Raw genomic sequence first — 115,343 nt, forward strand, 5'->3', positions numbered from 1 at the left:
AATCCTGTTTTCTTTTAACATATGAGCGAGATTAAACCAGTAGTGACCCGTTGGCTCCATGCCAACCATAACTTTTTCCATTCGCTGTTCTTTTTTGATTTCCATAAACCATTTTAGAAAATACTCAAAACCTTCTTTTGTATTTTCAAATTGACAAGGAGATCCAAACTCTATTCCCCTGAAGTCCTGGGCACGTGCTACGTGCTTGAACTTCGCAATATCGACTCCTATAATAAGAGTTTGAGAAGTGATTTGAGCAATCTTCTTATTCTGGTTATAATTCATCTTAAAGCCTCCTGGTGTTTGAAAAATTGTCCTTTTTGCTTGCCGGCGTCAGGACTCTCTCATTCTACCAAGAGGTTATTTTTTTGTTCAAACTCCATTTTCCTTCATTACAGGAATGCTGCCCCGTTAATTTAAGTGCATTTCTTGACAATATCTATAATTAATAACACATTCTTCTTCGTTTTATATAATGTACTGAAAGGTTATATTCTTCCTCAACTGCCCCGTTCGTGACATATTGCAAAATCATTTTAAACACATACGTTAGAGTAAGAAATTTTCCATCTCTTTTTTTAATCCTTTTTGTAAAAATACCAACCAAGCCAAGCCCACAATTAATCCAAGTAAGTATATTAATGGTATGCAAAGTTTCTATCTTCGAACAAGCCAGTATGAATGATACTACGTCTTAATTAAGCTCCTTCCCCTATAGCATCACCACTACTATAGTTTCACATTGTTTCCAACTATTAATAGTAACATAAGAAAAAATTACCAAAAAACTCAAAATTAAGTTTTTTCTTCATTCTTGAATGGTATAAATATATATTGGTAGAAAAACAAAGGGAGAGATTATGTTGAATAGAAACATCCAAAAACCGCTCATTTTTATTGTCCTTTTGCTCTTCTGGTTAACAACTAGCCAAACGCAAGCAGCAGCCAAAACGTCCAACCCATTAAATGTTCCGATCCTCAACCAATTAGCAGCTCCAAGGTTATATAACGGTTGTGAGATTACAAGTTTAACAATGATGATGAATTACAACAGTGTGAATGTTAACAAACTTCAGTTGGCAAACCAAGTTTCTTATGTACCGTTTCGGTATAACAATGGCTTAAGAGGTAACCCAAATGTAGGTTTCGTAGGAGATATGGTACACGGACCTGGTTTAGCAGTTTATCATCAACCAATTTATAACTTGACGAAACGGTACGTAGGGCGTCGCGCCCAAGATTTAACTGGTCGCTCAATAACGGACATCTACAAGAAGATAGATGAAGGTTCCCCTGTCTGGGTCATTACCACAACTAGCTTTGCACCTGTATATAATTTTCAATATTGGTATACGCCACAAGGGACCATTCGCGTCACGTTCAGCGAACACAGTGTTTTGTTAACGGGTTATAGCAAGTATTATGTATATGTAAATGATCCATATGGTTATAAAAACCGTCGATTGAATCGCACTTCTTTTGAAGCTGCTTGGGTACAAATGGGGAGACAAGCAGTAGTTATCAACTAAAGTGAGTAAGCCTACAATGTGGTGTTAAACCATTGTGGACAGAAAGGAGCGTTAACTAATGTTCAGAGAGCAATGTAACTTCCTTTTTTGATAATATGTATCTCATCTCATACAAAGCCTCTTTCATTTGTTTTTACTTTTTACATTAACTCCATAATCTCTTAATAAAATCATGTGATAATAAAGTCCTATCAACATCTTAGGAGCACATTCAATGACAATATTAAGAGAAACAGTCAAATTTAAAAATCAAATTTTCGACTTAAAACAAAAACTAATATATTCTGAAAAAGAGACTGGGTACACTCACCCAAAAACGATTAAATATAGTAATAAATTAGACAAGCTAATTCATAGATTTCAATCCCTAACCAAAAATAAATTTGAAGCGTCCTAAGACGCTTCTTTTTTTTCTTAATCTTTTTCAAGTTCATCTAAATTGCAAAAATGTTAGCACGAGAGCCCCCTACAAGAATATAAAAAAAGCTACCCCAAACCATAAGGATAGCTTCGGTAAAACTGATTGATGAGGATTCAAATTACTCTATTTAATTCATTATTCGAAGGTTTTTTCAATTTGGTCGCCATCCTCACCCGAATTTTCAGCTCTACCATCTCCACCTACTGCATGTTGCTGTTTAGTATTAGAACTTTCAATAGCGGCGTTCGTTCCTGCTGCACTGTCGTTTCCACCGCCACTTGCCACCTGAGTAGCACTAGCTTGTTCTGTGGGTGTTGTATTAATTTGATTACTTATGACAATGACCATTTCTTCGTCATGTTCAGAATGCTCTTTTTCCGTTTTATGACGTTCAACCTGGTCTCCACTCATGCCTGTATTGCTTGCTTTCCCATTAGCGCCTACACCTTGTTGCTGCTCTGTATTCGAGGAATCAATTGCTGCATTGTTCCCAGCTGCACTGTTTCGCCCGGCTCCACTGGCTATTTGTGTCGTGTTAGGTGCACTAGTAAATTGGTTATTAATAACAATCACAATTTTCGGTTTGTCAGCAAGATTCCCAACAGTAACTTCTCTCCCATCTTCTTTAACGATGCGAAGCGTTATTGTCTGATCAAGATTTTTGTCATCAATGCTCATATTTTCATCACCTTTTCCACTAGTAACTAATGGTATTAAATGTTGAAATATTAATATTGGTTTGTACAAAAGTATACTTCATAAAAATGTGTGTAATACCATTTATTGCGAAAACTTATTTGATAGCATGGTGGTTGAGGTGCCTAGTTTTTAGTATTCATAATCCCCTTTCAGTTCCCTGTACTTCCAAAGGACCAGATGCGAAAACGCACATACATTCTTATCCCGTTAAATAGCGGTTTTATTGAATTCAAACTCTCTTCGACAGTATATTTGTAATCAAAGCTACCCCTGTGAATAAGAGAAAAAGACAGACCAAAATTTTGCTTTTTGATCTGTCTTTTACTATGTATCTCTCCAAAAAAGAACTTATTCAAACTACAAACGAACCGAATTGCCGACTTTTTGCTGCCTGTTTTTAAAACCAAAAAAACTAATGGAAATGACGAATAAGAAGACAATCCCTGCAATAAGGGAGACACGTGTGTCCTTATTAAACCACATACCAATCAATACCATCACTAAAAAAGCAATGGTGATGTAGTTTGATAAAGGCGCAAAAGGCATTTTAAAAGGATGTGTGATCCCTTTCGCATCATTCATTTTTCGAAATTGTATTTGGCTTATCAAAATCACAAACCAAGGAATCATTCCAGGAAGTACACTTGCACTGTATACATAGACAAATAAATTTTTGGGTGCAATATAGCTTAAAACAACGCCTACTGCAAGACCAACAAGGACACCAATCGTACCTAATAATGGAACGCCATTTTTAGAAAGCTTGGTAAAGACAGTTGGTGCTTGTCCATTTACTCCTAATGTATAAAGCATGCGGCCTGCGCTGTAAATACCACTGTTACAGCCTGACATGGCTGACGTAATGACCACAAAGTTTATTATGCCAGCCGCTACGGTAATCCCTACCTTTGCAAAAGTGGCAACAAACGGACTGCCCAAGGAATGAAGCTGATTCCATGGATAGACTGTCACAATGACAAAAATCGAACCAATATAAAAGATTAAAATACGCCAGATAATACTTTGAGTGGCTTTTGTCAATGTTTTTTGCGGTTCTTTCGCCTCTCCCGCTGTAATTCCAATTAATTCAACCCCTTGATAGGCTGCAATGACAAGGGATAAAGCGAAAAAGAATCCTGACCAGCCGCCTGTAAAAAACCCACCATGTTTCCAAAGATTTGATAATCCGATGGCCGTTCCGCCATTCCCAAACCCAAAAAAGATAATTCCCAATCCTGCTAGAATCATTAATACAATGGTGATGACTTTGACTAACGAAAACCAGAATTCAAATTCGCCAAATGATTTCACAGAAACTAAGTTGGCTGCTCCAAGTATGACAAAGGCAATTAATCCTGGAATCCAGGCCGGCAAATTCGGGAACCAATACTGCATATAGGTCCCAACTGCAATGATTTCCGACATCCCCACAACCACCCATTGAAACCAGTTGCTCCATGCAGCCAGATATCCTGCCATTGGATGAATATACTTGTACCCAAATGTAGCAAATGAACCTGTGCTTGGTTCAAGATATAGCATTTCTCCCATTGCACGCATAATAAAAAAGATAAAAACTCCGGCTATCATATACGCTAAAAGGACAGACGGACCTGTCCACTGAATCGCACTGGCAGAGCCCATAAATAACCCAACCCCAATGGTCCCTCCCAAGGCAATCATTTGTATGTGCCGTGACTGCAAGCCTCTATTCAATTCTTTTTTCCCCATGATGCTTCCCCTTTTCCGTGAATTGCTGCAACAATTGATATGATAAAAAAAGTGGATAAAATGCAGATTTCCCATTCTTTTCAATACAAGAAAAAATCACCCCTTGTAAGAATTAACCGAAAAATTTGATTTACTCCACTTCTCATATTATTCAAGTATAGCATAAATAAAAAATCTGTAACGACATCATAAGACCCATATCCACTCTTTTAGTCTATCAACCTAATCTCTTTCCAGTAAAACGGCTCCAGCAATGCCAGGATGCGTCATTTCATAAGGATCTAAAATCAGATTCAGTTCCTCTTCTGAAAGCACATCATATTTTAAACAAAGCTCCCGGACTGGTGCACCACTGATAATCGCTTCTCTTGCAATTCGGGCTGCTACTTCATAACCGATATGGGGATTGACTGCTGTAATAACCCCTGCACTTTTTTCTACATATTCTTTTAATCTTTCCTCATTGGCTTTTATTCCTTTTAAACAACGATCCGTAAACACCCTAAAGGCATTATTCATAATGCTGATGGATTGCAGCAAGTTAAACACTAATACAGGCTCCATTACATTTAGTTCCAGCTGGCCCGCTTCAGAGGCAAGGCAAATCGTATGGTCATTTCCGATGACCTGGAAGGCCACCTGATTAATTACCTCAGGTAAAACAGGATTGACTTTCCCAGGCATAATCGAAGAACCGGGCTGCTGGGCAGGCAATGTAATTTCACCTAAACCTGCTCTTGGACCTGATGCCATTAACCGTAAGTCATTCGCAATTTTAGACATATTCATCATACACACTTTTAATGAGGCAGATACTTCTGTGTAAGCATCTGTGTTTTGGGTAGCATCGACAAGATGTTCAGCACCCTTTAAAGGAAGACTGGTAATGTCAGCTAGGTATTGAATGACTAGCTCAATATACCGTGGATCAGCATTTAATCCCGTTCCAACAGCGGTGGCTCCCATATTTAATTCATATAAGTGCTGTCTTGATTGTTTAATCCGCTTAATGTCACGGGCAATCGCACGGCTATACGCTTCAAATTCCTGTCCAAGCCGAATTGGAACTGCATCCTGCAGGTGAGTACGCCCCATTTTAATGACATGATTGAATTCTTGAGCCTTTTGCAGAAAAACGGTATGCATATCTTCCATTGTAAGCAATAACTTTTCTAAAAGTGTTAGCACTGCCAGATGAATGGCAGTGGGAAATGCGTCATTGGTGGATTGGGACATATTGACATGGGTATTGGGACTGCAATGAAAGTAGTTCCCTTTTTCTTTTCCCAATATTTCAATCGCACGGTTTGCCAGCACCTCATTCACATTCATGTTGATGGATGTACCGGCACCTCCCTGAATGGGATCGACAATAATTTGATCATGCCATTGTCCTTGGATCATTTCATCTGCAGCCTGTACAATCGCCTCACCAATACCGGAGTAAAGGCGCTTTACGTCCATATTTGCTAGAGCAGCTGCTTTTTTTACAACCGCCATGGCTGTAATTAATTCCTCATGAATCCGATAGCCCGTGATAGGAAAATTTTCTACCGCACGAAGGGTTTGGATTCCATAATAGGCTTCTGCCGGAACTTCCTTTGATCCTAAAAAATCCTTTTCTGTTCGCATAAGACTGTTGCTGACTGACATCATTTCTGCTCTCCTCTATTTAAGCAATATTTTAAACTCAAGGTTAATCCACTTTATCTGAGGGTATGGTTAAATCTCCTGATATCGGAGTTTCAAAAATTTCCTTTACCTGCTCTAATGAATCTGTCTGTCCGAGCACCCACATTAATTTGGTCACAATTGCTTCTGTATTCATATCCCCTGACAGAATGACTTGCTGTTCTGCTACCTTGCGTCCAACCTCATATAAAAGCAGGTCTTCTCCTTCTTCCAGACATTGAGTTGTAATGACGACGGCAATCCCCGCTTTCGTCATCTCTTGAAGCTTGGCAAGCAAATTCCTCCCTTCAAATGGGAGACCGCCGTTTCCAAAGCTTTCAATAATAATCCCTTTATACAACTCTTTCAAGCAATCAAATATTTCCGGTTTAGTCCCGGGATATAATTTCATTAAAAAGACATCGGTACACAGATTTGTGTTAATAGAGAGTGTCTGTTGATCAGATATAGGCTTCCAATGATACTTGACCTCTTTATTATGTATCGAAGCCACATATGGATGGTTGATACTCTCAAATGCATCATAGCTTTTTGTCCTCATTTTCACGGCCCTTGTGCCGAGAATCACCCGGCCATCAAAAACGATGTAGACCCCGCCAATATTTTCACAGGAAAAACGGAGGGCATCTTCAACATTTTTCTTTGCATCCGTTTTTTTAAAGCTAATCGGAACCTGTGAACCTGTCAAAACAACCGGCTTGTCCAGACCTTGAAGCATATAAGAAAGTGCGGAGGATGTATAAGCTAGTGTATCTGTTCCGTGGGTGATCACAAATCCATCGTACTTATCATAATGCTTGTAAACAGCATCCGCAATGGTCACCCAATGCTCAGGCTGCAAATTCGTACTATCAATATTCATTAAAATTTTTCCGTCAATCTTCACACCAACGGTTGAATCTGGTAAAAATTGAAGCAGCTCCTCAGCAGATAACCCAGGAACAAGCCCCTCGTTTCCTTCTACAGATGCAATGGTTCCACCTGTAGCTAATAATAGAATTTTTTTCATAGCAACATCTCCATAGTGAGAATAATCGACATACGCGTAATGCGTATTTATACTTGCTATTATAGAACTTTATTAAAAAAAATCAATGACATTGTATTCGTTTCGCGTACTTTTTTCTAGTCTTGCCTATTTTACTATGATATAATGAGTCCACTATTCTGAAAATGGAGTTTGAGAGCATGCTAGAACGTTTATCCGAATTAAGAAAGAATCGAAAATGGTCCTTACAAGAAACGGCTGATCAGCTTGGGATAGCGAAAAGTACATATGCGGGTTACGAATCCGGCTACCGGGAACCCTCGCTCCAAGCATTGTCCCAAATGGCAGATTTATTTCAAACAACGGTTGATTTTATCCTGGATAAAACAAGCGACAGCCAAAAGTCGCTGGAGGTTACGGAAATGCTAGATAGGCATTATAATAACCTCTTGGTAGACGGTGAACCCCTGACCCCTGAAGAAATAATCGATTTCGTCGCCTTTGTAAGAATGAAAAGAAAAATGAAAACAGAGAAAGCAGCAGAATAATTCTTTATATCTTATTGCTTATTTGCCAGGGAGAACAGATATAAGCTGGTATCTTATACGTTCTCTTTGGTTCTATTTTTTCTCCATGAGAATCTTTATGTTACACCAGGTTTGCACACTAATAAAAAAATGAAAACAGAAATCATTTTTGAATTGATTTTTGCAAAATGGCGTTATATGATTAAAAACGTTGTTGTTTCAAAAATGTACTATCATTTAAATTTTCTAATTTTTTAAATTAATTTATCGTATGGTATGAGGAGTATTAAAAATGGATTTATTTAGAAAGAAAATGATTGAAGATTTAATCAGGGAAACAGGACAAAAGGACGTTAAGCTGAAAAAGGAATTAGGGGCCTTTGATTTATCCATGCTGGGGATTGGCGCAATCATAGGGACCGGTATTTTTGTACTCACTGGTGTCGCAGCTGCAGAGCATGCGGGACCTGCCCTCATCATCTCCTTTGTTATTTCCGGGCTGGTGTGTGTATTTGCGGCCCTTTGCTATGCAGAATTTGCATCAACGGTCCCTGTATCCGGAAGTGCCTACACATACAGCTATGCTACATTTGGGGAATTTATCGCTTGGATTCTCGGATGGGATTTAATTCTGGAATATGGGTTTGCCTGCGCCTCGGTAGCCAGTGGCTGGTCGGGATATTTCCAAGGATTACTGGCTGGATTTGGAATTCATTTTCCAAAAATATTTTCAAGCGCCTTTAATCCGGCAAATGGCACTCTTGTTGATGTGCCTGCTATTGGCATTACATTATTGGTCACTTTCTTATTAACACAAGGAGTAAAACAATCAGCACGCTTTAATGCCACCATGGTAATGATTAAAATAGCAGTGGTTCTTTTATTTCTTTCTGTGGGAGTGTGGTATGTTAAGCCTGCAAACTGGCATCCGTTTATGCCATTTGGCATTACCGGCATAACCTCTGGCGCTGCCACTGCATTTTATGCTTATATTGGGTTCGATGCGGTCTCGACTGCAGCAGAGGAAGTCAAAAATCCGCAGCGGAATATGCCTATTGGAATCATTGTTTCTCTCGTTGTTTGTACCCTTTTATATGTAGCCGTCTCAGCTGTACTGACTGGTATTGTTCCCTTTCACATGCTGGATGTGAAGAATCCTGTTGCTTTTGCCCTGAACTATGTTCATCTAAACTGGGCGGCCGGTTTTATTTCATTAGGTGCCATTGCAGGTATTACGACTGTATTAACGGTTATGATTTATGGACAAACCCGTCTGTTTTACGCCATCAGCCGTGATGGTTTACTTCCAAAGATGTTCTCAAAAGTAGATAAGAAAAAACAAACGCCAGTCCTTAATTCATGGATTACTTGCGTTTTGGTTTCCATTTTCTCAGGGCTGATTCCCCTTGGAAAACTTGCAGAGCTAACCAATATAGGCACCCTTTTCGCTTTCATGTCAGTGTCAATCGGAATCTTGTATTTACGTAAAACACAAGGAAAACCAAAAAGCGGCTTTCGGGTCCCTCTTGTACCCTGGATTCCTTTGCTAGCTTTCGTTTCATGTGGGTATTTAATTCTTCAGCTGCCTTCTATCACATGGATCAGTTTCCTTGTTTGGCTTGTCATTGGTTTGGTCATTTACTTTAGTTATGGAAGAAAGCACTCCGTTTTAAATAAGGATTAAACAGGTTTCAAGTCTTTTGAAGCAATAGAAGGAATAAGAAAAGTAAATGTGTAGTTTGAGGTTTTCCTTTCTTAGGACCTTGTAATCTGCAAGATTCTAAAAGGAAGACCTCTTTTTTAAGTTAATCATGCTTCCTTTTTCCTTTCTATATAACACTTTCACTCCTTGCAGGACTCATAACTTAAAGGATATCCTGTCACCATTCATTGCCTGGAGAGATTGATAACTCTTTGTTGCTTAGAAAGATACTTAGAAATAGATAACAAAAACTGTGTTGATTATCTTTAAAGGATGATTTCTAACAAAAAAAGCACCCATTTGGGTAACGGGTTCTGTTTTGAAGAACAAAACTTGAAAAAGCAAGCTAAACAGCATTCCACATAACATTAAAAAAGCATCGCGGTGTTTGTTTGTGATCTAATAAAGTTTGTGAAGAACTGTACTTAAACTATAGGGAGCTTTAGTTGAAGACGGATGTTCTATACTGCCCGTCACACAAAAAACTGCCAAAAAGGCAGTCAATAATTTTTATTTGTAATATCTAGACCGATTTTTTCCTTTTCCAAATCAGCAAGTGTCAAAAAAAAGCAAATTCTCCGAACAAATTACCTAGAGATTTGAAGTAACGATGAATAAATGAACGCATTAATACCACCAACCTTATTTAAGGTTATTTTATCCCTAAACTCATTGTATTAACTAATTCACTGCCTTTAAATTGTTTTTTCTTCATTCAGGCTAATCCTTAATTTAAGGCTCTTGGAGTTCCTCTTTATGTGGTTCAAGCCCTGATGAATCAATGACCCGAAATGCATTGTTTTCGATTCTCATTCGTATCGCCAGTGATTTTAGTGTAGCTTTTTTGCAATATGCGATAATCGAACGAATAGAATGATGTCTCATCATTAGACCACCCCCTATACAGCATCAATTATTTAGTTTTATTATACCCCTTAATTCATTGTATTGACATTGTGTTTTCCTTAAATTGTTATTTTTCTTCACACCTGGTTCTTTATAGATATTTGTTGAACTAACCCACCTCTTTAGCACACAAAAAAAGGCTACCTGAAATGACAGACAGATATCCTAAGTTCTTGCTCCTATTCGTCTAAAGCACATTCTCGACAAACATCCTGTTAATAAGGGTACTAACCCTTACACTTTGAACCCCATTACCATCCACTCGCCTACCTCTTGAAATCCAATCTTTTTATAAATTGAACCCGCGGTAGGATTATTATAAAATAGATAAATTACTTTCCCATCGTTAATTACGTCGTTACACAATTTTGCAACTACTCTTGTAGCAAAACCTTTACCCCGATATTGAGGGGGAGTGGCAACACCTACTAAAATGGCAATATTATTTTTTTCTGCCTGAGTTGAAGCAGTTGATACCATCTCTCCATCGATTTCGGCAAAATACGTTCTATTGTGTACGTTATTATTATGTTCACTTGATTTATGACGAATTTCTCCTTATCAGAAACCATAAAAGAATACTCATTAACCTGGCTATATAAATTATAGAGTCGATAACAGTCATCAAGGGTTTGTATTTCTTTAATGTCTATATCATTTTTCCTAATTTCAGTTTCAATGGCAGACATTTGTGAAATGTAAGAAATACTCTCAAACTCAATATCCAAGAAAGGCTTAAAATTTTCAATTAGGTCTTTCTTGCCGTTCATTCTATTTATATTTGTTTTCTTTATAATTTCTATAAAGATTTGAACCTCTCTATGTTCATTGGAATAATACACAATTTTATCTTTAAAGCATAATAGGATTGCCTTTAATTCAACCTGTTCAAACTCCCCATATACACTAACGAAACTTGGGTTAATGCCTTCAGCCTCTAAATCGCTAATTATTAATCCATTAAACTTACAATCCTTCTTAAGAAAATTTAAAATCAAATCAATATCTTTATTAAAAAGTTCTTTAATAATTCTTTCCACTTTAAATACCTCCTATCATATTGTCCTTCTTTCACTAAACCGCCCCGTTAGTGTAGCAACAATGACTGTTATATCAATAGCTCTATCATTCCATAGTCCAGTGAGAATTTGCACATTCTAGAACAAGGTTCCCCCAAGTTTTAATATCTCTAAGATAATCATACTTAGTTCCTTTTTGGTTATACATACGTACAGCAACAACATTTTGTTGAGGAATGCCCAAACATATACAACCAGTAATCCCTAAAATTTGAAACGTTCCTGTCGGCAATAATTCCCCGATTTCAGTATTTGAATTTGGCTGGTCCTGTACAAACCACAAAAAACCATTTCTAGGTTGCGCTATTGATAAATTTGCAGGAGATTGTAAATTTATGGCCTGTTTAAATATATTCGGATTAATAATTTGATTTCCCTGGATCTTACCCTTAACTAAATGTAAATATCCCCAATACGCGAGTTCCCTTGCACTTACAAATAAATTAGCTTCCGTACCTGTTGTACTAAAGTATGATTCATCTTGCCATACGAGATTATCATTTCTATTTTTTCTCCATCCCGTTTCTTTTAAGCCTAGGGGCCGAAATACTATTTCTTCCAAGAGTTGTGCTAAAGAACAATCGTATAATTTCATAATTAGTAGAATCAATAAATCTACTCCACAATTATTGTAAGCCCAATCTGTCCCTACGGTAAAAAGACGTTCAGTGTATCTTACTCCATCAGTATGTGTGAGCAGATGTCGAATAGTAGTTCCTCTAAATAAATCTTTATCCAATTCAGGTAAATAATAAGTTATTGGTTCATCGATGTTATTAATTCTACCTTCTTGGACAGCCACCGAAATAGCAAAGCCCAGATACGATTTGCGAACTGAAGCTACATTAAACTGTGAGTTAGGTGTAATTGGGCACTTTAGGCCATCGACCTCATAGGATCCACGATACCATTCATTTACAATACAGTCATTCTGAATGATTAAAGAGGCCGCTCCGCTCGTTTTAGTCATATCCTGTATAGAAGCTACATAATTGTTTAGCTTTTCATATTTGTTATTGATCCTAACTGGTAGTTTCATAATTTCCCCGTCTCCCTAAAACTAAGAATGAATCGTATATATGACACATTCTATTTTCCGAACTACTATACCTTCTTTCACTCCCTGCCCCTTTACCTAAATAAAAAAAGAGCATCCCTTATTAAAGGAATACCCCCGTTTGTTGAATAACCGAATACCGCAATCGTCGTTGAATTCCAAGTAAGGCTGATACATATACCGAATTCAATAGGCGTTTTATTCTCCTATGATTGTAAATTCGCTTAATGTGCGGATAAAATTGTAGCTTAGATTGGATAAGATTACAGTAACTAAGGCCCTCACAGAGACCTCCTGTCCTTTCTAATATACCAACGATCAAGATAACTTGAGTTCACTCATTGACAGTTCCCACAACCGCGTTGCTGCAACTGGATCTAACGCGTAGGATGCGATGCCACTCATAATACCAGGAATAGCTGGGCCCGCCTCGTTACAATCCTCGAAATAACGCCCGCTTATGCCGTTAAGCAAGGGATGTGTGGCGACCAAAACTGAGGTCGCTGCTCCCTGTTGGGGAGATTTCCAAACGATCTCGTTTCCTGAAGTCCTTGAAGATTCGAGCTTTGCAATCCGTTCAGCACTCAGTGCCAAATTTTCGACGCCAGTAGTCCTAATAGCCCCTGGCATTACAGCATTAGCAGAGATTCCGTCCTCTGCCCAGCGCTTTGCGGCTTCAACAGCAAACAGAATGGTGGCCGTCTTGGACTGGCCGTATGCAAGAAGTGCATCGTAGGGGCGATGGAGAAAGTGGATGTCATCAAATACAATTGGTGATCGGAGGTGACCTGCCGAACTCACCGATACGATGCTGGCCCCATCAGCAGATGCGAGCGCACCATGGAGTCCGTACGCCAAAGCAAAGTGTCCGAAATGGTTGGTCGCGAACTGTAACTCCCACCCCTCCGGCGTTCGGGATTCTGGTGTTGCCATTACGCCTGCGTTGTTGACGAGAATGTGTAACGGGCCCGTCCAAGAAAAAACGAAGGACTTTATCGATGATTGGTCAACCAAATCTAATTTTTCCAAATGCACATTTCGATTCCCGGTCGTCTCAATGATGTCTTTCGCGACCCGCCGACCCGCCTCGACATTACGTACCGTAATCGTTAGGTTCGCGCCAGCATGTGCCAGGGCGCGCGCCGTCTCAATACCAATGCCGGAGGATGCGCCAGTCACAAGAGCAGTTTGACCTTGAAGATCAATTCCAGAAATGACTTCCATGGCGGTTGACGTCGCGCCAAACGGTGTTTTAATCAATTCATGATTGGGCATGAAAATCCCCTCCCAACTATCTCATTCCGCTTAATAACTCTGCCTACCGCTTCTTCATTTAGATAAGAGGCAGCGTTATCAATTAGACGATAACCTGCCATAATAGCGTCATAAACAGCTTGTATACATTCTTTTTCATCTTGTATTTGAAAAACACCAAAACTGAGTATAGGCATTTCAATATAATCGAAATTCAAACAAAATAGTTTTTTTTCGTTTTAAAAAAGGCTAGCCCCCCTCTTTTTAAAATGTAATACGTCATGATTCTTCAAATCAGAAAAGTACAGACTTTAGTTTCAAGTGTTGTTTGTTATGTTCTATTTAATTATGCAACAATTGAAAAAGGAACTGATATCCCATTTGTCTCAAATGATTGCCTAATAATCTCACAAACCTATTCAACAGACCAAATGTATTATAATGGAACTATCAAGGATGAAAACAAGGAGAATCTTATGTCTGATCGAATATACCAACTGAAGGACGACCTTGCCAAACTGATAGAGCGTTATTCAAAACAGGATGGTGTTCACTCGACAGCTATTCCACCTTTATATTTTATTCGCCGCTCAAATGTTACCGATCTAAGACACGTTTTTTACAATCCTTCCTTATGCATTATTGTTCAAGGAGCAAAGGAGGTATTGCTTGCACAGGAGCGCTTTAAATGTGGTCCTACCAATTATCTAGTTTCATCCGTTGACCTGCCGGTGAAATCGCAGGTTACGACAGCCTCTTTTGACGAACCGTATTTGGCTCTAGCTCTTCAGATTTCACCAATTCAGATCTTAGAGGTATTAAGTGATTCAGTAATTCCAGCGGGAAGGCAAGAAAACTCTAAGCGAGCCATGTATGTCAGTCCGATAGAGCTATCTCTGTTGGATGCGGTATTAAGATTAGCTAATTTGTTAGATAATCCAAAAGATATTCCAGTACTTGCCCCCTTATTTACGAAGGAAATTCTATATAGGGTTCTTCAAGGACAGCATGCGACTATGCTAGAACAAATTGCTATAGAAGGAAGCTCTACAAATCGAATCAGAGACGTGATAGAACATATCAAGGTTAACTATGACAAATCTTTAAAGATTGAGGAACTTGCGGAAATAGCGACTATGAGTATTGCTTCGATTCATAGGCACTTTAAAGAGGTAACCTCTATGAGCCCTATTCAGTTCCAAAAACAAATGAGACTGCAGAAAGCACGCCATTTGTTATTCTTTGAGTCAACAGATGCTGCTGACGTTGCCTTCAAGGTTGGTTATGAAAGTCCTTCTCAATTCAGCAGGGAATATTCTCGAATGTTTGGTTATCCCCCTATAGAGGATATTAAGCGATTGAGAGCGAAGCATGACCATAGAAAAAACCCATGACCCTGAAGAAGGGAAAGCTTTATATTAAAATTGAAAGAGGATCAGTAAATATACTGCATCCTCTACCTATTCGTTGGTTACTTAGAAAGCCTCTTTTTACACAACATTTAGGCATTTTGTAGGACTTTACTTGTCTAAAAATTTCTCTTTCTTAAATGAAAAGGGACGTCTCCTTATTAAAGAAACGCCCCCGTTTGTAGTATAAGGTTATCCAGATTTTAAAATGTACCCTGTTAAAGGACATTTTAAAAAGGTTAGGCCGCTCAAAGATGATGATTTTTATATTCTAAAGGGGTCATCTTATTCATTCCCCCCCTTTTTTTCCTAACGTCTATTTTTCATAAACAATGTTTGTCCTGTTTTTATACACTTTATCAAAATGTAGAAATTCAACTTAATCTATCATATAATCAAATACATTCATATAAATCTGAAAAATAAAAAAAGGAATGATTAAGCTTCCTCTATGCTTCCACATTCTTCTTCTGCTAAAAAAAATAACAACAACTTTAGTAATTCAATAAAGAGACTTTCATTAATTGAAGCTTAAACAACATCAGCAAAAATTGATACAAAAAGAAAAGAAGGGAGTCATAAAAATGGTTTTGAAGTTAGAACATGTTTCTATAAAGCGTAATGGAACTTCGATTCTGCAGGACATTAACTGGCAGATTGAAAAAGGCGAGCACTGGGTCCTATTTGGACTCAATGGAGCTGGAAAATCAGTCCTTTTAAATCTGCTCAATGCTTATTATCATCCAACAAAAGGAAAAATAAGCGTTTTGGGGCTGGAATTTGGAAAGACGTATCTTGCAGAACGGCTTCGTAAACAGATTGGATTTGTTTCTTCATCGCTGCAGCAGAAATTTTACCAAAATGATAATGCATTTGAAGTGACGCTAAGCGGAGCATTTGCTTCCATTGGCCTGTATGAATCACCGACAGATGAAATGAGAAAAAAGGCAGTGGACCTCCTCAGGGATTTTGGGTGCATAGACTATGCCAATCGAGAATACGAAACATTGTCCCAAGGAGAAAAACAACGGGTTCTAATTGCACGTGCTTTAATGGCAGATCCCTCATTGTTAATACTTGACGAGCCCACAAATGGCTTGGATTTTATTGCTCGGGAACAATTGTTGGAATCCATTGGAGAGCTTGCAAAGAAATCCAATGCGCCTACCATCATCTATGTCACTCACCATGTAGAAGAAATTTTGCCAATTTTCAATAAAACATTGCTATTAAAAAAAGGACAGGTCTTTGCTTCCGGAGAGACCGGTGAGATGATTTCAGCTGACCTGCTTTCGGAGTTTTTTGAGCTTCCCGTGAGCGTAATATGGCATAACGGCCGGCCGCTTCTCTCAAGAACCTCCATGGAAATACACTCTTAAAAAGATTCATTTCTACATAACGATTAACCAAGAGAACATGATATTTTGGCAAAACTTAACCCCCAGTGATTATTCGTCAGCTGGGGGTATTTGTATGAAATGACTTCTACTTTAAAAACTCAGCAATTTTATCGCTAAACAAATGATGATCCAGTATGCCGCCCATATGCCCTTTTAAACTTTCAAACTCATATAGTTCTGCTTGTTTTCCTTGTTTCTTCATAATATCAACCATGTGCCGGTTATAAACTGTAGGCTGCAATAAGTCACGTGTACATGAAATCATCAACACTTTTGCATTCATCTTATTTAATGCGGCTTCCAAAGAGTCATAGCCATAAGCCAAATCATGTATCATCGTTGCCCTGCATGTATAGTACCAGTGACTGGCGTCTAGGAATGACGATCCTAACGAAATGTCCTTCGCCAGCTGTTGTTCAAAGGAAGTCTGCACGGTTATATCCTGATAGGCTTCATGCTCGTTATGATTTCGCTTATATGCCTGTTCATAGAATTCCGGGGTAAAAGCCCCTGCATTCATCATTTGCACAGCGAGGTGAAGGCCTTCTATAGGTCCTTTTCCCTCTTCATAGCTACCATTCTCCCAATTCGGATCTAAAGCAATTGCACGCATGGCATGTTGAATGACACTAAATGACGTAATGATGGGGTTTTGGGGATTGGTGATGACTCCTATCATCCGTTCTACCATTTCTGGGTAATTTACCGCCCACTCGAGGGATATAAACCCACCTGCAGATGCTCCCATGACTGCATATAAGGTATGGATTCCGAGCTGCTTCGTTAAGAATTCATATTGAATCCCCGCCATATCACGGTAAGTAAAGGGTGGGAAGTCGAGTCCCCATCTCTTTCCTGTTTCAGGATTGATCGATCTTGGTCCAGTGGTAATGACTTTGGGATTTTTGACTTGAACATTTGCTAGGTTATCCGTACTAATAACGAAGAATTTACGTGTGTCCACAGCTTTTCCAGGACCGATCAGGCCGTCCCAGTACCCAGGAACCGAATCCTCCGGAGAGTATTTTCCCGCCGCATGGCTAGAGGCACTAAAATAATGCGCGACTAAAATCACATTGGATTTATCCTCGTTTAATTCCCCATAGGTTTCGTAACCTAAGGTTACAGGGATGCTTTTTCCATTTTCCAGCGTATAGTTCTCAATTGTAAATTGTTTTTTCTCTACATGAAGCATATCCATGTTAGTTCGCCTCTTTTCTTAAGTTTTTCATCCCCCCCGCTTTCTTCTTCCCTGTTTCCGGTAATAAGAAAGATCCTATAAAGAAGGTTAAACTTAAAGCACTTGCTACATATAATGCCGCTTTAAAACCTGAAGCATCAATAATTAACCCAATGATATAATAGGTGATGGATTCAAACAAATAAGCACACGACCAAAAGAACCCCATGATGACAGTTAATTTTGCCGGAGTCATATGGGGTAATTCCTGTGGAATGGTGACAAGAGCCGTCATCGGCAAAAACATAAGAAATCCTAAGAATGCAGCCATTACTAAGGCAACAGCGCCAGAACTCGTCATTACCATGACAAGCGCAGAAACACTCATTAATAATCCCGACCAGCGAAGCACCGGTAATCGTCTATCCACTTTTCTTACCACCCCTATTCCAACTGCTGATCCAAGAACCCCGGTCAGTGCCACAACGGTACTTAGTGTTTTAGGGTTGACGGCAGCACTATTGGAAATGGGAAAAATCGTTAAAATGACGATATAAAGTAAAAGCAACCCGCAATACGTAAAGGGAAGGATATAGTTAAATGACTCTTTCATTCCATCCTTGAATGTATAACGATGTTCATTTTCGATTGGTTTAGCAGATATAGAAGAATTCACTTCAAAATCCTCTCCAAATAGCAACCAAAGGATGAATAAGACCAGACTGCAGCCTGCAAAAAATAGGAGGCTGTTCTGCCAAGTAACAACAAGGCTAACGACCGGAGCAACAATCAACATAGCAATGATACTTCCAATATTGTAGGCAGCAGCATTGATTCCATTTATGGCAGCTCGGCGTTTCGCATCAAAATACCGTATGACCATCGGGCTAAAGTACACTACAAACAAGGCTCCTCCGAATCCCATTACAAAACGGGCAGCCACAAACATCCAAAACTCACTAACAAATGCTCCAATCCCTGTTCCGATTACAATTAAAGCGGAAGCAAGGGCAATGGCTTTTTTCGGCTGCAGTTTCACTAAAAACCATGCAGCCAATAAGTTTCCTATGATTTTCGCCACTGTAATGGCATTTGATATAAATGTAGCGGAAGCAAAGCTTTTTAAATGAAAATAAGCCATGATTTGAGGAGTTAAAGAAGTTCCCGCAATCCAGCTAACAGCAAAGAAGGCATAGGTAAAAAACATAACGGTTTCAATAAGATAAACCTTTACCCCTGATGTTTGCATCCTTTCGCTCATACTATTTGGCTCCCATCTAGTTTAATATTTTTGTATAAGGCCTGACTAAATGATTCTTTTAATAAAAGTTTTTTTACTGAATTAAACATTATTTTGTATTGAACACCCTTTTTCGAAAGCGTTATCATTTTAATCGTTTGTTCTCTTACCCTCCCTTCATGAGAAGACCTCTTACCCTCTTTCTTTTAATATGCATAATTCATGCCAAACATAAGTTTTTAAAACATTAATTTTTCACGTAACAAAATCTCTTTACCATGCTCAATGTCATACGTAAATAAAGAGACTTATTATACTGATTCTAATCAAAATAGTCTTAAAAATAAGTGGTAGACATGCAAAAGTTACCCTTCCGAATAAATGGAATTTTCCGTTTAATCGGAAGGGTAACATAAAAAATTCCAAAAAACGGAATGACCTAATTTATATAAAAGAAGCGAAGGACGTTGGCATACCAACGCCCTTCACGATTGCCCGTCGCACAAAAAGCCGCTTATAGCGGCTGTAATTTATCTTAATTCCCTAAGATACGTTTGCTATAGGCACGCATGGAAAGGAGATATGCAACAATAGTAATTCCCAAACACCATGCGAGGGCAATCCAGATATTGCTTCCGACCGATTGATTATTGAGTAGGGCACGGATCGTGTTGACAATCGCTGTCACGGGTTGATTTTCAGCAAAAATACGTACGGGTGTAGGCATAGAGGCAGTTGGGACAAAAGCAGAACTGACAAAGGGCAAGAAAATTAGAGGATAAGAGAAGGCTGACGCGCCGTCCACCGTCTTTGCAGAAAGTCCCGCAAGGACAGCCAACCAAGTCAATGCAAGAACAACGAATAAGAGAATTCCAACAACTGCTAGCCAATTAAGAATACCAGCAGATGAACGAAAGCCCATTACCAAAGCAACCAGCACAATCACCACACTTGAGATCGCATTAGAGACTAGCGAAGTCAAAATATGCCCCCAGAGTACAGCACTTTGTGAAATTGGCATAGAATGGAAGCGTTCAAAAATTCCTTTGGACACATCAATGAAAAGACGGTATGCGGTGTAGGCCACCCCGCTCGCAATCGACTGGAGCAAAATTCCTGGTAGCAGGTATTTTACGTAGGAAGCACTTGTTCCGGCATGGATAGCCCCACCAAACACATAGACAAACATAAGCATAAAGGCAATTGGCATCACAGTCACCGTGATAATCGTATCTACACTACGAAAAATATGCTTCATCGAGCGACTCGCCATGGTGGCAATATCTTGAAATACGTAATTAGTCATTATTTGTTTCCCCTTTCTCACCAGTCAAGTGCAAGTAGATTTCTTCGAGGGTTGGTTCTTTTTTAACGTATTCGACTTCTGCCTCAGGCAGCATTGCTTTCAGCTCAGCAAGAGGCGCATTAGCGATGAGATTCCCTTTGTGTAGCATTGCGATACGATCAGCCAGTGCTTCTGCTTCTTCTAAATATTGTGTTGTCAGGAAAATAGTCGCACCATTTTTATTAAGATCACGCACCAATTCCCAAACTTCAAGGCGGACTTTTGGGTCAAGCCCTGTGCTTGGTTCGTCAAGGAAAATCACAGCAGGCTCCCCGATAAAGCTCATGGCCAAATCCAAGCGACGCTTCATCCCGCCAGAATAAGTGGAAGCCTTACGGTCTGCTGCTTCTGTCAAGTCAAATTTCTCTAGCATTTCTTGAGCAATCCCTTTAGGCTGCGGAAGATGACGAAGCTTTGCCATCATGATGAGATTTTCACGGCCGGTCAGTATTTCATCAATAGCCGTAAATTGACCTGTGAGCGAGATTGATTTTCTCACATCATTCGGATTTTTTATCACATCAAAGCCATTGACAATCGCTGTCCCTGCAGTCATTTTTGATAAAGTGGCAAGTATTTTGATCGTGGTTGTTTTTCCTGCACCGTTTTCACCGAGGAGGGCGAAGATTTCACTTTGTTTTATTTCAAAGTCCACACCTTTCAGGACTTCCTTATCCTTGAAAGATTTGACAAGACCTTTGATTTCAATCATATTTTCAGTCATTTATCATACTCCTTTCTATCCTTTGAGACGTAGCATACTCGAACGATATTTTTGGGATTGAGTCTTAAAGCTCGGTGCTAAGAGAAAATTCACTAGGGTTTCCCCGTTAGCCGCGATCAATCGTATCATTTAACTTCGTGCGATATTTGTCCCTCCAAGTTATCGCATCCTCTACTAGATTGTCGCAAAATGTGGCCACGTCCACGCCCGTGAGGTCAGTGACTTTCTTACCTTCCGCTGCACCTTCCTCAAAGAGGTCGAGAATTCCGCCAAAGATACGGCTCATGTCCTTCCATTCGGTGATACCACCAGAGGTCCACATATATTTTTTGATAGCGTTGTAAGCGTTACTATACTCACTTGGGAGTGCCTTCGCACGCGCCTCCATTGCTTTCCATTCCCGCTTGTCATCCAGACTTTCGATAATTTTTTTAAAAATACTCATTTTCATTCTCCTTTTGATTTTATTTTGTTTTGAGTTCGTTAATTTTACTTGAGATGAAATTCCATTTTTTCCAAAAAACTTCAAGCTGTTCTTGACCTGCATCGTTGAGAGTGTAAAATTTTCTTGGCGGTCCCTTAGTGGATGGCTTTTTCTCGATGTCCACCAGATTATTTTTCTCAAGACGCATGGTAATCGTATAAACGGTGCCTTCAACTACATCAGTGAAGCCAAGTTCTCGCAGTTGTTGCGTGATTTCATAACCGTACGTTTCGCCACGGCTGATGATCTCAAGCACACAACCCTCAAGCACCCCTTTCAGCATTTCTGTAATATTTTCCAACTTTTTACCTCCATCTGTATTTCACTTATATTTTTTTTAGTACTCTGTAACACAGGTATTATGTGTGACAGATATTCAGTATTACTTACTACAAGTATATAGTAATACAGAATAGTACCACCTGTCAAGAATATAAATTCTCATCAAAAAAGCCCGTCATTACGGGCTTCATCCGGTGTTTTTATCAAATTTGACAGCTCACTTTAGTATGATTTTACAAAAAATGGGCTACAGGGCTCATTTTTGATTGGAATTTACTAAAAGTTGATCACTTTACCTGCGTCTTTAAAGTTTTCGTATAGAACAGGCTGAGTGGTCAACTTGATCATTGCCATATTCACTGCATTTTCGGGTAATATCAAGGATATTTGGCTCTTGATCAACTAGTGCTTGATTACGTGTGTCCATAAAAACTTCTGCTGTAGCCTTATTTGACGATAGATGTTCACCTTCCAGGCCACCAAACTAACTAGGAGTTTTGGGTGTTTTTCTTTTTTAAATAATCTCTACTTTATCATTTTCATTATTAAGGTGAACATCCATTCACAGTCCAAACTCCGGCTAAAATCTCCCCCAGCTAAAGGAGTATTTTTAACTATTCAAATGAAGCTCTACTGATAAAAGTTTCTCTTTAGCCATTTTTGATTCAATCCTTAGCCTGCAAAGGTTTGGTAAATGAGAACGATATTTAACATAAGAATGATACAAGCACACATGATGGATAAAACCGTTGTGCTCGTTTTATTGGTTAATACGCCCATAAGATCCTTTCGTCTTGTAAAGTAGATTAAGGCGATAATGGGCAGAGGAAGAACAATACTAAGGACAACTTGACTAATCACCAAAGTCTGGGTAGGATCTACTCCCAGCAGTACGATGATAAAAGTAGGCAGCATGGTAATGACTCTTCGAAGCCAAAGAGGGATGGTGAATCCTACAAACCCCTGCATGATAACCTGACCAGCCATGGTTCCCACAACAGAACTGGAAATTCCGGAAGCAAGCAGCGATATGAGAAATACACTTGCAGCAGCAGCTCCTAATAAAGGTGTTAATGTTTTATAAGCACTTGTAATATCGGCAATTTGAGTATGACCTGTAGTATTGAATACGGAAGCAGCCATATACATCATGGCAAGATTTATGAAACCTGCAAAAGACATGGCAATAATGATTTCCTTGGTGCTGAATTTATTAATTTTAACCGCTTCTATATTATTTCGTGGTACGACTCTATTTTGTGTAAGGCTGGAATGAAGATAAATGGCATGCGGCATGACCGTCGCTCCAATAACGCCTACGGCTAATAAGATACTGTCTTTATTTCCTATCCAAGGCACAATACTATGGTAAGCAATTTGTGAGATACTGGGTTTGGAAAGAAATGTCTCCACGATATAGCAGAGCCCAATCAGCAAGGCAAATGCAGCAATGAACTTCTCTAACGGTCTAAACCCCAGTTTATCAAGAGATAAAATCAAGTACGTTGCAATCCCTGTCAGGACCGTTGCATAAATCATTGGAATCCCAAATAATAAATGCAATCCGAGAGTGGCTCCTAAAAATTCAGCAATATCCGTTGCCATAGCGGCTACCTCAGAAAATATCCACATGACATATGTTAACCATTTTGGAAGATGATCCCGGCATAACTCGGGCAGGTTTTTCCCAGTAGCAATCCCCAGTTTAGCTGACATGTTTTGAAGCAGAAGTGCCATTAAATTAGCCAATACAACCACCCACAACATCTTATAACCGAATTGAGAACCACTCTGAATATTCGTTGCGAAATTGCCTGGATCGATATACGCAATAGAGGCAATAAATGCAGGCCCCAAAAATGGCAAAATGGCCTTAATTCCTTTCCTTTCCCCTAAAATGGCTTCCCTGGCAGCTGTAACCGTTTTGCTTTCGCCTTCCAAGGACGGGGATTCCCTCCTTATTTCTCCTAAATCTAACCCGCTCATTGTGATTCCTCCCCCTTTTAGATACCAACAAATTTGTTTCCTTAAACCAAAAAAATAGGTAAACAAAACCTACGGAATTTTTATTTTCAGAAAAAACAGCATTAATATTATTATCATTTTACCTTACGCAACTTTTTAAGTCCAGTGTAAAAAAATAAGGACGGACAAAAATTTATAGTCCAATGAAATTAACGAAGAGGATTTAATGCTGACTTTTAATCAAAAAATACTGTATCAAGCCTATCTATTTGGCAGTGAATGACACAAATTAAGTACTCTCATTGTAACTGCCCATTTCCTGAGTAAATTCTTATTTCTGTGATTAACATTGTATGAACATGATCCTCTTATGGATACATCACACATTTTGGAAATGCTCTATGTATAACAGTATTTTGCAAAAGAAAAAGACCACAAACAATTTCGTGGTCTTGAACAAAAAATATCCTTTTAAAACTGAACACTCCTTATTTATGGATCCGAACCGTTACGTTCATACCAGGTGCCAGCCCTCCTGGAATATTATTCAATTCAATAATAACAGGGATCACTTGAGTCACCTTTGTAAAGTTGGCATTTGTACTGGATGATGGCAGTAAAGAGAACGTTGAAGCTGTCGCAAGCCCAATGGATTCAACTTTACCTGAGACTGTCGTACCTGGGAATGCATCGACATAAACGTCTACAGTATTTCCCACTTTGACATCCTGAATATCCGTTTCATCTATGTTCGCCGTCACGTTTAGTTTGCTCATGTCATAGGCATAAGCAAGTGGTGAACCCGGTGCAACATACTCATTTGCGGTCGCATCATTTTGTACAATGGTTCCATCTTGTGGTATAGAGATTGGAACATTTACTGTTTTATTTCCATTCGTTTCTTGGACTTGCCCTACTTCATCTCCAGTTTTAAAATTGGAACCGGCTGTTCCATTCCATGAAACGACCTTACCTGCTGCTGGAGCTGCAATGGTGATTTCCTGTCCAGTGACTTGAGCATCATCTGTCTTTAAATAGGTCGAGGATTGATTATAAAAATAATAAATAGCAAATCCCAAAATCACCACAATCAAGACCACTACAACATTAAAAAGGATAAATCGTTTAGAATTTTCCATAGGATGTACCCCTCCTTTTAGTTTTAATGGAGTGCAAACTCATTGCTGCATTAGAATGGACGGCTACGCATTACTATTGAGCTTACTTGATTCTTGGCTGCGATTTTTCCGATAAAAGAAAACCAAAATGATTCCACACACCGTTAAAATCGCTGCAACCATGAAAGAATCATTCATCCCCTTTACAATGGACCTCTGCTGAATCAATCCATTCATCAAGGATAATGCAGTCAATTTTGCTTGCGAAAGCGACATACCATGAGCCTGCATGATTTGTTGTAGATTCATTAAGAAATGACCGGACTGTGAGGTCGGCGTTACCTGCCAGGATAAGTGAGCAGCCTCGATTTTTGACTGAGTGGTCATATTAGTCGTAAGAAGGGCAGTTCCGAGCGAAGCCGCAACCTGCCGAATGGTATTATTCATAGCGGTGGCCTGGCTGGTCAATTCAAAGGGAATCGAATTCATACCTGCTGTCATAAGAGGCATCATAGCCATCGAAATCCCTGCATTACGAAGAATATAAAGCCATTGGATGGAAGCAGAGCTTGTATTCATCCCCAGATTTGTAAATCCCAAAGTAGCGATTGTCACAATAATCAATCCGGTGACACCTAAAGGCTTTGGTCCAATACGATCAAATAGCCGGCCGCTGATTGGCATAATAACGGCTGAGGCCAATGCAGCAGGTGTCATAAAAAGGCCCGTACGCACAGCGCTAAAACCTCGGATGTTTTGAAGATACAATGGTAGGAAAAAAATGCCCACAAACATTGACACACTAACGATTGAAATCAGGATAAGACTAATGTTAAACTGATAGTTTTTAAAAACCTTCAATTGAATCATTGGATGCTTCACTTTCAGCTCGACAATGACCAGAATGATTAAACTTAGTACGCCGACTAAAAGAAAAGATTCCACTCTTGTTGAACCCCATCCATTGGTAGACACTTCGTTAAACCCATATAATAAACTCCCAAATCCTATGACCGAAAAGAAAAAGCCCAGGATGTCAAACTTTCCTTTCACTTTATGGGGAAACTCATGCATCATCAGCACACCGAGTATCACTGCAACTATCCCAATGGGTACATTTAGATAGAAAATGTAACGCCATGACCAATACTCCACCAAATAGCCGCTTAGTGCCGGTCCAAACGCCGGCGCCGCCATCATCGCGATCCCAAAAATCCCCATGACCGTGCCCCGGCGCTCTGGCGGATAAATACGAAAGATCATCGCCATGGCTACTGGCTGCATTAAGGCTCCACCAAGCGCTTGAATAATACGGAATGTTATGATGGAATCAAGGTTCCATGAAAGCCCGCATAGGGCAGATCCAATCGTGAAGGTGGTTAAAGCAAACAAAAAAAGTTTTTTTGCTCCAAATTTATCCGTTAACCACCCAGAAATGGGAATTAGCGCCCCCAGAACGAGCATATATCCCGTAACAACCCACTGGATTTGATCTGTATTGGCGTTCAATGCCGTCTCCATTTTAGGGATGGCCACATTGACGACACTGGTGTCTAAAATTGCCATAAAGACTCCTAAAATAATAATCGTCATTTGAATACCCGGAGACTTAATACGCTCAATTTCATACATGGAGCCTTTGGGCTGATCCATATCCATCACCTCCAATACCCTGATTGAGTACTTACTCAATACAATATATAGAGTATCCTCTGCTTTTATTACTTCTGTGGAGCAAAGCCTTTTTCAGTCCCCACACCATTCAGAAAGATATCAATCATTTGGCGTATAGCTCCATCATCATCCTCTGATCCCTGAAGGTCAGAACACATTTCTTTCATCATCGTATGGACAAAGATCATTCCAAGAAATACTTTCATTGCTGCAAAGCTATCCACTTTACGAAACGTACCGTTTTCAACCTCTGAATTGAAAACCCTTTGCGTTGCCTCTACAACACCAGGGAAAATTTTATCTCGAATGGATGTAAATAATTCAGGATGAAACATCGTTTCAGCAAAAACCGTCTTTACCAGACAGCGATGTTCTTCAATAAGGTTTACACGGTCCACGGCGAGTTTCGTTAACCCCTCTTCTACAGGTGTCTCAGGGCGGGAGGACAGAAAGGACTCGATCCCTTTTAGGATAAACGGACGAGAAACAAAAAGAAAAAAAGGCATCATGATGGATTGGAGCAAATCATTCTTCGTCTTAAAGTAGTTAAAAATGGTTCCTTCTGAAACCCCTGCTTCTTTGGCAATTTCGCTCGTTCGTCCAGCAGCAAATCCCTTCTCAGAGAAAACCCGAATGGCTGCCTCAATAATTTCCCAATGTTTTTTACTATAGTTTTTTTCAAATCCAAGTTCCTTTTTTATGTCCGATAAAGATGATTGTATGTTTTGAAAGTCAACGTTAGAAAACAGACCTTCTTCACCCTTTCCCATGTGTAAGCTCTCCCTTCATCCTAAAATATCGTGTCCAGCCTGTGATTTTCAGCTGGCTATATAAAATGGGATATTATCCTTATCCTATGATAGAAATGATGTACTTATTAAAATAGAATGCTACTAGATTGCACAAAATAAATATTAATCACCCAATATATTTCTATGATTGATGAGAATTTAAGTAAGCTTTCGTAGACAAAGAGAGGCCTATTTTAAGAGCCCACTATTCAAAAAAAAGGAAATAATTAAGAAGCCCCATCCTTTTTACAGCTTGCTTTATTTTTTGCATAACCATGCGGCCACAGGTTCGTTTTAATGCTTTCTATATAAGAGGTAAACAATGTGAATCATGACATGCAAACAAATCCCGATTAAACAATCTAAACGGAAATTCAATCATATAGGGCTTAATTATGGTTTTTATACATTGTATTGTTTCTAGAAACAAACCGGCTACATACCTCCAGTTACCGCATATCTCGTATGTTTCACAAGAGAACTACTCTCATTATCCGGAATTATTCAGGGGCAAAATTTTAAATAAAGCATAAATAAATATAATGACGATTGTTTGGATTGGGGGTGAAACAATGAAGACTCCATGGATTAATCATAGTAAGATGAAGGAAATGAGTTCTAAGCAGACGCTTGTATACAAATCAGACTCAAAAGGTAAGAATTCGATTTGTGGAAATAAAAAGCGCAACCAATCAGGCAATGATGATAGAGAATTTAATACTGCGCCAAGATATATGAATATAGATGAGGAAAAGATTCAACAGAAATATGCTGATGTAAAAGACTCGTCCAAATTACACCAACAAAAACCTACCGACTTTATCCGTGATCTTCATGATTTATTGGATGGTAAAGATTCAAAACATGTTTCCCACATAGAGGAGCCTACTGAAACGGATCATGTTTTCAAATCAGCGGATTCCGGTGATTGCAAGCAAGCTTTTAAAGCTATATCTTCAGATAAACCAAATGATACAGCTCAAACAAATACTGTTTTTAAATCTGATCCAGATGAAATGCATGATCTTTTAGAGAAAGAAGCGTTGGAGGGTACCGACCCTGCTGATGTACAGAGTGATACACATCAAACAGATGTTGTTTTTGAACATCTGCATCCTTCTGAACCCGATTTTATGGATGAAGTGAAAGTTCTCATTAATATAGAAGAGATGGAGGTTCCCGACTCTACAGATGGACCGAATGATCCTACTCTAACAGCGATGGTTCCTGAACGTCTGCATCCTCCTGAACCTGAATTTATGGACGAAGTGAAAGTTCTCCTTGATAAAGAAGAGATGGAGGCTCCCGACTCTGCAGATGGACTGAATAATACCCCTCTAACAGAGGTGGTTCCTGAACGTCTGCATCCTCCTGAACCTATATTTATAGAGGAAGCGAATAATCTTCTTGATAAAGAAGAGGTAGAGGCTCCCGACTCTGCAGGTGGACTGAATAATACCCCTCTAACAGAGGTGGTTCCTGAACTGCTGCATCCTCCTGAACCTATATTTATAGAGGAAGCGAATAATCTTCTTGATAAAGAAGAGATGGAGGCTCCCGACTCTACAGATGTACCATATGAGCCCACTCTAACAGAAATGATTCCTGAACATCTGCATCCTCCTGAACCTGAATTTATGGATGAAGAGAAAGTTCTCATTGATATAGAAGAAGTGCATGGAATTTACCCAGCTGAGGAAATGGATCCTACATTTGAAGCAAATGCTACTTTTGAACCTCTGGAACCATCTGCATCGGAGGATGAAATGGAGATTCTCCTTTATATAGAAGAAATAGATGAAACCTACCCTGAAGAAGATCGGGATAGTGTAGACTATCTAAGTTATCCTGCTCTCACCCATTCTGCATCTAATGGTGAGGATAAAATGGAGGATCTCCTTGAAACAGAAGAAGTGAAAGAAGCCAACAACTCTCCAGGGGAACAAGATAATACTTCCTATTTACATTATCCTGTTCACACTTATTCTGAATCTGATACCGATGAAGAATTGTATGATCTCTGTGCGACATTAGAAGTGGATGAAACCTACTCTATAGAGGAGCTGGATCTTGTAACTAATAGAAATTCTGACCCTGAACGGTTTCGTTCATCTGAATGCGATCTTGAGGATGAAATGATGAGTGATCAAGAAATCGAAGAGGAACATAGCTCCAATTACGATGGTATGAGTGAGTTTCACAAGACTGGACAGGGAAAGGTATGTTTTATAACGAAGAAAAGCCCATTCTCTATTCATGTAGAAATTGATGATTTTCTTCATGCTCCTATTTGTGGCGAAAAGCTTCAAAATACATTTGAATTTTTTCACCTTGATTATAAACACCCCTCACAATATGAAACAAAACTTATTAATACCACAACTGATTATCCTGAACAGCCTGATTGTCATCTGGTTCGCTCTAACATACATGAAATGATATTTTTAACGGATCTCTCTACTTATGAAAATAAAAAGAATCAACATTATAAATCAATTGTCGTTCCGCTACACGATTTATCATTAAAGGAAACAAAAGAAACCACTACTAACTCTTATGCCTCTCCTGATATAATCCATATAAAAGTTCCTGTCGTTGTTGGGGAATACAAAATAGAAGCCTGCCTTGAGGAAAATCTTGTATTTGAAGAAGGAATTCTAGGGGTTAACGAAATATCCAAAGAGGTCATACTGACCCACTGTAAATTTGCACCAACCCAATTTACTCAATCCTTAGGTAATGGGACGTGTACAGCATCAAAAGGTAATTTATTTATAGAAGGCACTATACATCAAAATATAGAGTATACTGCTTTTCACAATAACATTCCAGGTTTAAAACAAAAAAAATCAGGAACTCATTCAAATCAATTGTGTCAAAAAATAGTATTAGAATTAATCATCCATTTATTACAAGTTCAAAAAGTTCGAGTCCGTTATGATGGTAAAGACCCGAGCAGATAACGGAACGTATTTACAGCTCAAAAAAACCTCTCTATTTTCTATAAATGTGCCAATGACTATTATATAAGTCCATTCCGTGAAGTGAGTGCTGCATATTCTATCAATACGGAGAGTGTAAAAACCTCTGAAAACTGAATGAAAAGAGGGAATTTTTTTGAGCTTTCAACCAAACCAACCAGGCCCTTGTCCGGTAACATCAACACAACAAGGAAATTTAACGAATCTTGGTACTACACTCAATACGACAGCCGTTACCACTCCAACGATTAAAGTTCCAGTTGTTCTTGCAGAACCGACTCTTGAAATTAATGTAGAGGCAGATATTACTCTTAGCCCTGCAGCTACTGAAATTAAGCGCGTGAAAAAAAATGTATTCCTAAATCAAGTTAAGCTCATACCTACTGGCTTTGCTCGTATTGCTACCACCAGTGATTATTTCCGGGTAACAACAGCTAAATTATTTGTAGCGGGACATATTCGTAAAAATATAGAATATGCTACAGCTTCATGTAATGCACCACTTCAAGATCAAATTGCCGATGTTCCATTTACTGGTGCTACAACACTTACTTTTGCAGCTGGAGCTGCTGCTCCAATTATCGGTATTTCTGAAATGGCTGAATCGAACTTCCTTAATGACACAACTCAAATGGATGCTCGCTTAGATAAATATTTCTTCCAAAATCTTGTCAAATACAATGAACAGCCATATGGCGAGTTAGTAGCTGCAAACTTCTTTGAACTTGATTTTTCTCCAACTTTAACAGACCCTGAAGCCGCTTTTAGCACTTTGCGTGAAAAAATCGTCCTCGACCTTACTGTTAAAGTAATCCAAGTTCAACAGCTTCAAATTCCGACTGCGAATGTAGTAACTCCTATACTAACTGGACTTACACCTCCAGTAAGCCCTTGATGATAAAGGGAAGGCTCTGTGTCAAATCACAGAGCCTTTTTTTATAAGAAACAACTCTTTCCTTATAGAATCTTGTCCCCTTGTTATTCAAGAACAATCGATCATTTTAGAATTTGCTTTCTCCAGTCAATGCCCCAGTACAGCATACACACACATAACCTAGTTTGATAAACATTTGTATTCACAGAAGCTCACTCGACTTCACGCATTACATACAATGGAAAGTAACTTCATAAAATTTTTAATGCAAAAAATAGTTTTAGAACCTAATATTCATTTACTCTAAATACAACATTTTCGCGTCCGTTATAATAGAAAAACACTTTAATCTTCAAAATAAATCTTCCCTTATCAGAAAATGAGAAAATGCCTATTATACAAAACTATACCTAAAATTTAATGCTGCATATTCTATCAATACGGAGAGTGTAAAAACCTCTGAAAACTAAATGAAAAGAGGGAATTTTTTTGAGCTTTCAACCAAACCAACCAGGCCCTTGTCCGGTAACATCAACACAACAAGGAAATTTAACGAATCTTGGTACTACACTCAATACGACAGCCGTTACCACTCCAACGATTAAAGTTCCAGTTGTTCTTGCAGAACCGACTCTTGAAATTAATGTAGAGGCAGATATTACTCTTAGCCCTGCAGCTACTGAAATTAAGCGCGTGAAAAAAAATGTATTCCTAAATCAAGTTAAGCTCATACCTACTGGCTTTGCTCGTATTGCTACCACCAGTGATTATTTCCGGGTAACAACAGCTAAATTATTTGTAGCGGGACATATTCGTAAAAATATAGAATATGCTACAGCTTCATGTAATGCACCACTTCAAGATCAAATTGCCGATGTTCCATTTACTGGTGCTACAACACTTACTTTTGCAGCTGGAGCTGTTGCTCCAATTATCGGTATTTCTGAAATGGCTGAATCGAACTTCCTTAATGACACAACTCAAATGGATGCTCGCTTAGATAAATATTTCTTCCAAAATCTTGTCAAATACAATGAACAGCCATATGGCGAGTTAGTAGCTGCAAACTTCTTTGAACTTGATTTTTCTCCAACTTTAACAGACCCTGAAGCCGCTTTTAGCACTTTGCGTGAAAAAATCGTCCTCGACCTTACTGTTAAAGTAATCCAAGTTCAACAGCTTCAAATTCCGACTGCGAATGTAGTAACTCCTGTTCTTACTGGACTTACTCCTCCAGTAAGTCCTCCTGCTCCTGGTATTGAAGAGGCTTCTGTGACTGACGAGACTCCTGTTTCGGAAGAAGCTCCTGATAGTTCTTGTTAACAATCTTTTTAATCTTGAGTTTTTAGAGAAATAAATGTATTACACCAACTATAGAAGCGCCAAACATTATCATCTGTAACAAAGTAAAAAGGAGTGGTTATCGAAAGGGTAACCACTCCTTTTTGCTTTAATCGCCTCAGCTTTAAATCCAAGTTTAGAGACATAAATAAAAAGTTTATTCATTCACTAATTTATGAAGGCTCATTTCGTAAACTTTGTTACTATTTTCGCTAAAAAAGTGAGTGAAACAAACGGTTCAAATTATTGAATGGTTTATGAGTGATGCCACGAAGACTGATAAAATACAAATTTATCCTTTTTTACTTACCCAGTAGTGCCATTACACCATTAAATATTAGGACAACGGAGAATAATACAATAGCTAAAAGGCCAATAACAGTAGTAATTGGCTCCAAACTTTTTAAGAAAGTACCAGCTAAAGGAACTTTTAATAAGGCAAAACCTGCTAATATACCAGCTAACATTAAAAGAATAAATCTATCCATTCTGTTTCCCTCCTTTCAGTCCATTTTATGTATAACTGAAAGGCAAGTTGAAACAAGGATATACCTTTATGAAAATTGTGTTTTTATCATACAAGTCGGAGTCAGTGATGATGGCAAAATCCCTAATACAGCTAAGCTTATTTATACACATAAATAAATCTTACCTTTTTTATAACCTTTAAAATTCATTCTGCATAGGCTATTGACATGGAGTGGTTAACAGCAAAATATCATAATGAAATGAGGTTATTTTTTTGAGTGATCAAACAACTAATCTAGACTCTTGCTCAGTAAAATCAACGGAACAAATACCATTAACGAATGTAAATACTACATTAAATACTGTAACAGTTACGCCAACGATTAAAGTTCCGGTTGTACTTGCAGAGCCTACAATTGAAATAAATGTGGAGGCGGATATTACGCTTTGTCCTCCAGCAACTGAGATCAAGAGAGTGAAAAAAAATGTATTTCTAAATCAAGTTAAACTAGTACCTACTGGCTTTGAGCGCATCGCTGCCAACAGTGACTACTTTAGGGTAACTTCAGCTAAATTATTTGTAGCAGGGCATATTCGCAAAAATCTAGAATATGCTTCAAATGCATGTAATGGAGCACTTCAAGATAAAATCGCCGATATTCCGTTTACTGGTACCACGGCTCTTACTTTTCCAACTACCAATAATGGTCCATTTCCGGTTATAGGTATTTCTGAGTCGGCTGAATCAAATTTCCTTAATGATCAAACTCAAATGGATGCTCGTTTGGATAAAGCTTTCTTCCAAAATCTCGTCAAATACAATGAACAGCCATATGGTGAGTTAGTAGCTGCAAACTTCTTTGAACTTGATTTTTCACCAAAGATGGCAGATCCTGAGGGCACATTTAGCACTGTGCGTGAAAAAATCGTCTTGGACCTTACTGTAAAAGTATTACAAGTTCAACAACTTCAAATTCCTACTGCTAGTGTAGTAACTCCTGTACTTACCGGACTGACTCCGCCAGTAAGTCCATAAAGATCGCGCATGTAGCCTTGCTAAATGCATAATGATACTAAACCAGTATAAATTGAAACTCCTAAATAGTCTGTAATCAAGAAAAGCATCTTGAACACAAAGGACATTCTGCAGTAGAAAACCGAATGGGAGGACGCTCAAGCGACTTCCCTCCTTACATATAGGGCATTGTGTTCATAACACAATGCCCTTTTACTTTATTAGGTAGATTTATTTTGATATCAAACACAACATTCACTTCATACTAAACTGATGATTCTCCAAGTATTGTAAGAATTACGTATTGGACTTGGCTACTTTTAAGACTATTAAAAAACATATTTTGATTTTTCCTACTGGAATGAAATTTCAGGTAATTTGTAGTATATTTCTAGAAGAAGTTGTTTAAATAGAAAGATTGGTGAAAAATGAAAACCATTATGAATTCAGATTCACTTTTTAATATTTATAAATCATTGTTTGACTTTAATCGGGATGCTTGCTATGCACTTGACCCCGAAGGAAACTTTTTGCTCTTTAACCAAGCTGCTGTTGGCATAACAGGATATACAGAACAAGAGGCACTTTCCATAGCATTTTACCCCATCATTGAAGATAAAGCTTTAGAAAAGACCATAGAGCATTTTATTAGCGCTCTCAAAGGCTATAGAGACGCTTTTGAAACCTCCATTATTCACAAAAATGGGAATCGTGTGGACTTAGCCGTTGTAGCATTGCCCTTTTATAGTGGAAACGAATTGGGCGGGGTAGTGGGAATGGCGAAGGATATAACCAGTCAAAGAAATTTGGAAACCTTATTAAACGGACAAAATAAAATTCTGGAAATGAATATACGCGATGCTGCCTTTTCCGAAGTATTAGATAACATTGTCACTCTGATTGAAAAGATTTCGGATGGAGGTCACTGTTCCATTCTTTTGGCGGATACGGAAAAGAAAAGATTGAAAAATGTATATGAAGCAAAGAAAAATGGTAGAAACCATTTTGAATTTTTCCACAGTGTATTAGAACGAAAAAATCTCCAAAGATTACAGATAGAAAATGAAATGCGTAAAGCTCTTGAAAATCATGAATTTACCCTTCACTACCAGCCCATTATGGAAATCTCATCTATGAAGGTTACCAGTGTCGAAGCGCTTATTCGGTGGGAAAATCCTTTTTTGGGAGCGGTCTCACCAGGAGATTTCATTCCTATTGCGGAAGAGACCGGATTCATTATCCCGGTTGGAGAATGGGTACTAAGAACCGCATGTCTCCAATTTCATCTATGGAAACAAAAAGGGATTGATCTCGCTTCGGTGTCTGTCAACCTGTCCCTTCGTCAATTTTATCAGCCTGACCTTATTTCAAATATCACCCGAATACTCAGTGAAACGCAGATTTCTCCTCGAAATCTTACGATTGAAATAACGGAAAGCATGACAATGGACGTAGAGAGGGCAAAGGATGTATTGAAACAGTTAAAAGAAATAGGAGTCAATATTTCTCTCGATGATTTTGGTACAGGATACAGCTCGTTAAGCTATTTAAAACAGTTTCCATTAATTATTTGAAAATTGACCAGTCCTTTACGCGTGATATTGCCATTAGTAAAGAAGATGAAGATATTGCCTCAACCATTCTTTTAATAGCCAAGAATTTAGGGCTCCGCGTCATAGCGGAAGGAGTGGAGACACAAGAACAGCTAGAAGTTCTCAGAATTTAAAATGTAACGAGGCACAGGGATTCTTATTCAGCAGGCCCCTTCCTCCAGAAGAATTAGAAGTTTTGATAAAAATAAGAACACACTTAAAAGTCGAAAATAGACAGCTACTCAAAATAGTAAAACACATAAGGTTACCGTTAAATTGGTTACCTTTTATTCCCCCTTCTCTCTTGAAAACGTTCATCATTTTTAAAAACTAAAACAAAAACTCTGAACGAGTTTTGTACATTTCATCTAGATACTTTTCCCGTCTGCCCCTTTTAACATTTACAAACCATTAAATGATTTCCGTCAGAGTCTTTAAAACGGAAATAATGATGATGCTCAATGCCTGAAATCAGTTCAACCTTTTTACTCTCCATATACCGGTAAGCTTCATTTATGTCTTCAGCATTGAAATGAAATGCTGGGAAACTAAATGTATTATCCTCTGAAAAAATTTTGCTGTCTAAAACAATTCCCGCCCCCTTCATAGGGAGTACATACAAATGACCAAATAGGATTTCTCCATCTGTTGGTAGGCCTAATATTTCACAATACCAATCACGGGCTTTTTCTATGTCGCTAACTGGAATAAAGACCGTACCAATTTCATTTAAAATAGGATGATTCATAAAAAACCTCCAGGAGTGGTTTCTATACTTACATTTCTCTTCTCATAATAAATTCTCCATTATTCTTTGGTATCCTTCAGTAATTAAAATGCTGTTTTCTAAAAGATTGTTGAAATAAAAATCGAAATATAGATTCTTTACTTTTTATAAAAATAGAACTAGGGGGTTTTTGGGTAGAAATGGAAAAGAAACCTTTTTGGAGTCCTTTAAATTGTAACTTTTGGTACAATTTCTTTTTTATATTTAATGAATTATGTATTTTTTTAGTATTTTCAATGTGGTTCTTTTAAAGAAATAACGACTGAATTGACATTTGGCGGTTCATTAAACTCTATTATCCTCAGTTTAATTGTAGGGTATATTACGGAACTTTGCTGCTACCTCACTTACCCATTCTCTCTTCTTTTTTTTTATGCCTTTGTTCCAACTCATCTTCTTTCCATTTTCATCAGCTTATCGAACAGCCTGTTCCAATAGGGACTTCAGGAGGAAAAACGTTAGGTGGTGCTATCTATTTGGTTATCTTTATAATCAATGGAGTGTAGAGCTATCCTCCCCCTCCTCTCTAGCCATATGATGAGCTCATATAACGTCTAGACCAACCTGGGAAGCGTGTTTTATATACTAAATTAAAACACATTTTTTATATTATTAAACGTTTGGCCAAACTAAATCTCTTCTAACCACATACTTTAAAATATAGAAATCAAGGTGGTGACAAAATGGTACGTATTATTGATTATCAAGCAACAGAGCCAATTAGCAAGGTTAACAATAATGCACCCATAGCAATTCCTCATTCTCCAGCACATGTTATACTAGCGTCTATTCATATCAACATTCCTCGTTGGGATGCAAATAAAAATCATGTAGAATTGATTGCGACAGTAGGAGTCCGGGGCTTAAGCGGTACATCACAAATTTTATTTAAGATCTTTCGTGATGGACAAGAAATCTTTAGAGCTCAAGAAGGAGTAGAATCGGATCCTACATCAGAGGTTAATTATATCGCGACATTCCAAGCAATTGATATGAACGTGGGACGTGGATCTCATCTTTATCAACTGACTGCCGAAAACATTACAAATGGACAGAAGCAGCTGTTGTGGGCCCAATTTCCTTTAGTGGGTTAGCGGTAGCTCCTGAGACATGGCCTGTTTTTGATAAATTCAAAAATATACTAGATTTGCAAGGATAATCATGATAACCAAGAAATATAAGAATTTCTTATGATTACTTTAAACAAACCTCCGTTAGTTGAAAAGGAAGATTATCAAAATATCGAAGCTGGATATTTAATCCTTTTTCAGCTAAAAGAAACAAAGTAGAATAAACTAAGAGTACCAAGGCTTTGTGCCAGGGTACTCTAAGTTTTTAATCGACTGTTTTTTAGGAGGCCACCATTTGGCTCTCCCTATTTTACATCTACCATGTTCAAGATAGTGATACTTTGCACTTTGCAATTAAATTGCGGAAAAGGAATTGAAGCGATATCCCCTCTTTTTTGTAAAATCTGTTATTTCAGCAGCTCTTTTTAATACTTTAGGTCCTTAAAACATGTTAGAGATGAATAAAAATCATTGGATTAAACGTAATCAAAGCGCATTTAGTATAGGGAAAAGGAATTGTATCACCTTTTGTTTTAAAGTTAGCGACATTGAATGATTAGATATATTATCTTTATTCAAAGGGGAGACAGATAAAACTGCAATATTCCCGTCCGTGTAATACCAATCTCCTCCACCATTGAAACCAAAAAGATTTGGTTGATCAAACGATACAACAAGTGCAGATTTCATAAATGGTTTTAAATCTCGGACAACCTTTTCTCTCTCGTCGTCGACAGAAGGTAAGATATGATGAGTGGGTAGATGAGACCTTTTACTAAGTTCAATCCCGTGATCATAGGTAGCTGAACCCAGCCAAACCTCCTCATCATTGATGGTTGTATGAGTTTTCCAAAGTCGAATGTGCCCCCTGTTTCGTACGCTATTAGTTGGTTTTTCAAAAGCTAAATCTTGCTTACGGTGATATAAATACAGGTTACTTACAGGAGCTTTAGGATATGGTAAATTCCCTAAAGAATCTAAGGCTATTTTCACACTGGTTCTATCAGTTATTGGATCTGGAATCTCCCACCCTGCTTCTTTAAAATATCTGGTGATTGTCTGTTTAGACCCCAAAATAAGGACATTAATTGGATCACCAGGTTTTCCAGACTTGATTGTAGTCTTTAAGGGATAGTTCATTTTTGATAATAACGGACTCTTCCCAAAAGGATAAAATTGTATAAAAAGAGTAGCTCCTACACAAAAAACGAAGATAATAATTAGCCCGGAGAAAAAGAACCGTTTGAGATATTTACGAAAAACCTTATTTGAGCGTGTCATTTTAATTCATTACACCCTTTTAATCTTTTTTCAATTGTTTTCTTCCCCTGCTAACTCCCCCAATTTATTTCATTATATACTAATTGCTGCACCAAAGTATTTAACAACTTTAAAAACATAGGTAGATGCGATTGTATAAAGAAAGTCACCTTAAACTTCCTTTCGTTAAATGAGTTTTAGCTGCCAGCAAAGGAGCTATCATCTTCAAAAACAACCTTTTCTTTCCAAAAAAGGATTTAAGGAGTTATCGGGTAAAATTGTGAGCTCCAGTATTGTAAGTAACATTTAAATCCGGGAAGTAGACATTAGCTATTTGCTAAACAGCAAGGCCTTTTTTGTCGTTAAAAAACACTTATCCGGATTTATCACATGCAATGCAGGAGTGAATTGCTAGGTGATGCAATCTCATTTTCATTTTCGTTGGCGTATTATGAGGAATTTAACGGTACAAGGAATTATCTCTTTGGAAGGGGTGGCGGTGATATGCTAGCCGAGAGTCTATCATCAGAAACGATAGCAAGAATTCCATTTGCCAAACGTAATGAAAACAAAGAGTCAAATTTATTTTTTGAGGATTTAATTACCGGTGAAATGTTTACATCCTTAGCTGAAGAAATTATATACAGAAGAGAAAACATTCAAAAAAAATGGAAGGGTAAGATAAATGGTTTTATTCCATTATCTTACCCTTCTTATGATAATTAAAGTAGCTCTTCACTATCAAACGATGGAAACTTACGATCGTTTCTACAATTTTCACAAACATGTAGCACTCTTTTTGATGAGGATAGTTCGTTCTCTTCCTGTACCATTCGATCTATAGAACCACAAACTTCACATACTTTCATCAATGAGATCCTTTCTATTGAGTTCTTCTTATAATTTTGAGAAGAACTCTAATCATTAATGTCAAACCCTGTATTTTTGACAGCTTGAATAAAGTCTGTCAAAGAAGCCGCTCTCTCATTATAACTAATGGTGGCCGCTTGATTTACAACACTTACCTCTGCTTCGCGGATTCCCCAAACATCTTTTAGGGCATGAAGAATTTTATTAGCATCCTGCTCATTATTTATTCCGATTATCTTGATGCATTCTTTTTCCAATTAACATTCTCCATTCTAATGAAGTTCTTGTTTCCCTTCTTTAAACACTTCACCCATCCCTTCTAAAAGCCCTATCATATTAACTAATGCTGTCTTCACTTCATCATTTCGAATAACACTTCCAAGTTTCCAAAGGCTTGCTTTTTCATGCTTATCGACATTTTCCCCAAATTTCACAAGACCTCTACCAACTCCATTAAGCATAATTTGTAATTGATCAGGGTTAACTTGTCCAAGAAAACTTAACGCATTCATTGCATTTTTAATGGTATTATACATGCTAGGCTGATTTATTTGTTGAAGAGCTATTAATGCTACATCAACACCGTTTTGAATAAGCGCTTTAATCGCTTCTAGAACACCTATTTTATGTAGTTGTTCCATAAGTGCAAGAGCTTCCATAACAGCGTCCCGATTATCTGCTAAAGCTTTTAAAATATCTGCAACTGCTTCTTCTTGCACCTGTTCAGCAGTAGGAATGTCTCTTCTAATTTGCTTGATTGCTTTCGCCAAGCTCCTCACCTCCTACTTTATAAAGTTCATTGATTTGAGTAAAATCATCTCGTTTCCACTTTTCCTCTACACGTACACTGATTTGTGGCATACGATTTCCAAAACGATGATTTACCTTAGGTAATGGTGGTTCACCTGTTTTTTCTAGGACTTCCATCTTTACGCTCATTTCTTTATAAGCCGGAGTATGAGTGACTGAATCATGATAACTACTTGTCAATTTATTAACAGCTTCGTCGTCTTCTCTTGTATTCATTGGCAAGTATATTTGCTTTCCCTGTACACGATCTGTAACAATAGTTCTTACTTTTACTTGGCCATATGGTGACGTTAACCGTACTAAGCTACCATCTTGGAGACCTCTCTCCTCTGCTAATTCCGGGGATACTTCGAGCCAAGGGTGTGGAACTTTATGTGTAAGTCCTGGAGATCTGTATGTCATGTTCCCTTCATGGAAATGCTCCAACAGTCGACCATTATTTAAGTGCAAATCATATTCTTTTCCAGCTTCAAAAGGCGGAGTCCATTCAACAGGAAATAGTCTTGCTTTCCCATCTGGAAAGCCGAATCCTTCTTGAAAAAGAAGTGGAGTATCAGTACCATCTTTTGCAACAGGCCAGTGTAGACTTTTAAATCCTTCAAGTCTTTCATAGCTTACACCCTCAAAAAGATTACAAAGGCTTGCTGCCTCATCCATAACTTCACTTGGATGTTTATAAGACCAATTCGCTCCAAAATGGTTCGCAAGTTCTACAAAAATTTGCCAATCTGGTTTTGAATCACCTAGTGGTTCGAACACTTGGTAAAATCTTTGAATTCTACGCTCAGTGTTTACAAAGGTACCATCTTTTTCAAGACTAGGGGAGGCAGGTAAAACTACATCCGCAAATTGTGCAGTTTTACTGAAAAACACATCTTGTACAATGAAGAACTCTAAATCTGCAAGTTCAGAATCCACAAAATTTGCATTCGAATCTACAAATGACATTTCTTCACCAAATAAGTACATCGCCTTTACTTTACCTTCTTTAATACCTTCCAGCATGCCATGATTATCATATCCAGGATCTTTAGGTATCTTAACATTCCATGCCTTTTCAAATCGTTTTCGAGCTTCTTCATCTTGAACTGCTTGATAACCAGGTAACCATGAAGGCATTGTGCCAAAATCACAAGCCCCTTGAACGTTATTATGTCCCCGAAGTGGATAAGCTCCTGCTCCTGGTCGTATATAGTTTCCTGTTACGATAAGTAAATTCGAAATGGCAGTACTTGTATCTGTTGCTCCTTTATGTTGAGTAACCCCCATAGCCCAAAGAATGCAAGTTCCATCAGCTTCATGAATCATCGTCGCTACTTGAATAAGTTCTTCTTTAGTCACTCCAGTCATTTTTGAAGCATAGTCTAAGGTGTACTTATCTAATGTTTTAATATAATCATCGACACCATTTACATGTTTTTTTAAGAATTCCTTGTCATGCCATCCTTGATCAATAATATATTTTGTCACAGCAGATATCCAGATGAGATCTGTACTGGGATTAGGTTTAATAAAAAGGTTAGATCGCTCAGCTAATTCATGCTTCCTGATATCAGCAACAATCAATTTCTGCCCATGAAGTTTATGAGCCCGCTTAATACGGGTTGCAAGAACTGGGTGCCCTTCAGCAGGATTAGCACCTACTATAATAACCAAGCCCGCTGATGCAATATCTTTGATGGTTCCAGCATCCCCTCCAATACCAACTGTGCGTAAAAGTCCTGCTGTAGCAGGTGATTGACAATATCTTGAGCAATTATCAATATTGTTAGTTCCTATAACCGCGCGGGCGAATTTTTGGATTAAAAAATTTTCTTCATTTGAACATTTGGATGAGGCAATGAATCCCATAGAATCAGGACCATATTTTTCTTTAATCTCAGATAGCTTTGAAACAATTAATGAATATGCCTCTTCCCAACTTGATTCTACAAATTCGTCTCCTTTACGAATGAGAGGTTTAGTTAAGCGCTCATCGCTGTTCACATAATCCCATCCCCATTTTCCTTTTACACAAGTTGAAATTCCATTAACAGGGGACTCTTCTAAAGGCTCGATTTTTAATATATGGCGACCTTTTGTCCATACTTCAAAACTACATCCTACACCGCAATAAGTACAAACTGTCTTTGTACGTTTGATTCGAGACTTTCTCATTGCTGATTCTATCTCAGATACTGCAAAAATCTCTTTGTAACCTGGTTCTACTTCTTTTGTCAAATCGACCATTGGTTCTAACATTCTTGGAGGAATTTTCGTTAAATAACCAGCTTCCCCTAACATGGATTTCTCCATTAATGCATTACATGGACAAACCGTTACACAATGTCCACATGAAACACAAGATGATTCATCGATGGGTACATCATTATCCCAGATAACGCGAGGTTTTTCACGATTCCAATCTATTGAAAGTGTTTCATTCACTTGTAAATCTTGACAAGCTTCCACGCACCTTCCACATAAAATACATTGATCTGGCTCGTATCGGTAAAAAGGATGGGAAAGGTCAGTGGAATATGGCTTAGCTTCAAATGAATATTTTTGGTGTTCAATTTCCAGATATTCCGCTGTATTATGAACAACACAATTCCCATTGTTATTGTCACATACTGTACAATACAATTCGTGGTTTTTTAATATCCTTGACATTGCCTCGTATTGAGCATCCTTTACCGTTCGGGATAGGGTATCAATATTCATCCCAGGCTCTACTTTTGTGGAGCAAGCTCGAACCATTTTTCCTCCTGCATTTACAAAACAGGTGTCGCAAGTTTGAATGGCACCAAGGTTTGGATGGAAACAAATGCTTGGGATATACGATTCATTTGCCTGAGCTACTTCCAAAATAGTTTGTCCAGGGTGAGCTATCATATCCTTTTCATTAATACGAACCGTAAATGAAGATTCTTTCATGCTTTACCCTCCATTTCATGATTATTCTAAGTATGTCAAGTATGCCCTTTTAACTAACAAAGTATTTAATTTGCACATAAAGTATTTCCAGGAGGATTTATGTTAAGACATGCTTCCTAAATTTAATATTTTCAATAAAAACTAAATATAGAATCAAAATTGTAACACTTAAACTAAATGGCCTGGGAAGTTCTACAGGCGTGATAAGAAACCTTTTCTCATCCCTTTGTTTAATGACAATCCCAAATTAAATTATTCAAGAAACTTCTCTTGATTTTTACATAACAATCATTTCCCCCAAAATACACCTTCATTAATTGAAATAGTATTATGCGCTCCAACATATAACCAAACTATGAATTTCTTGGATCTGAATCTATTAATTTAAAATTTCTCTTTTTTATTAAATTAATAGTGATATTTAATTGTTTTTTTAAATGTATAAAACAATCTAATCATGTCGAATCTAATCATGAATTTTCAAACATAGTTCTAATATTATTGGAAGAAGGTCTGAAACGTGGATAAAGAAAAACTATATAAACAAGTGCATGGCATGATTATCTCTTCAACTAAAGAACCCAAGTATTCAGCAATTTCAACTGTGAAAGTCGCTGATCTACTTAATGAGGAAATTGATGTTGTCGAACATACACTACAGGAATTAGTAGAGGAAGGAAGACTTAAAAAATCAAGACTAAATGATCCACCAAATTATGAAATATATTTATTACCATAAGAAAAGTTGATCGTTCGTATACGTATTAACATTTAAATATCTGAACCAGCTGATTATATATATCAAAAAGGCAAAATAGCATTTATATTTAAAATATTTATTTCGCTAAGTTCTACTTTTCAGTAGAATGTTAATTTCATGGTTAATCAAGGATATTACTTTTTTGAATTGTTTTAAGGTTAGGCATCTCAAAGATAATGAAGAAAAATTTATATAAGAGTTTGGCATGATAGGGGAAACGCTGTTTAAAAAGCCTCTCCTATTTTCTTAACGGGTTCGGTTTTGGAGTACAAAACTCGAAAACGTATATGAATTTACAACACAAATCGCATAGTAATTAACAATAAATTAGCAAGCAAAAAAGCGGTGGAATTCGCATTCCTCCGCTTTACTTTTTATACTGTACAGTAGTGACGAACTACGTAGGACCCAATCCAAAAACATTTATTAATTTGTTATTACTTACCAATAGTGGTAGTATTAACTTACATAGTGTTGAGTCCTATGTAAAGGAGGAACTACAGCACTATGATGAGTGAATGGGAATATTTACTCATTGCAAGAGAACTGGGACGTTTACTGCTAGAATACGAATTTTGTAGCGATACCCTGGTCAAGAACAATATCCATCAAGATATTCTTCTACTCGTTGACGCTTTAACATTGACTGCTATTTTAATTTAGCAGTTTTTTTTTTAACCAAAAAATGCTTTAATATCGATGAGATTAAGGAGAGCATATACTGCGATATAAAACTTTTAAGTAAAGCACTCTTCCTATGCGATCTGCCTAAAACATTTCAGCACTAGATTTGTCATAAGAAATGTGCTGCACTATTTGGGTCTACTTTGTCTTTACTTATAATCTTATCTTAACACCTTTAAATGATATTCGATAAAATTTGATGTGTTATTTTGACTATAAAACATCTAAAAGTATTGATACAACAACAAATAATTAGCTACTAATTCATATGCTTATTTGGTTGCTAATTCTATTGTGAATTGACTTTTTGTACTCCAAAATCGAACCTGTTACTATTTTCTCTTGTTATTTGTTAATAGCACTAAACTATCTTTATCCAAATAAAGAAGTACTATTTCTGTAATATACATAGTTTAATTTGAATGTATCACCTTTTTAATGTTTAGAATTCCCCAGTTTTAGAGGAGTTTTATATTTTCCTTCTCTTTACTCTATTTAAATAATCTTCCGGTTATCTAGAAACAACAATTTATTTATTGGAAAATTTATACATTTTAACTAAACAAAAAGAAAAGAAGGCATAAGCGCTTCTCTTCTTAGAGTTATCTAATAACTGAACCAAAAAGACCAAGTAACTGAATTTCCAGTTTTGGGGCAAGCCGGGAATGACTCTTCTTTTTGAAGAACTGCGTATTGACCATCTGCATCTACGTAATGGCCTGATTCCAAGACTGTTTCTCCGGTTCTATATACGCGGCTTTCTCCTGTAGGTTGATTTGTGAAATGAGTCAAGTAATTTCCTCCTTTTACTTATTGAACATTTGTTAGTTTTACAAAGAGAACTAAGTTTATACTTCATGTGGCTGTTCAAATAAATTAACTCTACAAAAATATTCATTCACAGCCTTTTATTACTGCTAACGTATATTATTATTACGTCAAACCCCTGAGCAGATTCCAATTATGATTTAACGAGCCATGATTTCAGGAATTAAAAAAATTAAGGGTTAGATGATTAAACCCTAGATATCCGCTTTATTCCAGAACCATCCAATATCCCATGGTTTTATAAGATATTATTTGGTGAGGGAAATATCTTGGTAATTTTGACCAAAGAATATTATGTATTATGAATAATATTGTAATCAAATTTTTAATCCCTTATAATATGTTGTGCTTAAAAAGGGACAATAATTCAAATTAGCTTTTTAAAAATCAACTGCAACAATGGTTTGAAGGATTACCTAATTGTATCAAGATATTCCTACCCATCTAGTATTCGAGTAAATTGAAAAGTACTTGGTTAAAGCAAAATCGATTCTTCTGAATTTGTTTGCAAAAAGGAGTAAAATTCCTCAATAAGTACAACTTTAATACACTAAAAGACCCCTCTCACATGAGAAGGGCTTTTAGAATTAAAATGGTATTGAATGTTATAGGACTAATTTAATAAAAATCCAACCCATAAAATTAGAATTTTTCAGCTCTACTATACCAATTGCTTATTCAGTTCATAATAAATTTTTTATTATCGTAATTTTTATCCACCTATATGTGACATTTCTATTTTTTTAGAATGGGTTTTTGTTTGATTTGATCTTCCTTCAGAATAGCGATCTAAACGATTTTGCCAAATGGAACTTATCTTATCTGTAATTTCCTTATCCGAATTTCTGGAACGAATCAATTCTCTAAGATCGTAACCTTGTGTTGCAAACAGACAAGTATAAAATTTTCCTTCAGCAGAAATTCTTGCTCTTGTGCAAGAAGAACAAAAAGTCTCTGTTACAGATGAAATAATTCCCACTTCCTGATTACTGTTCAGATATCGATAGCGAGTTGCTACTTCACCAGGATAGTTTGCTTCAATTGGTTCAAGAGGCAGTACGTTATGAATTGTATTTAATATCTCTTTCTTAGATACTACCTCATTCAGTCTCCACCCATTTACGTTCCCAACATCCATATATTCTATAAATCGAAGTATATGATTCCTTTCTTTAAAATATTTTGCCATAGGAATAATATCCTGTTCATTTTTCCCTTTTTGAACAACCATGTTAACTTTAACTTCCATTCCAGCGTCCGAAGCAGCTTGTATTCCCTCAAGAACAGTTTTCACTTTCCCCCTATTACCATTCAAAGATGCAAAGCTCTCTTCGTCTAAGGAATCTAAACTAACAGTTACACGAGTTAATCCTGCTTTAAATAAATCACATGAAAACTTCTTAAGCAAGGAACCGTTTGTGGTTAATCCAATATCCTCTACACCTTCAATTTTGTTGAGACGTTCAATAAGCTCGGGAAGATTTTTCCTAAGTAAAGGCTCTCCTCCAGTAATACGTAGTTTTTTCACTCCTAAATTAACGAACATCCGTGATAATTTTTCTATTTCATCAAAAGATAAAATTTTATCATTTTGCAAAAAGGGATAATTTGAACCAAATATTTCTTCGGGCATACAATACCGACAACGAAAATTACATCGATCAGTCACAGAAATACGTAAATCCCTTAATGGTCGCTTCAGCTGATCCAATTCAGTATGCTTCATTTTCATTGCCTCTTTCTGTAAATTTATCTTTAAACAAAGAATAATAAATCCATCATTGCCAAGATAATATGCTGGTATATTCACTAAATTGAATATTTTTTTAAATCTTTCCGACTCGTTCAGGAATTGTTTATACATTTAAAGATTGATTACGAATGAATCCCACTGTAGTAATTCCTAAGTGTTCAGCCAACTGTAAAGCAAGATAGTAGGAGCAGATTTCGAAAGAATGATTCCACACCCTATTTTCGCTACTTTTTAAAAGGATTTCAGAAGATATACCGACCGCTAAAAACAATAAGTTTATCTTTCATATTAATATTATTCTTTATACAGTGCCCATATATCTTATCTAAAGCATTAATGTCTGCCTATGTCCATTCGACTTGGAGGAACACTACTAACTTCACATAGAACAGCATTGTGAATACCACCGGTTAGCTTAAAAGTTTCAGTGTTTCACTGCATATCACTCATTAGTCGAAAACAGTCTTCAAAAGTTAATTTAGTTGAAATGCTCTTCATATTTTTGACAGTCAGTGTATCTTTAACAAAAACAAATCCCTGCCTGTTCATCCCACAACAGGATGAAATATACCGTTTGTTTTGAAAATCTTTATAATACGGATTCACTTTAGATGAGTTTTACATGAACTACCCCTGTTTCATCTTGTATCTAGGCCATGCTGTCTTCTTTTTTTCTTTTGTTTATGCCGTTGTTCAAGGGTTGGAAATATCATCAGGAGTAATTGTATTTCCATAGTACTCTTTTGCCATCACAAAATATTCTTTTTCTTCAAGTGTTAAATAATGACGCCCTGCCCAATGAGGATACATTTCATCTAACTGGTGGCGATAAAGCTGATTCATGAGCTCTAAAGAAGCTTCCATTTCTTTTTTTCGCTGCAGTAAAAACTGCATATGGTTTAAAATATTTTGCGGAAATTTTTGTATAGTAGATGGATCGCTAAAATCAATTTGATGACGCCTTCTTATTTCATCAAACTTTTGTGTTGCTTGTAAGATTTCACTTTTTATTCCTAGCACAAATTGCGGTCTGTGATTTAATAATAAATGGAGTTCTCTTTCAATTTGATTTTTCTCCAGCTCCGTACATACAAATTGAATATCGTCATCACTTAAAAGTTTATTCCGAGCAATTGTCGCTTCCACAATCTCCATTTTTTGTTCTTTCGAAAATGAGTTAGTATCAACATTTGAATAATAGTGATTCAAAAAACGATTCGCTTCTGTCTCCAAAATAGTCTCTACTTTGTCTACTATCTCTCTTTCTCTTTGAATTCTGTTTAATTTTTTTAAGGTATCCACTGATTCAGAACTAAACTCAAGTCGTGTGCTCCATTTATCCAATTGAGCTTTTCTAGTTTGAACGCTTTCTTGATTTAAAAATATTCTTAAAACTTTCGCCGCATCCTTTAACTGTTTCTTTTCCTTAGGAGTAAACCGGCGAATGAACTGATCTTTCTGTTCTTTAATCCTTTTTTCCTTTTTCACTATCTCAAGCTCGACCAAGACATTATTGTAATCTTTTCGCTCAGTATTTATTTGTATTCGGTCTGAACGCTTCCCTTTTCTTTTCATATCTCTAGCTACAAAACCTTCATGAATGGTGGGAAGTGTTAAAAGATCCCTGTCTTTATGGGATAGGTGCGTGATTCTTTCTGAAAAACCGTTCATCTCAAGAAAGCGGTTAGCATAGACCGCCCACTGTTCTCGCCAATAAAATAGTTTTTTTTTCGTGTTCCAATCAGGTGTGTGTACGGCTTTTATTTGTTCTTTCCCATTTACAAATTCTTTTACTTTTACTTGCTTATTCCCCCATGTACCGTCTTCCTTAAACGGACGAATCGTTAGCAGAACATGAAAATGGGGATTGTTCTCATCATCACGATGAAGCGCAAGATCACAAACCATTCCTTCATCTACAAAGATGTCTTGGCAAAATTCGATGGCCAATTGCTCCTGTTGATCATGAGTCAATTCATTTGGTAAGGCTACATTGATTTCACGAGCGAGCTGCGCATTCCATTGCTTTTCTTTTTTCTCTACTTCGTTCCACAATTGCTGGCGATTATAAACCCATTCAGGTGCATGACTTGGTGCAAGAATATGAGTAACCGGCTTCACTTTTCGTTTGTAAAACTTAATCTCATTTGTTCTTTCATCCAACAGTTTTTCTCCAGAACGGTAGGCAGCAGATGCAATCGCATTTTGCTGTTTTCTTCTTGATATGATCTGATTTGAAAAATGGTAGATGGCCACTCGATACACCTCTTTCCTTTACCAACAGGAGCGATAGCGAGTTTTATAGACGCTTCACGAACTTGATGTCCTACGAAAGAAGGACATCAACGCAATACCATAAACATGGTATATAAGTGCTCGTTTTGATGTGATCTGATAATTATATGTTTCTTCAATATATAGAAATAGAACTACAGATAAAATGAGTTATATAAGAAATAAAAGACATGAAGGAATAAATCATTACATTAGAATTTTAGTCTTCAAAGGAGATATATAGGAGATAGACACTACTATTCTTTTTGTTTCGCAAAATTCAAAATACGATGATATAATGGGCCATAAAGCATTGAATATAAATTTACATAATGGAGCGAAATGACATATGCAAAATGGCAAGAATATATATCTTAGGTTGCTTACATTAAATGACGTTGATGATTTACTTGTGCTAGAAAAGCTGAATCAAGATTTTTTTCAATTATATTCCCCGGAACGTTCTTCTGACTTTTACACGATAGATTTTCAAAAAGATTTAATGGAGAAAAGATTAGAAAAGGAAAAAAAAGATATTGATTATAATTTTGGAATTTTTAAGAACGAGAATGATGAACTTATAGGAACGATTGGACTCTTCCGAATTTTTCGAGGTGCATCACAGAGTGCTATGATCGGTTACAGTTTAAGCAAAGAACATAATGGTAAAGGCTACGCCACAGAAGCAGTAAAGCTTGTTATAGACTATGCATTTACTACTCTTCAATTACATAGAATTGAAGCTGGTGTGATGCCTCATAATATTGGTTCCATTAGAGTTTTAGAAAAAGCAGGTTTTGAAAAAGAAGGCATCTCTAGGAGCAATGTTAAAATAAATGGCAACTGGGAAGACCACCTGCTTTTGGCAATCATAAATCCAAATGACTAACTTTTTTTATATAACTTTATATTTTACTGACATCTACCCTAATTTATCATTTACAGTGGGAATGCCTAATTCCCGCTTACCGCTGATCGGCGCTATTGCACCCGTAAGTTGAATAACATGCACATAATTCCTTATAAAAGATGCATCTCTAGTTAAAAAAATAAAAATTGAACTAAACCTTATTCGAGTCAGAACCAACCATTATATCAAATACTATCCAAAATAAAATTACTTTTAAAATCTCTCTGAATTTCAGCCATATTTAAAACCCTTGTATAAAGACTCTAGTAAGGAAAAAAAATATCCACAACAAAAACAAAACATCCAATATAAAAAAGATTGTTTCTCAAGTCATTTAATATAGGTAATAGATTTAGCTATTATAAACTTGCTTTTAAGATACTTAATACGTCTTCTTTAGAAAGTTTTTTAAAGTTTCCGATGTCTCCGAATTGAGTTGCTTCATCAGCCATACGTTCAAAATGCTCATCGTTAATACCTACTTCTTGAAGAGTAATAGGTGATCCAATGCGTTTAAAGTATGAACGAGTGGCTTCAATTCCTTCTAAAGCAATCTCATCGTCCGTCTTTCCTTCTGGACTTACATTCCATACACGTGTTGCAAATTGCACAAATTTATCAATACGTTCTTTATAAACAAACTTCATCCAATTCGGGAAGAAAATAGACAGACCTTCACCATGCGGGATGTCATAAATAGCACTTACTTCATGCTCAATAACATGAGTAGCCCAATCAGCTGTGACACCTATTGGTAGTATGCCATTCATTGCATAAGTACCTGAAAGAAGAAGATTTGCTCTAGAATCATAGTCGTTACCATTTGCTATTGCTTTTTCTCCATTTTCAATAACCGTTAACAAGATGCCCTCAGCAAATCGATCTTGTATAGGAGTGCTTGGTGTTTGACTAAAATATTGTTCAAATACATGTGACATAATGTCGATGATACCGTTAACTGTTTGATTTACTGGTACTGTGAAAGTAAGTGTAGGATCAACAATAGAGAACTTTGGATATAGTAATTTACTACCCATTGTTCGTTTTTGTTTTGTTTCCAAGTTTGTTATAACAGATCCACCATTCATTTCTGATCCAGTAGCTGCTAAAGTTAAAATCGTACCAATAGGAAGAGCTTGAGTGATAGTTGCTTTACGAATAGTAAAGTCCCAAACGTCTCCATCATATAGCGCGCCAGCTGCTATAGCTTTTGCTGCATCAATAACACTACCTCCACCTACAGCCAAAATGAATTGAATGTCTTTTTCTCGACAAATACGAATTCCTTCATTTACTGTAGTTAATCTTGGATTGGGTTCAATGCCTGACAGCTCTTGAACTATTGCTCCAATTAGAGAAAGTTGTTGTTTTACTTGATCATAGAGACCAGACTTTTTAATGCTGCCTCCACCATAAACAAGTAAAACTCTTTGACCAAAAGGTTTAGTTAGTTCTCCAAGTTGATTAACTTTACCTTCTCCAAATACTAGTCGAGTGGTATTATACAATTCGAATCCATTCATTAATTAAATCCCTCCTTATGTAAACTGTAAAATAAAAAATTGTACTTTATATGCAGTGTTGAACCAAATTATATTCAATCAGCAAGAGGAAGTAAAGTAAGAAAAATTTAAGTTATATATAAATTTTTTAATAGGAAAAACAGGGTGAACTTAAAGAAATAATAGTACTTTTAGATTTTGTTTAATTTTATATCATATAGATATTGAATGAAGAAGTTTTAAATTCACAAATGCATTATCAAAAGGAAAAATAAAAAATAGACGATAAAACCTGAATGTTTGAAGGAATTATCAACTTTTTAATTTTTAAAACACCAGCTTATGTCAACAACACCCAAATGCCTTAATAGTTGGGTTCTACTATTAAATTCTTCGTTAGGACCTTTATAATCCAATTCCACTTGTAACGGTTACTAATGTCTATTTAGATTTCTACTTTTCTTTGAACCCTTAAATTACCGATTATTATAGTGGGCTAGTTTGGGAAATATTAATAGGTTTGGCTGTCGAATAACTAATCGCGCAAAGGTACGCAAGAGGTAGAGAAATCTACTTTCTGTGTACCTTTTTGCTGGGATATGTTCTCATTTAACCCTAGATGGCAAGATAACTTCTTTTTACGTTCTTTGAAATCGGAGATTAGACTGGGCTGTTGACCGCAAATTTAGGAGTCTTACTATCCTCTTCTGTTCTGTTAGGTCATCTTCTTCAGCGGATCCTACACATGTAAAAAAATTGTCTTAAGTAATATTTAAGAAACACTTACTAAAATCTAACTTGTACAAGCTTAAAACAAAATCAGGAGGAATTACTAATGAAAGCAAAATCAAGTTTAATTGTCCCTGTCTTAGCAGCAGCTCTAGCAATCCCGACTATTGGCCATACAATGACTGACCATAAAAACAATACATCTAATGCTTCAGCATCAATGCACCAAAAGTATGAAAAAGGATCCCATAAAAAATGGGGAAAAGATGGAAATAGAAATGAATTAATTAATGAGATTAAACAATATGCTTCTCCTCAATTACAAGATCAGCTTAAAAAAGATCTTACACAGCATGAAAGCTTAATGAAGGAGTTACGTCAAACTCCAGCTTTCCAAAAGAAAATGGAACAAAAGAAAGCCGAGGAACAAGCTTTCTTCAAAGCCCATAAACAAGAAATTGACGCTATCAAACAAGAAGTGAAAGATGGAAAATTAACAAAACAACAAGCTCACAAGAAACTAGAAGCATTGTTTGGAAATAAAGCTGGAAAAGGCCATCATATGGACAAAGGAAAAGAACACGGTAAAAATGGTCTATTCACAGGATTAAAAACAGCCCTTCAAAAGAAAGACACGGCTGCGATTAATTCAATCCTAGAAAAATTTGATCAACAATTGGAAAAATCTAATCAACAGCTGCAACAACAGATTAACGCTAATAAATAATAATATTAGCCTTCTTTTTATAAAGCGCATGACGTTAACATTGTTTCAAGAAGTAGGACAGGGCTTAGTAGCTCTGTCCTTTTTCGTGTTGTTAACGCTGGACAAAAAATACAAAACAACAGAAAATATTTCCATTTCATCAAAGTGTATAGGAAGAAAAATAGAAGAATTAGATTATGGAGAGAAAAGAAAAAAGTCCAATCAGTATACAAAAACTTTCATCAACGCTGGGGATCCCTTCTCCTTTCTTGTTAAATATGAATCACGTCAACTTCAACAAGATTCTTGTACCGGTACTGGATCCGTTGATACTCAAATAATCCTTCAGAGGATTTAAATCAGACCAGTGAAGGCTTGGGAAGTGAAAAATAATGATGAAGCAAACCAGAGTTGTCATTAAAAAATCAAATTGTTCGTTTTGACACAAAAAGTAGAGGCTCCCTCCTCTAAATCCTTTGATTTATGAGGATTAGCTGCTTAAAGGTACACAAGAAAAATGGAGTACACCCGAAATATTTGTTGGTAAATAAAAAAAGTTTTCACTTTTTTTACCAATTGTATTATGATATTAAAGTGATATCACTTTAATATCGTATTTTAGGAGGGGCTATAGTGAAGGAAAAAACAATTTTTAAAATGAATGGCTTTGCAGCATTGGTGATTGCTGTTTTGTGCATCGGTTTTGGTCTCTTTTTAATTGTTGGAAACACCGTAATGGCTGAAAAAATTGCTGGAATTGTTCTATTTATTTTAGGCCTAATTCTTGCAACAAGCTTAACCATTGTTCAGCCAAACCAAGCTAAAGTATTAACATTCTTTGGTACGTATATGGGGGTCATACGTGAACAAGGATTATGGGCAACCATCCCCTTCACCTTCAAAAGAAGCGTGTCACTGCGCGTCACGAATTTTAACAGTGAAAAGTTAAAGGTCAATGATTTAGAAGGTAATCCAGTTGAAATTGCGGCTGTCGTTGTGTATAAAGTAAGTGATGCAGCAAAAGCATTGTTTGATGTAGAGAATTACGAAAAGTTCATTCAAATACAAAGTGAAACGGGCATTCGCCATATCGCAAGCAGATATGCGTATGATTCTCTTGATAACGGGGATCATACACTGACTCTTCGCCGAAATAGTGATGAAGTAGCCGAGGTGCTTGTTCATGATTTACAAAGCAGGCTAAATGTTGCTGGAGTGGATGTTATTGAGGCACGGATCATGCATCTTGCCTATTCATCAGAAATTGCGGCTGCCATGCTTCAAAGACAACAAGCGCAAGCTGTATTATCTGCCCGGAAAGTCATTGTAGACGGTGCAGTAGGGCTTGTAAAAGCTGCAATTGATCAGCTCACGGAGCAGGAAATCGTGGACTTGGATGAAGAGAAAAAAGCGCAGATGGTTAATAACTTAATGGTCGCCATCGTTTCAGAAAAAGGAACGCAGCCCATTATCAATACAGGAAGCATTTATTAAGGTTGTGTAGTAAATGAATAAAAGAAAATCATTTCCCCTTCGTATCGATCCGAAATTATACGAAGTATTGGAAAAATGGGCTGAAGATGAATTAAGAAGTGTGAACGCCCAAATTGAAGTGATATTAAAAGATGCTGCCAAAAAAGCTGGGAGAATAAAAAAGAAGGAATAGAAGATTAACGGGTTCGGTTTTGAAGCACAAACAGTAAAATAACATTGCAATAAGAGGTGTAATTCGCATATGAATTACACCTCTTATTTTACTTGATATAAAAGGAAAACTGTAAAATTAACACACCATTTCACACTATAATCTGCATACTAATTCGCAAGAGTCTGATAGACAGCATACTCCTGCGAATTGGTATGCTAAAACGTATGCGAATTGGGTGTGCAGGAAAAGATTCGAAAACATCTGCTCAGCGACTCGGTATCGCTAAAAAACCATATACGTAAATTCAATAGAAACGAGAAAAGACCGATGCATCGGTCTTTTCGGTTCTAAATAATCCTTATTAAACTAACGCATCCTTTAGTTTAAGTGAAATATTTCACAATACAAATCAGCTAGATTAAAAATAAAAAGTCTTTTAAGAAACACTGTTCTTAAAAGACTTTTAGGTAACAAGCCAACCTATAGCATTTTAAGTTTTAGTATTTCTCCCTTTTATTGCCCTTGTTTCAACTTTAACTTACCAGGGGTTACATCATTACCAAGCGTTAAGAACTGTGTTGTTGTAGCTTTGAAATAAAGTTTGATCAAAAATATCGCATGAACCTGCATTTTACGATAGATAAAAAAATCCATTTTGAAAAAATATTGATCAAAATGGATTTCTCATTTTAGAATACACATATGATTTTGTATAACAAAGTTTGATTATTTTTTCACTATACTGCGAGATAATTATAGGCATATTCTTCAATACTATTAATGCAACTTTTTAGGCAAACGAACTGTAAAGGTACTCCCCTGTTCTAATAAACTTTTAACTGTTATATTACCGCCAAGTATTTTTGCGATTTCTTGTGAAATATAAAGTCCTAGACCTGTACCACCGTATTTTTGATTGCGTGATTTCTCTACACGATAAAGACGTTCAAATATATGTTTCTGCTCTTCTTCTGAAATTCCCATTCCAAAATCTTGAATAGAAATTTGAATTGCATCTTCATATACAGTTCCTTCAATCTTTATTGGTGTTCCTGGAAGAGAGTACTTTAAGGCATTTGCAATTAAGTTATGCAGAATTCGATTAATCCCTTCTTCGTCAGAGTATATGAAAGAAATTTTATCATCTAAATCAATGTTAATATCTCGATCTTCAACCTTTAGTTGAACCTGAAAACTGTTTAATGCGGCTACTAAAGTTTTATCTATCCAAACCTTTTTTATGACTAGTTTATGTTTTTTATTTTCTTGCGTTATGGTGAGATCTAATAATTCATCAGTTAATTGACTTAGGCGCATAACTTGATTTTGAATAGACTCTAAATAAATAGGCCTCTCTATATCACTTACCATATTATCTAAAATTGCCTCGATTTGAGAACGTATTGAAGTAATTGGCGTTTTAATATCATGAGATAAATGAGAGATCATAGTATTCTTTTCATCTTCAGCTTTCTTTATCTGATTAAAGGACTCTTCTAATTGTTCCGTCATATGATTAAAGTCTCTTGCAAGTTCAGCTAATTCTTTTGGCGAATGTATATCTGCTATTTTTTCAAAATAACCTTCCGCTAGCTTATTACTATGACTACTTAATTTTCTGATTGAACGAAGAGTAGGTAAAAACAGTAAGTAACTTACAATGAAGGCAAATGTACAAGCAATAACCATAATCAATGTTACTATATAAGCGATATCGGGTTGAAATATCATATATTTGACACTAAAAAAGACGATAACAATGACTAATAACAAGGCAGATCCATAAGATAGGAGGATTAAATTACGTAATTTCAAATTCAATCCACCTCCAGCTTATAGCCAAGACCCCAAATGGTTTTAATAGCAGGGTGTGGCCTGCCGTCTGATACATGTTCAAGCTTATCACGCAATCGATGAATATGAACATTCATCGTATTCGCGTCTTCATAATAGTCCGAACCCCAAACTTTTTCAAAAAGTTCCGACTTTGAATAGACTCTTTCCTTATCAAGAGCTAACACCCATAACAAATCAAATTCTTTAATTGTTAAATCAAGTGGAACGTCATAAAGAATGGCCGCTCGCTTTTCATAATCGATTTTTAAAACACCTCTATTAATGAATTTGCTAGTATTTTTATTAATACGTCGTAAAATGTTTTTAATTCTCAATACTAATTCGCGAGGACTAAAAGGCTTTGTAATATAATCGTCTGCACCAAGCGTTAATGAATACAAACGATCTTTTTCTTGTGTCTTAGCACTGATAAATAAGAATGGAATTTCTTCATCTAAGTCAAGTACTTGTAAAATAAAATCATATCCGTCTACTTCGGGCATCATAATATCTGTCACAATTAAGTTGATTTGATTGTGCTGACAGATTTCAAGTGCTTCTTTACCATCTGAAGCTGTTAGCACTTTAAAGTTTTCTTTTTCAAGATAACGCTTTGAAACATCTAAAATTGTAGGTTCGTCATCTACGATAAGAATGGTTTCATTCATCAATTCCACCCCTCTTTATATAGCATACTCAGGACTGTTCTTTGATTCAAGTAATAACAGACCCATTTCTAAAAATGGGCCTGTTCTATCAATCCTACAAAGTCTACATAGAACTTTTACTTTCTTTAATTCTTTTCGTTCTATCTAATAAGTAAAAATATAGGTTTGTTAAACTGAAATGGGAAGCGCACTTAATTTCTATCAATATTATAATCGCTACCAGTAGTTGTAATGGATAAATATAAATCATATTAGATAACCAATAATTAATGTTCATAAAGATAGTGCCTAAAAGAGCAGGTAAAATAAGAATACCTGTAATTAACCCTATTCCAGCAAAGATCTCTCCCCAGGGAATTAAGAAATTAAACAAGGCTGTATTTGGTTCGACAAAGTGTTCCATAAAAGCTTTATACCAATCTGGGGTTACTGTATTACTAACGACGGCTTCCGTAAGACCAGACATAGTAAAATGTGCCTGTAATTTAAATGTGCCTTGTTGTAGCCAACTAATTCCAAGCCCTATTCTTATAAATGAAAAGAGATAGTTGCCTATTTGATTCAAAATTTTCATGACGTATCTCCTCGTCTATTAGTAATAGGCGATTCATAAAAGATTACATTAGTTTTGCTTCACCGAATACAACGTGCGCTTTGTTGCAGTAAATGATGACAGTATTGTATTCTTTTGGATTAACACCATTTAAAGAGAAAGTCTGTTCTGGGTTTTTCAAATCAATCTTCGAAATAGATTTACCTGTTGTAGCATCTCCATCTTTGGTTAAGTAAACATGTAAGTCAGGACCTTCAGATGTTTTAAAGTTGGATAATTTTAGCGTTGTGTTTGTTACAGTAGCTGTACCACTTACATTCTTTTGATTATCGCCTTTAAATTGACCAGAAACATCCATACTAACATCCATTAGTTTTGCTGCACCAAATGCAACGTGCGCTTTGTTGCAGTAAATGACGACAGTATTGTATTCTTTTGGATTAACACCATTTAAAGAGAAAGTTTGTTCGGGGTTTTTCAAATCAATCTTCGAAATAGATATACCTGTTGTAACATCTCCATCTTTGGTTAAGTAAACATGTAAGTCAGGACCTTCAGATGTTTTGAAGTGAGTTAACATTAATTTATCATCGCTAACTTTAACCATTCCTGAAACCATTTTTCCATTTTCGCCACTAAAGTTTCCTGTTAGTGTAGCCATTGATCCATTCTCTGAAGTACTCATTGAGGAGTCCATCGAAGAATTCTTCATCTTACTTGTCATTAAACTTGATGCTGAACTTTGGGCACTCTTACTTTTCATTTGCCCATTTCCACAAGCCGCTAAAATTAATATCATTGTTAGCATTAAAAAAATGGCACCTAATTTTTTATTCATAAATAAACCACTCCTTAAGTTATTTGTTACAGTTATAACTATAATAAATAGAAGTGATCTGATACTTACCTAATTCTTAACTATTTCTTAATTATTAAGTAAATGTTTGAAAAATGATTATATGGTTGCAATAATTCATGAAAATCATAGATTAAATCAAGAAAAAAAGATTACTCTAGAAAATATCAGAGTGAAATTGTTTTTTGTAAAGGTGGACGCGAAATCGTTATATCAAAAATATTTTTTAAAAAATAATATTGAGTTTAAGGAGAACCTAACAGTTCAAAATGCTGAAACTTTAATTAATATAGTCAAAAATAACTTAGGTATAGGTATTTTTTTGAATTTTACTATTTTCTCTTTCTCACAATCTAACCATGATACATATTAATCCAAGGATAACTCGTGATAACGGTATGAAGGAACACCCTGCGACAAAAGAATTCATTCATATCATGAATCAATTTCGTAAATCTGATCTTTTTGCACCGCGAGCGATTTCAGACATTGGAAGAAGAGCTTGTTGTCAAATTCATGTTGATAATGCAAAAAAGAGAGATTTCAAGAAAACAGGAGATCCTTAAGATTGCTTAAGCAGCCTGTTTTTGGAATATTTTCCGAAGGCAAAAACCCTGAAAACAGCCGATTTTGGCAGAATTCAGGGTTATGTTTGTTGGGTGATTTCCCAGACAAGATGTTATGTCAACTTAAAGGGGAAAGCCAGTTACGGAGAAGCTGTAACTGGCTTTCTAACTTAAGTAATGAGAGATATTTAAAAATTATTGTATTCGTCAGCCGTAATTATGTAAGGGGAATATCTCCATGTTCTGAGGGAGTACAATAAAAACAATATAGAAAGCCGATTATTGTGTAGCTATAAAATAAAGATAAAATACTCTCTTCTCTCCATAGAAAACAGCAATTAAAAAGCCATTATTTTGAAAAGAGATTGATCAAAATGACAGCTTTCTATCTGATTAAGTATCAATTTTTTATAATAAAGTTTGTTCATTTCTTATTAAACAAAAGCACCCATTCGTTTAGCTTAAGTGCAAATCTTCACAAACACTTGTTTTTTGTTCATAACTAACTGAAGTAAACGGCAGCTAAAAATAAAAACTGTCTGCTATTGTACCGACCCCCGAAAGTTAGAGTGAAAAAATCTAACTTTTTGGGGGTTTTTATGGCTAAATATAGTGAAGAATTTAAAATAAAGCTTGTCACCGAGTATTTAGATGGAAATCTTGGATATAGATCATTGGCAAATAAATATAATATGGGTAGCCAGACACCAATAGTTGAATGGGTAAAAGCCTATAAATCTCAGGGGATGGAAGGATTAAAACGAAGAAAGACGAAGAAGGAGTATTCTGTTCAATTTAAATTAGATACGATACAATTTATGTTAAATACAGGTGCTTCTTATTTAGAAACTGCTGTTCAATTTAATTTGAACAACCCTTCCTTAATCAAACGCTGGATGAAAACATTTCATGAACAAGAAGTAGAAGGCCTGAAACTAAAATCAAAGGGGCGGCCTTCTATGTCTAAGAAACCCATTAATCAGAAGAAAAAGGAAGAAAAAAAGTTAACACGAGAAGAAGAGTTAGAACGTGAGAATGAACTACTAAGACTGGAGAATGCGTATCTAAAAAAACTGAGAGCTTTTCGCGAGAATCCGAACGCCTTTCACGAAAAGCACAAACAAAGATGGCATTCGAACTTAAAGAAGAAGGATTTCGATTAAAAGATATTCTTTTTGTTGTGGGAATTCCGGAAGCAACTTATCACTATCATGTGAATAGTTTTGGCAAAGAAGACCCGGATACAAAATTAAAAGAACTCATTACTCACCTATTTAAAAAGTTTTATGAACGCTACGGTTATAAGCGGATCACGAAGGAATTAAAGAAATTAGGACATCTTATCAATCATAAAAAAGTCTATCGTATTATGCGAGAGCTAGGATTAAAATGTGTGAAATTTATGCGGAAATCTCGTAAATATAATTCCTATAAGGGGACTATTGGAAAGGTAGCGGAAAATCGATTATCTCGCCGTTTTAGCACACCTTTCCCTCTTCAAAAATTAGTAACCGACATTACAGAATTCAAATGTCTTGGCGAAGAGAAGTTATATTTAAACCCGATTCTTGACCTTTATAATGGAGAAATTGTTGCGTTTGAAATCAGGAAACGTCCAACGTTGGATCTTATCATGAAACCTTTGAAAGAAACATTAGAGGTATTAAAGAATCATGCGACCTATCGCACCACTATCCATTCTGATCAAGGCTGGCATTATCAACACAACCAATGGGTCAGGACGTTAAAAGAAAATAAAGTATTTCAAAGCATGTCACGTAAAGCAACCTGTGCAGACAACGCTTCGATGGAGAATTTTTTTGGCATTTTAAACCAAGAAATGTATTATGGGGAAAAACTAGTAAGTTATGAAGAATTAAAAAGTCGAGTAGAAGAATATATCCACTGGTATAACAATGAACGATCAAAAACAAAATTATCTGGATTGAGTCCAGTCGAATACCGAACTCAATCTAGCCAATCAGCTGCATAATAAAACTCTAACTTTCGGGGGTAACCACCCAATTACTGTGCGTTTTAGAGTGTGAATTTAGTGGGAATTCTTACGCTATTTAGGACGTGAAACCTACTGTGGATTTGATTTTTGTACTCCAAAACCGAACCCGTTAATAGAAGATAAGCATGTTAAAACTTAAAGTCATTATACTTAAAGCCTGTATCTAAGATTACTTTTATAGATATGGGCTTTTTACTTTTTTACCAAGACCCGCTCAGCGATCGTTTTGCCTCAATATTTTTAATATACTTTTCTTTCCATATGCAGCTTCTTTTTTTGTTTATGCACATGGGGATGTTTATATTGCAATTCTTAAGGCGCACATTGCCTCATTCCATTAGATTCGTTTTCCTTCAGTATATATGTATGTATATAAATTATTAGAAAATCGTCTGATGTATAGTGAATATTCTTTTGAATACATTTTTCAAATCGTAAAAAATCAACATTAGTAAGATAATCTCTATTTATTAAAAGAATACATTTTTCATAAAGAAATCATAATTAATAAGTGTTTTTAAATTTTGTCCGAAACTCCATGTAACAGAAGGACTTTATGCTTTTTCATTGAATGATACTATCAACGTTTTCACTATTTCACAAGGTAAATAAGAATAGATTCGCATACTAACAAGAATTCATCTATGCTTCTAACATGTTCACAGGATTGTATATTATTTACTCACTTATTCACAAGAAGGTATTCGTAACAACTTTTTGCTAAAAAAAGATCCCTTCCAGGAATTCATGAGTAAAAACTGAATGAAAGCTGGAAGGGAGAACTTTTATTAAGAAAAGGATACTTTTCTATTGTATATGGTTAAACACGAATAGCCTTGTGAAACGTCATTTTTTTCACAAGGCTGAACTTCTATTAAATTATTTGATGCAATTTTACATCTGGACCATGTAAAGTGTATTCCCTTATCTTCGCATTATGGATTAAGGAATACGGAAGCTGCTCTAATGCCTTAGGCAAATAATTTCTGAATGCTATCCTGAAAAATGCACCGATCGAGTAAAATTGAAAGCTTCCTTTTCGGTCTCTTTCCAGATGTATATGAACACCAATTTGATCCATCGTGTCTAAGAAGAAGTTTTTCATAAAGTTGTCCCGGACCGTAAAGCCTTCTTCATCTTGATCCAATAGGTAATGCAGCCTCTTCACTACTTCCTGTTTAAATGAAATCATGACATCAATTTGATCGCGCGGCTTATACTTGATTTGGTGCCCATCCAAAAAGTACGTCAGTTCTTTGGACAATTTAGCCATGAGGGAGCCCACATTAAATTCATCCGCATTCTCCTCTACACACTCTGGTTTTAAAGAGAAGAAGACTTTCTTGATCCATAGTTGCTTCCCGCGTATTTCTAATCCCGCGTACTCAATCGAAAAAAGGGATTCTAAAACACTTAAAGTTTTGCGTACGCCTTTAGCATTTTTATTGAGCTGGCTTTTTAGCGTTTTCATCATCCGCTCTTGCTTGATTTTCTCTACTTCACCTGTTTTGCTAAAGGACATGCCTGTGCGGAATTGGTTTAATAGGGACAGAAGCAATTCAATGCCTTCCGGATTGGAAGTACGGACAAATTCTGCAAGAATATTGGTCTCGAATAGGGCATTCGGTATAATGAGATAGTTTAGGAATCCGCCATTCTGTTCAGGAGTATTGTATTTTTCAACATCTTTCAATACCAAAACAGGAAGACCTTCCTGGATCTCCTCTTTTACAAAATGATGACCTTCTAAATATTGCTTTCCGCCCCAAAGGGTTGAGTATGGAATTTTTAGTTTCTTAGCCCAATAGGATAGATTGAACTCCTTTAATATGCCGCGCTGATTTTGTTCAACTTGCAGCTGCTTTAACATCGTCATATATACGACGTAAGCAGAGGCTGGGGGGCGCTCAAAGGATTCATCGCGCAAGAAACGGAATTCTTCTAAAATAGCATGGTGCATCCGAAAACCATCGATACTGATATTCTTTTTCTTCATAGTGCCCCCCCTCCCCTGAATTTTTCTTAGTTTGAATTATAGCAGAGTGGAAAGAGAGGAAATGTTCCCCTTTATTAAGGGATTTTAAAAGTTGCACATAGTGTCTCAATCCCTTGTCCCTCAAGGGATGAAAAAAATCTCGGAAAATTTTCATGTGAAAGCTAGCGTCAAAGATTTTGCTGAAATGTGCGTATTGTGAAGGGAAACGTCATAAAGCAGTACTAGAATATTTTTCTTAAACGTTGATAAATCAGCGTTTGGTAGGAAATCATTCAAACAAACAAGCACAATGGATAAAAAGTTGCACATAAAATAGTGCAACTTGCTGTGAGAGGAAACGTCAATTTTTTTCGCGATAAAGAAAAGAAAGCACAAGGATGAATTCTTTTGTGAGAAGTATTCGTGTAAAGCCCCAGATTTTAATGATTTCTTTCATGAAGAAGCTCTCTTTATCGTTTGATCTTTAGACGTTTATTGTGAGAGGAAGCGTCAATCAATTTGTCTGTGCGTTAAGAAAGAGTCAATACATATACGGAGTTAAAGTGCTCCTCATTGTGCACAATGTGAAAGGAAACGTCAATGCGGCAGTTATAGTGAAAAGTGAGTATGTGAGAAACGGTAAAAAATAAAGGCAGAGTATGAAAAAGGGATTGTGCACATTGTGAGAGGAAACGTCATGTAAGTGAATTTTTTTATTGTGCACAATGTGAAAGGAAACGTCATTTATTTAAACTTACGCTTTGCGAATGTTCAATCTCTCATTAGAAAATAAAGGATGAAAAACACTCATTCCTAATTAACAAAGCAATCGCAATACAGTGAATGAATTCCTTTTTTACATTGTGCATATTGTGAGAGGAAACGTCATTCTATTTGCATATCAAAAGTATACACGAAAGAATAAGTTGCACAGGGTTTCTTCTCATAAGTAAATGTGCGCATTGTGAGAGGAAACGTCAAGAAGATAAGAAAAATGTGCACATTTGCAGGAATGAAAGCACTCCTGCCTATTATAATGATGGACGAACAGCATAGACATCTTTGTGCACCTTGTGAGAGGAAACGTCAAAGTAGTCGTTAAAGGTGCAACAAATCCCTATTTAGCCTAAATGTTCATCAATGGTTTCTATATGTCAAAATTCTTTATGGTGTAGTTTGCTCCATCTATGTTCTAACATTTATTGTGTTTATTTTTACTTTATCCTTTTTGGCTTTGTTTTCTAACTGCATCAGTGGTTTGACACAACCAGGCGATTATCAAGGGAAAATCTCATTTTTCATCCATGCACTTAAGATTTTACTCTTGATCCATGGTTTCCATTTTGTCTATTAAATAAGTAATGGAGCACAGGAGCATGTCCCTTGTGCTCTCATTAAATTAAAGATAGCCTTTTTCCTTTAAACTCGTATGATTCCCTGTTTGACTGACAATGACGTGGTCTAATACTTGTATGCCTAAAATCCTCCCCGCCTCCGCCAGTCTTCTTGTGACCTCAATATCTTCTTTGCTGGGTATCGTATCACCTGATGGATGCTGGTGACTCACAATAATGGAAGCTGCATTGTTTAAAATGGCGCTTTTCATGACATCCCTGGGATGGACAATACTGGCATTTAAACTCCCAACATGCGCCCGGTGGAGCCCCACTACCTGATTTTTTGTATTGAGCATCATGACAAGAAATACCTCTCTGTCTTCTTCTGCAATGTAAGAGGCCGCTAATGTGTGTGCATCCCCGGGAGAAGTAATTGTATACACGGTAAAGGGTGCGTTGCTTTCTTTGATTTCCTGCTTAATTCGAATGACTTCAAAGATGGGTGTAAGTTCCATTTTAAAACACTCCTTTTGATAAATTTTTTTCCTTGGCTCTTTTTACTCCTTGACTCGTTACCTTTTTTCTTTGGCTTCAGAAGCGGTATCTTCCCCAAAAGGGAAAAGCCAATATAAAAGGCAGCCATAAGGCTGCTTTCCTTTTACTCTCTTGCTCTCTACTTGATTCTCCCTCTGCTTTTCAGCTCCTTCGATAGGGCTGTATAGCGTTTTAGTGACCATACATTTAGAATCCCTTTATGAGGTTGTCCTAAAGCTGAAAAAAGAAATAGATACACATTTTTGCACTCTTATTTGTGCACAATGTGAAAGGAAACGTCATTTACTCTATCAAGTTGCACAAACATAGAATTAACGACCATGACTGGACCAGTTTGAAAGGATTGTTGACAAAGGCAACACCTTAAAACCATAATAGTTGTATACTTTTAAAAGGGAGAAAGTCTTATGAGTTTTTTAGTAGGTGTGAAAGAAGCAGGCAATATTCTTGGCTGGGATCGAAGAAAGGTTTCGACTTATCATCTGCGAGGTGTCCTGCCTAAGCCTGTGGTTGACTTATCAAGCGGCCCTATCTGGTTTCGTAATCAAATTGAATACTTTAAGATACATAGAGAACTACACGTAACGACCTATTACATAAAAAACAAAAAAGTATATGAATGCAGACAAAATTCTCCCCTCTTGGAAACACGTTATTCTCCAGATGAAGTAAAGAAGAAGGGAAATATCGTTTTCTTAGAGGAAGACATTGCACAAATTAAAAAAGCGGTCACAGAAAAAAGCTCTATGGTTCAGTTTTTTTCATTTGAGCTGATAAGATTTTTAGTTGAAGTAGGGATTCTCGAACCGGTCATTTTTGATGAATATCTCATCCAGTGTCCCTATGAAAAGATGAATCTAGCAAAGAAAGGAATGGATGAGCCAACATGTTAAATACATTAAAAAAGAAATTTAATCATATTACACAACTCATTTTTCCGAATCATCCTCACCTCTTTGCCGAGTGGAATGTGGATATTGATCAATTAATTACAGGACAAGAGAATTATCAGCCATGCCAATCACTAAAGGCTTTCTTTGTGATCGTGGACCGTTTGGCTAAAGAATACGATTTAAAAATTGAAAACATGGATATATGGGTCATTGACTACAAAGAGGAAATAAAAAACTTTGTTCTTCCATACATTCAAACCATTGAAGAAGAAAACCCCACATATACCCTTAAATCGAGTAATAGAGAAGTTATAAACTCTTTATTAAACCAAGATTTTGTGGAATCAGGTTCTGCTTTGTTATTTCATAAATTAAGAGATACGATTAGTAAAAATGAATTTGATTTAGTCGAAAAAATTCCTACTGCGAGGATAGTAGAAAAAGCCCTGGAAGCAACAGCTCAAGTAAGAGCAGAAAACACTTACCCAAAAATGAAATCCAATGCAGCTATTGAACAATGGAAAAATCTCACCTCCCAAGCTATCACATCAATGGATGATCTAACAGCGGATATTTTTGATATCGTTTCTATTCTATGGATGCAGCAAGCGAATCATAAAGATCAGATGATCCATTTCCATACAGATGATGCTTTAAATCTCAGAAGGCTGCAGGGCAGAAAGGAAGAATCAGATGGTTATCAATCTTCTTTTCGAAAAAAAGAACGAGATGAGATTATGAAGAGATTAGCGGCCTTGACTACCATATGGATACGAATTGAAAGAGAAAACTTGAGGTTCATCAATGAGGATCAAGGAAGCTTTGAAGAAATTGGACAGGTACAGTTTAATCCCCTCTTTGTAGTGGATAGTGTAACGGTAGCTTACCGTGGAGATAATCCAATCGGTATATATGAATGCAGCATTCGTCCAGGAGAACTGCTTTCTAACTTTTTATTTGGATCTCAAAAGAGCAGTGGAATGCTGGCGTTAAAAACGCTTGAATACCACCCGACCAAGCAAAAATATCACAAACGTCTTGCAAGATATCTTTCCTGGCAGTGGAGGATTCGTCAAAAGAGCGCGGACTATCTTCGAGCGTATTATATTGGTGGCGATAAGGGCCTGTTAAAAGTGATGGATTTGGACGTGAATCCAAGATACGGATCAAGGATCAAAGAACAATTCGAAGAAATACTAGATACACTGCAGCAAGATGGAATTATCAAAGAGTGGAGCTATAAAGAAAAAGACCTGGAACAGCAGATCGAACAGGAACGAAATTGGTTTGCCAATACATGGTTAAAGGCTAGAGTTCAAATTATCCCTCCGATTGAGGTTACTGGAATGGTCGATGAAAGAGAACTATTACTTAGCTCCGATGATACGGAAGAGACTGTGGATTTTTCAACCATGTTGAAAGGGATGACGAGAAGAGAAACGGCTGCCGCGATTGAAATGGTGACAAAAATTCAAGTAACTCCCGAAAATATGAGCCGGATACGAAAAGAAAGAGGCTTAAGTCTTCAAGAAGCAGCAAAAGAAATGGGGATGTCCCATAGCACCCTTTCCCGCTATGAAAGAAATCTTATAAAACGACCATACACAGAAAATATTAAAAAGATGGATGAATGGATGAATGAAAAATGAGCACCCTATAATGAAAAGCACCCCAATTTGGTAGACACAATCTACAAATTGGGGTGCTTTTCATATTTGCAAATCGATTATTAAACAATTTGCCCGATATTGATAGAGAGTTATCTAGAGTACAAAATCTAATGCCCTACTTTTGGGTAAGTACGATTATTAAAGCTAACTTAATTTAAATTTTAATGATATAGACAACATCAAAAATAAAGATATTAAATGTAATAATGTTAAAAATAACATATTCATATATGTATGTTATATTGTTATACACAAAAGTACTATGAGTCCTATTCAAACAAGTCATTAGCCACCTTTTCAATATGCTCTTTCCGTTCTTTTGTTTTTGCTTTACCAATTCGGTACGTTCCATTTTCCAAATTGATGATATCTTCTGCTTGTACTTCTACTGGAAATTTTTTATAAGGAATGTCTGTTTTAAACCTGTCCTCTTTTTCTCAAACGGCTAATTCCCCTTCAATTCGGTCAACAATGTATTTCTTATTGAATCCTCCTTACTTGAATTACATCGTAAACTCAACAACAAAAAAAACACTACTCATTGAAGTAGTGTTCTGTTAAAATGATTGCTAAAACCATTTATACTATTACTCTATATATTCTAACGCTTGCTTAACATTTGCGAACGTTTTAATAGCAGACATATCAATTCTACTATTCACAACCGTTATGACTAATTCAGGGCGTAGACCAGTAATCATTACATTAATGCCCAATAATAGAAGGATATCTCCTATTTGACGAAGATATTTTGCGATATCTGCATCAATTGTCAAAATACCTGAATAGTCAACAATGAGATACTGAATATGAAGATTTGCAATGTCGGGAACTACTTTCTCTAAAATATAGGTAGCTCTATAACAATCAATCATACCAATCAAAGGGAGAACAGCAATCCCTTCTTTAATCAGTACAATGGGTGCTGATAGTTCAGCTATTTCCCTTTGTGCCTTCTCTCTATAACTATTTGCCAGATATTCAAATGTGAAAATAGTTTCATTAAGGCTTAAGTCGAGCATTTCGTTTACCTTTTTTATCATATACGCATTTTCCTTTAAGGAAAGTCCAAACTCTATACATATTCTTGTTAAAAGTTCAGCAAAGATTCTCCGAGTTGGTGGATAACGGACGGCAATCTCTGAGATTTTTCCTCCCGAAGATATTTGTTGTTCCGCATTCTTTTTACTCCATATAATAAGGTCTTCTGGTACTCCATCTTTCTTCTCCGTAAGGGATTCCCCTAAAAAACCAAAAAATTCAATATACATTTTGATAGCTTGTTCTTTTTCGACTTCTGGAATGACTATTTTCATGCTGCGAAGAACACTTTCTACGATTTCAACAGCCAGGCTTTCTGCATTATCATTAAAAAAGGTAGTTATCTTAGACATTGATGCCATTCTATATTCCCACCCTTAGTCCTTTAATAATTAAATTATAACTAAATCTTAAGACAACGTGATAGGACAATAGTATTATTTTTAAGCTAATCTTCCCCAATAGATTAATTGAAAATAATTTCTTTATACTCCATTCGACAAATATCGACATCCATGTTATGATAACGTCAGAAAAGGAAGGGATAATAAGTGAAAAGACCAAATGGTAATTTGAGAAAAATGATTGAGGAAAACAAACGTGAAATTTTGGCTAACCAAAAAGCACTTTCTAATATAGAGAAGAAGATAGATAATAAAATTGTTACGAATAGCAAGTAACGTCTTATATAAAAAAAGGGTTGCCTGATAAAGGCAATTTTTTTGTTATTTGGCATTACTTACCCCTTGAGTATTCTTTCTTTGTTTTTGCTGAAAATAAAAAGACCATCCCACATGATGGTTTTACATACATATAACATCATCTTATTCATTCTTGTTCTTCATCGCTAATTCTTTTCGATCTTCAACTAAAGGAGGTTGCTTCAAACAGTCTTTCTTAATCATCATCTCTATCCGAACTCGATGTTCTTATTTAAAGGAATTTTCCCCGTTTAAAGAAAAATTGGCGGGTAAAGAATACCACGCCATTCTTAAGATTATGTCGGATTAACACTGTCCCTAAGTTCCTCTTTAGAATCAAAGGAACTTGTTCTAATAAAGCTGATTGATTCCTCTTAGAGTAGTTAAAGCTTTCTTTACGTTGCTTTCTGTCCTTATATTCGTAAGGTCTCTTCCAATGGAGACCGCTCTTACTGCTAATTCAGGTCTTATCCCGGTGAGAATAGGACTTATTCCAAGCATCTTCATAATCGCCTCAATTTTAAACAAAAAATCTATTACCAGCTCGTCTAGGTTATAGATACCTGAAAAATCAATAATGATATGTTGGGTATCCTGTAATGCCTTTATTTGTGTGGGAAGGTTATCGAGAAGCATTTGGGCTTTATCCTCATCAATATTGCCCACTAAAGGAATGACAGAAATTCCATCTAATAACGGAACAATAGGTGTAGAGTATTCATGTATTTTATTCATTAACTGCCGTTCCAGGTCTTTCTTTGCACTTATGTCTCTTAAAACTGAAAGTACCGCTCTTTTTCCTTCAAACTCAAAAGGATGACAGTATAGTTCCGCTTCAAATTGAGTCCCATTCAAAGCTATAATAGTTTGTTCAATTAATTCTCCTATTTTTTGTTCCTCTAATGCACAGCGAACCCGTTCTCGAATCATTTCTTTTGAACTGTCCAAGAAGATATCCAAGACATTTGCCCCAATAAGCTCCTCCTTACTTCCTCCAAGCAACCTTGCACCTGTTTCATTTATATAAATGACCTTGTAATCTGTATGAAGAACAGTCATTTCAAATGTATTATCAACGATTTGCCGAAACAGTTCATCTTTTATTATATGCTCTTCCACTGTTTTCATCTCCCATTTTTGCTTGGTTAAATAAAAAAAAGGATTCGTAATAATATCTTATCATTATAATAGCCTATCTTTATACCTTAGCTTTAAAATTTTATTTATAATGGGGTCATTTGTATCTCAATTCAAGTAAGTTAGGATTGCTTCATAGAGTTGCGATGGAACACTAGGACGGGAAAGAAGCTATGGAAAAAGCCAACAAAAAAATTATAATGGCTTTAGTTACTAGGTCTCTAACCTTTGCATCATCCCTAAAATGAAAAATTTAGCAAAGGACTTACATATGACATAAAAAGAGAAGGGGTGGAAATATTTTCAATAAATATCTATAAGGATTTTGAGTCTCAACTCTTTCAAATTATCATTGGTTTTAATGAAAGTGCGTCCATTTATGAGGATGAGAAATCTTGTATTACTTATTTTTCAGTTCCTTTCCTAATGTTATTTCAAGTAAATTGTTATTATCTTTTTTGTTAGCCACTACAAGAACGTTTTAGACTTTAGTAATAGCATTATGATTGACGTCTTTATCAATATTATTTTTGTCAATTATATCGTCATTTATATTATTGTTATCTTTGTCTTTGTTTATAACATATATGTTAATGTGTATTTGTATAACAACACAAGTAATGACATTGCATAACGTATATGTATTATTAATTTGTTTTAAGGACAAATTCTTAGAATATCAGATATGAAACATCTTTAATAAGGTATCGTTGATTTACCAGTAAATCAACAATACCTTAATAATTCAATTATTCTACCAACCCTGTATTACAAAAAAAATAGGAATATACAAAGGAATAAAAGCTAGATTTACAAGTGAAAAGAACCTAACAAAAGCTACGTGCTATCTTAAGTTTTCACATGTCACTTTCAGCGTCTGAACTAGATTTACCCAAGTTGGTTATGTTTGATTTTGGTTTGGAAACAAAGCGAAGTAATTCTGCCCCAATTACACCGCAGATCATCAAACTAATTATAGATTTCCATGAACTTTCATATGTAGGATCAATATGAGCTTTAAAATCATGGAGAGTATGTATAAAAGCTGCCCAGAAGAGCGAACCACTCCTCCAAGCTATAACTGTAAATAAGATACCCATAATGAAAACAATAATAAAAGATATCCATACTTGGTTAACAGGAACCTGTTCGATATAGAACCATTCTAGACAATGTGCAGAACTAAAGAGAAGACTTACAAGTACAGTTGCCCTTACAATGCCTAACCTGTCACGAAAGACTCTGGTAAGAACTCCACGGAACGAGTATTCTTCTGTAAATCCAGTACAAATAAGAGTAAGGAGAACAATTATGTATATCGGCTTCTGTTGTGGCGTAAAAACAAGATATAACCCAACTGTAAATATAATGAGAAAAAGTGTTCTAATCAAATCGAGTCGATAATTGGTGAGTAATATTGTTCGAAAACGATAAGGACGAACAACAATGAAGTACAAAGCGATTGGGAAAAAGGATTGACCTATCCATGTTCCGATTAAATCAATGAGATAGTTGCTCCATGTAGTATTCATATAGGTTAAAATGAATTTTTCAATGAAAGGGAATATTAATTTTAAATACGTAACATTCCAGCCGATCACTGCAATAAGGTACAACACTACAGTAATCAATAATGCTCTTGTTGATAATTTAAGTGATTGCCACAGTGTCATATTAAATTTTGAAATAACTATCACCCTTCCTTCACACCATCTGATTGAACATTTTTAAGCAAATAAGCTTCTCTTAACATCACATACACTTATATTCCACTAGGATTATCTGCAATCCTTCTTACCTGCCTTTTCGCACAACAAGAAAAAAATGCCGTAGGCTACAACTGTAATAACTGTTTCTAAATTAGCTTAACTGGTAACAAGAACGTTCGTAACTTTAGTGAAAGCAATGAGTTTGATATTTTTATCAATAATATTTTCATTATTTATATCGTCATTTATATTGCTGTTATCTTAATCTATAATATATGTGTTAATGTATATTTGTATTTCAACATAAACAACAGTATCGCATAAGGTAAATGTATTATTAATTTGTTTATTATTACTTCCTAAAAATAATTTGGCCCTAATCTTTAACACTCAGTTCAATTCTATCATTTAGTAAATCTTAAGGGTTCGGTCACAATCTATTAATTGGGAGAGTATTAATAGTGGTATGCGTCCAATCATTTTCCCCAACTTTCTTGATTTTAAGAAGAAAGTGTAAGTCTAAGCATCCTAAATAACTCTTTTAAACTTTTATTCTTGACGAAAAAATTTTATTATCGTAAAATAATCTCAAATAAATTGAGAATGATTATCATTATTGAAAAATTGTTTATTTGATAGATGGAGGTTTTTGTTTGCTAGGCTCATTTCTGATTTTTTTTCGTGAATCTTTAGAAGCATCAATGATTTGTTCTATCATGCTTGCCTATCTTAACCAAATTGGAAAGCGCAATCGTTTTAAAGATGTTTGGATTGGTATTTGGGCTGCGATAGCAGTGGCTGTAATTGGCGGAATAGTCGTCTTTTCGACACTCCGAAATTATGATGGCTCCAATCTTCAAACTAAAATTGAAGGAATTACATACTTCATTGCCTGTGGCGTTTTAACGTATATGACCTTTTGGATGAAAAAACAAGGACGAAACCTAAAAAAAGAACTGCATGCCAAAATGGATTCCGCCATTAGTACGGGTTCTATATTAGCAATTTCCTTCATTGCATTCATCACTGTTGGACGAGAGGGCTTGGAAACAGTCGTATTTATGATTGCCATTGCATTCCATACAAATCCATTAATGCTTGTTCTTGGTGCCTTATTAGGCGTAATTGTTGGGTTAATTTTGAGCTATGTGATTTATTTCATGGGCAGAACAATTAATTTGAAATATTTCTTTGATACGATGGGAACATTACTTATGCTATTTGCAGCAGGTTTATTGTCTGATGGAATTGAAAATTTTCAGGAGCTCGGATGGTTACCTTCAGAACATGCATTATGGAATACTGCTTCACTACTTAGTGAAGATAGTACATTTGGAGACATCTTACATTCCTTTTTTGGATATGCCGATAGTCCAACCCCTCTACAAATATTTTTCTATGTTGGATTTTTAGTTGTTGCTGTCTGGCTATTTTGGAGGACTGGATCAAATAAAAATCGGAAATTATTAACGAAGTAAATCTGATTATACAAAAAATCCTGTTATACATCCGTATGGAACATGATTATTGTTAAGAAGGCATGCGCTAAAATAGACATGTCTTTTTTATTTAGCTATCGCTTTCACCTCTTGATTATGGAGCCTGGGTTGATTCAACATTTAGGGGATTTTGCTGCAGGGAAGTTTGGTAATCCTCCATAAAAGGCTGAATATTGGTCGACCTCTTTTTTTTATTGGAAATACCTTACTAACAACAAAAGGGACAACCAAATCTGTTGCGATTTGTGATGTCCCTTTTGTTATGGTTTTTTATATGTTGTACTCGAAATCAGAACCCGATACCTACAGGTGATCATGTTATCACGTTTATTTAGGTTCAATTACACCATAGTCTTCTAGTAATTTTCGAATACCCATATTAATCAGTTTGGATTTATCGCCTTTTTCTCCCCTTGCAGCGATTTTGTCTACTTCAATGGCTAAATCTGGATCCATATAGAAAGAAGTAAATACTTTTTTTGTTTTCTTATTTTTCGGTTTCTTTCCTAATGCTAATTCACGTAAATAATCATCATCTTTTTTGTTATCAACTACAAGAACATCTTGGTCTTTGATAATAGTATTGAGATTGACATCTTTATTCATGATATTTTCGTCATTTATATCATTGTTATCTTTATCTTTAACAACATTGGCATTGTTGTTGTCGTTTATGACATATGTTTCGTTGTTGTCATTGCTTTTATCTTCAGGAGTATTTACTGTAGACTCACTGGTATCAGTTTCATATGAATTGAAAAATTCTTGAGTAGCATTTGCCTTTTTAATTCGATTCTTGAGGCTGCTTTTGGTTGACACGTTTTTTCAACTCCTTTACAAAGGGAATGTAATGTTCTAAAGCATTGCGTAATTCGGAATTCCCTTCAAATCCTTCTATCGCTAAACGCCTAGTGGAAGCTTTGCGTTTTATAACCGTTTTAAACTTTAATTGAGGATAATCTTCTTCAATTGCTTCTACCATCACATCATTTTCCTTCGCTCTTGAATCAATTAAGGAAAATAAAATGCCGGCAGTTTGAAGAGATGGATTATATCTTTCTTTAGCGCCTTCCACAATTTCCAAAAACTTCGGAATGGCATAATATGCAAACATCGATCCATCAAACATAACAACGGCATAAGTTCCGCCTTCGGAATATGTACTTAGTGGCAAGACTGTTTGTTCGGAAAGAGATGGAGGTGTATCGATAATAATCCAATCATAATCTTCCATTACCGGCTCTAATGCTTTTTGTAAAGCATCAAGTTTAAGCTGTTTTTCAAACATCTTTCTTGGAAGGGTAGCTAAAAAATCATTAGATGGGATTAAATCTAAATTCTTTCCGATATTAATGATGTAAGGTCTAGCATCCCCTTCCAGAATGGCCTCAAGAACTGTTTTTTCTTCAAATACATTGCATATATCATATTCATTCGTTAAAAAACTGGTTAAATTACCTTGACCATCCATGTCTATAGCCAATACCTTTTCCTTTTTGCTTAAAAGGAAAGAAGTGATACCACTGCTAGTAGACTTGGAACAACCACCTTTACTAATACCAAACGTGATGATTTTCGCTGTCAATGTATACACCTCTCTTAAATGCAAATTTGTACACTACACCTATTATTCTATCATTAATGTATAAAGATAAAAGGTCAGTATTGTTACAAATGAATTTATGTTCATGTTAAAAATAAATTTGTTTTTAACATATATGTTAATATATATAGATATTATAACAAATGTATACATCACATAGAGTAACAGTATTATATATTTCGTGTTTTTACCTACTTATGCTGAACTGGCTAGTAACACAAAAAAGAGCTTCTATATCATCGTTGAAAAAGTGCAGTTAATGGAGTTTCTCATTAAAGACCTCAGTGGGGTGGAATTTTTTATTTATCATAGCTTCAACTATTTGTCTTATTACTTTTGAGTCACGAAGTTCTTCATTTTTCATATTCTGAATTTCACTAAGGGAAATCCATTTACTATCTATAATTTCATCTTCCTCTAACTTCAGAAACCCACCTTGGATTTCAGCAATAAAATGGAATAGAATGACTTGATGATTAGAGCTACTAATAAAGTTGTATACGCCAGTTGTTTCTAAAATCTTTACATCATAACCGGTTTCTTCCTTTACTTCCCTGCAAGCTGCATTGAGAATGTCCTCTCCTTGTTCGATTCGTCCCGACGGAAAATTCCATTTATTAATGGCAGAAGGCTTATTTTCTTTTATCATCAAAACTTCATTTTCTTGCACCACTGTTACACTAACAACTAATACAATTCTGTTCTGATTCATTTTTTTCTCCCATTTTTTATTTATTTCTTATACAGCTTCTCCTTCTAATGCTCAAAATCCTCCTTACTTTCTTTTCCCTCACCCCAACAAGAAAAGACTAGAGGTTGTATGTCACTTCAACAATGATCAAAAAAAGGTTGCAACACCTGATCGTCTTAACGAAGGAATTTCTTAATTTTACTTACATCCGTAACGATTATTATTTTTTCTTTATATTTTCGCCCAATCTTCTCATAAAATGATGGTTTGAATATTCTTCAAAATAACGATTCCATTTAAACATCTTAGAAAATCAAAAGCATCCCAATTGTTAGATAGTCTCTAACAATGGGGGTGCAGTTCACTTTTGCGGTGTTTTTCTTTTAAATTAAATAGGTTTTCCTTACCCCACTAACACTCCTGTTAGTGGAGTAAGGAAATTAATTTTTTTAATAATAAATAAATATTCCGTAATACCACTTAGGCAATCCAATCAAATAAGACAAGAGACCCATTGTATTATCCGAAGAGCTCCTGATAAAAATTTTCTCTACCTAATTTATCAAGATAGTCAATTTTTCGTTTTTCAAAAAAATCATTTACCTTTCCTCTTTCAAAATACCAAATACAGTCAATTAATATTCCGAATTTCATTAAATCAAATAAATGTATTTTTTCAAATTCATTTAGAGGTCTATATTGAGAATATTCTAATACTACTTTCTTTGCTTTACTAAAATCAAAAACATCATCTTCTAAACTGAATTTATCCCAAGTATCCCAATCAAAAGTAGATTTAAACGGTTCCATCATACACACAAGGTCAAATGTTAAAAATGTATAATTGGCATCATCAAAGTCTATAAGAGCCTTAAATTCATCGTTATGAAAAAGGACATTAGAGAAATGAAAGTCAGAATGACAAATACCCTTTGGTAATGAGCTTGGAAGGGCTAGCTGATTCAGTTGATATATGTACCACTTAAGTTTTTCTTGAGAATTAAATGTATTTATCTTTTCAGCACTTTCCTTAGCTAACTTTTCACATTGTTCAACGTTGTAATTCAATCTGTACTGTGATAAATCGGATTTAAACCCTTTAGTAATATTGTGTAATTCAGCAACTTTTCTTATGAGCTGTTTTTTTTGATTATTAGTGGGATTTTCTATATGCTCACCCTCAATAAAACTAAATAGAACATAAGGCTTATCATCATAGATACCAATGAAGTGTCCATAATTATTACATAATGGAGTGGGACATGGATATTTTTTCTCTTGTAAATAGTTGATTAAATTAATTTCAAATAAAACCGATTCTTTTGTACGATTTTCATAATATCTAAAAACAAGTTTTCTGGTTGTTGTCTTAATAAAAAAATTAGTCTGTACTGTACCCTTGGTAATTGGATTAGAGAATACAAGTTCACCCAAGTTGTAATTACAAAGAATGTCTTTAAGGTTATTTGATGAAAAATTTGTTTTAACTGCCATCTCTTATTTCTCCTTATGAAAATAATATCCGTTACTATCACCTACGTTGTAAAATAAAGTTTAGTTATCTATTTTGTACAAATGACAATCAATTCATCATATCTTACTATAATGTATTTATTAGGTACATTGTAATCGAATAAAGATGATTTATTTCCCTATCCTTTATAGACATGCTTTATAAACTAACCTCCCCGTTCGTGTAATAAAAAAAGCCGCCAAAGTGACAGCTGAATGCTAAACTCGTGCATCCACTAATTAAGAAAGCAAGAATGAAAAATAAAAAGCTTATAGATGGGGCTTTACTACATTAATTTATATCTTTCTTCTTGGATATGAATTTTATCAATCCAAATCCTATCAAGGAGCATCAATTATTAATATAATAGTTGATATAACATTAGATAAATGAACTAAATATGATAGTGCTATTAAAATCACTCCTAGAGCATAAAATAATAGCATCTATTTAATTTTTGTTTTCCATTATAGACCCTTTATGGAAAGGTTAATATATTGGATACTCAATACAATTAATTATATGATTTTCCAAAATGCTTGATAAAACATTAAAATCAATCAATCATAAGAATCTCTTTGATTTCCTGCTCTGTAAGCATAGAATGCTCTTCTTGGCCTGGTTGAATAATTTCTTCAATCAGGTTTTTCTTTCTTTCTTGAAGTTCATTCATTTTTTCCTCAATCGTTCCCTTGGTAACCATTTTGATCACTTGAACGTTATGTTTTTGCCCCATCCGGTAAGCTCGATCAGTTGCCTGTTGCTCTACAGCGGGATTCCACCAAAGATCGTAAAGGATAACCGTGTCCGCTCCGGTGAGATTTAGCCCGGTACCGCCTGCTTTCAATGAAATCAGAAAGACCTGGTTTTCCCCCTGATTAAATCGTCGGCAAAGTTCAACTCTATCAGGAGATGGTGTACTTCCGTCCAAATAGAAATACGGGATTCCTCTGAGGCCAAATTCCCGTCCCATTATCCCTAACATCCTGGTAAACTGGGAAAAGATCAGCATTCTTCTTCCCGTATTGCGGCACTCCTCTACGATTTTCATAAGGTGCTCAAATTTCGCCGAGCTCCCTTTATAGCCTTCTACAAATAAGGCTGGGTGGCAGCAAAGCTGACGCAGCCGGGTTAATCCCGCAAGAATTTTTATTTGGTTTTGATGAAAGGTATCTTTGCTTAAATGCTTTAAGGTTTCGTATTTTAATTTCGACAAATAGGCTGCATATATTTTTTTTTGCTCTGTAAGCAAGTTAGAGGTATGGATCAATTCTATTTTTTCCGGCAGCTCCATTAATACCTCGCTTTTTAAGCGGCGAAGGATAAAAGGCTTGACCATCCTGGCAATCGTTTCGCGTGGAAGATCTTTAAAGGTCTTTCTCTCAGGCAAAAGTCCCGGAAACACCACATTGAAAATTGACCATAAATCATCTAAGGAATTCTCCACAGGGGTACCCGTTAACGCAAACCGGCAATTACCCTGAAGCATTTTCACTGCCTTTGCAGTTTGGGTTGACGGATTCTTAAAAGCCTGCGCCTCATCTAGAACAATAGTATGGAAAGTTTGTTTGTGGTAATTGTTACTGTCTTGACGTAACAATGGATAAGATGTAATGATGACATCTGCCTTTGAAGTATTTTTTAATATCCTATTTCTTTTCGGTTTACTGCCGTCTGCAATCACCGCTTTTATTTCCGGCGCAAATTTGTTCAGCTCATTCATCCAGTTGTATACCAAAGAAGAAGGAGTCACGACTAAGACAGGTTTCCCATTGTTTCGAATGCTGGCAAGCTCGGATAAGATGAAAGCAATGACCTGCAGTGTTTTCCCTAATCCCATATCATCCGCAAGAATGGCGCCAAACTGATATTGAAATATTGTTTTTAACCACTGAAATCCGTATTTCTGATAATTCCTCAAAACGTTATCCAAGCTCTCAGGAACAGCTGCTCTTGCTTTATTGGTACTCTGCAGGTTCGTCATAATATCTCGGTAGGATTTGCCCAAATTAACAACACTACCTTGAAAAGACAGGATTTTTTGCAGACCATGAGGAAACGGTATACGAATTTCCGCACCCTCTAAAGATTCTGTTGTGATACCCGTCGAATTCAAGAACTTGTTTATTTCTTGAAAATCCTTTGTTTCCAGTGACAGCAGGCTGCCGTTTTTTAACCTGTAATACTTCCGCTTTTCATTAAGGGAAAGCAACACGTTCCGGATTTCTCTTTCCGGGATTCCCTCCATATCAAACTCAAAAATGAGCCAGTCCGTTCTTTCATCTACTTCCACCCTCACATGGGGACGGGATTCCATTCGGACTAAACGGTCCTTCACTGCTGTAGTAGCATAAATTTCAACATGATTTTTCAACTTTGGGATAATTGAATGTAGAAAATGGTACTCCGCTTCTTCGTTATGCAGAAAGTAGCCGCTGTCTGTCTTTGAAAATAGCCCTTCTTCCATCAGCTGCATAATTTCCTGTTCCTTCGCACCATTTCGTTTGAACAATGGATGGGAATCGGCCTGAAGACTTTCTTCTAAAGGGTTCATAATCAGATTTCCATAATGAAATTCCAACCCTGCAAGCAGCCGGTTCTTCACTCTATCTAAATAAAGTTTTCCTTTAAAAGAAGTATGCCCCATGCTGCCGGAAAGGCCTTCAGAAATTCGTACATGGCCCAGTTTCATAAAACCTGCCATGACGCTTTCTGTGAAGTGCTCCATTTCTTCCAGAGAAATCTCTAACCGATAGGTACCGGAAGTTTCCAGCAGCTTTTTTAAATCCAGGAGCCGTTTGCAGTCTGCGGCGGAAAGCTTATAAAGCTTATTTTCAAAAAGAACTGTGTCATACGCTCTCATGATTGTAATCTGATCAACGTTTTTCACGTGTAGTTGACAGCTTCCCGCCCTCCCCTCTTTAAAGCAAAACTCCAAAGGCATGGTCTCATTTGATTGCTTTATTCCTCCGTATTCATTTCTGCCATGGATCATTCTTACTCGAGGTGCATCTAAAAGCAACGGAAGAATCGTTGCCCATGCGGAGGGAGGAATTAAGATCCATATATCATTCAACATACCAACCCTGCTGGAATCAAATACTAGAGTATCTAAAAACATATTTTCACTATTGATAAGATGAATTAATTGATTGAAAACGTTCGTAGTTTCCTGGCTGAACCGGTGAAGATTGGGTTGATATGTAACGTTTTTAGCGAGTGTAAAAGGTTTTCTCTGTTCAACATGTTTGAGGAATTCATTTACATTGCGAACAATGGAATCGCCTACTTTTATCTCGATTCCAAATAGAACGTTTTCTTTTGAAAAGGTAATCGTTCTGCAGGTAAATTCAGTATTTAACAGCGTTCGGTCATCCACACTGTATTGATGGCTGATTGGAGTCACCGGTTGATCTTGAAATAGCCGAAGAATTTCTCTCGCCAGCTGACCATTTCCTTTTATTGCAGGAGTTTGTTTTGACTGCAGTATGGGCTTCTCCTTTCCTTCTTTTGCGGATTTAGGAGGGATTTTTCCATTAGAAAGCAAAACTGTTTTCGGTATTCCGTTCACTTGAAAATCATGGAGTCCTATCAGAACAGCTGCAACATGCTGACAATAATGTGGGACGGAAGGCAATTGTGGACAAGTGCATGAGGCGCTTATGTTGTTTTGCACCTTTTCAATACTGACATGAAAGGTATATTGCCCTTTGACACTGGCTTCGACAGTAGGACTACTTGGATGGTACCCTTTGAACGTAACCTTTCCTTCTGCATAGCGCTTTTTTCCCTTCTTATGAGAAACTTCACCACAAATGTCTTTTATTTTTTTTGAATTCAAAAAGTAATTCATCCACATATACTCCTGTCTTATCCATTACTGAAAAGCTCAAGTTCGTACGTTAAGCAAATATAAAAAATTGCTTTAAGAACGTGAAGAGATTGCGAGTTTTTCAATCCCGTAACCTCATTTTTAGTTTTGCGTGCGCACGCACATGAATATATCAACCACTCCGTTATCTGTCAAGCAGTCTGGAGAGAAAGCCGCTCATTTGATCTTTTTCTTCGTTAAAAACTTGGCTGATGATAGCGGTGATTTCAGGCAAGGTTTCTTGATAATCACGTCTCCCCTGATCCGTTAATTTCACAACCGTGCTTCTTTTGTCTGTGTCATGAGAACCGCGCTCAACCGTATGGCAGGTTTCCAGTCGTGCAACAAGCCGCGATACTGCACTATGGCTTAAGTTAACGGTATTGCTCAGATAATGAATCGTAAATCCTTCATCTTTATCCTCATTCAAAACGGTTATAACGGCAAATTCACTGATTGTTAGATTATAACGGGATTTTAGATGTTTCTCGAGCCGCTGATTTAATGTATCGTGTATTTTATTAAAGTTCATCCAAGTTTGTATCTTATCTTCCAAGTTCATATACCACCTAACATTTTTTCTATAACAAATTTTATCACAAAATAACATAATCTTTATGTAAAACTAGTTTTGTATCATAAATGATTGTATTGAAATTAATTGGATTTGAAAGCATATGAATTAATTCTTATGGTAGCGACATAAGAAAAAAGCTGCCTAAATGACAGCCTGCTCTTTACCTCTTACACCCAATTGTATTTAAATGAATTTTCCCGATTATCGGGCAAGAGTGCAAAAAGATTTCCATTAGAAAAAAATATTTTACCATAAAAGAATAGTTGATAAGGAAATAATAAATCGAAGTGATTTAACGTTTCCAATCTTAATGGATACGAATGGTTTCATAAATGTCTTGGTCATAGCGAACTCTTGTATGTTTAGCTTCTAGGTGTTCAAATTCTTTGATTTCATTTGTTGACTTGGTAATCCACCAGTTTTTTAGTTCCCCCAAAATAAAACCTAACATTCATTCATACCCCCAAAGTGAGCAATCTTTTAACAGTTACATTATATAAGCGATTTTTTAAGTTCTAATCGATTTTATGTAAAGGTTTAGTAAGTTTTATCCCTCTGATTGAGTAAAAATAGTTTCTTTTTTATTAACATACAAAATCTTAATATTAAAAAGGCAATTTGTTAACAAGGCTTTGCTAATATATGTTAGCAGGGACAGCAGGTGTAGCTATCATGGTATTGTCGTAGGTAAAACCTGTCTAGCAGAAAAATTTTATTTCTGTATTAAAAAAGATGTGTACGTGAAAAATCCAAAATTGTTCAATTATATGGTTTTAAAATACACCAAAAGGGGTCTCTTGTATGTTTATTAATTTGGGTTTAGTTGTGTTATATATCATATCTGTCTTAAACTATTTACGATATAGAAATAAGAAAGAAAAGGTTGACGATTTACTTAGTAGTGTTTATGAAAAAATTTCCTAATTAATTACATATATCCAATCTACTTGAATTATTTAAATAACCTTCCTCAGAAAAAAAGCATTACCGTTGTTACAGTAATGCTCATTTAGGGAATATCAAAATAATTTTAGCCTTAAAATCAATTGATATTCCTTTCACTACCCTGTCCTTTTATCTAGCCATAGTAGCCTTTCCTGCTATTAAAAACGATCATGTGCAGAAAACATTAAAAATGACGGACTGGCTTAATAAAATATAGAACACTGAAGTAACTGTTTTTATTTCTGCTAGAAATGTTGAAAAAGTGCCAAAGCCAATGATTTTTTTTAAAAGGGATTGTTTGGTACTAAAGGGGTTTAGTTTTGAAGGGCTTATCTAAATTTTTGTTTCGAAATGACAGCTATATTTTTTGACATCGTTAATGGCATATAAAAATAAAAACTTGCCACAGTATGGGCAAGTTTTATTTATTAGAATATGAAACTAAAACACTTGAAGAATAAGGAACTACTCCAATTTCATTTTTAATCCCTCGTGAGTTGCTTTAAAACCTAACCATTCATAAAAGCGTAAAGCATCGATTCTTTGTTTATCTGTTGTGAGTTGTACCAAGTGACAACCACGGTCTTTTGCACGATGAATTGCCCATCTAATTAGTTCTGTTCCTATTCCAAAACCACGCTTAGAGGAGGCAGTTCTAACGCCTTCAATAGTAGCCCTCCATCCACCTTGATATGTTAAGTAAGGTGTGTATGTTATTTGTTGAACCCTGACCAATTCATCAGCTTGATAAGCTACTACCAATTCATTGTTAGGGTCAGAGGTTATAGCCTTAAATGCCACTATATCACTTTCTGGAAGTTGTTTCATAACGTTCGCGCCTACTTCCCAATTCATCGTCAGCGAGCATTTCAACTATTTTATCCAAATCTAGTTCAGTAGCCATTCTAAAGTTAATTTTTGGCATCATAAAACGCCCTCCTTATAGTTTTCATACTAGGTTATAAAAAATGATAAGAAAATGATTTATTTTTTATATTATGTAATAAGAGTTTCTTATCAACACTTTTTATTTTTGAAAAACAGTCTCCCAAACTCTGCTTAAAATTAATATCTTCTAATTATATATTCCTTCTTTAGTTACCCTGCCCCTCTAGAGTTGCATACTATTGGCAAATCAAAAGACAATGTAAATGACAGCAAAATATCACAAGAAAAGGAATCCATTTTGAAGTAGAAAAGGATTAGGAATGTTTAAAGGAAAAAGGCAGAAAAATGCTTGCTTTAAGGCCAAAATCAAATAAAGTTTTAATTAACTTCTTGTCGACTCAAATTTTGAAATAGTATCGGTCAAGGCTACGCTCGTTTTTACCGAATAACCTTGTAAAGGTGTAATAAACAATCGTTATCACAGAGTAAGATTTTTTTCGAAAGATAAAGCGAAGATTCCCTTTTTTAAAGTACCCTCTTTTTCCTCTCGGTTATTAGTAAATAGACAATGCCGATAAAGGCTAAAAAGGCTAAAGACGATGCAAAAAACGGCAGTGCTGCCAAACCGAAATGCACAATGACAACTCCCCCCATCGAGGCTCCAAGCGCATTTCCAATGTTTAAAGCAGAATGGTTAGATACTGCTGCAAGAGTCGGTGAATCTCCTGCCAAAAGCATGGTCCTTAGTTGGATGCCCGGCAGCATGGCAAATGCTGCTACCCCCCATATAAAAACAAAAGGAATTACAAGGAGGGATGTTTTTAAGATAAGGGCCATTCCTGCCAGTATGATGGCTAATAAGAGGAAGTTGACCATTATATAAGGGAGCAGCTTCCAATCTGATAGGCGGCCGCCAATTATATTACCAATTGTCACACCCACACCAAAAATGATTAATATCCATGTGATATGGCCCTCTTTAAATCCGGATACGGATTGAAGAATGGGAGTGATGTAGGTGAACAACGAAAACAAACTTGCACATCCCAAAAGCCCAACAAATAGATTAAACAGAACCTTGGGATTGACTACACCTTTTATCTCCTTCATCACGTTAGAGGCCTTGTCTTCTTGAATGACGGGTATGTAGCCATAGATTCCCAATAGCGAAATAACTCCTAAAAAAGTAATCACTCCAAATGAAGCTCGCCAGCCAAAAATTTGACCAATAAACGTCCCAAAGGGCACCCCTATAATATTAGCAATGGTTAAGCCGGCCAGTACAAGAGAGACAGCACTCCCTTTTCTCTCCGGACTTACAAGCTTCATAGCGATCAAGGACCCGACGCCTAAAAATGTTCCGTGGGCCAGAGCTGTTATCAGCCGTGCGATAATTAACATGCCATAATTAGGCGCAATCATGGAAAAGGCATTGCCTAAAGTAAATATCACCATAAACAGTATGAGCAGCTTCTTTTTTGGTAATGAATGTGTGGCAATGGTTAACAACGGCGCTCCAACGGCTACTCCGAGCGCATAGCTGGTAATAATTTGACCTGCTGTTGGAATGGAAACATGCAAATCATGAGCGACGTTCGGCAATAGGCCCATCACGATAAATTCTGTCATGCCAATAGCAAAAGCACCAATTGTCAGCCAAATCAGTGAAATAGGTAGTTTCTCTTTCTTTTCTAGTGCGTGTTGAACTGAATTTTCCATTATTTCCTCCTTTATTCATTCCGATAGTTGAAAATAGTTTTCTTTTGGAGACAACAAATAATAAAATCATGGCTATTATAATATAGTTGGAAGAAAGAAAATGGAAAAAATGCTTGGAAGTAAAAAAATCCCCATAAAATAACGGGTACTTTTGAATTGAAAACACTTCTAATCTCTAGACTATCTATTGTTCTGAACATATTCAATTAAACATAAACTGCTGCCATATAGGAATTATCTCGGGGCGAAATGTAGAAAACCCTTCTTGCACTCTCTGCTCTTTCTTGACACAAGAATAGGGTATTTACAGCAAACAACCCTAAATGAAGCCACTATACAGTTCCTAACATATAAAAATTTGCCATCCATTTCATATTTGATTTGTTTCATTCCGTTCTTAATATAAAAAGCTTTAGCGTGATTGTTGGTTGAAGAAACGTGGAGATGATTTTTATTACTTTCGTCTTCTAGAATCAGTACCTTACCCTGTAAGACATAAGAAAAAAGCTGCAAACAACTGCAGCCTTTCATTCTCTTTTGTAAGAGTGTTGTTTAAAATATTTCTTTACAAACTTTGTTAATTAAAACCGATTTCAGATTCTTCTATCACTGTGTTAACGCTTGTTGCACTGTAGCGAAAATTTTTAAGGAAGAAAAGTCAATACCAGCATTTACAATTCTTGTTGCTAAATCAGGTCTAATACCAGTATATATAGTATTTACTCCTAATAATATTAATGTGTCATAAATATTAAAAATTCTACTAGCAACTTCGTCATTAATATTAACTAATCCTGAAAAATCAATAATAAGACAATTAATATTAAGCTCTCTAATCTTAGGTATTACGTTATTCAAAATATGATTACTTTTATCACAATCAAACTCTCCCACTAAAGGCAGAATAGCCGTACCATTTTGTATTGGCACAATTGGAGATGATAACTCAATTATTACTTTTTTGTTTTCTTTAATCTTTTTACTTGATATTTTTTCTCTTTCAATAATTGTTTGGGTAATGCTTATATCCATAAGATAACAGATACGATTATTTACAAAAACAACTTCTTCGGTAGTTAGACCTTGTTTGATTGCTAATTTCGTAATCATTTCCATCAAACGAAGCCTACTTTCAGCATAAGGCTTTATTAAGGTCGCGATGTCACTAAGTGACTCAAATTGTTCTTTATCTTGCTGAGATTGCTCTTGATATTTTTTGAGCCAATTTTCAAATTTTGCTGCGACTTCTTCATCGGTTAAACTCATCGTGTTCCCTAAGAACTCTAGGAAGTCACGATTTGTGGCTATTGACCGTTCAATAATCTCCACTGGTAAATCGATTTCCAATTTCCCTATATTAAAACTAACGATTTCTTTGCTTATTGATTGAGCATTATTAATTAAAAATTGGGCGAATTTTTTAATCGAATCCACTATTTTCTCCTCCGTATACTACTATACTTCTCTACTTATTTTGATCCTAGTCTAATTGAACTAACCTCCGTTAGAATTCAATAGAAAAGGAGTTACTCGTTTGCCTCTAGTTTTCTCTAACGGTCAATCAAATCTTTCTTTAAATAGTAATGATAATATCTTTTCTCGACATAATCCCAAGTCTCATTCATTCAGACCATGGGAGCTGCTATACACACCTGACTTTCAAAAACGTGTGAAGAAACTGGGAATGTGGCGGGAACGGTTGGGACACGCACCGATGGGTCTTTCTTTGGTAACTTTAAAGACGAGTCAAATATAAATCATATCAAAAGTTAGCTTAATTGAGACGTAAGACAGACTAGTATATACCGTATAATAATCATCTCAGGTATCAATGAAACTAAAAAAAAGATGCCCTCTGTTTAATTCAGAGATCACCTTCGTAAAGCTAGAGGTGTTATTTTAACCTCACGAATTGTTGGCCTCTTCAAATGGGTGCTGCTGCAAAAAAAAGCGGTGTCCATATCTTCCATTATTGCTAGCGTGTATTTTAAAAAGACATATATGGCCATGTTTTTTATTCATCAAGCTTCTCCTGAAGAGGTTTCGGTCTTTATGGATTCATTTGATATAACTCCGAAATGATAATCTCATCATCTTTCATGATATACTCATGACATTTCATTAGGGAAGTTTTAAGAGATTCAGGTACTCTTTCCTCATCGTAGGCACAAACCAAATATAATTTTTGATCCTGAACGATTTTGTCAGCTTCATTTTCAAACTCTTCCAAAATGGTTAAAATTCCTTCCTGTTCGCTCCATTCTACATGTGCCCATATTCTGAATGGGATATGCTGGTCATAAAAAGGCTTTAGGGTTTTGGAAAGATGATCAAAAATGACAGCAGGCTGAAAACTGCCAGTAGAACAATAATAATCAAAGTTATTAACCGTATGGATATATGATTGCTGATCCTTTGTTATATGTCCTTCTAACGCTTTAAATATATGGGGAATTAACTTTTCACTTTCAATTATTAAAATGTGCTGGCCTTGATGGATACCTGAAATAATATATGAAACTGTATTTTTTATATAGGTTTGTAAATGAGTAATATTATAATAAATATGTACACTCTCGTTTTCCTTTATTAATTGATCAAAATTAAATTTCACTTGACCACAGCACTCCTCAATTTTTGATAAAAAATAGTGAACTTCCTTTACTGTTTATGTCTTTATTTTAATGGCAGTTTCTTTTTCAATCAAGAAATTGCCTATTAAATTGCAAGAAGTTTGGGTTTACACGTTTTAAAGTAATTCATGTTGCTTTCTCATATATGAATTTAATATGAATTTAAGTGAGTATTCAATGTGTGCCCATTTAATTCCAAATTCAACCTCTTTGTTGGACGGTAATCTACAAGACAAAATTGTTTCAGTTTTGTATTTCACTCCTTGTCGCGTAAGCCATTCGTGAAGCGGAAGAATTGCCACTTCAAGTATACTAATGGTTATTGTTGTAGAACTTTTTCTGTAATGCACCTTTTTTTGAACGATTTACTATACCAATACCACATTTCTTTAATAAAAATAGCCTATATAAAAAATAAGGACATTTTAATCACAGACGATGCCTCCATTCTTCCTTCCGTCCACTAGCGCAAAGAATTAGTTAGTTTTCGGTTAGAAAATAATGAAGAATTCCTCATGTGAAAAGCATAGAGTTGTAGAATATAAGTAAAGTGTAGAATACATGTGGGAGAGAGAATTTAAAAGAGTTATCTTTATATCAACTATCAATTTTACTCTATATAAAGATAGCGAAACTTCCAGGCAATCCAGCATGTGTACGCCCAAGGGTAAATTTATTTTATTTAATTTATAGCAGTAAATGCTGTTTTAATGTCTTGTCCCTTTTATCTTCAATCAGTAGGCATATGGATGATTACCCCTGCCTATAGTTATTTAAATTTTAAAACCGTCCATTCTCCCACTTCTTGAAAAACCATTTTTTTGTAAAATAAGCATGCACCAGGACTTGTATATAAAAGATAAATGTTTTCCCCTCCATAAATGACTTCTCTGCATAGCTTATCCACCACATGTGCTCCATATAGGATAAGTATCCACCCCTGCAAAATGGCTGTTTTCTTTCTATTTTTGTGGAAGCTGTAGAGGTCATAACCCTATTTACTTCAGTATAAAAGGTTCTAGTTACGGTTGTACCTACTAACTCCATTTGCTTGATAATAAATTACTTTCTAATTAGATACATAGAAAACAAGCTAGTTATAAGAATTAAATCATTCTCTTGAGATGAACTTCTTTTGTGTGTGTTGCTTTTGAAGATGGCAAACTTCCATTAATGTTCTCCTTCCTTTTTCTACACTATACTTCTAAGCGACCATTTTCCAATTGATCTTGAGAAAGCATTCATCAACTCCTTTCATCAAATAGAACAGCCGTCTTCTTTTTTGGATCTACTCTTTTTACTCTCCAAATGCTTTTAGATTCTATGGTTTGTTATGAAAAGTATAAAAGCATGCAAATTGCATACAAAACTTGACTATTGCATGCAATTTGCATACAATATACTAAACTACTAAATTATACTAGTTATTCCAAGGAGGAATTAATCAAAAATGGCTAGATTTGTATCAATCGATATTGGAAACGATGCGGTAAAAGGTTATTTAGGAACCATTGAAAACCAAGTGTACATACCGAATGTCATAGCCACAGCGAATGACCGTGAGATTGTTGAAATGGAAAAGAACATATTAAACGCTCTACATGTAGAGATAACATCCTCTGCTTTAAAGGCTAAAAATGGCTGTTTTGCTGTAGGAAAACTGGCTTCCAAATATCCTAACAATGATGAATTAACACCTGATCAGGATAAAGCGGAAAGCGATCAACCCATTGTCATGCTTTTAACAACATTGGCTTACGATGCAGTCAACAATTTCAAGGAAGAAGATGGCGTAATCGAGGCTACATATTATCTATCAACTGGGCTACCCCTTGATGAAACGAAGCATGGAAAAGCAAAAGATTTTCGAAAAAAGCTTAAAACTTCTCAGCATGAAGTGAAATTCTTAAAAACTCCTTCACTAGAAGGCAAAGTCGTTCACATTAAATTTGAACAGGTTCTTGTGAATACAGAAGGTTTTGCGGCTTTTGTAGACCTTACTACCAATAATGATGGTTCAACGAAAAATGAAGAATTAATGGGAAAAACGATTCTCATCAACGATATTGGCGGTCTTTCAACGGATTCTGCCGTCATTACAGCTGAATCTGAAGTAGACAATGAATTCAGTAACGGTATTAAACGGGGCGTTTCTACTTATTTGGATAACATCATTCGTAAAGTATATTCTAAATACAAGTACACCATTAAAAGCCGCAGGACACTTGTAGAAATCATTACAAATGAACAACCAGATGAACAGTATCACATTTGGGTGGATGGAAATCGTGTTTCCATTAAAGATATTATTGATGAAGAACTAACAGTGTTGGCAAAAGAAGAATACAAGCTAATTAAGGACATATGGAGAAACGTGCCGGATATCCGATTGAGCTATCAAATTGGTGGCGGATCCCTTGTATTAAAACCGTATTTAACAGAGATTAATCATGCGGATAAGAACTATCCTCTTCGTTTTGTGTCTGAAGAAGACAGCATTTGGATGATTGCACGGGCATATTTTAAGATTTTACTGATGTACTTACAAAGCAAAGGAATTTCCACTGAAGCAGCTGCGGCTAAAGAGTGATGAATAATGGAACAATTTGGGCCAGGAAAAACCATCTCTTTTCGACTGCCATCCGATACTCCTACTCATGTCAGTGACTATCTTATAAAGAGAAAGCATGACTTAGGAAGAAAATTCAGCGGTGAAATGGCTCCCCTTTTTGTCGATGCCGTTTCAAAAAAAGCTCTAGGGAAAGACTTTAAAGACGAACTTACTATATCTATCCCTACTGGTTTAACGTCACAACAAAAAGAATGGTTGTCTCACCCTCATACCCGTGCGTTAATTTCGCAACTCTTGTATCAAGTTGTCACAAAGCCTGAGGTGGGATTTGAATTTAAACCATCTTCTGCTTCCGAACCGAAACAAGAAGAAACTGCTGGTTTTAAAACCAACAGTATGATTCAACGCTTTGCTGAAAAAACCTTTTTAAACTTTGATGAAGACGATGACTAACTCCATCTTTGATGGAGTTTTTCTTTTTGTTCCCCCTTTTTGTGTAATACAAGGATAGTATAGTATACAAGTGGTCAACTAGTAATATCTATAGATGTGCCCTCCTTCCCTTTTTCGATAAAACCTTCACTCGACAGTGAATTTCTTCTATAATTGTAGTATCCTTATGTACTCTACTAGTAGATTCATCTATGCTTGTAGTCTATAATGGCATTCATAGCCGGACAACCATGCCAGTGGAATCCCTTTTGAGAGTTTCATTTTTTTGATTTGTAGACCACATGTTATATGGAATCAATTTGTAGACAACACTCTGTAGACCATAATTGCAGAATACTCTATTTGTACAAAACAATTAGATTCAGAATATGTGATTTAACTCACAATGTTTAAGGAAGTGTAGACTATATGTTGAATGTGATTCATTTGTAGAGTACAATCTGTATTCCATATGTATACGCCTAACAATAAATACTCCACACAACAATTCGAAAATCTGTTTAATTGATTTTATAATAGAAGGATATTATAAAATTGTGGTGTATATGTAGTGTGGGGACCATTTGTAGAGTTGAATTTGTGCTGTTTGAAGAAAAAATCGATAATGCACGTGGAGGATAAACTAATATCCTTTGTATTGTGGTTCATTTGTGATCTACACAATCTATGTAGACAACAAATGTAAGAGTGGATTGATTAGACATAGAAGGGAATCCTATGATAAGGTTCCTAAAAAGACGGGCAATTAAGTAGTTTATTAAACTACTAAAATTATAAATCAAAGGTTTAATTGAATTAGTTATAGCTATTATAAGGGGATTTGTTGGGTGTGGTTCATTTGTATTCCACATAACCCTTATATAGTACAAAGAATGCAGCTCAACAATCGATACTAAGAGGAGGATCTTTATGGAAGAACAGCATTTTTGGAAGATAGGCGACTTTATTGAAGTGATAAAGTCGAAGCTTGATAATCAAAGCATGCATAGTAACACTGTAGATGGCTGGTTTAAGCGTCTGGAAACAGAAAGAGTTCATTACATAAACCGAACACTTGAAACCAATGAAAAGATTTATGATGATTTGGATTTAAAAATAGCTTTGTTCATTAAAAAGAGAAGGGAAGAGAAATGGTCGTTATCTTCCATAATGGAGGATTTACCTAATTTTATTGATGTAAGACCGTTTCCTTTGGAGGATATTGCCACGAAGCAGACACCGAGTTTGGACAATATCGAGCTGTTGAAGAAACAAATAACTGATGAGGTCAGAAAAACATACGAGGAAATGGCTGCAGCCAACCTGGAAGAATTGAAATATCAATATGAACAATTGCTCCTAAATTTGCCTAAATTGCCGACACCTATAGAGCAAAAAGAACAACGGTTTCAAGAACTTGTGAGTAGAAAAAGGGTGGAAAGTAAGCTGGAAGATGAGGCCTTGAAAAAATGGGAGTCGTTACCTGAATCTGAACGCCTGAAAAAAGCTGGCCTTTTTAGAAAAGAAGTGGATGTAGACAAAAAAACTCAGTTTATTAGGCAGTATGTAAATGAACATTTTGAAGTGCGACTGCGAGAAGAGATGGGGCTAAATTAATCAATTCTGACAACTTGCTATGTTAGAAATGAGTACCATTCTAGTGGAAAAACTGTAACTGAATTGGAATGCATATATCCAACGATTTCAGTTTGGAGTGCGACCTCTGATCCTGTTGCGAACGACTTATCTTTATGCCTATCAACAATCACTTTACCTGTATTCTCTAATGGCATATTTGCTTCTTTAACTAATGTTTCGAAGAATGATAATATCACGCTCGAGATACAGGCTGTATCCTTGGTCGCTCTTACTGAACGAGTAGCCCAAATAGTATAAAAGAAAACTGCAACGAAACTTAATTACTTATAGAGAACACATCAAAGAGATTCTTATTCAGAGTCTCTTTGATCTTAATTTTTAACCAATATGCAAAGATGATTTAGGATAATTCTTTACGATCATCCGCCAGGGGTAAACTTTCTATCCATCCTTTTTTTAACATCAATTTACCGAAAAATGAAATTATTTTTAAATCCCTAATAATTGCCGCATCACAATGTCCAATTATATCTATTCTCATGCTTGTAACCATAGCTGACGCATAATATGTTGATGCTAAATGGAATAAAAATCCTATATGAAATGTCATAAGTTTTTCTGAAAATGGTGCAACGTTAGAATTAGTGTACTCGCCATCTAATAAATTAGGCGTATGAAGATTCTCCTCCGCAAGTACAGAAGTAAAAACATCAATATTTTTACTAATTGCCTTTAAGCAATGATCCAAAAATTCATGAATCTCACTGTCGTGAATAACTTGTTTAAATCCATTGATGAGGGTTTTGGTTACAATGCTCTTTTTTAAATTAAAATAGATATTTCCCGTTTCCATTGAATTCAAAGGTCTTTTATTCCCGAATATCTCCAAAAAATACTTCATTTCTGTAATGGGTTTGCTCTTGTTTTCCGTTGAAAAATATGGGGATCGCTGATAAATGTCTTTAGATAACAGGATATCGATCGATTTATTGTAAAGATCCATCGTATCATTAATGCATTCATAAAAATGATCTCTTATATCTTTTCTGGCAGCTACACTAAAAGAAAGAGTATATCCAGCTAAGCCGTGCATGGTCATATCATGTATATAAATTAGCCAAAACTTTGCTGTAAATAAAGGAGGAGCATTTAGGTTTACATCTTCCTCGGTAAATCCTTGTGGAAGCTCTAATTTTTCTGATTCAAAAATACTTTCTATTTTTTTTATATGCTTATTAGATAGCCCTAATGTAAATTTAAAAAGAGAGATGGTCTCGGGATCTTTACTGGTTGCTATCACATGCTTACTAATGCAAGTTGACATAGTAGTTTGAATATATTGAGTCCATAATCCTGTAATTTCTGAAGATGTCAATCTAATTTCCTTGTTCTTCAAAAGACGCTACCTCCCTGTTATTCAAGCTTTTTTGTTATTATGTTCCCAAACGTTTTTATTATTAGCGTCAATTACTAAATAGAAAATAAAAACCATCAAGAGATTGGTTTTCTTGGTGGAGTAGTAATTATTCGAGATGGTTTAGGGGACTAAATACTGCATCTACTTTATGGTGTGCAGCCGCAGTAGGTATACTAGTAGGAACTGGTTTTTTAGAAGACGGCAATATTGGGGCTCTTGGTGTCATTTTAGTTCATATTAAGCTAAGAACGATAGCGTTATTTTAAATAGAAAAGCACGAAATCACATGTTAGAGTTTTGTTAATGCATATGGTTTAGATGGAAGGAATAGGTCTAAAAGAATGGTACTGTGAAGGTATTGAGGATGGGAAAAGTAATTTTTAGAGCGCTTTTACATTGTGATACAATAAAAAGCTTCGTTAATTAAAAAGATAATAAGTCGACTAAATTTAGAAAATGGTGTAACTGCTGTTGAATGGAAGTCTGCTGTAAGAACAGAAGAAGGGTAGATATTGGTAAACTTGATTTGATAAGGGCATGATAAAGGGTAAATCTCTATGCAAACTAATATTTATTCATATTTGTGAAGCAATGCTTACTGCACAGACAGTTTTGTGCAATAATGGAAGTCTAATTAAATGAATTGGAAAATGACAGGAATTCACAAGGAGCTGTTTTCTCAACTGATTCAAATTAAGGAAAATGTGCAAAAAAAGGTTATGTGAAATTATAAATTGTTTTGTAAGATCACTACTAAAATAATCGAAAGCGAGTTGTTAAACTCGCTTTTATTTTCGGTTCACCGCTTGAGGTGGCTGCTCCATCCACTCATGATCAATCATCAAATTCATTCCATCCTCTGCCAGTATTAATAACTTTGCTATGGAGGCTGTATAATGTGCCCCCAAATCACGGCGCATGCTGACAGACAATGCCGTGCCATAATAAGCAATCGCAGCATTTATTAATTGACATGTATGAAACATCTTTAATTTATCAGAAAAAGGCGACTGGTTAGATGGTATTATCTTATCCTCCATGGACGGAGGTGATGGTATATCACTTTCTGATAATACTGAGTAAAACAACTGGCAATGGGAGTCAGCAACCTTTATCAATCGCCCAAAATAGTCTTTGACTTTTTGATTTTTCGATACTTGAGAAAACCCCATTACTAATGCTTTTGATAAACTCGATTTTTGTAAGTTCACCGTGAGATTAGACATTTCAATCGCATTCAAAGGCCTTTTCTCCCCAACCCATCCTGCCAAAAAATGCTGTTTTTTAATATATTCAGCCGAATCACTTGGATGAAGACTAGCTGGTCGAACAAAAATCCCTTTTTCAAGCATGAGATGCAAGGATTGATTAAGAAAGTTCAGGCTATCTTTTATACATTCTTGGTAGTATTGAAGAATGTCCCCCCTTGTCGCTGCAGCAATAGCTAATGAGTAGCCATCCATACCATAAATCGACATTGTATAAAGATAATGAAGCCAAAAAACATCGTCATACAGTGGGGGTGCTGATGTGTCAACATCCTCATCCGTAAAACCAATAGGAATAGGGTATTGTTCTGCTTCAAAAAAAAATCGAATTTTTTCAAGGTGATTTTCCGAACTCCGCATTGCTTGGTTGTAGATAGAACGAATATCGTTATCTTTAACAGTGGCAAGGACATGTTTTTTTATACAAACATCTAGACTATCCGTAATAAATTGCATCCAAAGGCTCGCGACTTCTGAGGAAGTCAATGGTATAGTCATAATATTTCCTCCCTTTTTGATTAGTTTGCAAAAAAATATTAATGCTTATACGTTGAACAATCCAATTCTTAGGAAAAGGATAAGAGGGATCAAGAAAAAGTAATACTTGACTTGAAGTCTTATTTTTGGCGAGGACTCCTACAATTTCTTTAAAGATGCCTATTTGAAAGATATAAAAGAACAGGATTTGCTTTAAGTTTGTGAAATAATCTACTTAAAATAACGGGTAATTTGACACAATAGGGAATAAAATTAAAGAGCCTAACATATGCAAGTTTTTATACATTTTTTGCGTAAGTAAGCCAACGAGGGAAGATATGAACCCTGCAGTGGATAGGGTATTTGGAAAGGTGTATATAATATTATTTAGAATTAGTTGCAGTGAGGCGTATCATAAGTAAATGAGGTTTATTAGAAGTTTCCGTATAGGATATTAATTAAACCTGCCAGTGAAAGACTTGTCATAAATAGTGTAATGTCCTTTGGTTTATGTTGACTTTAAACCCTAATGGAAGCAAAAATCCCCTTCATCTTTTTAAAGTGAGGGGATTTAAGGTTTTTCTATAAAATTTTTTATTTAATTGCTTTGCTCACTTTTAACTTCTTTCCTTTGATAGTCGCATTTTCCATGGCTTGTAAAACTAGTGAGCCCTTTCCATTCAGAATATCAACATATGACATATGATCCTGGATGGTTATAATGCCGATATCATCTGCTGTGACTCCAGAGATTTTTGCAATCGTTCCAACAAAATCAACAGCACGAATTTTCTTCTTTTTACCACCGTTGAAATGGAGTTTCATAATATCTTGATTAATTCGGGCTGTTTTATTATTTCTTACAATTCGCCTGCTGATAAGTTTTTCTTCGAAAGCAGCTTTTCCATCAGCCACTTCCTGATGTCTGGGAGCTTCTATAGTAGGTATCTCAAAGCCGATGTATTTTTCAATTGCTTTAATGAACTTTCCTTCAAAAGGTGTCGAAAACGTAATGGCCTTTCCTTTATTTCCGGCACGGCCGGTTCTCCCAGTTCGGTGCACATAGCTCTCTTTTTCCATAGGAACATCATAGTTGATGACAAGTGTCACATTATCAATATCAATACCTCTTGCAGCTACATCGGTGGCCACCAGATAGCGGAAGTTCCCCAATTTGAAGCCTTCCATAACAGCAAACCGGTCTTCTTGTTCTAGTCCCCCATGGAGTCTCTCACAATGATATCCAGCCTTATCCAGTTCGCTATACACAGTATCAACGTGTTCCTTGGTTCGGCAGAAAATGAGGCAGCTGTCTGGATTTTCTACAACCGTGACGTCTTTAAGAAGTGAAATCTTTTCTTCTTCTCTCACTTCAATTAAAGAATGTTCAATGGTATCGGCCGTTACCCCAGTTGATTCAATCTCAATATGAATAGGATCTTTCATATATTTATGGCAAAGATTTTCAACATCTTTAGGCAAGGTAGCAGAAAAAACCATTGTTACTCGGTTTGAAGGCAGCTCTTTGATGATCGCTTCCACTTCATCGATGAAACCTCTATTAAGCATCTCATCAGCTTCATCTATGATAAGATACTTTATTTGATCCAAAACTAGGGTTTCTCGTTGAATATGGTCCATGACCCGTCCAGGCGTACCAACGACTACATGAGTTTTCTGTTTCAATTCATCCTTTTGTTTCGTAAAAGGTTCTTTTCCATAGACGGCCACTGCTTTAATGCGCTTAAACCTTCCGATATTCGTAATATCTTCGCGGACTTGAACCGCAAGCTCCCTAGTTGGGGTAAGAATTAAGGTCTGTGGTTTTTTTTCCTCCCATTCAATCATATTGCAAACAGGAATACCAAAGGAGGCAGTCTTTCCACTTCCTGTTTGAGCTTTTACGACAAGATCCTGATTTTCCATTGCTAATGGGATGACTTCACTTTGAACTTCTGTTGGAGTTTCGTATTTTAACACAACTAGTGCTCTTTTTATTTCTTCGCTTACATGGTAATCCGCAAAACTTCTTTTACTCATTTTTTAACCTCATTTTTTGTTTTTTCGTCATATGTATAGAATTCTCTCCATGAAAAATCATATGCATTATCTGAATATGGTTCATTATACTTGAAAAGTGCGGGACAAATTGGCTTTTATTTTAAATTTTAAAAAGTAACATATAATATTGGCTGGAGTTTTGCGGATTATTTCTTTGAGACAATTTGTATAGGACATTACTATTCGTATATATTGTGAGCCGCACCTGATAAAGAAGACAGTTTAAATTTTAGAGCTGTTGCTATTTACGCATCAATGAGATGACTTTGGTGATCTGCTGAAGTTATCTTTTTTAATTCAACTTTGAAAAAAAAAAACATTTAATACTTTGTTTAAGAGATTGAGAGTCTGGACATGATAATAAAAAAGATTGATATAGGAGGGTAAGTGAAATGAAGTATAACAAAATTAAATTGTCTGATTTTGTTCAGAAGGATCGGTTTGAACTAAATTCATACCTTACATGCTTGCTTATGCAATTTAATGGTAGTAGTTTTGGCTCCAGTGAGGATAGCACCAATACCCCCATGGATTTAGCGTTTTTTATATACTAATCTCTTTTTTCTTTCAAACCGTTCGACATTTTTATTGCATATAATTATGACGTAGAATATCAATTCTATGCTACTTTTGTTTTCGATATGAAATGTAGAGGGGAGAAAACTATATATTAAAAGTCGGAAAAAGCTGCGTAGAATTATTTAAGACTCATTTACTAAAATTTCCTGATGGATACTTATTTCAAATTAAACATCGATAGATTTTATTGAAAATTAATAATACTAAAATTTTAGAGATGGAATTGTTTATGGAAGTGAATGAACAATTGATCCAGTCATTTATTGGAAATGGGTTACAGGATAAAAGTGAAAAACCATTTTGACCTATAAAAGGGAAATTGAAGAGTTTGCCAAGTATTTGGATGGATCGGGAACAAATTTAGACGGATACGCTCGATCCGATATTCAGCAGTACATAAATTGGTTAGCGGCAAAAGGAAGGGCAGCCAGTACGATTAACAAATCCTGGCATGCGATAAAGAAATTCAGTCGGTATCATAAAAAGTATGAAGCGATTGAGGATATTCGCCTTGTAAAACCGAAAGATTTAACAGAGGTGGCGCCAAAGGCGCTGTCACGAGTAGAGGAGAACCGGCTGATCCGTGAAGTCGACCGCAACGGGAACAAAAGAGATTATGCCATCGTCATGACCTTGCTACATACAGGACTGCGTGTTTCAGAGTTGGTTTCTTTAAACCGGGACTCCATTGATTTTTCTGAAAGAAAAGGAGAAATTACGGTGATTGCGAAAGGGAACAAAGAAAGAACGGTGCCTGTCAGTGCGGAGGCAAGAAGAGCCATTGAACGATATTTAGAGGAGCGGCCTGATGAACTTAATCCTTGCAACTATAATAACCGGATCAGTGTGCGTACGGTTCAGCGGATTTTAAATGATTATGGCTGTCATCCCCATATTTTAAGACACACTTATATTACAAAGCTGGTTCGTGAAGGAATTGACTGGGGGATTTTCAGCAGTTGTCGGGGCATAAGAGTTTGGAAATGGTAGAGAGATACAGCAAGCCAACGCAAGAGGATATGAATGCTGCGGTGGAGAGAGTGTTTGGATAGGATTGATAACAGTGATGCTTACCACACCCAACCCAACCCTAAATTCAATCCTTTAGATAATTAAAAGCAATTTGACTTCACAGTAAAAATGTCAAATGGAAAAGTAATAGGGTTAAAATAGAAAAATATGATAATAAAATAAATTATAAGGTGACTTATATAGTCACCTTATAAAAATGAACAAGTGTAATTGCTATGCTCTTTGTGAGTCCTTATTTACTTATTTATTTCTTTAAACCATTCGATTAGTTTGTTTTTTTCTTCAATACTAAGCTTTTTTCGCGATAACCTAACACCATTTGGTAATCTTTTTAAAACTTTATTCTTAAGTGGTTGTTGTTTACTAAGCACTTTGAATTTTAATTTTACATCTTTAACATCATCAATACTAATCTTGTGCTTTTGAAGGGCATTTACAAGAAACTTATTACTTTGTTTAATTGCTCTATCTACTCCACTAAATAACAATATTATTCCTTTATCTATATGCCCATCTATTATTAATGTACTAAGTTTAAGCGCATCATCAGCTATTTTACGTTCATGTCCTGACTTCAATTGATCTATATTATAAATTACACGAGAATGGAGCTCGATACCAATTCTTTCGTTAGTGTTTTGATCAACATAGTAGGCATCAAGCTCAGCTCTCCACTTTTTACTTCCCGATGAGTAACTTATTTTTTTGGGAGATTCCTAATTATCCTTTGGAATATTAATTTGTTTTCGATAGGACTTAAGTATTTCAGTTCCAATGTCAGATAGTTTCCCCATAAGTACCTCCAAATTCTATTCGTTCCAGAACAATCTTACTTGTCACACAGATTATATTATAGAAATGATATCAGATTTCCTTCCTAGTAAAAAGGGTTTAACTGTTGGATAAGATCTTGAGGAACGTAAACATAAACTTGTGGTAAGGAAAGGTTAGTTGGGGTAATGACTGAAGATTTTACTTTTGAATATAGGTTTATTAATAATAAAAATGGCTAAAAAGATATAGGTTATGATACTCTCAAGAATGTGGATATTTGGCGTTTCAAAAAGTACTTAAAATTATTCTGTGACGTTCCAATAAACTTGGTGACCTTCTGGTTCTCTAGAGCTAAAATCACACAAACTCTAGAAGGAAGGTTTGATGTAAAATGTCAAAAACAGTAGCTTATATTCGTGTTTCAAGTAAGGAACAAAATTTATCTCGTCAAATCGATGAAATGAAGAAACTAGGCCTCGAAGAAAAATACATATATGAAGATAAAGCTAGTGGAAAAGATATGGATAGAATTGGTTACCAATATATGAAAAAGTCCTTAGAAAAAGGTGATTTGTTAGTTGTTAAGTCCATTGACCGTATTGGTAGAAATAGTAAGGAAATCATGAAGGAGTGGCAAGAAATTACTCATGATCTGGGTGCGGATATTAAGGTAATTGATATGCCATTATTAGATACCACTCAGCAAAAAGATTTATTGGTAACCTTTGTCAGTGATATTGTTCTTCAAATTTTAGCCTTTGTATCGGAAAAGGAGAGAGCAAATATCCTTAAACGCCAAGCCGAAGGAATTGCAGCCGCTAAAGCAAGGGGGAAGCACTTAGGTAGACCAAGAAAAGAAATTCCTGTTGAGTTCCCTATATTATATAAACAGTGGAAGAATGGTAAAATCATGGCGGTTGAGTTTATGAAAACTGTTAATATGACCAATGGAACATTTTACCAAAAAGTGAAGGAATATGAAAAATCATTAAGTGTTGGTTAACATTGTATTTGGCAATAAAAAATGCTGTTTTCGGCTTATTAAAAATTGGGAATATTGAACAAACACACCCGTATGTTTAAACGTAACCCACGAAAAATTGAAAAATGTTGCAGATTTTATTACTAAACCATCAAGTGAAAATGGAATTAACTACGCATTAAAAAAGTATGGAATTATTTAAATTATTAAGACCTGGTTCTGACAGCGATCGTTCAATTAAAAAAGATCGCTGTTTTTCTTATTGAACAAACGGAGCAGGTGTACGGCCGAGCCTAGGTCGTATCATATAGTGGGTGGGATTCCCGCCGAGTAAGAACTAGCCATTCGCTCGTAGAGTCTTGGAGGATTAAAGGCAACTTTAGTCTTTAAGCGTAGACAGCTAGGTGGCGGGCCGAAAGCCAAATGGTTGAAGGGATTGAGCTCCATAAACGTTAGTAAACCGAGAGGGCTGATGTCTTACCTGCGTGCAGAAAGCAACATTTTATCCTTCGTCAAAAGCAAGAAGGATAAAACCTCTCTGGAGTCAGAGACCTTGGCACGTTACACATTGATATGATACGGCAACCCGGGAGACCCTACCGGTCCGGTCTTTTCTATTGAAGAGTATAGTGCTCAAGCGATAACAAGCAAAAATCCCCTTTAACAAGAGGTTTTTATGAAAAAGTAGATAGACGGAATTAGGTGATTGGACGACTTCTTTAAAAAGAAACTTTTACTATGATTATTTCTAATAGTAGCTTTAGTAAAGAACTTTATTCAAAGTAAACATCTTTTTTGTAGTAAAGATCTTTTTTTCTGTGGAACAGAAGGTGTCATAACTTAGCGTCATGAATGATGACAAATATCCTTTTAAATCTTTATAAACATAAAAATAACCTTAGGATAGCAAGGATCACCCTAAGGTTATTTTTAATTATTGGATTATTTTAAATGAGAAACCTCATTATAAATTAACGCTACTCATATCCGGATAACGTTCTCCTGCTGCCACACCTTTTGGAGCTACTTCATTAATGCGGCGAAGGTCTTCTTTGGATAATTGAATTTTAAGGGCTCCAATATTTTCTTCTAGATATTGAATTCGTTTTGTTCCTGGAATCGGGACAATATCATCACCTTGAGACAGAATCCAAGCAAGTGCCAGCTGTGAAGGCTGACAATCTTTTTCTCTTGCTAATTCTTTAATTTGATTCACAAGATCTAAATTTTTTGTGAAGTTTTCTCCTTGAAAGCGAGGAGAAAAGCGGCGATAATCATCTTCTGCCAAGTCTTCAAATGTTTGAATTTGCCCTGTTAAAAAGCCTCTTCCTAAAGGACTGTAGGCTACAAATCCAATTCCAAGCTCACGGATAACAGGTAAAATTTCGTCTTCGACATCTCGGCTCCATAGTGAATATTCCGTCTGAATGGCTGTTATTTCATGTACCGTATGAGCACGGCGGATCGTTTGAGGAGCTGCCTCAGACATGCCAAGGTAGCGTACTTTTCCCTTTTGAACTAATTCAGACATCGCACCAATTGTTTCTTCAATTGGAACATTAGGATCTACTCTATGCTGATAATAAAGATCAATATAATCTACACCTAAGCGGGATAAACTTGCATCACAAGCTTGTTTTACATAGTCTGGATGGCCATTAACTCCTAAAAATGATCCATCTTCCCCTCTTACATTTCCAAACTTTGTTGCAACAATAACTTGATCACGTCGATCTTTAATAGCTTGACCAACTAATTTTTCATTTTGGCCAACGCCGTACATATCCGCTGTATCAAGGAAATTGATGCCCAGTTCGATGGCACGATGAATGGTTTTTACTGATTGATCATCATTTCGTCCGCTGTAAAAATCAGACATGCCCATACAGCCTAAACCAAGAGATGAAACCTCTAAATCAGATTTTCCAAGCGTTCTTTTCTTCATATTAAACATCCTCTCTGCTTAAATTAAGGTATAAAATAGTTAATTTTTTTAAATATCACCTTACTGTAATATTTTTTGGTCCAAGTTCTTTAGTGAATTCCGACCTTACTTACATCTGCTTTGAAGGAACATGCTATTCCGCCATTTTGATTTATACTTTGGAGAACTTCTTCTGCCATTTGTTTATTATTCAAGTAATTTATCACAACAGTGTTGGGCTATTGCACGTCCAATACGACGTGATGCCCCTGTAACTATAGCAATTTTTTGATACAGGATTTAGTTTGCTCCTTTAAAAGTGTGTTTAGAATAAAAGCAGAATCCCAAATTAGTTAATTTTCATAACGATTTTTTATCATTTCATGTTCTAATCTTGCAATTTTTTGTTGAATTTTTTTTAGATTTTCTTCAGTATCACGAATTTGTTGTAAAACAGTGATTTCGTGTTGTTTCATCATTTTTAGTCGTTGTGGGATGGTATCACTCCCATTCATTGACCGTTCAATAAATTGTTTAATCTCTTTTATTGGCATTCAAGTATTTTTTAAACATAAGATCATTTCTAGAAATTTAAGTGCATCCTCGTCAAAAACTCGATTTTCATTTTCAGTTCTTTTGAGAAAAGGTAACAGTCCTTGATTATCATAGTAACGTAATTGAGAAATGGATAAATGATACATTTTTGCAACTTGTCCAATAGTATAGTTCATAGTATTTTACCATGGTGATTACCAAGGAATAATCCCGTTTTTATCAAGGATTTTACCATTATAGTTTGTATCGCTTAAAGCATATTTAACAATAATCTGTGCACCTTCCGCAGGTGTTTTGCCTCCTGGAGCATTATTATTAAGATCCGTAGTTGTAAAACCAGGTGTAACACCAAATATTTCAGGTCCATTCGTACCAAATTCTGTACCAAATGCTAATGTTAATGAATTAACAGCCGTTTTTGATGAATTATACCCCAATATATTAAGTTGAGGAATTTCGCCATTTGAGAACATTGTTTGCGAAGCCATATCTGTCGTTAGGTTAATAATCTTCCCACCTTGAGATTTTTTCACTAAAGGTAATAAGGCTTGAATCATTTGGAATGTTCCAAAGAAGTTAACATCAAATATTTGCTGTAGTGTCTCTAGTTTTAATTCACTAGGTAAAATACCAAAATCAAGTGCGATTCCAGCATTATTAATTAATAAATCTAGGTGATCCGTAACTTCAAGAATTTTATTTACAGAGTTTTGGATAGATTGTGTGTCAGAAATATCCACTGGAACAAACGAAACATTCGAAAAACCTAAAGATTCTACAGCTTTTTGTCCTAACTCCGCATCGCGGGCTCCTAAAAATACGTGATAATCTTTTTCTGCTAACTGACGGACAACCTCATACCCAATGCCTTTATTTGCACCTGTTACAAAAGCAAATTTTTTCATAATTGTTTTCCTCCAATATCTTCTATTATTTATATACACTTAAAAGCATACAATCTAAACTTAGGTTTAGGTCAAGGTTCTTTAAATCTTTTTGATGAAATAGTTCTTACCGATTGAATTCTATGGTGCAAAAATTTGCTCATGATTCAAGACATTGACAACAACAGTCGTGCAGATATCTGTTAGTATTTGAATGATTGCTCTATCTATTCATCGTGATACACCTGATAAGATTCCGACTTTTTAATCCATGTTTTACTCTTCACTCAATATAAGTGTATTTATTATTAAAGCAGGGCCTCTAAAAAAAGAGGTGACCTACTATACTTTTTTAAACGTAGGCTTTTTCTGAGTTTGATAGCACTTCTTTTACTTCATTCAACATTTCTATTCTATTTTCATTTGCAACAAAAGGAACTGAGAAGAAAAATGAGTGTGCAATGGTTTCAATTCCTGTAAATGAAAGAGAACCCTGCATAGAAATTTGTAATGGTGAAATCAAGTTGTATGCTTCTAGGCTTTCTTTTGGCTGGCCAGTTGTTTGAAAAATAATTGCTTTCTTACCATTTAATAATCCTTCAGCACCGTTTTCTGAATATCTGAAGGCAAAACCATTTGTAAATACCCGGTCAATATAACCTTTTAACAGGGCCGGCATATTCGTCCACCATGTTGGATAGATAAATACAAGCTGATCGGCCCATGTGATTGCATCCTGTTCTGGTTTAATATCTTCCGGAATTTGATTTTGGGAAAACTGCACAAAATCTTCTCCAGATAAAATCGGATTAAAGTTCATTTCATATAAATCTCGAACTTTCACCTCTTGTCCCTTTGAAGTTAACTCATTTACTACTGTCTCTTTAATAGCAGCATTAAAGCTGGCTGGATTTGGATGTGTATAAATAACTAATGTTTTCATGATTTTTACACCTTTCTGTTTTTAACTTATCATTTGTATGTCCAAACAAATTAATATTGAAATTGTTTATCCCTTATAAAATTTTGTTAACTACCACAACTATCCTTTGTATTTTTCTTACTAATTTATAAGTACAATAATTTATAAGTACAATCTAACTTTGGTTTCCAACTAGTTTTTAGCGTCGAATAGTTCAGTGTATTCTGCTGTCATAAATTTATAAAAGGGCAATGATTCCACAGCAGCTTGGACAGTGTCTAAACTGTCACCTGTATAAATGCCCCAAACATCCATCATGGTGTGGGAAAGGTAAAATGTTTCTAGGATTCCCTGTTCCTTTAATTCTTCAACTCGTGCTTGTTCTGCTGGTAGTAGTTCCGTAATTTCTTGCTTGGTTGTTGATGGTTCAATTTTGAGATGAACGATAAAACGCATGTTTTCCTCCTAAAATTTGAATTTTACAATAATATCCAAAATCAGGGAGTGATTTTGGATATTATTTGCATGCCCCACAGATTATCAGTTAATCGATAGTACAGGAACTTATTAATGCTTTCGTTCAGTCCAGTTGTTAAAAAGGATTCATAAATCTTTAGCAGGAAGCAATGCTGTGTAGATGCATACGGAAACTCGATATCAATCACCTATATTAGCTTTGCTCCCCAACTAGCCCTTATGGAAATTAACAATTCGTTAAGCACCATCTAAAACTTATTTGAAAAATTCTGCATAGTCCTTAGCGAATTGACGGAAAGAGATTAGTTATGCAAAGTCGGATTGGTTACATAAGCAGCAAATGCTTCTGTGCTTTCTTGAAGTCTTTCTTCGGTCAGTTTCATCATTCCTTGTAATAGGAAAGAAGGCAGGAAATGCATGCCAGAAAGGTTTGCTGTCGCTTGGAGTGGGCGAGTTAATTCACTCATGGAATAGCGATTATAACCTCCAGCCTGGTAAGCTTCAGCCGGACCGCCAGAAGAGATCGCTAGCATAAATTCCTTACCGTGCAATTTGTTCCCTTCTGACCCGTAGGCAAATCCATATGCTAAAACGACATCCTGCCATTGCTTTAATAAAGCAGGTGTGCTGTACCAATAGAATGGGAATTGCAGAACGATGCGATCATGCTCCAATAATAGCTGCTGCTCTTTTTCTGCATCGATTTCAAAAGTTGGGTATTGAGCGTATAAATTATGGACCGTTACATTTTCTTCTTGTTGAAGACGGTTCATCCACGCTTTATTTACTCTTGATTGATCTAGATTTGGATGGGCTACAATAACTAAAGTTTTCATTTTAATCACCTTTCTAATGTTGTTTATATACGTAAAAAACCTTTAAAGGAAGAAAAAACTTTATTCCTTCTATTTCATTAAGCTTCAGTCAAAGATGGCTGCAGCACGTAATTTACATATGCTTTTGCATTTTCAGTAAGTTCTTCATCTGTTACATGCATAACACCATTCAACACAAACAACGGCATAAAGCGGGCGCCAATAAGGTTGCTTGTTTGCTGCAGGGGAGTAGTTAAAGTCTCCATGGTAAAATGATTGTAGCCAGAAGGCTGATAAGAATCTGTTGGACCGAAAGTTGAAATCGCAAGACCAAGCTCTTTGCCGTGAAGTTTGTCGCCGCCTTCTCCATATGCCCAGCCGTAAGAAAGTACTTCATCCTGCCATTGCTTTAATAAAGCAGGTGTGCTGTACCAGTAGAATGGGAATTGAAGGATAATACGATCATGCGCTTCTAATAGGCTTTGTTCATGTGAGACGTTTATTTTTCCGTCCGGATATGCTTGGTAAAGAGTATGAATCGTTATGTCTTCGTGTTTTTTCAATTCTTCCATCCATGTGCGGTTTATTCGCGATTGTTCAATAGTTGGGTGAGTGATAATAACAAGAGTTTTCATTAGTATGTCTCCTTTTTCTTTCTAATATTTTCAATCAGAGAGTTTTTATTTGTATATACAAATGTATCAGTGAAAAGCTTTATTTTTCTTCGAACATTACTTCTGTATCCGTTTTATTTTCATACATGCTATAAAATGTATTTGCAATGTTTTCTGGTGAGAAATAGGTTCCTTCCTGTACAAACCCTTTGATTGTTAATGTTCCTACATAAACACCTTTAGAGCTTAATTCTTGGTGCAAGCTGTATGCTAAGCTGCGTATACCGGATTTTCCGATAGATAATGAAGCAAGGTCAGCATTGGGATAAAGTGCTAGACCGCCGCCTGTTAAAAGAATCGTTCCTTTCTCCATATGCGGTATAACTTCTTTGACACTAGTAAGGGCACCAGTGACATTAATTTTAAAATCATGAATTAAGTCATCTTCATTTAATTCTGTTGGTTTTCCTTGTTTTAATTTAGCCGCGTTGTATAAAAGAACATCAACCTTGCCGTATGTTTTAATTATGGAATCAATTGCCGCTTCCAAGGATGGTTTGGATCCCGCATCTCCTGGGAATCCTTTTGCATCGATTCCTTCACTGTTCAGTTCTTCTTCATATTGCTGTAAAGCCTTTAAACTGCGGGCAATGAGTGCTACTTTAAAACCTTCTCGGCCAAATTTTCTAGCGGTGCTCAGGCTAATTCCCGGTCCTGCACCCACAATAACCATTACTTTTCCTGACATGACCTGACCTCCAACTCCAGTTGTTTGTATATGCAAATGATAGGGTAAAAAAATTATAGTTCTTCTTCCAGCTTATTGCTTGCTTCGTGAAGCATTCTGCTTAAATCTATACTAAATTCACGACCTAATATTTGAGAATAACCTGTAAACAATTCCTTTAAAGAAGCGCGAAACTGTTTGTAGATTTTTTCTCCTTCCTCCGTCAAAGAGATGTATGTTTGTTTGCCGTTCACTTTTCTTGTCACCAGCATTTGTTTTTCGAGTTTATCAATAAACCTCGTGCTGGTAGAAGGAGCGATGGACAACTTGTGGCATAGCTCTTTTTGCGTGATTTCGGGATGGAATTTAACAATCATGATCATATACAGATAAGAGGGAGAAAGGTCATCGAAATCAAATGTTTTCTCAGCCAATTTTGTCATGTTGCGTGCAAAACGGCTGGCGGTAAAATATAAGCAATGATTTAATACTTTTTCTTCTTCATTCATTTTTTCAGCCCCTTTTTTCATTTGCATATACAAATTAACATGTATAATGACGAAGGTCAATCATTTTTTAAAAGATTGTTAAAGATTAATGCTCTCATTTGTTTCCTACTGCATTGATTAATTGTTTTAATGCTTTTCCAAAACATTAGAGTATGTTAATTATCTAATATTTTGAGGTTGCCTTTATACAGTGAGAGAGGCGAAAAGGTTTTCGCATAAAAATGAGTAGGTTTTTCCATTTATACACATTGTTAGGAAAAACAATGAAAGATATAAATGCTATAAATCTATTTATAGTAAATGGTTTATTTTTAATTTGTTTTATATTTATTTCAATAATACAATCAGATTTGTTGGGAATCTATTGTTGGCTATACTACTGATCATACGATAGGAGGGCTTCAAATTAAAAAACATATATTAATGGTCGTAACAACGGCTGACAAAATGGACGAGGAACATAAAACGGGACTTTGGCTTTCTGAATTTGGCGAAGCATATGCTGAATTCGAAAAAGAAGGATTTGAGATTACAGTCGGAAGTCCACTGGGTGGACAAGTTCCAATTGATGAAAGAAGTTTACAAGAAGAAGTCCCTCAAGGTTGCAGCGGTATGCCACGGTCCTGCAGGCTTGGTTGGTATAAAGTTATCTGATGGCACCCCATTAGTAGCGGGTAAAACGGTATCCTCATTTACAGATGAAGAAGAACGAGAAACAACTTTAGATCGCTTCATGCCATTCTTATTAGAAGCACGTTTACGTGAACTAGGCGCAAACTTTGTTGAAAAAGGAAACCGGAGTGATCACGTGGAAGCAGATAAAAATTTAATCACTGGTCAAAACCCCCAATCAACCATTAGTGTTGCAAAAGAAGTCATTAAACAATTAGGTTAATATCTATACGTAAAAGAAAGAATCCTGTAAACCTGTTAAGTTAGAAGGTTTACAGGATTTCTTCCTTAAAGCACCATAACATAAAAAAGCGAGTAACCGCCCTATTCAGTAGATTATGAGCCAGAAGATTTAGAGTTTCTACCATAGAACGTGGTTTGGAATTGAGTAAATTTATTCGGCGGAGTTAGACACTCCACAGCTAGCAATTTGGACTGCTATTCAAATTGTGACAAGTAGTCTTCAGAAGCAAGTGCAAATGAAATGATTGAGTCATTTGAATAGCTGCTTTGAATACTTTTGACCATTCAAAGTGAAAATACTATCTACAAATAGGAGGAACAGTATTATGTCAAAATCAATTGAACAAATTTTAAAACGTTGGAAAATGCACCGTAATGCTTTGCTTGAATTAGTAGAGGTCCTTCCGGATGCATCTAGTTCATGGCGTCCTTGGGAGGAAGGCATGACAGTGACGGAACTGGTACATCACCTTGCCTGGACACCGGATTTCTTCTTCGCTTCCATCGATGGACGTGCAATGGTCATTCCACCAGTTCCCGAAACCCTCACAGAAGCTCGAGAGCTTTTAAAACAGCTTACAAGTGAACATGAGCAAAAATTGGCATCCTATACAGATGAAGATTTACAAAAAGACGCAACGATCGATCTCTTTAAAATTACTGAACCAGGAGTAGAAGTACTCCATCGTTTGATCGGTCATGAAGCTCATCACAAAGGACAACTGCTGCTATATGCACGCATGTTGGGAGTAACCCCGCCATTCTATATTGACTTGAGTGTATGATTCGAAAAAAATCCTTAGCCCTCTAGAATGCAGTTCACTGGCTAAGGATTTTTTTCTTATTGCTTTGATCCTTCTGTTTATCTTTTAAATAGTTTTAATAAAAATTTGCTGACTGTTTCTTCACTGGAAATAGCTGAAATTTTATGAATCATTTTAAAATCAGTGATAGGAATAGCTTTACTATTATTGCCAATGTGATTGATATAAATTTTAGGAAGAATAGGCATCCTCAAGTTTGTTTCAATAAATCAAAGTATACTTTTAGGACAACCCTTCATTCTTTTCCTCTAACATCACTCTTTTTCAACTTTCTTAACGCAAGATTCAGTGTAACATGATAAACGTTTTCATCTTCAATTTCATCAAAGTTACCTCTTCTTTTTGGCCATATATAGGGTGTTGTGTTGAATACTCACAAATAACAAAAGCTCTTGTTTAAATACAGTGATGAACCCGCTACTTTACTTTTACACTCACTAATTTCATTCCATTCTTTTTCGCTTTCTTACAAGCATCCTGAATGATTTTCAGGTCCTTCTCTTTTTGTTTCTTCTTCATCTCGTCAACTTCCTTCCTCCATATCCTTTATTCTCATTGTGGTCATGGGAAACTAAAAATATTCAAGAATACTAAAGTTTTTGTTCTAAAGCTTGTCCATCCTTCTTATATATCTAGTAAACATGGAAAAGTGGAAAAGTGACCATGCAAAATACACTGTTTTAATTAGATAAGAAGAAGGGGAGAGGAAGAAGTGTCGTTTATCAATCCTATTTCAAAAGCAAATTGGGAAGAAAACAAAGAACCTACTCCAATGAAGATATCGAAACGAACTGCGGTTGCTGAATGTCCTTCAAAAAGAGGGAAAACCCACAATATTAAATTTCCCGTATCGCAATTGATCCAAATGAAATTAAAGACCTACTGCAAGCAAAGTACCCGTATCTTAAAAAAACAAGGGACAGGACCACTGAGCCAAACGATGTTTAACAACAGGCTCCTTCGGTTTGGGTTAGATCACATGGAAATTATTCAATGGGAACTTGTTTACCAGGATACAAAAACCTACATGCATGTTACTCCACTTGAGAAAGAATATGAAGTTGAAATCGGAGGACCTTACGGGCTTTCCATCTCAAAAAATCTCTCTGATCGCAAGGTTGTCTACTTGATCGTAACTTCTGTCCTATTATGGATGGAAAGGGAGGGTTCACTTGAAAAAATCTTATCGTAATCCAAATATGCTGCAAGAAAAGATCTCTGGTAAAAGCGCACCAAAAAACTTATTTCGCGCTCTGTTTTCATCGAGACGATACCTCACCATTGCGCTTCCTTACTATGACTATTTAAGGGGAAATGTTTTTATTGAAGACTTAAAGGATGCTTACGGGGAAGAAGTTCCCTTGATGTTTGATATCTCTGTTCTGTTGCTTCTTTTGTATGACGATATGATGAATCAAGTGAAAAAGGGAGCGAAACATAAGGAAATTGCTGCGTATCTGAAACAGGGAGCAAAGCAATATTTTTCAAAAAGAACAAATGAAAAAAGAGTCATGCAAGCCGTGAACGAGCGATTATTCACCTTTGAGACGATTGAAGAAGAGATAGAGAAAGACGAAAAGGAAAAAACGGCTTACCTTGAAATTAGAATTCGAGAGGCGGAAATTTTAAGGGGTGAGGTTTTACTCCATGATGTAGAACCTTTTATGGAAGGAATTCATGTGTCAATTGAACAATTAATCTCCCTTGTTTACTTAAATTTTATTCAAGGGGTCAAAGCAGAAGGGAATTCGCCTCAAGTGCAAAAGTCCATTGTGGCTCATTTGAAAAAAATATAACCATAGTGCCCCTTCCTAATTAGGAAGGGGCACAGTTATCGAATAAAGCATCTATTTTTGATATTTCTAATATAACAGCTTTTATATATTCATTGCCATCGAGATTATCATATTCATTTGGATTATTTCCAAGTTTTGTTCACTATGTGATATTTTATAATCAATTGTCTAGATACCGCTACTAATCAATTTTAAGTGAACTTTGTTCCGAATCTTCAATAGAATAAAAAGCAAAAACCTTAAAAAATCTATAGCTTACTCATCAGTTTTAAAAAAATAAAATAAAAACGGCAATATTGGTTTTTTATAAAAAGAATAGGAACTTATTATAAGCTATATACAACGTTGGCATAACAAACCTTACCTAAATGCCTTGAGTGTCATTTTAATTTTGTTTAACCTTAATCATCCATATTCTTTTTTGCATTTACCTCGTTTGTTTAAATGCAATTCTTCACATACTTGAGTGCATTAACTCGGTGTAGAAACCTCACGTACTGACAGGACACAAAAGCACACAAATAGCTTAACTATCTAATAAAGAGTTTAAAGCATCCGCAAAGCGTGCAATCCCTTTTTCGATTTCGCTGGTTTCTCCCCTCCCAAAGGTAAATCGTACATAATTCTTTTGTGTGCCCATGACGCTTCCCGGCAAAAATGCCAATCCTCTTTTAAAAGATTCTTCTAATAAATGAGTTGGACTGACTACTTCTTCGTTTATCCAACACCACAAGTGAATGCCGCCTTCTGGAGAATCATAACTGACACGGTTTCCAAGAGTATCTCGAAGGCTCGTCACAATGACATCACGTCGTTTTTTTAACTCCAACTGAAGCATTGTAATATGTTGCTGAAATTGGCTCGATTGTAAAAAGTGGTGGGCTATCCATTGGGGAAAGATGCTATGTCCAAAATCCACCTGCTGCTTGGCATCTGCTAATCTTTCAATCACTCTTTTCGGTCCGATAATCCATCCGATTCGCAAGCCGGACGCAACAATTTTAGACAACGAACTGATATAAAGGACGGTACCATTGACATCCATGGATTTTAAAGTAGGAATGAAGGTCCAGTCAAAGGATGTCAGGCTGTATGGATCGTCCTCTATTATGGGCAGCCCCAGTTCTGAAGAGAGCTCAAGCAGTTGTTTCCTTCTGGTAAGAGACATAACGGTGCCAGTGGGATTTTGGTAAGTTGGATTTGTAAAGACCATTTTAATTCGGTGTTTTTTATGAAGGCTCCGTATATCTTCTGGATTCATGCCGTTATCGTCAACCGGCAACAAAAAAGTTTTAAGACCAGCAGACTGAAATATAGGCAATGAGTAGCAATAGGAAGGATCTTCAATCGCGACTGCATCCCCAGGTTTCAGCAGACACTGTATAACTAAATGGAGTGCCTGTTGTGCTCCAGATGTAATAAGAATGGAATACGGTTCTGTATCGATTTGCTTAGTTTCTTTAATGTGCGTTGTAATCGTCTTCCGGAGTTCCAGATTCCCTTGCGGATGATCATATCCCAATGGTGCCTTAATGGGCATTTCGGCAAGAATGGACCGAAATTCGATAGATGGAAATAATCCAGGGGAAAGTTCTCCACTAGAAAGATTGATCATATCGTGTTCCTGCGTTTCATTCCGAATCTTTTGCACAAGAGGTAAATTGGGAAGAAAGGAGCCATACTCTATATATCTCCCCCAATTTGGGATACGTTTATGGGACATCCCCCAAATATCAGAGCTTACCTGTGTGCCGCTACCCTTTTTCCTGGTCACCACTCCAGCCGCTGCCAATTCTTCATATGCTGCAACTACCGTACTTCGGTTGACCCCAAGATCTTCTGCCAATCTACGTTCAGATGGAAGCATGCTGTCTGGCAAAAATTCCCCCAAAGCTATTCCACGTTCAATATAATCCGCAATTTGCCTGTACACTGCTTTCTTTGCTTTTCTGTCTGGCTTCCAGTCCATTCTGCTTCCACATCCTTTCTAAATGTAAGTTATTATAGTGAATTGGATGAGGAAAGTAAAGTCCGATTGGATGGTGCCTAATAGTCCGAAACATCTTATAGTTGAATCATGAACCCTTTAGCGGCGGATTTATGTTTTTTAGTCTAGTACATTTCGCAATCTTTTAGGCAGGCTAAGTGCGCCAGCTTTTGTATATGGATAAAAAGCTGCCATAAAGATAAAAGAATGACGTGGTTGTAGCAATTTATTCAAAAACAACCTGATTAAAAGGAGAATGGAAGTCTATGAATGCTTTAGGTGTAGCAATTTGTATAGTGATCCCGTTTATTGTTTTTTCATTATCAATATGGGTTTTTTATAATAAAAATAAAGATTTACTGTAAAAAAGACATTACAAATTCTGATCGAAGGGAATAAAGGGATGTATGAAAATAACTTTTTTCTTTATCGGCTTGATTGCGATTAGCTCACTAATTGGCACACTGGTACTGACGAGGTTTACCGATGAGAACTATAGTCAAGCTTCAAAAGGAAACATTGTCCGTCTTTCCCTGATCTATGGTGCAGTGGGAGTCATTGCGCTTATTGGAATTACCCTTTTTATTTTTCTAAGATAACAGAAGGAAAATGCAACTGACGGGAGTGTGAGGTTTTGGAAACAAAAGATTGAGAGAAAATGGAATTCTAAAGAAACAATTCATCCCATTTGTTGAAGAGATTGATACGGACGGATATTACCTGTCTCATTTTTAAGAGAGATTGGGAAAGCGGGGCTGCTTGATGCCTCCATG

General features: G+C 36.0%; 95 protein-coding genes and 10 pseudogenes. 36 read left to right on the plus strand and 69 right to left on the minus strand.

Annotated elements, in window-relative coordinates; genetic code table 11:
* A partial coding sequence (locus A5N88_RS22470) for an IS110 family transposase (RefSeq protein ID WP_157090814.1) occupies positions 1 to 285 on the minus strand: 285 nt, incomplete at its 3' end.
* Between the two features lie 575 nt (positions 286 to 860).
* Here A5N88_RS22470 and A5N88_RS22475 point away from each other — a divergent pair.
* Together A5N88_RS22475 and A5N88_RS26435 are read left to right on the plus strand one after the other, a co-directional pair.
* Entirely contained in the window at positions 861 to 1,529 is a 669-nt protein-coding gene (locus tag A5N88_RS22475; protein WP_066270932.1) for a C39 family peptidase, read from the plus strand.
* A 214-nt stretch (positions 1,530 to 1,743) separates the two neighbouring features.
* Positions 1,744 to 1,926, plus strand: coding sequence for an aspartyl-phosphate phosphatase Spo0E family protein (locus tag A5N88_RS26435; RefSeq protein ID WP_066270935.1), 183 nt, complete (start codon positions 1,744 to 1,746; stop codon positions 1,924 to 1,926).
* A gap of 159 nt (positions 1,927 to 2,085) precedes the next feature.
* Here the strand turns inward: A5N88_RS26435 and A5N88_RS22485 are convergent, their stop codons facing one another.
* The 4 genes from A5N88_RS22485 to A5N88_RS22500 form a co-directional block, all read right to left on the minus strand.
* Positions 2,086 to 2,628 carry a hypothetical protein gene (locus A5N88_RS22485; RefSeq protein ID WP_066270937.1) on the minus strand — a complete coding sequence of 181 codons (543 nt, stop codon included), beginning with the start codon at positions 2,626 to 2,628 and terminating at the stop codon, positions 2,086 to 2,088.
* A 378-nt stretch (positions 2,629 to 3,006) separates the two neighbouring features.
* A complete protein-coding gene (locus tag A5N88_RS22490) occupies positions 3,007 to 4,380 on the minus strand; it encodes an amino acid permease (protein WP_066270939.1) in 1,374 nt (457 codons plus the stop codon).
* 222 nt (positions 4,381 to 4,602) lie between these two features.
* Entirely contained in the window at positions 4,603 to 6,033 is a 1,431-nt protein-coding gene (aspA, locus tag A5N88_RS22495) for an aspartate ammonia-lyase (protein WP_198160386.1), read from the minus strand.
* A gap of 43 nt (positions 6,034 to 6,076) precedes the next feature.
* The gene (locus A5N88_RS22500; protein ID WP_066270943.1) at positions 6,077 to 7,081 is read right to left on the minus strand and encodes an asparaginase; all 1,005 of its coding nucleotides are present in this window, start codon (positions 7,079 to 7,081) and stop codon (positions 6,077 to 6,079) included.
* Between the two features lie 179 nt (positions 7,082 to 7,260).
* Between A5N88_RS22500 and A5N88_RS22505 the strand changes: the two genes are divergently transcribed.
* Both A5N88_RS22505 and bcaP read left to right on the plus strand, forming a co-directional pair.
* On the plus strand, positions 7,261 to 7,608 hold the full coding sequence (locus A5N88_RS22505) for a helix-turn-helix domain-containing protein (protein ID WP_066270945.1): 348 nt from the start codon (positions 7,261 to 7,263) through the stop codon (positions 7,606 to 7,608).
* A 271-nt stretch (positions 7,609 to 7,879) separates the two neighbouring features.
* Positions 7,880 to 9,271 (plus strand): branched-chain amino acid transporter BcaP, encoded by a 1,392-nt coding sequence (gene bcaP / locus A5N88_RS22510; protein WP_066270951.1) that lies wholly within the window; start codon positions 7,880 to 7,882, stop codon positions 9,269 to 9,271.
* A 750-nt stretch (positions 9,272 to 10,021) separates the two neighbouring features.
* Here the strand turns inward: bcaP and A5N88_RS25285 are convergent.
* The 6 genes and pseudogenes from A5N88_RS25285 to A5N88_RS25965 all read right to left on the minus strand — a co-directional run.
* On the minus strand, positions 10,022 to 10,177 hold the full coding sequence (locus tag A5N88_RS25285) for a hypothetical protein (RefSeq protein WP_157090815.1): 156 nt from the start codon (positions 10,175 to 10,177) through the stop codon (positions 10,022 to 10,024).
* A gap of 252 nt (positions 10,178 to 10,429) precedes the next feature.
* A complete protein-coding gene (locus tag A5N88_RS26440) occupies positions 10,430 to 10,675 on the minus strand; it encodes a GNAT family N-acetyltransferase (RefSeq protein ID WP_066270954.1) in 246 nt (81 codons plus the stop codon).
* The gene (locus A5N88_RS22520; protein WP_066270960.1) at positions 10,624 to 11,235 is read right to left on the minus strand and encodes a hypothetical protein; all 612 of its coding nucleotides are present in this window, start codon (positions 11,233 to 11,235) and stop codon (positions 10,624 to 10,626) included. Before A5N88_RS22520 ends, A5N88_RS26440 begins: the two co-directional genes overlap by 52 nt.
* 85 nt (positions 11,236 to 11,320) lie before the next feature.
* Entirely contained in the window at positions 11,321 to 12,313 is a 993-nt protein-coding gene (locus tag A5N88_RS22525) for a serine hydrolase domain-containing protein (protein ID WP_066270963.1), read from the minus strand.
* A gap of 336 nt (positions 12,314 to 12,649) precedes the next feature.
* On the minus strand, positions 12,650 to 13,606 hold the full coding sequence (locus A5N88_RS22530) for an SDR family NAD(P)-dependent oxidoreductase (protein WP_066270965.1): 957 nt from the start codon (positions 13,604 to 13,606) through the stop codon (positions 12,650 to 12,652).
* Between the two features lie 17 nt (positions 13,607 to 13,623).
* A pseudogene (locus A5N88_RS25965) lies at positions 13,624 to 13,782 on the minus strand (aldo/keto reductase); the annotation flags it as partial.
* Between the two features lie 279 nt (positions 13,783 to 14,061).
* Here A5N88_RS25965 and A5N88_RS22540 point away from each other — a divergent pair.
* Together A5N88_RS22540 and A5N88_RS22545 are read left to right on the plus strand one after the other, a co-directional pair.
* Positions 14,062 to 14,979 (plus strand): AraC family transcriptional regulator, encoded by a 918-nt coding sequence (locus A5N88_RS22540; RefSeq protein ID WP_066270967.1) that lies wholly within the window; start codon positions 14,062 to 14,064, stop codon positions 14,977 to 14,979.
* A 599-nt stretch (positions 14,980 to 15,578) separates the two neighbouring features.
* A complete protein-coding gene (locus A5N88_RS22545; RefSeq protein ID WP_066271495.1) occupies positions 15,579 to 16,373 on the plus strand; it encodes an ABC transporter ATP-binding protein in 795 nt (264 codons plus the stop codon).
* A 106-nt stretch (positions 16,374 to 16,479) separates the two neighbouring features.
* Here A5N88_RS22545 and A5N88_RS22550 read toward each other — a convergent pair whose 3' ends face one another.
* The 11 genes from A5N88_RS22550 to A5N88_RS22595 form a co-directional block, all read right to left on the minus strand.
* A complete protein-coding gene (locus tag A5N88_RS22550; RefSeq protein WP_066271497.1) occupies positions 16,480 to 17,589 on the minus strand; it encodes an alpha/beta fold hydrolase in 1,110 nt (369 codons plus the stop codon).
* Positions 17,590 to 17,596: 7 nt separating this feature from the next.
* Complete coding sequence (locus A5N88_RS22555) at positions 17,597 to 18,835, minus strand: MFS transporter (protein ID WP_066270970.1); 1,239 nt, start codon at positions 18,833 to 18,835, stop codon at positions 17,597 to 17,599.
* Between the two features lie 514 nt (positions 18,836 to 19,349).
* On the minus strand, positions 19,350 to 20,120 hold the full coding sequence (locus A5N88_RS22560) for an ABC transporter permease (RefSeq protein ID WP_066270977.1): 771 nt from the start codon (positions 20,118 to 20,120) through the stop codon (positions 19,350 to 19,352).
* Positions 20,113 to 20,883, minus strand: coding sequence for an ABC transporter ATP-binding protein (locus A5N88_RS22565; RefSeq protein ID WP_066270979.1), 771 nt, complete (start codon positions 20,881 to 20,883; stop codon positions 20,113 to 20,115). The genes A5N88_RS22560 and A5N88_RS22565 overlap by 8 nt, the downstream gene beginning before the upstream one ends.
* 106 nt (positions 20,884 to 20,989) lie before the next feature.
* Positions 20,990 to 21,328: a DUF1048 domain-containing protein gene (locus A5N88_RS22570; RefSeq protein ID WP_066270984.1), complete on the minus strand. Its 339-nt coding sequence runs from the start codon at positions 21,326 to 21,328 to the stop codon at positions 20,990 to 20,992.
* A gap of 19 nt (positions 21,329 to 21,347) precedes the next feature.
* Positions 21,348 to 21,668 (minus strand): PadR family transcriptional regulator, encoded by a 321-nt coding sequence (locus tag A5N88_RS22575; RefSeq protein WP_066270986.1) that lies wholly within the window; start codon positions 21,666 to 21,668, stop codon positions 21,348 to 21,350.
* A gap of 285 nt (positions 21,669 to 21,953) precedes the next feature.
* Complete coding sequence (locus A5N88_RS26235; protein WP_260525578.1) at positions 21,954 to 22,076, minus strand: hypothetical protein; 123 nt, start codon at positions 22,074 to 22,076, stop codon at positions 21,954 to 21,956.
* A gap of 245 nt (positions 22,077 to 22,321) precedes the next feature.
* Complete coding sequence (locus A5N88_RS22580) at positions 22,322 to 23,635, minus strand: Nramp family divalent metal transporter (protein ID WP_066270989.1); 1,314 nt, start codon at positions 23,633 to 23,635, stop codon at positions 22,322 to 22,324.
* Positions 23,636 to 24,102: 467 nt separating this feature from the next.
* Complete coding sequence (locus A5N88_RS22585; protein WP_066270991.1) at positions 24,103 to 24,753, minus strand: HlyD family secretion protein; 651 nt, start codon at positions 24,751 to 24,753, stop codon at positions 24,103 to 24,105.
* A 63-nt stretch (positions 24,754 to 24,816) separates the two neighbouring features.
* The gene (locus A5N88_RS22590; protein ID WP_198160378.1) at positions 24,817 to 26,385 is read right to left on the minus strand and encodes a DHA2 family efflux MFS transporter permease subunit; all 1,569 of its coding nucleotides are present in this window, start codon (positions 26,383 to 26,385) and stop codon (positions 24,817 to 24,819) included.
* 68 nt (positions 26,386 to 26,453) lie between these two features.
* Positions 26,454 to 27,176: a TetR/AcrR family transcriptional regulator gene (locus tag A5N88_RS22595; RefSeq protein WP_083953350.1), complete on the minus strand. Its 723-nt coding sequence runs from the start codon at positions 27,174 to 27,176 to the stop codon at positions 26,454 to 26,456.
* 593 nt (positions 27,177 to 27,769) lie between these two features.
* On the opposite strand from A5N88_RS22595, the gene A5N88_RS22600 reads away from it, so the two are divergent.
* The 3 genes from A5N88_RS22600 (at position 27,770) to A5N88_RS22610 (ending at position 32,375) form a co-directional block, all read left to right on the plus strand.
* Entirely contained in the window at positions 27,770 to 30,160 is a 2,391-nt protein-coding gene (locus tag A5N88_RS22600; protein WP_066270995.1) for a BC_2427 family protein, read from the plus strand.
* Positions 30,161 to 30,314: 154 nt separating this feature from the next.
* Complete coding sequence (locus A5N88_RS22605) at positions 30,315 to 31,073, plus strand: CsxC family protein (RefSeq protein WP_066270996.1); 759 nt, start codon at positions 30,315 to 30,317, stop codon at positions 31,071 to 31,073.
* Positions 31,074 to 31,541: 468 nt separating this feature from the next.
* Positions 31,542 to 32,375 carry a CsxC family protein gene (locus A5N88_RS22610; protein WP_232317651.1) on the plus strand — a complete coding sequence of 278 codons (834 nt, stop codon included), beginning with the start codon at positions 31,542 to 31,544 and terminating at the stop codon, positions 32,373 to 32,375.
* A gap of 320 nt (positions 32,376 to 32,695) precedes the next feature.
* Here the strand turns inward: A5N88_RS22610 and A5N88_RS22615 are convergent, their stop codons facing one another.
* Positions 32,696 to 32,881, minus strand: coding sequence for a hypothetical protein (locus A5N88_RS22615; RefSeq protein WP_066270998.1), 186 nt, complete (start codon positions 32,879 to 32,881; stop codon positions 32,696 to 32,698).
* A gap of 254 nt (positions 32,882 to 33,135) precedes the next feature.
* On the opposite strand from A5N88_RS22615, the gene A5N88_RS22620 reads away from it, so the two are divergent.
* Positions 33,136 to 33,897 carry a CsxC family protein gene (locus tag A5N88_RS22620; RefSeq protein WP_066271000.1) on the plus strand — a complete coding sequence of 254 codons (762 nt, stop codon included), beginning with the start codon at positions 33,136 to 33,138 and terminating at the stop codon, positions 33,895 to 33,897.
* Positions 33,898 to 34,316: 419 nt separating this feature from the next.
* Positions 34,317 to 35,602 (plus strand): annotated as a pseudogene (locus A5N88_RS22625) (putative bifunctional diguanylate cyclase/phosphodiesterase).
* Between the two features lie 260 nt (positions 35,603 to 35,862).
* On the opposite strand, the gene A5N88_RS22630 reads toward A5N88_RS22625, so the two are convergent.
* Positions 35,863 to 36,216: a VOC family protein gene (locus A5N88_RS22630; RefSeq protein WP_066271004.1), complete on the minus strand. Its 354-nt coding sequence runs from the start codon at positions 36,214 to 36,216 to the stop codon at positions 35,863 to 35,865.
* A 722-nt stretch (positions 36,217 to 36,938) separates the two neighbouring features.
* Here A5N88_RS22630 and A5N88_RS22635 point away from each other — a divergent pair.
* A pseudogene (locus A5N88_RS22635) lies at positions 36,939 to 37,414 on the plus strand (exosporium protein C).
* A gap of 397 nt (positions 37,415 to 37,811) precedes the next feature.
* On the opposite strand, the gene A5N88_RS22640 reads toward A5N88_RS22635, so the two are convergent.
* A complete protein-coding gene (locus A5N88_RS22640; protein ID WP_066271007.1) occupies positions 37,812 to 38,606 on the minus strand; it encodes an LssY C-terminal domain-containing protein in 795 nt (264 codons plus the stop codon).
* Between the two features lie 417 nt (positions 38,607 to 39,023).
* On the opposite strand from A5N88_RS22640, the pseudogene A5N88_RS22645 reads away from it, so the two are divergent.
* A pseudogene (locus A5N88_RS22645) lies at positions 39,024 to 39,233 on the plus strand (MRP family ATP-binding protein); the annotation flags it as partial.
* A gap of 269 nt (positions 39,234 to 39,502) precedes the next feature.
* Here A5N88_RS22645 and A5N88_RS22650 read toward each other — a convergent pair.
* From A5N88_RS22650 to fdhF, 3 genes are read right to left on the minus strand one after another with little or no spacing between them, the layout of a single operon-like run.
* Positions 39,503 to 39,712 (minus strand): heavy-metal-associated domain-containing protein, encoded by a 210-nt coding sequence (locus A5N88_RS22650; RefSeq protein WP_066271010.1) that lies wholly within the window; start codon positions 39,710 to 39,712, stop codon positions 39,503 to 39,505.
* Between the two features lie 15 nt (positions 39,713 to 39,727).
* Positions 39,728 to 40,225, minus strand: coding sequence for a DUF1641 domain-containing protein (locus A5N88_RS22655; protein ID WP_066271012.1), 498 nt, complete (start codon positions 40,223 to 40,225; stop codon positions 39,728 to 39,730).
* A complete protein-coding gene (gene fdhF, locus A5N88_RS22660; RefSeq protein WP_066271018.1) occupies positions 40,200 to 43,181 on the minus strand; it encodes a formate dehydrogenase subunit alpha in 2,982 nt (993 codons plus the stop codon). The genes A5N88_RS22655 and fdhF overlap by 26 nt, the downstream gene beginning before the upstream one ends.
* Positions 43,182 to 43,701: 520 nt before the next feature.
* Here fdhF and A5N88_RS22665 point away from each other — a divergent pair.
* Both A5N88_RS22665 and A5N88_RS25680 read left to right on the plus strand, forming a co-directional pair.
* Positions 43,702 to 43,920, plus strand: coding sequence for a hypothetical protein (locus A5N88_RS22665; protein WP_066271020.1), 219 nt, complete (start codon positions 43,702 to 43,704; stop codon positions 43,918 to 43,920).
* Between the two features lie 528 nt (positions 43,921 to 44,448).
* Positions 44,449 to 44,604 (plus strand): hypothetical protein, encoded by a 156-nt coding sequence (locus A5N88_RS25680; RefSeq protein ID WP_198160380.1) that lies wholly within the window; start codon positions 44,449 to 44,451, stop codon positions 44,602 to 44,604.
* Positions 44,605 to 45,231: 627 nt separating this feature from the next.
* Here the strand turns inward: A5N88_RS25680 and A5N88_RS22670 are convergent.
* From A5N88_RS22670 to mobQ, 4 genes and pseudogenes are all read right to left on the minus strand, one after another.
* Positions 45,232 to 45,417, minus strand: a complete 186-nt coding sequence (locus A5N88_RS22670) for a hypothetical protein (protein WP_066271022.1) — start codon at positions 45,415 to 45,417, stop codon at positions 45,232 to 45,234.
* Between the two features lie 748 nt (positions 45,418 to 46,165).
* Positions 46,166 to 47,179 carry a GTP 3',8-cyclase MoaA gene (gene moaA / locus A5N88_RS22675; protein WP_066271027.1) on the minus strand — a complete coding sequence of 338 codons (1,014 nt, stop codon included), beginning with the start codon at positions 47,177 to 47,179 and terminating at the stop codon, positions 46,166 to 46,168.
* A 130-nt stretch (positions 47,180 to 47,309) separates the two neighbouring features.
* Positions 47,310 to 47,843: pseudogene (gene fdhD, locus A5N88_RS24550) on the minus strand (formate dehydrogenase accessory sulfurtransferase FdhD); the annotation flags it as partial.
* 56 nt (positions 47,844 to 47,899) lie between these two features.
* Positions 47,900 to 49,462 (minus strand): MobQ family relaxase, encoded by a 1,563-nt coding sequence (gene mobQ / locus A5N88_RS22680; RefSeq protein ID WP_066271030.1) that lies wholly within the window; start codon positions 49,460 to 49,462, stop codon positions 47,900 to 47,902.
* A gap of 367 nt (positions 49,463 to 49,829) precedes the next feature.
* Between mobQ and A5N88_RS22685 the strand changes: the two genes are divergently transcribed.
* Positions 49,830 to 50,369 (plus strand): GNAT family N-acetyltransferase, encoded by a 540-nt coding sequence (locus A5N88_RS22685; protein ID WP_066271036.1) that lies wholly within the window; start codon positions 49,830 to 49,832, stop codon positions 50,367 to 50,369.
* A gap of 380 nt (positions 50,370 to 50,749) precedes the next feature.
* On the opposite strand, the gene A5N88_RS22690 is transcribed toward A5N88_RS22685, so the two are convergent.
* Positions 50,750 to 51,913: an iron-containing alcohol dehydrogenase gene (locus tag A5N88_RS22690; protein WP_066271038.1), complete on the minus strand. Its 1,164-nt coding sequence runs from the start codon at positions 51,911 to 51,913 to the stop codon at positions 50,750 to 50,752.
* An 814-nt stretch (positions 51,914 to 52,727) separates the two neighbouring features.
* On the opposite strand from A5N88_RS22690, the gene A5N88_RS22695 reads away from it, so the two are divergent.
* From A5N88_RS22695 to A5N88_RS24555, 3 genes are all read left to right on the plus strand, one after another.
* Entirely contained in the window at positions 52,728 to 53,348 is a 621-nt protein-coding gene (locus A5N88_RS22695; RefSeq protein WP_066271040.1) for a hypothetical protein, read from the plus strand.
* 612 nt (positions 53,349 to 53,960) lie between these two features.
* Positions 53,961 to 54,821, plus strand: a complete 861-nt coding sequence (locus tag A5N88_RS22705) for an SPFH domain-containing protein (RefSeq protein ID WP_066271044.1) — start codon at positions 53,961 to 53,963, stop codon at positions 54,819 to 54,821.
* A 13-nt stretch (positions 54,822 to 54,834) separates the two neighbouring features.
* Complete coding sequence (locus A5N88_RS24555; RefSeq protein WP_083953353.1) at positions 54,835 to 54,993, plus strand: type II toxin-antitoxin system antitoxin; 159 nt, start codon at positions 54,835 to 54,837, stop codon at positions 54,991 to 54,993.
* A 759-nt stretch (positions 54,994 to 55,752) separates the two neighbouring features.
* Here the strand turns inward: A5N88_RS24555 and A5N88_RS22710 are convergent.
* The 4 genes from A5N88_RS22710 to A5N88_RS22725 form a co-directional block, all read right to left on the minus strand.
* Positions 55,753 to 56,790 (minus strand): sensor histidine kinase, encoded by a 1,038-nt coding sequence (locus tag A5N88_RS22710; RefSeq protein ID WP_066271046.1) that lies wholly within the window; start codon positions 56,788 to 56,790, stop codon positions 55,753 to 55,755.
* A gap of 2 nt (positions 56,791 to 56,792) precedes the next feature.
* Positions 56,793 to 57,479 carry a response regulator transcription factor gene (locus A5N88_RS22715; protein WP_066271048.1) on the minus strand — a complete coding sequence of 229 codons (687 nt, stop codon included), beginning with the start codon at positions 57,477 to 57,479 and terminating at the stop codon, positions 56,793 to 56,795.
* Between the two features lie 103 nt (positions 57,480 to 57,582).
* Positions 57,583 to 58,053, minus strand: coding sequence for a DoxX family protein (locus tag A5N88_RS22720; RefSeq protein ID WP_066271050.1), 471 nt, complete (start codon positions 58,051 to 58,053; stop codon positions 57,583 to 57,585).
* A 43-nt stretch (positions 58,054 to 58,096) separates the two neighbouring features.
* The gene (locus tag A5N88_RS22725) at positions 58,097 to 58,870 is read right to left on the minus strand and encodes a DM13 domain-containing protein (RefSeq protein WP_066271053.1); all 774 of its coding nucleotides are present in this window, start codon (positions 58,868 to 58,870) and stop codon (positions 58,097 to 58,099) included.
* 1,183 nt (positions 58,871 to 60,053) lie between these two features.
* Here A5N88_RS22725 and A5N88_RS22740 point away from each other — a divergent pair.
* On the plus strand, positions 60,054 to 60,617 hold the full coding sequence (locus tag A5N88_RS22740; protein ID WP_066271061.1) for a helix-turn-helix domain-containing protein: 564 nt from the start codon (positions 60,054 to 60,056) through the stop codon (positions 60,615 to 60,617).
* Positions 60,581 to 61,447, plus strand: a complete 867-nt coding sequence (locus A5N88_RS22745; RefSeq protein ID WP_066271066.1) for an IS3 family transposase — start codon at positions 60,581 to 60,583, stop codon at positions 61,445 to 61,447. Before A5N88_RS22740 ends, A5N88_RS22745 begins: the two co-directional genes overlap by 37 nt.
* A gap of 898 nt (positions 61,448 to 62,345) precedes the next feature.
* On the opposite strand, the gene A5N88_RS22750 is transcribed toward A5N88_RS22745, so the two are convergent.
* The 3 genes from A5N88_RS22750 to A5N88_RS25290 form a co-directional block, all read right to left on the minus strand.
* Entirely contained in the window at positions 62,346 to 63,467 is a 1,122-nt protein-coding gene (locus A5N88_RS22750; RefSeq protein WP_066271068.1) for a hypothetical protein, read from the minus strand.
* 1,378 nt (positions 63,468 to 64,845) lie between these two features.
* Positions 64,846 to 65,298, minus strand: coding sequence for a JAB domain-containing protein (locus A5N88_RS22755; RefSeq protein WP_066271071.1), 453 nt, complete (start codon positions 65,296 to 65,298; stop codon positions 64,846 to 64,848).
* Positions 65,299 to 65,355: 57 nt separating this feature from the next.
* Complete coding sequence (locus tag A5N88_RS25290) at positions 65,356 to 65,520, minus strand: hypothetical protein (protein ID WP_157090816.1); 165 nt, start codon at positions 65,518 to 65,520, stop codon at positions 65,356 to 65,358.
* Positions 65,521 to 65,745: 225 nt separating this feature from the next.
* On the opposite strand from A5N88_RS25290, the gene A5N88_RS22760 reads away from it, so the two are divergent.
* Together A5N88_RS22760 and A5N88_RS22765 are read left to right on the plus strand one after the other, a co-directional pair.
* Positions 65,746 to 66,231: a hypothetical protein gene (locus A5N88_RS22760; protein WP_066271074.1), complete on the plus strand. Its 486-nt coding sequence runs from the start codon at positions 65,746 to 65,748 to the stop codon at positions 66,229 to 66,231.
* The gene (locus tag A5N88_RS22765) at positions 66,225 to 67,880 is read left to right on the plus strand and encodes a helix-turn-helix domain-containing protein (RefSeq protein WP_066271075.1); all 1,656 of its coding nucleotides are present in this window, start codon (positions 66,225 to 66,227) and stop codon (positions 67,878 to 67,880) included. The genes A5N88_RS22760 and A5N88_RS22765 overlap by 7 nt, the downstream gene beginning before the upstream one ends.
* A gap of 290 nt (positions 67,881 to 68,170) precedes the next feature.
* Here A5N88_RS22765 and A5N88_RS26450 read toward each other — a convergent pair.
* Together A5N88_RS26450 and A5N88_RS22770 are read right to left on the minus strand one after the other, a co-directional pair.
* Positions 68,171 to 68,326 (minus strand): annotated as a pseudogene (locus A5N88_RS26450) (DUF3006 family protein); the annotation flags it as partial.
* A 162-nt stretch (positions 68,327 to 68,488) separates the two neighbouring features.
* Complete coding sequence (locus tag A5N88_RS22770) at positions 68,489 to 69,304, minus strand: STAS domain-containing protein (RefSeq protein ID WP_066271078.1); 816 nt, start codon at positions 69,302 to 69,304, stop codon at positions 68,489 to 68,491.
* A gap of 189 nt (positions 69,305 to 69,493) precedes the next feature.
* Here A5N88_RS22770 and A5N88_RS25295 point away from each other — a divergent pair, with 189 nt between their 5' ends.
* Positions 69,494 to 69,622 (plus strand): FbpB family small basic protein, encoded by a 129-nt coding sequence (locus A5N88_RS25295; protein WP_157090817.1) that lies wholly within the window; start codon positions 69,494 to 69,496, stop codon positions 69,620 to 69,622.
* A gap of 372 nt (positions 69,623 to 69,994) precedes the next feature.
* Here A5N88_RS25295 and A5N88_RS22775 read toward each other — a convergent pair whose 3' ends face one another.
* Entirely contained in the window at positions 69,995 to 70,762 is a 768-nt protein-coding gene (locus tag A5N88_RS22775) for a PAS domain S-box protein (protein ID WP_066271079.1), read from the minus strand.
* A gap of 875 nt (positions 70,763 to 71,637) precedes the next feature.
* The gene (locus A5N88_RS22780; protein ID WP_157090818.1) at positions 71,638 to 72,477 is read right to left on the minus strand and encodes a CPBP family intramembrane glutamic endopeptidase; all 840 of its coding nucleotides are present in this window, start codon (positions 72,475 to 72,477) and stop codon (positions 71,638 to 71,640) included.
* Positions 72,478 to 73,142: 665 nt separating this feature from the next.
* Here A5N88_RS22780 and A5N88_RS22785 point away from each other — a divergent pair.
* Positions 73,143 to 73,967 (plus strand): FTR1 family iron permease, encoded by an 825-nt coding sequence (locus A5N88_RS22785; protein WP_066271081.1) that lies wholly within the window; start codon positions 73,143 to 73,145, stop codon positions 73,965 to 73,967.
* A gap of 348 nt (positions 73,968 to 74,315) precedes the next feature.
* Here the strand turns inward: A5N88_RS22785 and A5N88_RS22790 are convergent, their stop codons facing one another.
* From A5N88_RS22790 to A5N88_RS22835, 11 genes and pseudogenes are all read right to left on the minus strand, one after another.
* Positions 74,316 to 74,807: a hypothetical protein gene (locus tag A5N88_RS22790; RefSeq protein WP_066271083.1), complete on the minus strand. Its 492-nt coding sequence runs from the start codon at positions 74,805 to 74,807 to the stop codon at positions 74,316 to 74,318.
* A complete protein-coding gene (locus A5N88_RS22795; RefSeq protein ID WP_198160381.1) occupies positions 74,773 to 75,573 on the minus strand; it encodes a ParA family protein in 801 nt (266 codons plus the stop codon). Before A5N88_RS22795 ends, A5N88_RS22790 begins: the two co-directional genes overlap by 35 nt.
* Positions 75,574 to 75,847: 274 nt before the next feature.
* Complete coding sequence (locus tag A5N88_RS22800) at positions 75,848 to 76,303, minus strand: NUDIX hydrolase (protein WP_066271086.1); 456 nt, start codon at positions 76,301 to 76,303, stop codon at positions 75,848 to 75,850.
* Positions 76,304 to 76,801: 498 nt separating this feature from the next.
* Positions 76,802 to 77,776, minus strand: coding sequence for a homoserine kinase (locus tag A5N88_RS22805; RefSeq protein WP_066271090.1), 975 nt, complete (start codon positions 77,774 to 77,776; stop codon positions 76,802 to 76,804).
* Between the two features lie 575 nt (positions 77,777 to 78,351).
* Positions 78,352 to 81,648, minus strand: a complete 3,297-nt coding sequence (locus A5N88_RS22810; RefSeq protein WP_066271092.1) for a DEAD/DEAH box helicase — start codon at positions 81,646 to 81,648, stop codon at positions 78,352 to 78,354.
* A 163-nt stretch (positions 81,649 to 81,811) separates the two neighbouring features.
* Positions 81,812 to 82,222, minus strand: a complete 411-nt coding sequence (locus tag A5N88_RS22815; RefSeq protein WP_066271096.1) for a MarR family winged helix-turn-helix transcriptional regulator — start codon at positions 82,220 to 82,222, stop codon at positions 81,812 to 81,814.
* Between the two features lie 328 nt (positions 82,223 to 82,550).
* Positions 82,551 to 82,694, minus strand: a complete 144-nt coding sequence (locus tag A5N88_RS25300; protein ID WP_157090820.1) for a hypothetical protein — start codon at positions 82,692 to 82,694, stop codon at positions 82,551 to 82,553.
* A 959-nt stretch (positions 82,695 to 83,653) separates the two neighbouring features.
* Positions 83,654 to 84,116 (minus strand): annotated as a pseudogene (locus A5N88_RS22820) (GNAT family N-acetyltransferase).
* Between the two features lie 485 nt (positions 84,117 to 84,601).
* Positions 84,602 to 85,795, minus strand: a complete 1,194-nt coding sequence (locus A5N88_RS22825; protein ID WP_066271098.1) for an MFS transporter — start codon at positions 85,793 to 85,795, stop codon at positions 84,602 to 84,604.
* Positions 85,796 to 86,401: 606 nt separating this feature from the next.
* Entirely contained in the window at positions 86,402 to 87,229 is an 828-nt protein-coding gene (locus A5N88_RS22830; protein ID WP_066271100.1) for an STAS domain-containing protein, read from the minus strand.
* Between the two features lie 616 nt (positions 87,230 to 87,845).
* Positions 87,846 to 88,409 carry an MEDS domain-containing protein gene (locus A5N88_RS22835; RefSeq protein ID WP_066271105.1) on the minus strand — a complete coding sequence of 188 codons (564 nt, stop codon included), beginning with the start codon at positions 88,407 to 88,409 and terminating at the stop codon, positions 87,846 to 87,848.
* 1,469 nt (positions 88,410 to 89,878) lie between these two features.
* Between A5N88_RS22835 and A5N88_RS22840 the strand changes: the two genes are divergently transcribed.
* The 3 genes from A5N88_RS22840 (at position 89,879) to A5N88_RS22850 (ending at position 93,049) form a co-directional block, all read left to right on the plus strand.
* On the plus strand, positions 89,879 to 91,018 hold the full coding sequence (locus tag A5N88_RS22840) for a ParM/StbA family protein (protein WP_066271106.1): 1,140 nt from the start codon (positions 89,879 to 89,881) through the stop codon (positions 91,016 to 91,018).
* A 6-nt stretch (positions 91,019 to 91,024) separates the two neighbouring features.
* Positions 91,025 to 91,453 (plus strand): hypothetical protein, encoded by a 429-nt coding sequence (locus A5N88_RS22845; protein WP_066271110.1) that lies wholly within the window; start codon positions 91,025 to 91,027, stop codon positions 91,451 to 91,453.
* Positions 91,454 to 92,362: 909 nt separating this feature from the next.
* A complete protein-coding gene (locus tag A5N88_RS22850) occupies positions 92,363 to 93,049 on the plus strand; it encodes a hypothetical protein (protein ID WP_066271113.1) in 687 nt (228 codons plus the stop codon).
* Positions 93,050 to 93,431: 382 nt separating this feature from the next.
* Here A5N88_RS22850 and A5N88_RS22855 read toward each other — a convergent pair whose 3' ends face one another.
* On the minus strand, positions 93,432 to 94,427 hold the full coding sequence (locus tag A5N88_RS22855) for a DUF3231 family protein (RefSeq protein ID WP_066271116.1): 996 nt from the start codon (positions 94,425 to 94,427) through the stop codon (positions 93,432 to 93,434).
* A gap of 102 nt (positions 94,428 to 94,529) precedes the next feature.
* Between A5N88_RS22855 and A5N88_RS26455 the strand changes: the two are divergent.
* Positions 94,530 to 94,957: pseudogene (locus tag A5N88_RS26455) on the plus strand (MgtC/SapB family protein); the annotation flags it as partial.
* Positions 94,958 to 95,236: 279 nt separating this feature from the next.
* Here the strand turns inward: A5N88_RS26455 and A5N88_RS22860 are convergent.
* Together A5N88_RS22860 and A5N88_RS22865 are read right to left on the minus strand one after the other, a co-directional pair.
* Positions 95,237 to 96,214, minus strand: a complete 978-nt coding sequence (locus tag A5N88_RS22860; protein WP_066271119.1) for a DUF3231 family protein — start codon at positions 96,212 to 96,214, stop codon at positions 95,237 to 95,239.
* A gap of 573 nt (positions 96,215 to 96,787) precedes the next feature.
* Positions 96,788 to 98,233: a DEAD/DEAH box helicase gene (locus A5N88_RS22865; RefSeq protein ID WP_066271121.1), complete on the minus strand. Its 1,446-nt coding sequence runs from the start codon at positions 98,231 to 98,233 to the stop codon at positions 96,788 to 96,790.
* A gap of 900 nt (positions 98,234 to 99,133) precedes the next feature.
* On the opposite strand from A5N88_RS22865, the gene A5N88_RS22870 reads away from it, so the two are divergent.
* Positions 99,134 to 99,823 (plus strand): tyrosine-type recombinase/integrase, encoded by a 690-nt coding sequence (locus A5N88_RS22870; protein WP_232317652.1) that lies wholly within the window; start codon positions 99,134 to 99,136, stop codon positions 99,821 to 99,823.
* 278 nt (positions 99,824 to 100,101) lie between these two features.
* Here the strand turns inward: A5N88_RS22870 and A5N88_RS22875 are convergent, their stop codons facing one another.
* Positions 100,102 to 100,443, minus strand: coding sequence for a hypothetical protein (locus A5N88_RS22875; protein WP_066271122.1), 342 nt, complete (start codon positions 100,441 to 100,443; stop codon positions 100,102 to 100,104).
* Between the two features lie 587 nt (positions 100,444 to 101,030).
* Between A5N88_RS22875 and A5N88_RS22880 the strand changes: the two genes are divergently transcribed.
* Entirely contained in the window at positions 101,031 to 101,642 is a 612-nt protein-coding gene (locus A5N88_RS22880) for a recombinase family protein (protein WP_066271123.1), read from the plus strand.
* 943 nt (positions 101,643 to 102,585) lie between these two features.
* Here the strand turns inward: A5N88_RS22880 and A5N88_RS22885 are convergent.
* The 9 genes and pseudogenes from A5N88_RS22885 to A5N88_RS22925 form a co-directional block, all read right to left on the minus strand.
* A complete protein-coding gene (locus A5N88_RS22885; protein WP_066271124.1) occupies positions 102,586 to 103,566 on the minus strand; it encodes an aldo/keto reductase in 981 nt (326 codons plus the stop codon).
* Positions 103,567 to 103,898: 332 nt separating this feature from the next.
* Positions 103,899 to 104,276, minus strand: a pseudogene (locus tag A5N88_RS22890) (MerR family transcriptional regulator).
* Between the two features lie 18 nt (positions 104,277 to 104,294).
* Positions 104,295 to 105,005, minus strand: a complete 711-nt coding sequence (locus tag A5N88_RS22895; RefSeq protein ID WP_066271127.1) for an SDR family NAD(P)-dependent oxidoreductase — start codon at positions 105,003 to 105,005, stop codon at positions 104,295 to 104,297.
* 331 nt (positions 105,006 to 105,336) lie between these two features.
* Complete coding sequence (locus tag A5N88_RS22900; protein ID WP_066271133.1) at positions 105,337 to 105,927, minus strand: NAD(P)H-dependent oxidoreductase; 591 nt, start codon at positions 105,925 to 105,927, stop codon at positions 105,337 to 105,339.
* Positions 105,928 to 106,098: 171 nt separating this feature from the next.
* A complete protein-coding gene (locus tag A5N88_RS22905) occupies positions 106,099 to 106,362 on the minus strand; it encodes a muconolactone Delta-isomerase family protein (protein ID WP_066271135.1) in 264 nt (87 codons plus the stop codon).
* Positions 106,363 to 106,685: 323 nt separating this feature from the next.
* Entirely contained in the window at positions 106,686 to 107,219 is a 534-nt protein-coding gene (locus A5N88_RS22910; RefSeq protein WP_066271137.1) for an NAD(P)H-dependent oxidoreductase, read from the minus strand.
* A gap of 77 nt (positions 107,220 to 107,296) precedes the next feature.
* Positions 107,297 to 107,833 carry an NAD(P)H-dependent oxidoreductase gene (locus A5N88_RS22915; RefSeq protein ID WP_066271140.1) on the minus strand — a complete coding sequence of 179 codons (537 nt, stop codon included), beginning with the start codon at positions 107,831 to 107,833 and terminating at the stop codon, positions 107,297 to 107,299.
* Between the two features lie 79 nt (positions 107,834 to 107,912).
* The gene (locus tag A5N88_RS22920) at positions 107,913 to 108,560 is read right to left on the minus strand and encodes an SDR family oxidoreductase (protein WP_066271143.1); all 648 of its coding nucleotides are present in this window, start codon (positions 108,558 to 108,560) and stop codon (positions 107,913 to 107,915) included.
* Between the two features lie 53 nt (positions 108,561 to 108,613).
* Positions 108,614 to 109,048 (minus strand): MarR family winged helix-turn-helix transcriptional regulator, encoded by a 435-nt coding sequence (locus A5N88_RS22925; RefSeq protein WP_066271144.1) that lies wholly within the window; start codon positions 109,046 to 109,048, stop codon positions 108,614 to 108,616.
* Positions 109,049 to 109,453: 405 nt separating this feature from the next.
* Here A5N88_RS22925 and A5N88_RS22930 point away from each other — a divergent pair.
* From A5N88_RS22930 to A5N88_RS22945, 4 genes and pseudogenes are all read left to right on the plus strand, one after another.
* Positions 109,454 to 109,943 (plus strand): annotated as a pseudogene (locus tag A5N88_RS22930) (type 1 glutamine amidotransferase domain-containing protein).
* Between the two features lie 346 nt (positions 109,944 to 110,289).
* Positions 110,290 to 110,748: a DinB family protein gene (locus tag A5N88_RS22935; RefSeq protein WP_066271150.1), complete on the plus strand. Its 459-nt coding sequence runs from the start codon at positions 110,290 to 110,292 to the stop codon at positions 110,746 to 110,748.
* A gap of 751 nt (positions 110,749 to 111,499) precedes the next feature.
* Positions 111,500 to 111,979 (plus strand): hypothetical protein, encoded by a 480-nt coding sequence (locus A5N88_RS22940; protein WP_066271152.1) that lies wholly within the window; start codon positions 111,500 to 111,502, stop codon positions 111,977 to 111,979.
* Complete coding sequence (locus A5N88_RS22945) at positions 111,960 to 112,583, plus strand: hypothetical protein (protein WP_066271155.1); 624 nt, start codon at positions 111,960 to 111,962, stop codon at positions 112,581 to 112,583. Before A5N88_RS22940 ends, A5N88_RS22945 begins: the two co-directional genes overlap by 20 nt.
* Positions 112,584 to 113,109: 526 nt before the next feature.
* Here the strand turns inward: A5N88_RS22945 and pdxR are convergent.
* Positions 113,110 to 114,552, minus strand: a complete 1,443-nt coding sequence (gene pdxR / locus A5N88_RS22950; protein WP_066271156.1) for a MocR-like pyridoxine biosynthesis transcription factor PdxR — start codon at positions 114,550 to 114,552, stop codon at positions 113,110 to 113,112.
* A gap of 425 nt (positions 114,553 to 114,977) precedes the next feature.
* Here pdxR and A5N88_RS22955 point away from each other — a divergent pair, with 425 nt between their 5' ends.
* Complete coding sequence (locus A5N88_RS22955; protein WP_066271157.1) at positions 114,978 to 115,169, plus strand: hypothetical protein; 192 nt, start codon at positions 114,978 to 114,980, stop codon at positions 115,167 to 115,169.
* Positions 115,170 to 115,343 lie beyond the last annotated feature (174 nt).

The sequence above is a fragment of the Heyndrickxia acidicola genome (genome assembly GCF_001636425.1).
In the GTDB taxonomy this organism is placed as follows: Bacteria; Bacillota; Bacilli; order Bacillales; family Bacillaceae_C; genus Bacillus_AE; species Bacillus_AE acidicola.

Coding starts and splice junctions, on each gene's coding strand:
- A5N88_RS22475 (WP_066270932.1), top strand. CDS start 861: ATGTTGAATAGAAACATCCAAAAACCGCTCATTTTTATTGTCCTTTTG.
- A5N88_RS26435 (WP_066270935.1), top strand. CDS start 1,744: ATGACAATATTAAGAGAAACAGTCAAATTTAAAAATCAAATTTTCGAC.
- A5N88_RS22485 (WP_066270937.1), bottom strand. CDS start 2,628: ATGAGCATTGATGACAAAAATCTTGATCAGACAATAACGCTTCGCATC.
- A5N88_RS22490 (WP_066270939.1), bottom strand. CDS start 4,380: ATGGGGAAAAAAGAATTGAATAGAGGCTTGCAGTCACGGCACATACAA.
- aspA (WP_198160386.1), bottom strand. CDS start 6,033: ATGTCAGTCAGCAACAGTCTTATGCGAACAGAAAAGGATTTTTTAGGA.
- A5N88_RS22500 (WP_066270943.1), bottom strand. CDS start 7,081: ATGAAAAAAATTCTATTATTAGCTACAGGTGGAACCATTGCATCTGTA.
- A5N88_RS22505 (WP_066270945.1), top strand. CDS start 7,261: ATGCTAGAACGTTTATCCGAATTAAGAAAGAATCGAAAATGGTCCTTA.
- bcaP (WP_066270951.1), top strand. CDS start 7,880: ATGGATTTATTTAGAAAGAAAATGATTGAAGATTTAATCAGGGAAACA.
- A5N88_RS25285 (WP_157090815.1), bottom strand. CDS start 10,177: ATGATGAGACATCATTCTATTCGTTCGATTATCGCATATTGCAAAAAA.
- A5N88_RS26440 (WP_066270954.1), bottom strand. CDS start 10,675: ATGGTATCAACTGCTTCAACTCAGGCAGAAAAAAATAATATTGCCATT.
- A5N88_RS22525 (WP_066270963.1), bottom strand. CDS start 12,313: ATGAAACTACCAGTTAGGATCAATAACAAATATGAAAAGCTAAACAAT.
- A5N88_RS22530 (WP_066270965.1), bottom strand. CDS start 13,606: ATGCCCAATCATGAATTGATTAAAACACCGTTTGGCGCGACGTCAACC.
- A5N88_RS22540 (WP_066270967.1), top strand. CDS start 14,062: ATGTCTGATCGAATATACCAACTGAAGGACGACCTTGCCAAACTGATA.
- A5N88_RS22545 (WP_066271495.1), top strand. CDS start 15,579: ATGGTTTTGAAGTTAGAACATGTTTCTATAAAGCGTAATGGAACTTCG.
- A5N88_RS22550 (WP_066271497.1), bottom strand. CDS start 17,589: ATGCTTCATGTAGAGAAAAAACAATTTACAATTGAGAACTATACGCTG.
- A5N88_RS22555 (WP_066270970.1), bottom strand. CDS start 18,835: ATGAGCGAAAGGATGCAAACATCAGGGGTAAAGGTTTATCTTATTGAA.
- A5N88_RS22560 (WP_066270977.1), bottom strand. CDS start 20,120: ATGACTAATTACGTATTTCAAGATATTGCCACCATGGCGAGTCGCTCG.
- A5N88_RS22565 (WP_066270979.1), bottom strand. CDS start 20,883: ATGACTGAAAATATGATTGAAATCAAAGGTCTTGTCAAATCTTTCAAG.
- A5N88_RS22570 (WP_066270984.1), bottom strand. CDS start 21,328: ATGAGTATTTTTAAAAAAATTATCGAAAGTCTGGATGACAAGCGGGAA.
- A5N88_RS26235 (WP_260525578.1), bottom strand. CDS start 22,076: ATGGACACACGTAATCAAGCACTAGTTGATCAAGAGCCAAATATCCTT.
- A5N88_RS22580 (WP_066270989.1), bottom strand. CDS start 23,635: ATGAGCGGGTTAGATTTAGGAGAAATAAGGAGGGAATCCCCGTCCTTG.
- A5N88_RS22585 (WP_066270991.1), bottom strand. CDS start 24,753: ATGGAAAATTCTAAACGATTTATCCTTTTTAATGTTGTAGTGGTCTTG.
- A5N88_RS22590 (WP_198160378.1), bottom strand. CDS start 26,385: ATGGATCAGCCCAAAGGCTCCATGTATGAAATTGAGCGTATTAAGTCT.
- A5N88_RS22595 (WP_083953350.1), bottom strand. CDS start 27,176: ATGGGAAAGGGTGAAGAAGGTCTGTTTTCTAACGTTGACTTTCAAAAC.
- A5N88_RS22600 (WP_066270995.1), top strand. CDS start 27,770: ATGAAGACTCCATGGATTAATCATAGTAAGATGAAGGAAATGAGTTCT.
- A5N88_RS22615 (WP_066270998.1), bottom strand. CDS start 32,881: ATGGATAGATTTATTCTTTTAATGTTAGCTGGTATATTAGCAGGTTTT.
- A5N88_RS22630 (WP_066271004.1), bottom strand. CDS start 36,216: ATGAATCATCCTATTTTAAATGAAATTGGTACGGTCTTTATTCCAGTT.
- A5N88_RS22640 (WP_066271007.1), bottom strand. CDS start 38,606: ATGACACGCTCAAATAAGGTTTTTCGTAAATATCTCAAACGGTTCTTT.
- fdhF (WP_066271018.1), bottom strand. CDS start 43,181: ATGAAAGAATCTTCATTTACGGTTCGTATTAATGAAAAGGATATGATA.
- A5N88_RS25680 (WP_198160380.1), top strand. CDS start 44,449: ATGATGAGTGAATGGGAATATTTACTCATTGCAAGAGAACTGGGACGT.
- moaA (WP_066271027.1), bottom strand. CDS start 47,179: ATGAAGCATACTGAATTGGATCAGCTGAAGCGACCATTAAGGGATTTA.
- A5N88_RS22685 (WP_066271036.1), top strand. CDS start 49,830: ATGCAAAATGGCAAGAATATATATCTTAGGTTGCTTACATTAAATGAC.
- A5N88_RS22690 (WP_066271038.1), bottom strand. CDS start 51,913: ATGAATGGATTCGAATTGTATAATACCACTCGACTAGTATTTGGAGAA.
- A5N88_RS22695 (WP_066271040.1), top strand. CDS start 52,728: ATGAAAGCAAAATCAAGTTTAATTGTCCCTGTCTTAGCAGCAGCTCTA.
- A5N88_RS24555 (WP_083953353.1), top strand. CDS start 54,835: ATGAATAAAAGAAAATCATTTCCCCTTCGTATCGATCCGAAATTATAC.
- A5N88_RS22715 (WP_066271048.1), bottom strand. CDS start 57,479: ATGAATGAAACCATTCTTATCGTAGATGACGAACCTACAATTTTAGAT.
- A5N88_RS22720 (WP_066271050.1), bottom strand. CDS start 58,053: ATGAAAATTTTGAATCAAATAGGCAACTATCTCTTTTCATTTATAAGA.
- A5N88_RS22725 (WP_066271053.1), bottom strand. CDS start 58,870: ATGAATAAAAAATTAGGTGCCATTTTTTTAATGCTAACAATGATATTA.
- A5N88_RS22740 (WP_066271061.1), top strand. CDS start 60,054: ATGGCTAAATATAGTGAAGAATTTAAAATAAAGCTTGTCACCGAGTAT.
- A5N88_RS22745 (WP_066271066.1), top strand. CDS start 60,581: ATGGCATTCGAACTTAAAGAAGAAGGATTTCGATTAAAAGATATTCTT.
- A5N88_RS22750 (WP_066271068.1), bottom strand. CDS start 63,467: ATGAAGAAAAAGAATATCAGTATCGATGGTTTTCGGATGCACCATGCT.
- A5N88_RS22755 (WP_066271071.1), bottom strand. CDS start 65,298: ATGGAACTTACACCCATCTTTGAAGTCATTCGAATTAAGCAGGAAATC.
- A5N88_RS25290 (WP_157090816.1), bottom strand. CDS start 65,520: ATGGTCACTAAAACGCTATACAGCCCTATCGAAGGAGCTGAAAAGCAG.
- A5N88_RS22760 (WP_066271074.1), top strand. CDS start 65,746: ATGAGTTTTTTAGTAGGTGTGAAAGAAGCAGGCAATATTCTTGGCTGG.
- A5N88_RS22765 (WP_066271075.1), top strand. CDS start 66,225: ATGTTAAATACATTAAAAAAGAAATTTAATCATATTACACAACTCATT.
- A5N88_RS22770 (WP_066271078.1), bottom strand. CDS start 69,304: ATGGCATCAATGTCTAAGATAACTACCTTTTTTAATGATAATGCAGAA.
- A5N88_RS22800 (WP_066271086.1), bottom strand. CDS start 76,303: ATGAATCAGAACAGAATTGTATTAGTTGTTAGTGTAACAGTGGTGCAA.
- A5N88_RS22805 (WP_066271090.1), bottom strand. CDS start 77,776: ATGGCAGTTAAAACAAATTTTTCATCAAATAACCTTAAAGACATTCTT.
- A5N88_RS22810 (WP_066271092.1), bottom strand. CDS start 81,648: ATGAATTACTTTTTGAATTCAAAAAAAATAAAAGACATTTGTGGTGAA.
- A5N88_RS25300 (WP_157090820.1), bottom strand. CDS start 82,694: ATGTTAGGTTTTATTTTGGGGGAACTAAAAAACTGGTGGATTACCAAG.
- A5N88_RS22825 (WP_066271098.1), bottom strand. CDS start 85,795: ATGGAAAATTCAGTTCAACACGCACTAGAAAAGAAAGAGAAACTACCT.
- A5N88_RS22840 (WP_066271106.1), top strand. CDS start 89,879: ATGGCTAGATTTGTATCAATCGATATTGGAAACGATGCGGTAAAAGGT.
- A5N88_RS22845 (WP_066271110.1), top strand. CDS start 91,025: ATGGAACAATTTGGGCCAGGAAAAACCATCTCTTTTCGACTGCCATCC.
- A5N88_RS22850 (WP_066271113.1), top strand. CDS start 92,363: ATGGAAGAACAGCATTTTTGGAAGATAGGCGACTTTATTGAAGTGATA.
- A5N88_RS22860 (WP_066271119.1), bottom strand. CDS start 96,214: ATGACTATACCATTGACTTCCTCAGAAGTCGCGAGCCTTTGGATGCAA.
- A5N88_RS22865 (WP_066271121.1), bottom strand. CDS start 98,233: ATGAGTAAAAGAAGTTTTGCGGATTACCATGTAAGCGAAGAAATAAAA.
- A5N88_RS22880 (WP_066271123.1), top strand. CDS start 101,031: ATGTCAAAAACAGTAGCTTATATTCGTGTTTCAAGTAAGGAACAAAAT.
- A5N88_RS22885 (WP_066271124.1), bottom strand. CDS start 103,566: ATGAAGAAAAGAACGCTTGGAAAATCTGATTTAGAGGTTTCATCTCTT.
- A5N88_RS22895 (WP_066271127.1), bottom strand. CDS start 105,005: ATGAAAAAATTTGCTTTTGTAACAGGTGCAAATAAAGGCATTGGGTAT.
- A5N88_RS22900 (WP_066271133.1), bottom strand. CDS start 105,927: ATGAAAACATTAGTTATTTATACACATCCAAATCCAGCCAGCTTTAAT.
- A5N88_RS22905 (WP_066271135.1), bottom strand. CDS start 106,362: ATGCGTTTTATCGTTCATCTCAAAATTGAACCATCAACAACCAAGCAA.
- A5N88_RS22910 (WP_066271137.1), bottom strand. CDS start 107,219: ATGAAAACTTTAGTTATTGTAGCCCATCCAAATCTAGATCAATCAAGA.
- A5N88_RS22915 (WP_066271140.1), bottom strand. CDS start 107,833: ATGAAAACTCTTGTTATTATCACTCACCCAACTATTGAACAATCGCGA.
- A5N88_RS22920 (WP_066271143.1), bottom strand. CDS start 108,560: ATGTCAGGAAAAGTAATGGTTATTGTGGGTGCAGGACCGGGAATTAGC.
- A5N88_RS22925 (WP_066271144.1), bottom strand. CDS start 109,048: ATGAATGAAGAAGAAAAAGTATTAAATCATTGCTTATATTTTACCGCC.
- A5N88_RS22935 (WP_066271150.1), top strand. CDS start 110,290: ATGTCAAAATCAATTGAACAAATTTTAAAACGTTGGAAAATGCACCGT.
- pdxR (WP_066271156.1), bottom strand. CDS start 114,552: ATGGACTGGAAGCCAGACAGAAAAGCAAAGAAAGCAGTGTACAGGCAA.
- A5N88_RS22955 (WP_066271157.1), top strand. CDS start 114,978: ATGAAAATAACTTTTTTCTTTATCGGCTTGATTGCGATTAGCTCACTA.